The organism is Sphingobium sp. RSMS (assembly GCF_005406185.4).
GTDB lineage: Bacteria > Pseudomonadota > Alphaproteobacteria > Sphingomonadales > Sphingomonadaceae > Sphingobium > Sphingobium fuliginis.
The window spans coordinates 796,627-911,969 of record NZ_CM191257.1; the positions used below are offsets into that span (position 1 = coordinate 796,627).

The 115,343-nt window shown below is 64.6% G+C and carries 103 protein-coding genes and 1 tRNA gene (1 of these 104 running past the window's edge); 46 read left to right on the forward strand and 58 right to left on the reverse strand.

What is annotated here, in order from left to right; all coding sequences use genetic code 11:
• A protein-coding gene (tyrS, locus tag EGM87_RS03680) for a tyrosine--tRNA ligase (protein ID WP_099185818.1) crosses the window boundary here: on the reverse strand, positions 1–1,090 show its 5' portion. Its footprint begins 128 nt before the window's first position; 1,090 of the gene's 1,218 nt are visible here — the first part of the coding sequence; the start codon lies at positions 1,088–1,090; its stop codon lies beyond the left edge, outside the window.
• 53 nt (positions 1,091–1,143) lie between these two features.
• Here tyrS and EGM87_RS03685 point away from each other — a divergent pair, with 53 nt between their 5' ends.
• Entirely contained in the window at positions 1,144–2,232 is a 1,089-nt protein-coding gene (locus EGM87_RS03685) for an anhydro-N-acetylmuramic acid kinase (RefSeq protein WP_137709835.1), read from the forward strand.
• Between the two features lie 57 nt (positions 2,233–2,289).
• On the opposite strand, the gene EGM87_RS03690 is transcribed toward EGM87_RS03685, so the two are convergent.
• A complete protein-coding gene (locus EGM87_RS03690; protein WP_025549040.1) occupies positions 2,290–3,465 on the reverse strand; it encodes a vWA domain-containing protein in 1,176 nt (391 codons plus the stop codon).
• A gap of 138 nt (positions 3,466–3,603) precedes the next feature.
• On the opposite strand from EGM87_RS03690, the gene EGM87_RS03695 reads away from it, so the two are divergent.
• A complete protein-coding gene (locus EGM87_RS03695) occupies positions 3,604–4,968 on the forward strand; it encodes a methyl-accepting chemotaxis protein (protein WP_171010032.1) in 1,365 nt (454 codons plus the stop codon).
• 9 nt (positions 4,969–4,977) lie between these two features.
• Here EGM87_RS03695 and EGM87_RS03700 read toward each other — a convergent pair whose 3' ends face one another.
• The 8 genes from EGM87_RS03700 to EGM87_RS03735 all read right to left on the reverse strand — a co-directional run bounded on the left by EGM87_RS03700 (position 4,978) and on the right by EGM87_RS03735 (position 13,184).
• Positions 4,978–6,000, reverse strand: coding sequence for a hypothetical protein (locus tag EGM87_RS03700; protein ID WP_137709833.1), 1,023 nt, complete (start codon positions 5,998–6,000; stop codon positions 4,978–4,980).
• A 94-nt stretch (positions 6,001–6,094) separates the two neighbouring features.
• Positions 6,095–6,508, reverse strand: coding sequence for a GFA family protein (locus tag EGM87_RS03705; protein ID WP_025549045.1), 414 nt, complete (start codon positions 6,506–6,508; stop codon positions 6,095–6,097).
• 38 nt (positions 6,509–6,546) lie between these two features.
• Positions 6,547–7,392, reverse strand: a complete 846-nt coding sequence (locus tag EGM87_RS03710) for an AAA family ATPase (RefSeq protein WP_044662013.1) — start codon at positions 7,390–7,392, stop codon at positions 6,547–6,549.
• Positions 7,393–7,458: 66 nt separating this feature from the next.
• Positions 7,459–8,157 (reverse strand): DUF6975 family protein, encoded by a 699-nt coding sequence (locus EGM87_RS03715; protein ID WP_061934698.1) that lies wholly within the window; start codon positions 8,155–8,157, stop codon positions 7,459–7,461.
• 156 nt (positions 8,158–8,313) lie between these two features.
• Positions 8,314–10,359 (reverse strand): RNA polymerase sigma factor RpoD, encoded by a 2,046-nt coding sequence (gene rpoD / locus EGM87_RS03720; RefSeq protein WP_025549049.1) that lies wholly within the window; start codon positions 10,357–10,359, stop codon positions 8,314–8,316.
• 45 nt (positions 10,360–10,404) lie between these two features.
• On the reverse strand, positions 10,405–12,306 hold the full coding sequence (gene dnaG / locus EGM87_RS03725) for a DNA primase (protein ID WP_137709832.1): 1,902 nt from the start codon (positions 12,304–12,306) through the stop codon (positions 10,405–10,407).
• Between the two features lie 2 nt (positions 12,307–12,308).
• Entirely contained in the window at positions 12,309–12,662 is a 354-nt protein-coding gene (locus EGM87_RS03730; RefSeq protein WP_253719137.1) for a GIY-YIG nuclease family protein, read from the reverse strand.
• A gap of 69 nt (positions 12,663–12,731) precedes the next feature.
• Positions 12,732–13,184 carry a GatB/YqeY domain-containing protein gene (locus EGM87_RS03735; RefSeq protein WP_025549052.1) on the reverse strand — a complete coding sequence of 151 codons (453 nt, stop codon included), beginning with the start codon at positions 13,182–13,184 and terminating at the stop codon, positions 12,732–12,734.
• Between the two features lie 153 nt (positions 13,185–13,337).
• Here EGM87_RS03735 and carA point away from each other — a divergent pair, with 153 nt between their 5' ends.
• The 6 genes from carA (at position 13,338) to EGM87_RS03765 (ending at position 20,037) form a co-directional block, all read left to right on the forward strand.
• Complete coding sequence (carA, locus tag EGM87_RS03740; protein ID WP_137709831.1) at positions 13,338–14,501, forward strand: glutamine-hydrolyzing carbamoyl-phosphate synthase small subunit; 1,164 nt, start codon at positions 13,338–13,340, stop codon at positions 14,499–14,501.
• The gene (locus EGM87_RS03745) at positions 14,498–14,866 is read left to right on the forward strand and encodes a ribonuclease E inhibitor RraB (protein WP_137709830.1); all 369 of its coding nucleotides are present in this window, start codon (positions 14,498–14,500) and stop codon (positions 14,864–14,866) included. The genes carA and EGM87_RS03745 overlap by 4 nt, the downstream gene beginning before the upstream one ends.
• The gene (locus tag EGM87_RS03750; protein ID WP_137709829.1) at positions 14,866–15,477 is read left to right on the forward strand and encodes a hypothetical protein; all 612 of its coding nucleotides are present in this window, start codon (positions 14,866–14,868) and stop codon (positions 15,475–15,477) included. Before EGM87_RS03745 ends, EGM87_RS03750 begins: the two co-directional genes overlap by 1 nt.
• Positions 15,477–18,812, forward strand: a complete 3,336-nt coding sequence (gene carB / locus EGM87_RS03755; RefSeq protein ID WP_137709828.1) for a carbamoyl-phosphate synthase large subunit — start codon at positions 15,477–15,479, stop codon at positions 18,810–18,812. Before EGM87_RS03750 ends, carB begins: the two co-directional genes overlap by 1 nt.
• Positions 18,813–18,893: 81 nt before the next feature.
• Positions 18,894–19,370 carry a transcription elongation factor GreA gene (gene greA / locus EGM87_RS03760; RefSeq protein WP_048577008.1) on the forward strand — a complete coding sequence of 159 codons (477 nt, stop codon included), beginning with the start codon at positions 18,894–18,896 and terminating at the stop codon, positions 19,368–19,370.
• A 28-nt stretch (positions 19,371–19,398) separates the two neighbouring features.
• Positions 19,399–20,037, forward strand: a complete 639-nt coding sequence (locus tag EGM87_RS03765; RefSeq protein WP_037482410.1) for a rhomboid family intramembrane serine protease — start codon at positions 19,399–19,401, stop codon at positions 20,035–20,037.
• A 19-nt stretch (positions 20,038–20,056) separates the two neighbouring features.
• Here the strand turns inward: EGM87_RS03765 and EGM87_RS03770 are convergent, their stop codons facing one another.
• The 5 genes from EGM87_RS03770 to EGM87_RS03790 form a co-directional block, all read right to left on the reverse strand.
• Entirely contained in the window at positions 20,057–20,278 is a 222-nt protein-coding gene (locus tag EGM87_RS03770) for a DUF4170 domain-containing protein (protein ID WP_025549059.1), read from the reverse strand.
• Between the two features lie 105 nt (positions 20,279–20,383).
• Positions 20,384–20,971, reverse strand: a complete 588-nt coding sequence (locus tag EGM87_RS03775; RefSeq protein WP_048577007.1) for a DUF883 family protein — start codon at positions 20,969–20,971, stop codon at positions 20,384–20,386.
• Positions 20,964–21,287, reverse strand: a complete 324-nt coding sequence (locus tag EGM87_RS03780) for a hypothetical protein (RefSeq protein WP_025549060.1) — start codon at positions 21,285–21,287, stop codon at positions 20,964–20,966. Before EGM87_RS03780 ends, EGM87_RS03775 begins: the two co-directional genes overlap by 8 nt.
• Positions 21,284–21,598, reverse strand: a complete 315-nt coding sequence (locus tag EGM87_RS03785; protein WP_137709827.1) for a phage holin family protein — start codon at positions 21,596–21,598, stop codon at positions 21,284–21,286. The genes EGM87_RS03780 and EGM87_RS03785 overlap by 4 nt, the downstream gene beginning before the upstream one ends.
• A gap of 98 nt (positions 21,599–21,696) precedes the next feature.
• The gene (locus EGM87_RS03790; protein ID WP_044662022.1) at positions 21,697–22,317 is read right to left on the reverse strand and encodes a hypothetical protein; all 621 of its coding nucleotides are present in this window, start codon (positions 22,315–22,317) and stop codon (positions 21,697–21,699) included.
• Positions 22,318–22,540: 223 nt separating this feature from the next.
• Here EGM87_RS03790 and eno point away from each other — a divergent pair, with 223 nt between their 5' ends.
• The 4 genes from eno (at position 22,541) to EGM87_RS03810 (ending at position 26,789) form a co-directional block, all read left to right on the forward strand.
• Positions 22,541–23,815: a phosphopyruvate hydratase gene (gene eno / locus EGM87_RS03795; RefSeq protein WP_025549065.1), complete on the forward strand. Its 1,275-nt coding sequence runs from the start codon at positions 22,541–22,543 to the stop codon at positions 23,813–23,815.
• A gap of 77 nt (positions 23,816–23,892) precedes the next feature.
• Positions 23,893–24,204 carry an FtsB family cell division protein gene (locus EGM87_RS03800; protein ID WP_025549066.1) on the forward strand — a complete coding sequence of 104 codons (312 nt, stop codon included), beginning with the start codon at positions 23,893–23,895 and terminating at the stop codon, positions 24,202–24,204.
• A gap of 126 nt (positions 24,205–24,330) precedes the next feature.
• Positions 24,331–25,407, forward strand: coding sequence for a pyruvate dehydrogenase (acetyl-transferring) E1 component subunit alpha (pdhA, locus tag EGM87_RS03805; RefSeq protein ID WP_137709825.1), 1,077 nt, complete (start codon positions 24,331–24,333; stop codon positions 25,405–25,407).
• A complete protein-coding gene (locus EGM87_RS03810) occupies positions 25,407–26,789 on the forward strand; it encodes a pyruvate dehydrogenase complex E1 component subunit beta (protein WP_137709824.1) in 1,383 nt (460 codons plus the stop codon). The genes pdhA and EGM87_RS03810 overlap by 1 nt, the downstream gene beginning before the upstream one ends.
• Before the next feature lie 34 nt (positions 26,790–26,823).
• On the opposite strand, the gene EGM87_RS03815 is transcribed toward EGM87_RS03810, so the two are convergent.
• From EGM87_RS03815 to EGM87_RS03825, 3 genes are read right to left on the reverse strand one after another with little or no spacing between them, the layout of a single operon-like run.
• The gene (locus tag EGM87_RS03815; RefSeq protein WP_137709823.1) at positions 26,824–27,507 is read right to left on the reverse strand and encodes a TadE/TadG family type IV pilus assembly protein; all 684 of its coding nucleotides are present in this window, start codon (positions 27,505–27,507) and stop codon (positions 26,824–26,826) included.
• Complete coding sequence (locus EGM87_RS03820; protein WP_025549072.1) at positions 27,504–28,115, reverse strand: TadE/TadG family type IV pilus assembly protein; 612 nt, start codon at positions 28,113–28,115, stop codon at positions 27,504–27,506. The genes EGM87_RS03815 and EGM87_RS03820 overlap by 4 nt, the downstream gene beginning before the upstream one ends.
• The gene (locus tag EGM87_RS03825) at positions 28,115–30,166 is read right to left on the reverse strand and encodes a Tad domain-containing protein (protein WP_137709822.1); all 2,052 of its coding nucleotides are present in this window, start codon (positions 30,164–30,166) and stop codon (positions 28,115–28,117) included. Before EGM87_RS03825 ends, EGM87_RS03820 begins: the two co-directional genes overlap by 1 nt.
• A gap of 147 nt (positions 30,167–30,313) precedes the next feature.
• Between EGM87_RS03825 and EGM87_RS03830 the strand changes: the two genes are divergently transcribed.
• Complete coding sequence (locus EGM87_RS03830; protein WP_137709821.1) at positions 30,314–30,955, forward strand: hypothetical protein; 642 nt, start codon at positions 30,314–30,316, stop codon at positions 30,953–30,955.
• Positions 30,956–30,965: 10 nt separating this feature from the next.
• Entirely contained in the window at positions 30,966–31,430 is a 465-nt protein-coding gene (locus EGM87_RS03835; RefSeq protein ID WP_025549075.1) for an EF-hand domain-containing protein, read from the forward strand.
• Positions 31,431–31,434: 4 nt separating this feature from the next.
• Here the strand turns inward: EGM87_RS03835 and trmFO are convergent, their stop codons facing one another.
• Positions 31,435–32,787: a methylenetetrahydrofolate--tRNA-(uracil(54)-C(5))-methyltransferase (FADH(2)-oxidizing) TrmFO gene (gene trmFO, locus EGM87_RS03840; RefSeq protein WP_171010031.1), complete on the reverse strand. Its 1,353-nt coding sequence runs from the start codon at positions 32,785–32,787 to the stop codon at positions 31,435–31,437.
• Between the two features lie 62 nt (positions 32,788–32,849).
• Between trmFO and EGM87_RS03845 the strand changes: the two genes are divergently transcribed.
• On the forward strand, positions 32,850–33,272 hold the full coding sequence (locus tag EGM87_RS03845; protein WP_044662029.1) for a VOC family protein: 423 nt from the start codon (positions 32,850–32,852) through the stop codon (positions 33,270–33,272).
• On the opposite strand, the gene EGM87_RS03850 is transcribed toward EGM87_RS03845, so the two are convergent.
• The gene (locus tag EGM87_RS03850) at positions 33,224–34,543 is read right to left on the reverse strand and encodes a dicarboxylate/amino acid:cation symporter (RefSeq protein WP_137709820.1); all 1,320 of its coding nucleotides are present in this window, start codon (positions 34,541–34,543) and stop codon (positions 33,224–33,226) included. The genes EGM87_RS03845 and EGM87_RS03850 overlap by 49 nt on opposite strands.
• Positions 34,544–34,780: 237 nt before the next feature.
• Between EGM87_RS03850 and EGM87_RS03855 the strand changes: the two genes are divergently transcribed.
• Entirely contained in the window at positions 34,781–36,106 is a 1,326-nt protein-coding gene (locus tag EGM87_RS03855; protein WP_044663112.1) for a M20/M25/M40 family metallo-hydrolase, read from the forward strand.
• A gap of 55 nt (positions 36,107–36,161) precedes the next feature.
• On the opposite strand, the gene leuA is transcribed toward EGM87_RS03855, so the two are convergent.
• The 7 genes from leuA to miaA form a co-directional block, all read right to left on the reverse strand.
• A complete protein-coding gene (gene leuA, locus EGM87_RS03860; protein WP_137709819.1) occupies positions 36,162–37,835 on the reverse strand; it encodes a 2-isopropylmalate synthase in 1,674 nt (557 codons plus the stop codon).
• A 373-nt stretch (positions 37,836–38,208) separates the two neighbouring features.
• A complete protein-coding gene (locus EGM87_RS03865; RefSeq protein ID WP_137709818.1) occupies positions 38,209–38,832 on the reverse strand; it encodes a YceI family protein in 624 nt (207 codons plus the stop codon).
• 138 nt (positions 38,833–38,970) lie between these two features.
• A complete protein-coding gene (gene ilvC, locus EGM87_RS03870; protein ID WP_316252055.1) occupies positions 38,971–40,116 on the reverse strand; it encodes a ketol-acid reductoisomerase in 1,146 nt (381 codons plus the stop codon).
• A gap of 47 nt (positions 40,117–40,163) precedes the next feature.
• Complete coding sequence (gene ilvN, locus EGM87_RS03875; protein WP_044662034.1) at positions 40,164–40,679, reverse strand: acetolactate synthase small subunit; 516 nt, start codon at positions 40,677–40,679, stop codon at positions 40,164–40,166.
• Positions 40,679–41,023, reverse strand: a complete 345-nt coding sequence (locus EGM87_RS03880; protein WP_137709816.1) for a hypothetical protein — start codon at positions 41,021–41,023, stop codon at positions 40,679–40,681. Before EGM87_RS03880 ends, ilvN begins: the two co-directional genes overlap by 1 nt.
• A gap of 10 nt (positions 41,024–41,033) precedes the next feature.
• Entirely contained in the window at positions 41,034–42,782 is a 1,749-nt protein-coding gene (locus tag EGM87_RS03885; RefSeq protein WP_137709815.1) for an acetolactate synthase 3 large subunit, read from the reverse strand.
• Positions 42,783–42,882: 100 nt separating this feature from the next.
• Entirely contained in the window at positions 42,883–43,827 is a 945-nt protein-coding gene (gene miaA / locus EGM87_RS03890; protein ID WP_137709814.1) for a tRNA (adenosine(37)-N6)-dimethylallyltransferase MiaA, read from the reverse strand.
• On the opposite strand from miaA, the gene serB reads away from it, so the two are divergent.
• The 3 genes from serB to EGM87_RS03905 all read left to right on the forward strand — a co-directional run bounded on the left by serB (position 43,826) and on the right by EGM87_RS03905 (position 46,799).
• Positions 43,826–44,704: a phosphoserine phosphatase SerB gene (gene serB / locus EGM87_RS03895; protein ID WP_137709813.1), complete on the forward strand. Its 879-nt coding sequence runs from the start codon at positions 43,826–43,828 to the stop codon at positions 44,702–44,704. The two genes, miaA and serB, sit on opposite strands and share 2 nt — an antisense overlap.
• Before the next feature lie 281 nt (positions 44,705–44,985).
• Positions 44,986–45,246 carry a hypothetical protein gene (locus EGM87_RS03900; protein ID WP_025552117.1) on the forward strand — a complete coding sequence of 87 codons (261 nt, stop codon included), beginning with the start codon at positions 44,986–44,988 and terminating at the stop codon, positions 45,244–45,246.
• Between the two features lie 140 nt (positions 45,247–45,386).
• Positions 45,387–46,799: a L,D-transpeptidase family protein gene (locus EGM87_RS03905; RefSeq protein WP_503345422.1), complete on the forward strand. Its 1,413-nt coding sequence runs from the start codon at positions 45,387–45,389 to the stop codon at positions 46,797–46,799.
• Positions 46,800–46,934: 135 nt separating this feature from the next.
• Here the strand turns inward: EGM87_RS03905 and EGM87_RS03910 are convergent, their stop codons facing one another.
• Entirely contained in the window at positions 46,935–47,696 is a 762-nt protein-coding gene (locus EGM87_RS03910; RefSeq protein WP_137709811.1) for a MauE/DoxX family redox-associated membrane protein, read from the reverse strand.
• A gap of 70 nt (positions 47,697–47,766) precedes the next feature.
• On the opposite strand from EGM87_RS03910, the gene EGM87_RS03915 reads away from it, so the two are divergent.
• On the forward strand, positions 47,767–48,168 hold the full coding sequence (locus EGM87_RS03915; protein ID WP_137709810.1) for a MerR family transcriptional regulator: 402 nt from the start codon (positions 47,767–47,769) through the stop codon (positions 48,166–48,168).
• 6 nt (positions 48,169–48,174) lie between these two features.
• On the opposite strand, the gene ruvX is transcribed toward EGM87_RS03915, so the two are convergent.
• Positions 48,175–48,645 (reverse strand): Holliday junction resolvase RuvX, encoded by a 471-nt coding sequence (gene ruvX, locus EGM87_RS03920; RefSeq protein WP_103001402.1) that lies wholly within the window; start codon positions 48,643–48,645, stop codon positions 48,175–48,177.
• Positions 48,646–48,647: 2 nt separating this feature from the next.
• Positions 48,648–49,766 carry a DUF3089 domain-containing protein gene (locus EGM87_RS03925; protein ID WP_137709809.1) on the reverse strand — a complete coding sequence of 373 codons (1,119 nt, stop codon included), beginning with the start codon at positions 49,764–49,766 and terminating at the stop codon, positions 48,648–48,650.
• Positions 49,767–49,880: 114 nt separating this feature from the next.
• Between EGM87_RS03925 and gatC the strand changes: the two genes are divergently transcribed.
• From gatC to EGM87_RS03955, 6 genes are all read left to right on the forward strand, one after another.
• Positions 49,881–50,168 carry an Asp-tRNA(Asn)/Glu-tRNA(Gln) amidotransferase subunit GatC gene (gene gatC / locus EGM87_RS03930; RefSeq protein ID WP_025548067.1) on the forward strand — a complete coding sequence of 96 codons (288 nt, stop codon included), beginning with the start codon at positions 49,881–49,883 and terminating at the stop codon, positions 50,166–50,168.
• 103 nt (positions 50,169–50,271) lie between these two features.
• Entirely contained in the window at positions 50,272–51,756 is a 1,485-nt protein-coding gene (gene gatA, locus EGM87_RS03935) for an Asp-tRNA(Asn)/Glu-tRNA(Gln) amidotransferase subunit GatA (RefSeq protein ID WP_137709808.1), read from the forward strand.
• Positions 51,757–51,876: 120 nt separating this feature from the next.
• Positions 51,877–53,373 (forward strand): Asp-tRNA(Asn)/Glu-tRNA(Gln) amidotransferase subunit GatB, encoded by a 1,497-nt coding sequence (gatB, locus tag EGM87_RS03940; protein ID WP_044662042.1) that lies wholly within the window; start codon positions 51,877–51,879, stop codon positions 53,371–53,373.
• A gap of 131 nt (positions 53,374–53,504) precedes the next feature.
• Positions 53,505–54,248: a hypothetical protein gene (locus tag EGM87_RS03945; RefSeq protein ID WP_137709807.1), complete on the forward strand. Its 744-nt coding sequence runs from the start codon at positions 53,505–53,507 to the stop codon at positions 54,246–54,248.
• Positions 54,245–55,405 carry a M48 family metallopeptidase gene (locus EGM87_RS03950; protein ID WP_171010030.1) on the forward strand — a complete coding sequence of 387 codons (1,161 nt, stop codon included), beginning with the start codon at positions 54,245–54,247 and terminating at the stop codon, positions 55,403–55,405. Before EGM87_RS03945 ends, EGM87_RS03950 begins: the two co-directional genes overlap by 4 nt.
• Positions 55,406–55,414: 9 nt before the next feature.
• Complete coding sequence (locus EGM87_RS03955; protein WP_137709806.1) at positions 55,415–56,035, forward strand: hypothetical protein; 621 nt, start codon at positions 55,415–55,417, stop codon at positions 56,033–56,035.
• Positions 56,036–56,183: 148 nt separating this feature from the next.
• Here the strand turns inward: EGM87_RS03955 and EGM87_RS03960 are convergent, their stop codons facing one another.
• The 4 genes from EGM87_RS03960 to EGM87_RS03975 form a co-directional block, all read right to left on the reverse strand.
• The gene (locus EGM87_RS03960; protein WP_137709805.1) at positions 56,184–59,393 is read right to left on the reverse strand and encodes an autotransporter outer membrane beta-barrel domain-containing protein; all 3,210 of its coding nucleotides are present in this window, start codon (positions 59,391–59,393) and stop codon (positions 56,184–56,186) included.
• 102 nt (positions 59,394–59,495) lie between these two features.
• Positions 59,496–61,943: a TonB-dependent receptor gene (locus EGM87_RS03965; RefSeq protein WP_137709804.1), complete on the reverse strand. Its 2,448-nt coding sequence runs from the start codon at positions 61,941–61,943 to the stop codon at positions 59,496–59,498.
• Positions 61,927–62,859 carry a FecR family protein gene (locus tag EGM87_RS03970; protein WP_137709985.1) on the reverse strand — a complete coding sequence of 311 codons (933 nt, stop codon included), beginning with the start codon at positions 62,857–62,859 and terminating at the stop codon, positions 61,927–61,929. Before EGM87_RS03970 ends, EGM87_RS03965 begins: the two co-directional genes overlap by 17 nt.
• Before the next feature lie 55 nt (positions 62,860–62,914).
• A complete protein-coding gene (locus tag EGM87_RS03975) occupies positions 62,915–63,427 on the reverse strand; it encodes an RNA polymerase sigma factor (RefSeq protein ID WP_044662047.1) in 513 nt (170 codons plus the stop codon).
• 236 nt (positions 63,428–63,663) lie between these two features.
• On the opposite strand from EGM87_RS03975, the gene EGM87_RS03980 reads away from it, so the two are divergent.
• From EGM87_RS03980 to glgX, 6 genes are all read left to right on the forward strand, one after another.
• A complete protein-coding gene (locus tag EGM87_RS03980) occupies positions 63,664–64,869 on the forward strand; it encodes a serine hydrolase domain-containing protein (protein WP_137709803.1) in 1,206 nt (401 codons plus the stop codon).
• 88 nt (positions 64,870–64,957) lie between these two features.
• The gene (locus tag EGM87_RS03985) at positions 64,958–67,426 is read left to right on the forward strand and encodes a glycogen/starch/alpha-glucan phosphorylase (RefSeq protein ID WP_137709802.1); all 2,469 of its coding nucleotides are present in this window, start codon (positions 64,958–64,960) and stop codon (positions 67,424–67,426) included.
• An 18-nt stretch (positions 67,427–67,444) separates the two neighbouring features.
• A complete protein-coding gene (glgB, locus tag EGM87_RS03990) occupies positions 67,445–69,607 on the forward strand; it encodes a 1,4-alpha-glucan branching protein GlgB (RefSeq protein ID WP_137709801.1) in 2,163 nt (720 codons plus the stop codon).
• Between the two features lie 50 nt (positions 69,608–69,657).
• Complete coding sequence (glgC, locus tag EGM87_RS03995; RefSeq protein ID WP_137709800.1) at positions 69,658–70,917, forward strand: glucose-1-phosphate adenylyltransferase; 1,260 nt, start codon at positions 69,658–69,660, stop codon at positions 70,915–70,917.
• A 15-nt stretch (positions 70,918–70,932) separates the two neighbouring features.
• Entirely contained in the window at positions 70,933–72,381 is a 1,449-nt protein-coding gene (glgA, locus tag EGM87_RS04000) for a glycogen synthase GlgA (RefSeq protein ID WP_044662051.1), read from the forward strand.
• Positions 72,378–74,246 carry a glycogen debranching protein GlgX gene (gene glgX / locus EGM87_RS04005; protein ID WP_137709799.1) on the forward strand — a complete coding sequence of 623 codons (1,869 nt, stop codon included), beginning with the start codon at positions 72,378–72,380 and terminating at the stop codon, positions 74,244–74,246. Before glgA ends, glgX begins: the two co-directional genes overlap by 4 nt.
• Here glgX and EGM87_RS04010 read toward each other — a convergent pair.
• Genes EGM87_RS04010 through EGM87_RS04020 form a run of 3 tightly spaced genes read right to left on the reverse strand, consistent with a single transcriptional unit; the run spans position 74,226 to position 76,617 of the window.
• Entirely contained in the window at positions 74,226–75,413 is a 1,188-nt protein-coding gene (locus EGM87_RS04010; RefSeq protein ID WP_137709798.1) for a thiolase family protein, read from the reverse strand. The two genes, glgX and EGM87_RS04010, sit on opposite strands and share 21 nt — an antisense overlap.
• Before the next feature lie 2 nt (positions 75,414–75,415).
• On the reverse strand, positions 75,416–75,841 hold the full coding sequence (locus tag EGM87_RS04015) for a Zn-ribbon domain-containing OB-fold protein (RefSeq protein ID WP_171407190.1): 426 nt from the start codon (positions 75,839–75,841) through the stop codon (positions 75,416–75,418).
• 5 nt (positions 75,842–75,846) lie between these two features.
• Positions 75,847–76,617, reverse strand: coding sequence for an enoyl-CoA hydratase/isomerase family protein (locus EGM87_RS04020; RefSeq protein ID WP_137709796.1), 771 nt, complete (start codon positions 76,615–76,617; stop codon positions 75,847–75,849).
• A 169-nt stretch (positions 76,618–76,786) separates the two neighbouring features.
• Here EGM87_RS04020 and EGM87_RS04025 point away from each other — a divergent pair, with 169 nt between their 5' ends.
• The 8 genes from EGM87_RS04025 to EGM87_RS04060 all read left to right on the forward strand — a co-directional run bounded on the left by EGM87_RS04025 (position 76,787) and on the right by EGM87_RS04060 (position 86,513).
• The gene (locus EGM87_RS04025) at positions 76,787–78,838 is read left to right on the forward strand and encodes a PQQ-dependent dehydrogenase, methanol/ethanol family (RefSeq protein ID WP_371873084.1); all 2,052 of its coding nucleotides are present in this window, start codon (positions 76,787–76,789) and stop codon (positions 78,836–78,838) included.
• A gap of 163 nt (positions 78,839–79,001) precedes the next feature.
• Positions 79,002–79,733, forward strand: coding sequence for a TetR/AcrR family transcriptional regulator (locus EGM87_RS04030; protein WP_025548094.1), 732 nt, complete (start codon positions 79,002–79,004; stop codon positions 79,731–79,733).
• Between the two features lie 96 nt (positions 79,734–79,829).
• A complete protein-coding gene (locus EGM87_RS04035; RefSeq protein ID WP_061934776.1) occupies positions 79,830–80,639 on the forward strand; it encodes an enoyl-CoA hydratase/isomerase family protein in 810 nt (269 codons plus the stop codon).
• Between the two features lie 16 nt (positions 80,640–80,655).
• The gene (locus EGM87_RS04040) at positions 80,656–81,306 is read left to right on the forward strand and encodes a flavin reductase family protein (protein WP_137709794.1); all 651 of its coding nucleotides are present in this window, start codon (positions 80,656–80,658) and stop codon (positions 81,304–81,306) included.
• A 152-nt stretch (positions 81,307–81,458) separates the two neighbouring features.
• Positions 81,459–83,855: a CaiB/BaiF CoA-transferase family protein gene (locus EGM87_RS04045; protein ID WP_137709793.1), complete on the forward strand. Its 2,397-nt coding sequence runs from the start codon at positions 81,459–81,461 to the stop codon at positions 83,853–83,855.
• Between the two features lie 25 nt (positions 83,856–83,880).
• Positions 83,881–84,888 (forward strand): LLM class flavin-dependent oxidoreductase, encoded by a 1,008-nt coding sequence (locus tag EGM87_RS04050; RefSeq protein ID WP_137709792.1) that lies wholly within the window; start codon positions 83,881–83,883, stop codon positions 84,886–84,888.
• 2 nt (positions 84,889–84,890) lie between these two features.
• Positions 84,891–85,529 (forward strand): nuclear transport factor 2 family protein, encoded by a 639-nt coding sequence (locus EGM87_RS04055; protein ID WP_137709791.1) that lies wholly within the window; start codon positions 84,891–84,893, stop codon positions 85,527–85,529.
• 3 nt (positions 85,530–85,532) lie between these two features.
• Positions 85,533–86,513 carry an NADPH:quinone oxidoreductase family protein gene (locus EGM87_RS04060; RefSeq protein ID WP_171010029.1) on the forward strand — a complete coding sequence of 327 codons (981 nt, stop codon included), beginning with the start codon at positions 85,533–85,535 and terminating at the stop codon, positions 86,511–86,513.
• 48 nt (positions 86,514–86,561) lie between these two features.
• On the opposite strand, the gene EGM87_RS04065 is transcribed toward EGM87_RS04060, so the two are convergent.
• The 10 genes from EGM87_RS04065 to EGM87_RS04110 all read right to left on the reverse strand — a co-directional run bounded on the left by EGM87_RS04065 (position 86,562) and on the right by EGM87_RS04110 (position 99,403).
• Positions 86,562–87,575, reverse strand: a complete 1,014-nt coding sequence (locus EGM87_RS04065) for an SMP-30/gluconolactonase/LRE family protein (RefSeq protein ID WP_253719138.1) — start codon at positions 87,573–87,575, stop codon at positions 86,562–86,564.
• 155 nt (positions 87,576–87,730) lie between these two features.
• Positions 87,731–88,159, reverse strand: coding sequence for a Zn-ribbon domain-containing OB-fold protein (locus EGM87_RS04070; protein ID WP_137709789.1), 429 nt, complete (start codon positions 88,157–88,159; stop codon positions 87,731–87,733).
• 3 nt (positions 88,160–88,162) lie between these two features.
• Positions 88,163–89,314 carry a thiolase family protein gene (locus EGM87_RS04075; RefSeq protein WP_253719139.1) on the reverse strand — a complete coding sequence of 384 codons (1,152 nt, stop codon included), beginning with the start codon at positions 89,312–89,314 and terminating at the stop codon, positions 88,163–88,165.
• Positions 89,311–91,386, reverse strand: coding sequence for a 3-hydroxyacyl-CoA dehydrogenase NAD-binding domain-containing protein (locus EGM87_RS04080; RefSeq protein WP_137709788.1), 2,076 nt, complete (start codon positions 91,384–91,386; stop codon positions 89,311–89,313). Before EGM87_RS04080 ends, EGM87_RS04075 begins: the two co-directional genes overlap by 4 nt.
• Positions 91,373–93,451 (reverse strand): PQQ-dependent dehydrogenase, methanol/ethanol family, encoded by a 2,079-nt coding sequence (locus tag EGM87_RS04085; RefSeq protein WP_137709787.1) that lies wholly within the window; start codon positions 93,449–93,451, stop codon positions 91,373–91,375. The genes EGM87_RS04080 and EGM87_RS04085 overlap by 14 nt, the downstream gene beginning before the upstream one ends.
• Before the next feature lie 5 nt (positions 93,452–93,456).
• Positions 93,457–94,992: an AMP-binding protein gene (locus EGM87_RS04090; RefSeq protein ID WP_137709786.1), complete on the reverse strand. Its 1,536-nt coding sequence runs from the start codon at positions 94,990–94,992 to the stop codon at positions 93,457–93,459.
• Positions 94,992–96,323 carry an MFS transporter gene (locus EGM87_RS04095; RefSeq protein WP_137709785.1) on the reverse strand — a complete coding sequence of 444 codons (1,332 nt, stop codon included), beginning with the start codon at positions 96,321–96,323 and terminating at the stop codon, positions 94,992–94,994. Before EGM87_RS04095 ends, EGM87_RS04090 begins: the two co-directional genes overlap by 1 nt.
• Positions 96,324–96,355: 32 nt before the next feature.
• On the reverse strand, positions 96,356–97,582 hold the full coding sequence (locus tag EGM87_RS04100; RefSeq protein WP_137709784.1) for an acyl-CoA dehydrogenase family protein: 1,227 nt from the start codon (positions 97,580–97,582) through the stop codon (positions 96,356–96,358).
• Between the two features lie 23 nt (positions 97,583–97,605).
• Complete coding sequence (locus EGM87_RS04105; RefSeq protein WP_137709783.1) at positions 97,606–98,346, reverse strand: SDR family NAD(P)-dependent oxidoreductase; 741 nt, start codon at positions 98,344–98,346, stop codon at positions 97,606–97,608.
• Positions 98,347–98,368: 22 nt separating this feature from the next.
• On the reverse strand, positions 98,369–99,403 hold the full coding sequence (locus EGM87_RS04110; RefSeq protein ID WP_137709782.1) for a phosphotransferase family protein: 1,035 nt from the start codon (positions 99,401–99,403) through the stop codon (positions 98,369–98,371).
• 109 nt (positions 99,404–99,512) lie between these two features.
• Between EGM87_RS04110 and EGM87_RS04115 the strand changes: the two genes are divergently transcribed.
• The 4 genes from EGM87_RS04115 to EGM87_RS04130 are packed head-to-tail and all read left to right on the forward strand — an operon-like array spanning position 99,513 to position 104,501.
• Positions 99,513–100,232, forward strand: a complete 720-nt coding sequence (locus EGM87_RS04115; protein ID WP_137709781.1) for a TetR/AcrR family transcriptional regulator — start codon at positions 99,513–99,515, stop codon at positions 100,230–100,232.
• Between the two features lie 33 nt (positions 100,233–100,265).
• A complete protein-coding gene (cofH, locus tag EGM87_RS04120) occupies positions 100,266–102,659 on the forward strand; it encodes a 5-amino-6-(D-ribitylamino)uracil--L-tyrosine 4-hydroxyphenyl transferase CofH (protein WP_137709780.1) in 2,394 nt (797 codons plus the stop codon).
• Entirely contained in the window at positions 102,649–103,314 is a 666-nt protein-coding gene (npdG, locus tag EGM87_RS04125) for an NADPH-dependent F420 reductase (RefSeq protein ID WP_137709779.1), read from the forward strand. Before cofH ends, npdG begins: the two co-directional genes overlap by 11 nt.
• Positions 103,315–103,328: 14 nt before the next feature.
• Entirely contained in the window at positions 103,329–104,501 is a 1,173-nt protein-coding gene (locus EGM87_RS04130; RefSeq protein WP_137709778.1) for an acetyl-CoA C-acetyltransferase, read from the forward strand.
• 319 nt (positions 104,502–104,820) lie between these two features.
• On the opposite strand, the gene EGM87_RS04135 is transcribed toward EGM87_RS04130, so the two are convergent.
• Together EGM87_RS04135 and folK are read right to left on the reverse strand one after the other, a co-directional pair.
• A tRNA-Lys gene (locus EGM87_RS04135) sits at positions 104,821–104,896 on the reverse strand.
• Between the two features lie 45 nt (positions 104,897–104,941).
• On the reverse strand, positions 104,942–105,442 hold the full coding sequence (gene folK, locus EGM87_RS04140; RefSeq protein WP_137709777.1) for a 2-amino-4-hydroxy-6-hydroxymethyldihydropteridine diphosphokinase: 501 nt from the start codon (positions 105,440–105,442) through the stop codon (positions 104,942–104,944).
• A gap of 23 nt (positions 105,443–105,465) precedes the next feature.
• Between folK and EGM87_RS04145 the strand changes: the two genes are divergently transcribed.
• A complete protein-coding gene (locus tag EGM87_RS04145) occupies positions 105,466–106,122 on the forward strand; it encodes a uracil-DNA glycosylase (protein ID WP_137709776.1) in 657 nt (218 codons plus the stop codon).
• Between the two features lie 187 nt (positions 106,123–106,309).
• On the opposite strand, the gene aguB is transcribed toward EGM87_RS04145, so the two are convergent.
• The 6 genes from aguB to rpsD form a co-directional block, all read right to left on the reverse strand.
• Complete coding sequence (gene aguB / locus EGM87_RS04150) at positions 106,310–107,158, reverse strand: N-carbamoylputrescine amidase (RefSeq protein WP_044662074.1); 849 nt, start codon at positions 107,156–107,158, stop codon at positions 106,310–106,312.
• A 10-nt stretch (positions 107,159–107,168) separates the two neighbouring features.
• Positions 107,169–107,513: a DUF3147 family protein gene (locus tag EGM87_RS04155; protein ID WP_025552289.1), complete on the reverse strand. Its 345-nt coding sequence runs from the start codon at positions 107,511–107,513 to the stop codon at positions 107,169–107,171.
• Positions 107,514–107,522: 9 nt separating this feature from the next.
• On the reverse strand, positions 107,523–108,506 hold the full coding sequence (locus EGM87_RS04160; protein WP_137709775.1) for an agmatine deiminase family protein: 984 nt from the start codon (positions 108,504–108,506) through the stop codon (positions 107,523–107,525).
• Between the two features lie 139 nt (positions 108,507–108,645).
• Positions 108,646–109,152, reverse strand: coding sequence for a GNAT family N-acetyltransferase (locus tag EGM87_RS04165; RefSeq protein ID WP_103001349.1), 507 nt, complete (start codon positions 109,150–109,152; stop codon positions 108,646–108,648).
• Between the two features lie 346 nt (positions 109,153–109,498).
• Positions 109,499–111,145: a M28 family metallopeptidase gene (locus EGM87_RS04170; RefSeq protein ID WP_137709774.1), complete on the reverse strand. Its 1,647-nt coding sequence runs from the start codon at positions 111,143–111,145 to the stop codon at positions 109,499–109,501.
• Between the two features lie 135 nt (positions 111,146–111,280).
• Positions 111,281–111,895 carry a 30S ribosomal protein S4 gene (gene rpsD / locus EGM87_RS04175; RefSeq protein ID WP_137709773.1) on the reverse strand — a complete coding sequence of 205 codons (615 nt, stop codon included), beginning with the start codon at positions 111,893–111,895 and terminating at the stop codon, positions 111,281–111,283.
• A 182-nt stretch (positions 111,896–112,077) separates the two neighbouring features.
• Here rpsD and EGM87_RS04180 point away from each other — a divergent pair, with 182 nt between their 5' ends.
• Positions 112,078–112,374: a chorismate mutase gene (locus EGM87_RS04180; protein ID WP_025549840.1), complete on the forward strand. Its 297-nt coding sequence runs from the start codon at positions 112,078–112,080 to the stop codon at positions 112,372–112,374.
• A gap of 44 nt (positions 112,375–112,418) precedes the next feature.
• On the opposite strand, the gene EGM87_RS04185 is transcribed toward EGM87_RS04180, so the two are convergent.
• From EGM87_RS04185 to glyA, 3 genes are all read right to left on the reverse strand, one after another.
• Entirely contained in the window at positions 112,419–113,474 is a 1,056-nt protein-coding gene (locus tag EGM87_RS04185; protein WP_137709772.1) for a TrmH family RNA methyltransferase, read from the reverse strand.
• Positions 113,475–113,555: 81 nt separating this feature from the next.
• Entirely contained in the window at positions 113,556–114,017 is a 462-nt protein-coding gene (nrdR, locus tag EGM87_RS04190; RefSeq protein WP_013040447.1) for a transcriptional regulator NrdR, read from the reverse strand.
• Positions 114,018–114,023: 6 nt separating this feature from the next.
• Positions 114,024–115,343: a serine hydroxymethyltransferase gene (glyA, locus tag EGM87_RS04195; protein ID WP_137709771.1), complete on the reverse strand. Its 1,320-nt coding sequence runs from the start codon at positions 115,341–115,343 to the stop codon at positions 114,024–114,026.

The following is a 115,343-nucleotide window of genomic DNA, read 5'->3' on the forward strand; positions in this document are numbered from 1 at the left end:
CTTCCTTGTTGGAGGCGGCAAAGCCCAGCGCGGCGGTGCCCTGCACGATGTTCAGCCCGTCCGCGCCAAGGCTGACAGTCGGCAGATTGGCATCGGAGGCGCCCTCCTCGAAAGTCCGGCGGGCCGTCTCCGCGGCGGCGGCGGCGGCATCTGCGCCGCGGCAGAGCGCCGTCGCCTCGTTCGCCAGGATCTTCTTCGCCTCGTTGATCTCCGCGCCCTGCAGGGCGGCCAGCCGCTCCACCTCGTCCATCGGCAGGTCGGTGAACAGCCGCAGCCGGCTGGCGACGTCGGCATCGGCCGTGTTGCGCCAGAACTGCCAGTAATCATAGCTGGAAAGCTGGTCCTCGTTGAGCCACACCGCGCCGCCCACGGTCTTGCCCATCTTGGTGCCGTCGGCATTGGTGAGCAGCGGGGTCGTCAGCCCGAACACCTGCGTGCCGTCCACCCGGCGCGCCAGTTCGACGCCGTTGACGATATTGCCCCACTGGTCCGATCCGCCCATCTGCAACCGGCAGGCAGAACGGCGCGACAGTTCCAGAAAGTCATAGGCCTGGAGGATCATATAGTTGAATTCCAGGAAGCTCAGCGACTGTTCCCGGTCCAGCCGCAGCTTCACCGAATCGAAGCTCAGCATCCGGTTGACCGAGAAATGCTGGCCGATGTCGCGCAGGAAAGGGATATATTCCAGCCGGTCCAGCCAATCCGCATTGTCGACCATGATCGCGTCGGTCGGTCCGTCGCCGAATGTCAGGAACCGTTCGAACACGCGTTTGATGCTGCCGACATTCTGCGCGATGGCGTCGGTGGTCAGCAGCTTGCGCGCTTCGTCCTTGAAGCTGGGATCGCCGATCTTGCCGGTGCCGCCGCCCATCAGGACGATGGGCTTGTGCCCGGCCTTCTGCAACTGGCGCAGCATCATGATCGACACCAGATGGCCCACATGCAGCGAGGGCGCCGTGGGATCGAAGCCGATATAGCCCGGCACGACCTGCCTGGCGGCCAGGGCGTCCAGACCCTCCGCATCGGTCAACTGGTGGATATAGCCGCGCGCTTCGAGCAGGCGGAGCAGATCGGACTGGTAGTTGCTCATGGCGCGGCCCTGTAGCATTGAGAGGAATAACGTAAAAGAGGCAGGATCATTCGATGCTCGCAATAGGCCTGATGTCGGGCACATCCCGCGACGGCATAGACGCCGCGCTGATCGAGACCGATGGCGAGGGCGCCAGCAAGGGCATCGCTTTCCATGCCATGCCCTATGGCGAGGGGTTCCGCCTGCGCCTGGCCGAAGCCTGCGGGCGCGCCATGGCGATGGACAGGCCGGGGTTCGAACCGCTCATCCACGCGGTCGAGGAAGAACTGACCGAGCTTCATGTCGAGGCGGTGTCGGACCTGCTGGCCCGCAGCGGCCATGTCACGCAGGACGTCGCCGTCATCGGCTTCCACGGCCATACCGTGGCGCATCGCCCCGAATGGCGCTGGACCTGGCAGATCGGGGACGGCGCCGCCCTGGCGGGGGCCTTCGGCATTCCCGTCGTCGCGGACCTGCGCAGCGCCGATGTCGCGGCGGGCGGACAGGGCGCTCCGCTGCTCCCCGTCTATCACCGCGCCCTGGCCCATGATCTGCCGAAACCCGTTGCGGTGCTGAACCTGGGCGGGGTCGCCAACATCACCGCCGTCGCCGCCGACGGGGAAATCGTCGCCTTCGATACCGGCATGGCGAGCGGCCTCATCGACAATTGGATGCAGAGCCATGGCGACCGGAGCTTCGATGAGAACGGCGCGACGGCGGCCGGCGGCCGGGTGGATGAAGATCGGCTGGCGCACATGCTGGCCGATCCGTGGTTCGCCGTCCCTCCGCCCAAGAGCATAGACCGCGAGGCCTTCACCATCGATGCCGTGCGCGGGCTGCCGCTGGCGGATGGCGCCGCGACGCTGACGGCCTTTTCCGCCGCGGCGGTCTCGCGCGGGCTCGGGCATCTCGCGGAGCGGCCCAAGCGCATCTATGTCGCGGGTGGCGGGCGCCACAATGCGACGCTGATGCGCATGCTGGGCGATTATACCGGCGCGGAGGTCCGACCGGTGGACGACCTCGGATGGGACGGGGACGCCCTGGAGGCGCAGGGTTTCGCCTATATGGCTGTCCGCCATATGAAGGGCCTGCCGATCAGTTTCCCCGGCACGACCGGCGCGCCGCGGCCGATGACGGGGGGCGTGCTCTTCGAACCGGCATGACATTTCCCTGACCCCCCTCCCGCCTGCGGAATGGGGACGTCGCTGATCGGCCCGGGTTCACCGCTTGCGCGTCAGTTCCCGCATGGCGTCGTCAATCCCCTCGATCGTCAGGGGATACATGCGGCCATTCATGATTTCGCGGATCATCCTGGTCGACTGGCTATAGCCCCAATGCGCTTCCTGCGCGGGGTTCAGCCACACGGCGGCCGGATAGGTGTGCAGCACGCGGCTCAGCCAGGTCGCGCCCGGTTCCTCGTTCATATGTTCGACCGAGCCGCCGGGATGGCTGATCTCATAGGGGCTCATCGCCGCGTCCCCGACGAAGATCACCTTATAGTCATGCCCATATTTGTGGAGGATGTCCCAGGTCGGCGTCCGCTCCGAAAAGCGGCGGCGGTTGTCCTTCCACACCCCTTCGTAGAGGCAGTTGTGGAAGTAGAAGAATTCCATATTCTTGAATTCGCTCGTCGCAGCCGAGAACAGCTCCTCGCAAAGCGTGATGAACGGGTCCATCGATCCGCCCACGTCCAGGAACAGGAGCAGCTTCACCGCATTGTGCCGCTCCGGCCGCATGCGGATGTCGAGCCAGCCCTGCCGCGCGGTTCCCCGGATCGTTTCGTCCAGGTCCAGCTCGTCCGCCGCCCCCTCCCGCGCGAAGCGGCGCAGCCGCCGCAGCGCGACCTTGATGTTGCGGGTGCCCAGTTCCTTCTGATTGTCCAGATTGGCGAATTCGCGCTTTTCCCACACCTTGATGGCGCGCTTGTGCCGGCTCTCGCCGCCGATCCGCACGCCTTCGGGATTATAGCCGCCATGGCCGAAGGGCGAGGTGCCGCCGGTGCCGATCCATTTATTGCCGCCCTGATGACGCCCCTTCTGCTCCTCCAGCCGCTTCTTCAGCGTCTCCATGATCTCGTCCCAGCTTCCCAGCGACCTGATCTTCTCCATCTCCTGCGGACTGAGGAATTTCTCCGCCACCAGCCGCAGCCATTCCTCGGGAATGTCCGCTTCGACCCCTTCGCTGCCCAGCACGCCCTTGAAGACGCGGGCGAACACCTGGTCGAAGCGATCGATCAGCCCTTCATCCTTCACATAGGTGGCGCGGGCGAGATAATAGAAATCCTCGGGCCGCTGCCCGATGACGTCCCGGTCCAGCGCCTCCAGCAGCAGCAGATGTTCCTTTATGCCGGCGGGAATGCCGGCAGCGCGCAGCGCGTCGAGAAAGTTGAGCATCATGACGGCCCCCTTGTCCGCCAGCTTGCCCGATCATGCAAGCGCGGGGCGTTGTCGGAATGTTAAGTGTTGCAATGCATCGTTAACAAGGCAGTATCCATATCGGGCGGAATAGGGCGGCGATCATTGGAAAACGGGGATTTGTTGACCGACCTGGGGGAAAGATCGGGCGACATCGCATTGCAATGCAGCGAAACGGCGGGTTTCCTGGGGGAACTGACCCGCCGCATCCAGGCGGATTCGGCGCATCTGGGGGAATTGCAGTCGACGATGGAGGCGCTGGCGGTCAGCCAGAATGAAAGCGTGCTCGCGGCGCAGGAACTCAGCCTTACGGCGCGTCGGGCGGGGCAGATCATCGCGCAGGGGCATGAGGCGATCGGACGTTCCCTGGGCCAGATCACGGAACTGATCGAGAATGTGACCGGACTGGAAGGGCATCTGCGTCAGTTCCTGGACGTCATCGAGACGGTCGGCGACATTTCGGGGCAACTGGGCGCGATCGCCCGCCAGACCCACCTTCTGGGCGTGAACGCAGCGATCGAGGCGGCCCGCGGCGGCGAGGCGACGCAGGGCTTTGCCGTGGTGGCGGACGAGATCCGGCGGCTGGCCGGGCAGGCGGGCGAGTCCGCCGCGTCCGTGGGCGACAAGCTGGGCCAGCTGGACCGCGACGCCCGGCAACTGATCGGCGGGGTGGAGGCCAATATCCTGCGCGGCCGCGAAGTCGGTTCGCATATCGATACGCTGCGGGTCAGCATGGCCGAGATCGCTTCGCTGGTGACGCAGTTCGGGGATCGGTCTGAAACGATCGTCACCTGCACGGACGAGGCCGATGGCGACGTCGCGGCCCTGCGTCAGGGACTTGCCCGTTTCAGCCAGTCGGCGACAGAAAGCGCGACCCGCGTCGAAACCGCGCGCGGCCACCTGGAAGGGCTGGAGGGGATGGCGAACGCCATGCTCAACCGGGCGGCGCATAGCGGCCATGTCACGCGCAACAGCCGCTATATCGCCCTCGCCGAAGAAGGCGCGGAGGAGATGCAGGCGCTGATCGAGCAGGCTCTGGCGGAGGGGGAACTGGACATGGGCAGCCTGTTCGATACCGCCTACCGGCCGCTGCCCGGTTCCGACCCGACGCAATATGAAAATGGCTTCACCGCCTTTGCCGACCGCTGCGTGCAGCCCTTGCTCGACCGGCGGACCGCGCAGGACAGCGCCATCGTCGGCTGCTGCCTGATCGACATGAACGGCTATCTGCCGACGCATATCAGCGCGCGCAGCCAGCCCCAGCGGCCCGGCCAGACGCGCTGGAACATGGAACATGCCCGCAACCGGCAGATATTCATGGACAGCCAGACCCGCCGCGCGCTGGACGGCGATGGGGACTTCTTCCTGTTCACCTACCGCCAGGATCTGGGCGAGGGGCGTTATCGGGCGTTGCGCAGCGTGTTCGTGCCGCTGATGTTCAGCGGACGGCGCTGGGGGCTTTATGAGGTCGGCTATCTGATCTGATCGTTCCTCTCAGCGCAGCTTCACGCCAGCCGTCCGCACCGTCACCTCGCCATTGGCGGCATAGTCGGCGGTCGCGCCGGCCTGGGCCGTCTGAGGGTCCTTTCCGTCCAGGATCTGGGCGATCTGGCGGGCGCTCGGCACCTTGTCATAGACGCCGTAGAGGTCGGTCTGACCCACGGAATGTATGGAGAGCCGATAGCCGTCCTTCGCGGGATCGAACGCGACCATGGTGCCTGCGTCGTCCACCGGCACGATGATCGCGCCATTTGCGGCGCCGGCCTGCTGGAGAATGTCGTAGCTGCCCTCGGCGGTGTCGACCTTGCCCCTTATGCAGAGCGGTTCCTGCCCTTCGCGCGGCAGGGAAATATCGGCGGGCGCGGACGTGGTTTGCGCGGTGAGGCGGGCGTCGCCGCCTTCATTGGCGGGGCAGGCGGCCAGTCGAGCGGGCCTGGTCGCATGGATCGAGGATGCATCATCGAACTGAAGACCCGCCAGCATGCCGTCCAGCCCGGCCAGCACTTCCTTCCGCCGTTCCGTCGGCCCGGTGACGCGGAGCTTCACCAGCCATCGCCCGGCGTGCAGGAAAGCCGCAGCCGTGGTGAGCGCGCCGTCGGCGGCATCGTCATAGACGGCGCGGATGGCGCCATTGGCATGTCCCGCCACCGCGACGCTGGAATAAGCGGTGCGGCGCGTCCTTGCTCCGAAACGCTCCGTCACGGCCTTGTCCGTCATATAGGCGGCGAGCGAGGCGTCGGCATAGCTGGGCAGATAGACATAGAGCGTCGCCTGGACCGCGCCGTCGTCGGACAGATATTGCGCGTAATTGTCGATGCCCTTGCCGCCGTTGGAAACCTCCCCGCTCTTGGCGAGCGACAGGCCGGCCACGCTTTGCGGCATGCCGATCCCTGCGGCGTCGGCGCGCAGGGCGGTGGCGGTGGGTGTCCAGGCTTCCCGTTCCTCGGCCGCGCGCGCGAACGCAGGCGCTGACAAGGCCAGCACCGCCGATAAAAGGGACAACGCACGCTTGGGCATTGGCATCCTTCCCTAAATTCATGGCCGTCTTTTCGCGGCTTTGAATGTCAGGAGGAAAGTTGAGCCGAAATGCACCGGCAGCGCAAGCGGCCTTTTAGCTTACGGGGGGCATTTGTGCGGGATAATGGGGCAGATCAGGGTCCAGATGCGCCCAGGCGGGCGCCGCGTCGGTCCAGATGACGGCCTGAGGGGCCAGAAGATCGGGATCGTCAAGCGCTCCGGCGCGGACGAATGTCAGGTGCGGACGCGATTCGGCCAGGCTGAACAGCGGCGTGCCGCATTCGGGACAGAAGCCGCGCCGCATCGCATTGCCGCTGTCGGCTACGCTGTGGTGCCAGCGCAGGTCGCCGGTGACCGTCAGCTTGTCGGAAGGGAAGCAGACATTCACCGTGCCCGATCCGCCGCCCAGATATTGGCAGAGCCGGCACCAGCACATGCGCGCCGCCAGAGGTTCCGCATCGATGCTGATCCGCACCTGTCCGCACAGGCATCCGGCTTGATGAGTCATGGTTCGCGGCCTTTCGTTGAGCGGGAGTGGAGTGGTCCCTATCGCCCCTGCCGCCGGGCCATGAAGGCGAGCCGTTCGAACATCATGATGTCCTGCTCATTCTTGAGCAGCGCGCCGTGCAGCGGCGGGATCGCCTTGGTGGGATCGCGGTCCTGCAATATGTCGAGCGGCATGTCCTCCGCCAGGATCAGCTTCAGCCAGTCGAGCAGTTCGCTGGTGGACGGCTTCTTCTTGAGGCCGGGCACCTCCCGGATTTCGTAGAATATTTCGAGAGCGCGGTTGACCAATATCTTCTGGATGCCGGGGAAATGCACGTCGATGATGGCCTGCATCGTCTCCCGGTCGGGAAATTTGATATAGTGGAAGAAGCAGCGGCGCAGGAAGGCGTCGGGCAGTTCCTTCTCGTTATTGGAGGTGATGACGACCACGGGCCGTTCCTTCGCCGCCACGGTCTCCCCCGTTTCATAGACATGGAAGGCCATGCGATCGAGTTCCTGCAACAGGTCGTTGGGGAATTCTATGTCGGCCTTGTCGATCTCATCGATCAGCAGGACCGGCAGGGTGGGGGAGGTGAATGCCTCCCACAGCTTGCCCTTGCGGATGTAATTGCCGATGTCGTGAACGCGCGGATCGCCCAGCTGACCGTCGCGCAGCCGGGCGACGGCGTCATATTCATAAAGTCCCTGATGCGCCTTGGTCGTCGACTTGACGTTCCATTCGATCAGCGGAGCGTCCAGCGCCTTGGCGATTTCCTGCGCCAGCACGGTCTTGCCGGTGCCCGGCTCCCCCTTCACCAGCAGCGGACGGCGAAGCAGCACCGCGGCGTTGACGGCGACCTTCAGATCATCGGTGGCGACATAATCCCGCGTGCCTTCAAACCGCATGTTCCTGCTTCTCATCCTGCCTGTATCGGGCCAACTATGGCAAAGCAGGAGAGGAGCGCAAAGCCTTTATGCGCGGTTTGCGGCCTGGTCCTTGCCGGCGCGGATCTTCGCGCGGGCCTGAAGGACGTCCCATAGCCCGCGATGCTGGTTCAGCAGCTGGCGCGTTCCGAACAGGATGGCGCGGTCGATGGCATCGTCGCCGCCGATTTCCCTGGCGACCTCCAGCGTCGCCGCGCGGTCCGGAAGGTCGCAGACATGGGGTTCCAGCCCGACGCGAATCGCGGCGATGTCCAGCACATGCCGCACGGCCCGCCAGTCGAGCACCAGCGCGATGGCCGCCCCCATGGCGCAGCCGCGCCGGTCCGACTGGGCCAGCATGTCGAGGGCGTGGCGCTGCTGGCTGACGACGGTTTCGCAATCGCTCTGCCCCGCCGTGCTAGGGGCGGGGCCGACCGCGACCGTCACCTGGGTCAGATAGGCCCGTTCCCGCGCGAAGGCGTCGGCCGCCTGGATCAGCCAGGCGCGCGCCGCATTGTCCGCCGACCGCGTGGCGGCATGGTCGATCACGCCGGGGTGGCGGCCATGCAGAAGGCAAAGATAATAGGCGGCATCGGCCAGATCGGGCAGCGACAGCGTGGCATTGGGGCCGAAGCTGGCCCGCGCGCCACTGGCATAGCCATGCCCGGCCGTGCCGTCGGCGGCGACCACGGCGTCCAGGATCTGCGATACATCGCCAAATTGATAGCGCGGTGCTGCTTCGCTCATCGTCTTCCCCTAAAGCCCCGCTGCTGGCGCGGCCTCGTGCAGGCGACCCTAGAGAGTCGAGGTAAAAGAGGAGTTTACGCCAGTAAAAAAGGGCGGCCCGAAGCCGCCCTTTTGGATCATTCCGCCGCGTTGCCGCCTCGGTCTGCCGAGGCGCCGCTATTGGTCGAGGAAGCTGCGCATCTTGCGGCTGCGGCTGGGGTGCTTGAGCTTGCGCAGCGCCTTCGCCTCGATCTGGCGGATTCGTTCGCGGGTCACGCTGAACTGCTGGCCGACCTCCTCCAGCGTATGGTCGGTGTTCATGCCGATGCCGAAGCGCATGCGCAGCACGCGCTCCTCGCGCGGGGTCAGCGAGGCAAGCACGCGGGTGACGGTTTCCTTGAGGTTCGCCTGGATCGCGGCGTCCACCGGGATGATCGCATTCTTGTCCTCGATGAAATCGCCCAGATGCGAATCCTCCTCGTCGCCGATCGGCGTTTCGAGGGAGATCGGCTCCTTGGCGATCTTCATCACCTTGCGCACCTTCTCCAGCGGCATGGACAGCCGCTCGGCCATCTCCTCCGGAGTCGGTTCGCGGCCCTGTTCGTGCAGGAACTGGCGGCTGGTGCGGACCAGCTTGTTAATCGTCTCGATCATGTGGACCGGGATGCGGATGGTCCGCGCCTGATCCGCGATGGAGCGGGTGATCGCCTGCCTGATCCACCAGGTCGCGTAGGTGCTGAACTTGTAGCCGCGCCGATATTCGAACTTGTCGACCGCCTTCATCAGGCCGATATTGCCTTCCTGAATAAGATCAAGGAATTGCAGGCCGCGGTTCGTATATTTTTTAGCGATGGAGATGACGAGGCGCAGGTTCGCCTCGACCATTTCCTTCTTCGCGATGCGCGCCTCGCGCTCGCCCTTCTGCACCATGTTGACGATGCGGCGGAATTCGGACAGCGACATGCCGGTCGCCTGCGCGATCTCGCTCACCTCAAGGCGGATGCGCTCGACCGCGCGCCCCTCGGCTGCGGCGAAGGCGGCCCATTTCTTGTCCAGACCGGACACCTTGTCGAGCCAGCCATCGTCCAGCTCATGATTGACATAGCGGTCGAGGAAATCCTTGCGGCTCACCTTGTGCCGTTCGGCCAGGCGCAGCATCTGCCCGCCCAGCGCGGTCAGGCGCCGGTTATAGGCGTAAAGCTGGTCGACCAGATATTCGATCTTCTGCTGGTGGAACTGGACGCTTTCGACTTCGGCGGTGAGCTGCTCGCGCAGTTCCTGATAGTCGTCCTCCGCCTTCTGGCTCAGCGTCTCGCCATTGGCCATGGCGGCCATGCGCGATTCCTGCGCCTTGGAGAAGGTGCGGAAAATCTCCGTGATGGTCGCGAATTTCTCCAGCGCCATCGGCTTCAGCGTTTCTTCCATCTGGGCGAGGGAGAGGGTGTTGTCCTCCTCTTCCTCCTCCTCCATCCGGCGGGCGCGCCGCTCCGTCAGGCCGTCCTCATCCTCGTCGGAATCGGCTGATTCCTCCTCCGGTTCCTCCTCTTCCTTGAAGCTGGGTCCGGCAGTCTTCTCGCTGATCTCGCCATCGTCGTCCTCGGCGCCTTCCTCCAGATTTTCCGGAGCGGGATCCTTGGACAGCATCGCGTCGAGATCCAGGATCTCGCGCAGCTGCATCTCGCCATTGTTGAGCGCGGTCGACCATTCGATGATCGCGTTGAAGGTGGTCGGGCTTTCGCACAGCCCCAGGATCATCGTGTCGCGGCCCGCCTCGATCCGCTTGGCGATGGCGATCTCGCCCTCGCGGCTGAGCAGTTCCACGGCCCCCATCTCGCGCAGGTACATGCGCACGGGGTCGTCGGTGCGGTCGACCGTTTCCTTCTTCTTCTCGGTAACGGGACGCGGCGAGCCGTCGTCGTCGGCGCTGTCGTCGGCGCTGTCGTCGTCGCCGTCGTCGCGCTGATCCTCGCCGTCTTCGCTGGCTTCCTCATTCTCGACGATGTTCACGCCCATTTCGTTGAGCGCGGACATGATGTCCTCGATCTGCTCGGAGGACATCTGGTCCTGCGGCAGCGCATCGTTCAGCTCGTCATAGGTGATGTAGCCGCGCTTCTTCGCGCGGGCGATCAGCTTCTTGACCGACGCCTCGTTCAGATCCAGCAGCGGTGCATCGCCGGTATCCGTATCCTCGCCCGCACCCTTGCTGTTCGCCTTGCTCGCCATTTATTCGCCTTAATTCCGCCGCCCCCGTGAAAGGGACGATCCATATCATATAATATCTTCGGACTGCGCCAGTTCCGCCAGGCGGCGATCATGATCCAGCTTCAACTTGCGGACCCTTTGCTGTTCGGCAAAGCTGTCCTCGTTGAGGTCGTCTCTCGCCCGCCGGGTGGCTTCAGCCAACGCCGCCTCCAGCTCCGGTCCCTGCGCCATCACCCGAATGGCCTCGTCCAGATCGCGCCGCACGCGATCCGAGTCGGCCTTGCTTCCATGGGGGGTGAATGTGAACGTGTCGGCCCGAAGCATTCCCTTCGCCATATTATACACTTCACCTTGCCCCAATATGGTAAGGAGGCCACCGGTTTCAACTGTTTCTTTGCTGAACGAGGCCGCGATCATCGCCTTCAGCAGTTCCGCCAGCACGGTGTCGGCGATGCGAAGCCCGATAAGCATCTCGCGATGCAGCGCAATCTGATCGGGATGCCGAAGCAGGCTGGCGAGGACGGCGCGCAAAAGCCGTTGCTCCATGCCGCTTGCGCCGATCGCCCTTGCCTCGCTTCCTGCGGGGGGCAGGGGGGGCTTCCAATTGCCGCGCCGGTCGCGCTGCCAGCCGGAGCGGGCGCTGCCCCCGCCGCGCTGATGACGGGGCTGGAATGCCGCCCGCGCGAAGAACAGCGCGTCATAGCGTTCCCGAAAGGCGTGGACATAATGCGCCCGCACGTCGGGATGGGCGATGGCGTCGGTGATCGCGGACAGGCGCTGCTTGAGCGCGGCGCGCTGCTCCGGCGTATCCAGCGGCGCGGCCGCCTGTTCATATTTCCAAAGGCGCTCGACCAGCGGTTCGGCGGCGCCCAGCACCGCTTCCATCGCCGCAGGCCCCTCCGCGCGGATGAGGTCGTCCGGATCCTGCCCGGCCGGCAGAGTCGCAAAGGCCAGGCTCATGCCCGGTCGGAGCAGGAGCAGGGCCCGGGTCGCTGCCCGGATCGCGGCCTTCTGCCCCGCCGAATCGCCGTCGAAACAGAGGATCGGCACATCGGCCATCTTCCACAGGCGCTCGATCTGATGTTCCGTAAGCGCCGTGCCCAGGGGCGCCACCGATTCTTCAAAGCCGGCCTGGGCGAGGGCGATCACGTCCATATAGCCCTCCACGACGATGATCCGGCCCGTCTGCCGGCTGGCGGGGGAGGCCCGGTCGATATTGTAGAGCGTCCGCCCCTTGTCGAAGAGCGGCGTGTCGGGGGAGTTCAGATATTTGGGCTCGCCCGCGCCCAATATGCGCCCGCCAAAAGCGATCACCCGGCCTCTGATGTCCCGGATCGGCAACATCAGCCGGCCCCGGAAGCGATCATAGCTGTCGCGCTTTCTGGCATTTCCGCCATCCGGCTCGGCGCCATCCGGGTCGATGAGCAATCCCGCCTCGATCAGCAGCGGCTCGCCAAATTCCTTGAGCGCTGTCTTGAGCCGCCCCCGGCCGTCAGGCGAGAAGCCGAAGCCGAAGGTCCTGGCCGTTCCCGCGGCGATGCCGCGCTGCTGGAGATAGGCTCTCGCCTCCGCGCCCTCAATTCCGCCAAGCTGCTCCTCGAAAAAGCCCTGCGCGGCGGCCATGACGTCATGCAGGCCCCTGGCCTGTTCCGCCCGTTTCGCCGCGCGCGGATCGGGGGCGGGAACGTCCATGCCCGCCGCCTGCGCCAGTTCCTTCACCGCTTCCATGAAGGGAAGGCCACGATGATCGGTCATCCACCGGATTGCGTCGCCATGCGCGCCGCAGCCGAAGCAGTGATAGAAGCCCTTTTCGTCGTTTATCGTGAAGCTGGGCGTCTTCTCATTATGGAAGGGGCAGCAGGCCTTATATTCGCGGCCTGCCTTCTGCACCTTCACCGTCCGCCCGATCAGGGTGGAAAGGGAGGTGCGCGCGCGCAATTCGTCGAGGAAGGCGGGGGACAGGCTCATGCTCAGCTCAAATCCGCAGGCTTGAACGCATCGGCCAGAACTCCGTTCGTTTCGAGCGAAGTCGGGAAACGCTCACGCGGCGGCCGGGCGAGCAGGGAAACCAAGGACCAATTGCCCGCGATCATTGCCTCCTTTTTGGCACGCGACCAGCCGCCGACGATCCGTTCCGCTTCCAAGGCTTCAATTCGGGAAGAAAAGGCTTCGCTCCAGACCAGCGTGAGCGGCAAGCGCCCGCGTGAGAATTGGCTGCCCTGTCCCGCCCGCTGCCGTCCAATCCTATGGTGGAGGTCATCGGTGCGACCCGTATGATAGCGCCCATCCGAGCATCGCAGCATATAGGTCCAGAACGCCATCATGCGATTATGCCGGAACGTCCATCAATGTCGAGGGCGCGCCGGATGCAGGAAGATTGCGAAGATATTGCCTCAGGAAAGCGCCGCCTTCACCAGCCCGCTGGCCTTGCTCATGTCGATCACCGATCCGTGCCGTTCCTTCAGCACGGCCATGACCTTGCCCATGTCCTTGACGCTCGCCGCGCCCACTTCCGCCTTGATCGCCTCTATGGCGGCCTTCGTCTCGTCCTCGCTGAGCTGTTGCGGCAGGAAGCTGTCGATCACGTCCAGTTCGGCCTGTTCCTTCGCGGCCAGTTCGTCGCGGCCGCCGCTCCTGAACATGTCGATGGATTCGCGGCGCTGCTTCGCCATCTTCTGGAGCACCTCGACCACGACCGTGTCGTCATCCGGCACGCTGGATGCGGTGCGCAGTTCTATGTCGCGATCCTTCAGCTTCGCCAGGATCAGGCGCACGGCGGCCAGCCGATCCTTCTCTCCCGCCTTCATGGCGGCGATTTGGGCGCTTTTGATCTCGTCGCGAATCATGCGAATGAATCCTGTCTCTTCCGGAAAGGTCCAGATATAACGCCAAAAGAGATTTTTAACAGGAGTTGACCCCGCGGCCTCTCGCGCATAGGTGACCGGCCGTTTAACCCGCTTCAGACGGGTTCCCGCAAAAGCATAAAGGACGATACGACCATGGCTGACGCCAAAACCCTCATTGTGCCCAAAGGAGCGACAGGGGTATTGGTTTTCGCCGATGGCTCCGCCGTCTTCGGGCGCGGCTTCGGCGCTGTCGGCGATGCGGTGGGCGAACTGTGCTTCAACACGGCCATGACCGGCTATCAGGAAGTGATGACCGACCCCAGCTATGCGGGGCAGATCGTCACCTTCACCTTCCCGCATATCGGCAATGTCGGCACGAACCTGGACGATGTGGAGGCGGAGCTGCCCCACGCGCTGGGCTGCGTCGTGCGGCAGGACGTGACGGAACCCAGCAACTTCCGCAATGTCGAGCCCTTCGACCAGTGGATGAAGGAAAATGGCCGCATCGGCTTGGCTGGCGTCGACACCCGCGCGCTGACCAGGCTGATCCGGGTCAAGGGCGCGCCCAATGTCGTGATCGCGCACGATCCGGAGGGGCGGTTCGACATCGAGGCGCTGGCCGCCAGGGCTGCGGCCTGGCCGGGCCTGGAGGGCATGGACCTTGCCATCGAAGTCTCCGCCAAGGAAAGCCGCCTCTGGAAGGACGGCGTGTGGAAGCTGGGCTTCGGCTACGGCCTCGATGAAGCGGGTGAAGAGCGGCCCCATGTCGTCGCGATCGATTATGGCGCGAAGAACAATATCTTCCGCAATCTGGTGAAGGCCGGCGCCCGCGTCACCGTGCTGCCCGCCACCGCCAGCTATGAGCAGGTGATGGAGCATAATCCCGACGGCGTGTTCCTTTCCAACGGCCCGGGCGACCCCGCCGCGACCGGCGAATATGCCGTGCCGGTGATCCGGAAGCTGCTGGACGCGGACAAGCCGGTCTTCGGCATCTGCCTTGGCCACCAGATGCTGGCGCTGGCGGCGGGCGCGAAGACGATCAAGATGCATCAGGGCCATCGCGGCGCCAACCATCCGGTCAAGCGCCTGTCCGACGGTCTGGTCGAGATCACCTCGATGAACCACGGCTTCGCGGTCGACGCCGATACGCTGCCCGCCAATGTGAAGCCGACCCATGTGTCGCTCTTCGACGGCAGCAATTGCGGCATCGAACTGACGGACAAAAAGGCCTTTTCGGTCCAGTATCACCCCGAAGCCTCGCCCGGCCCGCAGGACAGCTTCTATCTGTTCCAGCGGTTCGTTGAGGAGCTTAAGTGAGCCTCAACCTGCCCCCGGTTGACGAAGCCCGCCTCGCAGCAGAGTGGGAGGCGGACAAGGCCGTCCTCGCCAATCTCGCGCGGAATGGCGACGTGGCGCGCATCGCGCGGCCCGTGGACGTCAGCTTCAAGGGCGGCGAGAAGGATTTCGAACGCGTCCTGACCATTGCGAGCCAGTTCGGCTTTGTGGAACTGGACCGCGAAGAGGATGAGGATGGCGACCTGTTCCTCTTCCTCGAATGCAAGCAGCCCGTCGATGAACAGTCGATCCGCGCCCTGACTAAAAAGTGCCTCCAGATCGAAATCCTTTGCGGCGTCGAATATGACGGCTGGGGTTGCGAGGCCCGGACGGGGGGCGTGCATTGATGGATTATGATGACTTTGCAGAGCGTTTTCTCGCCGCCCTTTATCTGGAGACGGAAACGACAGGGAATTCGTACCATACCGCCGGTGAACTGATCGAAAAGTATGGCTTTAATCCCAGATCGAACTGGATCGATCGGATCGCAGACGATTGGGAAGGATCATATTTCCGCGATATTTCCAAGGTTCTCAACGGCTACGACGGGTGGGGTTTTCGTATTTCTGCCGCAGGCGCGAGGAAGGTCGAAACTGATTTTGTTGATCTCGACGAAATTCGGAAGGCGTTGAACAATAACGCAGACGCTGCATCGTCCGGCACGGTCGATAGCGCTAAGTGGACGGGTCTGCCCATACGGCAGACTCTAGATGAGACTGCAAAAGTTGAATTGTCCAATCTCCTAGCGAAAGCCGAATTGGAGTTGGATGTCTTGGGAGCAGGAAATAGCGAAAAGGCGATGGCTCGCGCTTATATAGTTGCAGCTAAAGCACTTGCCGATGCTCCTGATCCACCCGTTGACATTATCTGGGAATTGATAGGCCGAGCAAATAACTTAGCTGGCGTAGCCTCCCTTTTTGTCTCGATTATTGCCCTCTTTCAAACGGTTGCTCACTAATGCCCAAACGCACCGACATCTCCTCCATCCTCATCATCGGCGCTGGCCCGATCATCATCGGCCAGGCTTGCGAGTTCGACTATTCGGGCACGCAGGCGGTGAAGGCGCTCAAGGAAGAGGGCTATCGCATCATTCTGGTGAATTCCAACCCGGCCACCATCATGACCGATCCGGAATTCGCCGACGCGACCTATGTCGAGCCGATCGCGCCCGAAATCGTGGCGAAGATCATCGAGAAGGAACGCCCCGACGCGGTGTTGCCGACCATGGGCGGGCAGACGGCGCTCAACACGGCGCTCGCTCTCTTCAACGACGGCACGCTGGAGAAGTTCGGCGTCAAGATGATCGGCGCGGATGCGGCCGCCATCGACAAGGCGGAGGACCGCCTGAAATTCCGCGACGCGATGGACAAGATCGGGCTGGAATCCGCCCGCTCGCGCATCGCACATACTATGGAAGAAGCGCTGGAAGCCCTTGAATTCACCGGGCTTCCTTCGATTATCCGTCCCAGCTTCACGCTCGGCGGCACTGGCGGCGGCGTTGCCTATAACAAGGACGAGTTCAAGCAGATCGTGGCCGCAGGCCTCGACGCTTCGCCCACCACCGAGGTGCTGATCGAGGAATCGCTGCTCGGCTGGAAGGAATATGAGATGGAGGTCGTCCGGGACCGGAACGACAATGCCATCATCATCTGCTCGATCGAGAATGTTGATCCGATGGGGGTCCATACCGGCGATTCCATCACCGTCGCGCCCGCGCTGACGCTGACCGACAAGGAATATCAGATCATGCGCAACGCGAGCATCGCGGTGCTGCGTGAAATCGGCGTAGAAACAGGCGGTTCGAACGTGCAGTTCGCAGTCAATCCGAAGGATGGCCGTCTGATCGTCATCGAAATGAACCCGCGCGTTTCCCGCTCGTCCGCGCTGGCTTCTAAGGCGACGGGCTTCCCCATCGCGAAGGTCGCGGCGAAGCTCGCCGTCGGCTACACGCTGGATGAGATCGAGAACGACATCACCGGCGCCACCCCGGCGTCGTTCGAGCCGACCATCGACTATGTCGTGACCAAGATCCCGCGCTTCGCCTTCGAGAAGTTCAAGGGGTCCGAACCGCTGCTCGGCACCGCGATGAAGTCGGTGGGCGAGGTGATGGCGATCGGCCGCAACATCCATGAATCGATGCAGAAGGCGCTGCGGGGCCTGGAAACCGGGCTTTGCGGCTTCAATGAGGTCGACCATCTCGTCGGCGCGCCCAAGGACGACATCATCGCCGCGCTCGCCCAGCCGACGCCCGACCGCCTGCTGGTCGCCGCGCAGGCCCTGCGCGAGGGCCTCACCGTCGCTGAAATCCACAATATCGCGAAGTTCGACCCCTGGTTCCTGGAGCGGATCAAGGAGATCATCGACGCCGAAGCGGAAATTCTGAACAACGGCCTGCCGCAGGATGCGGACGGCATGCGCCGGCTGAAGTCGATGGGCTTTTCCGACAAGCGCCTTGCCTATCTTGCGCTCAAATCGGCCAATCTGCGCGGCATGGAGCGGGGCATCGCGCGCGGGTCGGGCCTGATCCACGAGGCGGTCAAGGCCATGACCGGCGGCGTCACCGAGGATGAAGTGCGCGCGCTGCGCCACAGGCTGGGCGTGCGCCCCGTGTTCAAGCGCATCGACACCTGCGCCGCCGAGTTCGAGGCGAAGACGCCTTATATGTACTCGACCTACGAAGCGCCGATCTTCGGCGATGCGGAGAATGAGGCGCAGCCCAGCGACAGGAAGAAGGTCGTGATCCTGGGCGGCGGTCCCAACCGCATCGGGCAGGGCATCGAGTTCGACTATTGCTGCGTCCATGCCTGCTTCGCGCTGGCGGAGGCGGGTTATGAGACGATCATGGTCAACTGCAACCCGGAAACGGTGTCGACCGACTATGACACGTCGGACCGTCTCTATTTCGAGCCGCTGACGGCGGAGGACGTGCTGGAAATCCTGAGCGTCGAGATGTCGAACGGAACGCTGGCCGGCGTGATCGTCCAGTTCGGCGGGCAGACGCCGCTCAAGCTGGCGCAGGCGCTGGAAAATGCGGGCGTGCCGATCCTGGGCACGTCGCCCGACGCCATCGACCTGGCGGAGGACCGCGAGCGGTTCGCCGCGCTGATCGACAGGCTGAAACTGAAGCAGCCCGCCAACGGCATCGCGCGCAGCCGCGAGGAGGCGATCGCCGTCGCCAACCGCATCGGCTATCCGGTGCTGATGCGCCCCTCCTATGTCCTTGGCGGCCGCGCCATGGAGATCGTCGACGGTCAGGCGCAGCTGGAGGAATATATCGCCACCGCCGTTCAGGTGTCGGGCGACTCACCGGTGCTGATCGACCAGTATCTGCGCGACGCGGTCGAGGTGGATGTGGACGCGCTCTGCGACGGCGACGATGTGGTGGTCGCCGGCGTGCTCCAGCATATCGAGGAGGCGGGCGTCCATTCCGGCGACTCCGCCTGCTCCCTGCCGCCCTACAGCCTGTCGGACGACATCATCGCGGAGATCGAGCGTCAGGCCGATGTCCTCGCCCGCGCGCTGTCGGTCCGCGGCCTGATGAACATCCAGTTCGCGGTCAAGGACGGCGTCGTCTATCTGATCGAGGTCAATCCCCGCGCCAGCCGGACGGTGCCCTTCGTCGCCAAGGCCATCGGCACGCCGATCGCCAAGATCGCCAGCCGCGTCATGGCGGGCGAGAAGCTCAAGGACCTGCCGAAGATAGACCGGAACGCCATCGATCATATCGCGGTCAAGGAAGCCGTCTTCCCCTTCGCCCGCTTCCCCGGCGTCGATCCGGTGCTCTCGCCGGAAATGAAGAGCACCGGCGAAGTCATGGGCATCGACAGCGATTTCGCCACGGCCTTCGCCAAGGCGCAGCTGGGCGCGGGGACCATCCTGCCCAAGGGCGGCACGGTGTTCGTCTCGGTCAAGGACAGCGACAAGCCGGTGATCCTGCCCGCCGTGCAGAAGATGGCGGCGCTGGGCTTCGCCATCATCGCCACGGGCGGCACGGCCCGCTATCTGGAGGAGCAGGGCATCGCCGTCCAGCCGGTCAACAAGGTGGCCGAAGGGCGTCCGCATATCGTCGACAGGATCACCGACGGGGACGTCGACCTGATCTTCAACACGACGGAGGGCTGGCAGTCGCTCAAGGACAGCAAGGCGATCCGCACCAGCGCGCTGCGCGCCAAGGTCGCCAGCTTCACCACGGCGGCGGCCAGCGTCGCGGCGGCGAATGCGATCGAGGCTCTTCGGGGGCATGCCCTTGAAGTGCGTTCGCTCCAGTCCTATTATCCTGTGTCGCAAGCCTGATCCCCTGCACAAGGAAGCACGCTGCGGGTGGCCCCAAGGTCGGGGCCGCCAAAGGGAAGTTTTGACGAAGGATTTGCAAGAATGGCGACCGTCGAGAAGATGCCGATGCTGCAGATGGGCTATGACAAGCTCAACGAGCAGCTCCGCGAGTTGAAGGCCGAGCGGCCGTTGATCGTGGACGCCATCGAAGAAGCCCGCGCGCACGGCGATCTGTCGGAAAATGCCGAATATCACGCCGCCAAGGAGCGTCAGGGCCAGGTTGAAGCCACCATTGCCGATCTGGAAGACAAGCTGTCCCGTGCCCAGATCATCGATCCCAAGACGCTTTCGGGCGACAAGGTCGTGTTCGGCGCGACCGTCACCCTGCTCGATGAGGACGACAAGCCGGTCAAGTACCAGATCGTGGGTCAGGCCGAAGCTGACGCCAAGCTTGGCATGATCAGCTATAACAGCCCCCTGGGCCGCGCGCTGATCGGGCGCCAGATCGGCGAGGAGGTCGAGGTGTCGGTGCCATCGGGCGACAAATTCTACCTGGTCGACAAGATCGATTTTATCTGATCCATCCGTGAAACTGCCTGCCGGTCGCATGACGAACGGGATTGCGGCGATCACCTTCGTCGCCTTCCTGCTGCTTTACCTGACGGGGCAGGTCGATAATGCCGCGATCATGGCCGGCTTCATCCCCGCACGGGTGGAGGATGGCGCCCTGCTGGCCGGCATGGCGGCCGTTCCGGTGTGGCTGACGCCGATCAGTTGCACGCTGGTCCATGCCAACTGGCTGCATGTCGGCTTCAACCTGTTCATGTTCGTCTTCTGCGGGCGACAGGTGGAGCATGTGCTGGACAAGGGCGCGACGCTGCTGCTCTACATTGCCGGAGCCTATGGCGCGACGGCGCTGCAATGGGCGATCGATCCGCATTCCACCAATCCCATGGTCGGCGCCAGCGGGGCCATATCGGCGGTCATCGCGACCTATGCGCTGCTCTACAGCCAGCAGAAGGTCCGGCGGGTTGGACCGGTGTCGGCCAATCTGGTTCGTCTGCTCTGGCTGGCGGCAAGCTGGATCGTGCTTCAGCTCATGATCGGTTTCGCCACGGCGCAGGGACTGGGCGACCTGGGGCAGATTGCTGTTGCCGCGCATATCGGCGGCTTTCTGGTGGGGCTGGTGCTGACGCGCCCTTTGCTGCGCTGGCGTTTCCGCAAGCGTCCCCAGCCCCTTTCCTGACGCCCGGCTTTCCTGCTCTTCAGCCGCTGGGCAGATCGGGTTCCAGCAGCCGGTGCAGGTGCACGATCACATAGCGCATCTCCGCATCGTCGACCGTCCGCTGAGCAGCGCCGCGCCAGGCATTTTCGGCACTGCTGTAATCGGGATAGACGCCGACCAGCTCGATCGAACTCAGATCTTCGAATTCCAGCGTTTGAGGATTTTTGACGCGACCGCCCATTACAAGGTGCAGCTTGCTCATGGTATCTTATGTTCTCCTGCTCGGTGAACCCATAGCGTAGCAGGCCGCCCGCACCCGTCCAAGGGGGCAGGCGGCCGGATCAGCATGCTTTTGGCGGCGGCGCGATTACGTTTTTGGCAATCGGGCCTTCACCGCTTCGCTCAGCGCGTCGACCTTCGCGGCGACCAGCGCAGCCACATCGTCGGCAAGGCGGGACGCCTTCGCACCGAGATCGGCGGACGCCACGCTGTCGCGGGCCGATGCCGCCGCTTCCCTCGTCCCCTCGGCCGCATTGTGCAGCGCCTCGCCAGCGTTCGACCGCAGGCTTTCCGCATTTTCCGCCGCCACGGCCCTGGCGGCGAGCGCCGCTTCCAGCACCTTGGCGCCCGCACTGCTGGCAAGGCCGGGCAGGGCCTTCATGGCCGCGCGGCTCTTGGGGAACATCCATGCGATGACGGCACCCGCCGCGACGGCGCCCGCGACGGCGGCGATGGGGTGTTCCTGAACGATTTCATTGGCGCGGGCCGCGATCCGTTGCGACCGGTCGCGCGCGTCCGCATAGGCATCGCCCGCCTTTTCACGGCTCGTCTGGATCAGGTCGCCGGCGCTTTCCCTCGCGCGATCCGCCGTATCGCGGAACTTGCCGGACGCGGTCCCGGCAATGTCGTTCGCAGCTTCGCGGGCGCGGGTGAGTTGCGTGCGGATGTCAGCCATCGTCAGTCTCCGAAATCTCTTCTGTGCGGTTGCTTATCCGAACGTATATCTGCCGGAAAAGTGCCCCGAGCGGACGGCGCAGCAAATAGAGCGCGAGCGCGCCCGTCGCCGCGGCCGTGGCGGCCGGCCGTTGCTGGACCTTGGCAGCCGCATAGGCGGCGCCGTCCATCAGCGTTTCCGTTGCCTTGTCCTTCGCGTCCTGCTTGAGCCGGGCGGGGGTGAGGCGCGCCCTGGCGGCGAGGGCGCTGGAGATGAGCGCGGCCTTGCGCGCATCCGCCCGCGCCACCGCATCGCGATAGGCTTCTTCGCGCTTCATGGCTTCACCGCCTTCTTCATCCGGTCGATGCGGCCCTTCGCGACCAGCAGCAGCAGCAGCGCGATGACCAGCGCGCCGCCGAATACCGCGCCTGTCGCCCAGCCGGGCCCGACAAGCGGCGACAACGCCAATATGATGCCCACCAACCCGGCGACGATCGCCGCGAAGACAAGCATGATGCCCGCCGTCGCGAAGATCAGCGCATCGCGGATCCCCGCGCCGACGATGCCGGCGCGCAGCTTCTGCCGTTCGACTTCCGCTTCCGCATAGGCCCGCCCGTCGCTGTACAGGCGTGTGAAGACGTCCCGCACGGACTCTTCCTGTGCCTCGGTCTGCAGGGGCTCTTGAGTCAAAATATCCTCCGCCCCGGCGCCGGGGCCCTGTCGTCCGTCAATGGGCAAGGACGCGATCAGGCGTCTTCGTCCGAACCCTTGGCAAGACGCATCAGCACGAAGCCGACCACCGCCGCAGCGCCGATGGCCACGGCCGGGCTCTTGCGCACGAAATCCCGCGCTTCGGTCATCAACTGGTCGACATCCTTGCTGTCCAGCGTCTTCGCGGCGCCGGCCACCGATTCGGCTGCCTGGCGCGCATAGTCGCCATATTGCGGGCCAAGCTTCGCATCGACGGTGCCCGCCGTGTCGGAGATCAGCTTCGCCAGACTCTGCATGGCCGATCCGGTCTTGTCCTTGGCGACGCCCGCGGCGGATTTTGCGGTCTTGGACGCCTGGTCCTTGAGCGGGTCGATATGCGCTTTCCAATCGACGGCGTTCAGCTTGTCGGCGGCGGCCTTCGCAGCCTTTTCCGCTTGCGCCTTGATCGGCGCGATTTGCGCGGTCCAGCCATGGGCGGCGGCGCCGTTGCCCGGCGTCTTGGGCGCGGCGGCCTTGCGCGTGGTGGCGGTCTTGACGGGCGCCGCCTTCACCAGCGTGCCGGACAGGGCGGCCTTGGCCGGCTTGGCCTTGGGCGCCTTGGCGGGGCTGGCCTTTCTGGCGCGCTTGGCGGGCGGGGTTTCCGGGGTGTCGGCCATCGTCCTAAGTCTCCCTTTGAAATACGGTGGAATCGCTGTGCGGGCGGGCGGCTCTGCCTCTAATGCTTCGCCACCGCCCACAGTTCCGTTGCCGTTACTATTTTGAGCATCGGCATTTTTCGAGTCCTTGCAAGCCCCTGCATTGCCAAGCGGGGAGGCGGTGGCTAAGCGGGGCGCGAAAAGCGACCAGAGCCAGTCCCCAGAGCCACTCCAAGGAGCGACCATGACAGCCATTCTCGATATTCATGCCCGCCAGATTCTGGACAGCCGCGGCAATCCGACCGTCGAAGTCGACGTGATGCTGGAGGATGGCAGCTTCGGCCGCGCCGCCGTGCCTTCGGGCGCTTCGACCGGCGCCTATGAAGCGGTGGAAAAGCGGGATGGGGACGCCGCCAAATATCTGGGCAAGGGCGTGCTCGCCGCCGTCGCCGCCGTCAATGACCAGATTGCCGAGCAGATCATCGGCCTGGATGCCGAGGATCAGGCAGAGGTCGATGCTGCGATGATCGCGCTCGACGGGACGGAGAACAAGTCGAACCTGGGCGCCAACGCGATCCTGGGCGTCAGCCTGGCGGTGGCGAAGGCGGCCGCCGATGCGCGCGGCCTGCCGCTCTATCGCTATGTCGGCGGCGTCAATGCGCATGTGCTGCCGGTGCCGATGATGAACATCATCAACGGCGGCGAACATGCCGACAATCCGATCGACTTCCAGGAATTCATGATCATGCCGGTCGGCGCGGAGAGCATTGCCGACGCCGTGCGGATCGGTTCGGAAATCTTCCATACGCTGAAGAAGGGCCTGCACGACAAGGGTCTGGCGACCTCGGTCGGTGACGAGGGCGGTTTCGCGCCGAACATTGCCTCGACCCGCGACGCGCTCGACTTCATCATGCTGTCGGTGGAGAAAGCGGGCTACAAGCCGGGCGATGACGTCGTGCTGGCGCTGGACTGCGCGGCGACCGAATTCTTCAGGAACGGCAAGTACGAGATTTCGGGCGAAGGCCTGTCGCTCAGCCCGGTCGAAATGGCCGATTATCTCGCGGCCCTGTGCGCCGACTATCCGATCAAGTCGATCGAGGACGGCATGAGCGAGGATGATTTCGAGGGCTGGAAGGCGCTGACCGACAAGATCGGGGGCAAGGTCCAGCTGGTGGGCGACGACCTTTTCGTGACCAATCCCAGGCGTCTGGAAATGGGCATCGGCAAGGGCCTCGCCAATTCGCTGCTGGTAAAGGTGAACCAGATCGGTTCGCTCACCGAAACGCTGGCGGCCGTCGACATGGCCCATCGGGCGCGCTACACCGCCGTCATGTCGCACCGTTCGGGCGAGACCGAGGACGCGACGATCGCCGATCTGGCCGTCGCCACCAATTGCGGCCAGATCAAGACCGGTTCGCTCGCCCGTTCGGACCGGCTCGCCAAGTATAACCAGCTCATCCGGATCGAAGAAGAACTGGGCGACGTCGCGCTTTACGCCGGGCGTTCGATTTTCCGCTAAATCAAATTTTCGACATCCGGTCGCAAGCGCAGTAAATTTTGCTTGCGGCCGGCCCGTCCCTGTGATTCAACTGGTCCATGGCGCATATCGCGAAACTCCGCATGTTGCTTTTTTCGGCCTTCGGTCCGGCGATTGCGGTGCTTCTTCTTCTCTTCTTCGCAGGCTATGTGGTGCTGGGCTCCAACGGGGTTCTGGCATGGGGCGATTACAAGCGGCAGCTCCATCATGCCCAGTCTGAACTGAAGCAGGTTCAGGCCAGCCGGCAGGAGTTGAAGAACCGGGTGGACCTGCTCGATCCCCGGCGCGTCGATCCCGATCTTTCCGATGAACTGATCCGGCGGGAGCTGGGCGTCGTCCATCATGATGAAGTGATCGTCCCGCTGAACTGACCTTTCTCGACGGCTGGCCGATCGCTTTTGCCGCGTTCCTGTGCCCCATGCCGCGTTGCATTTGGGGGCGGACTGCCGCTATACCGGCCTTCCTTCCATCCTCACCCACGCAAAAGGATAAGAGCCTTGGCGAAACCAACGACGCCGCGTCCTTCACGCGCAAAGGCAAAGGCGGCTGCACCCGCCGCCGGCGCGGACCATAACCGGCCTCGCCCCGACACTCCCAAAGATTATAAGGCCACCAAGGAAGAGCTGCTGGAATTCTACCGGCAGATGGTCCTGATCCGCCGTTTCGAGGAAAAGGCCGGCCAGCTTTACGGCCTGGGCCTGATCGGCGGCTTCTGCCACCTCTATATCGGGCAGGAAGCGGTCGCCGTCGGCATCCAGTCGGCGCTCCAGCCCGGCAAGGACAGCGTCATCACCGGCTATCGCGACCATGGCCACATGCTGGCCTATGGCATCGATCCCAACGTCATCATGGCTGAACTGACCGGCCGCGAAGCGGGCATTTCGCGCGGCAAGGGCGGTTCGATGCACATGTTCAGCGTCGAGCATAAATTCTACGGCGGCCACGGTATCGTCGGCGCCCAGGTGTCGCTTGGCGCCGGTCTCGGCTTCGCGCACAAGTATAATAATGACGGCGGCGTCTGCGTCGCCTATTTCGGAGACGGCGCGGCCAATCAGGGCCAGGTCTACGAAAGCTTCAACATGGCCGAGCTGTGGAAGCTGCCGATCATCTTCGTGATCGAGAACAACCAATATGCCATGGGCACCAGCGTCAACCGCTCCTCGGCGGAAGACCAGCTTTACCGGCGCGGCGAAAGCTTCCGCATTCCCGGCATCCAGGTGAACGGTATGGACGTGCTGGCGGTGCGCGGCGCGACGGAAGAGGCGCTGAAATGGGTGCAGGCGGGCAACGGTCCGATCCTGCTGGAAATGAAGACCTATCGCTATCGCGGCCATTCCATGTCCGATCCGGCCAAATACCGGTCGCGCGAGGAAGTGCAGTCGATGCGCGAAAAGTCCGACCCGATCGAAGGCGTCAAGAAATATCTGGCCGACATGGGCGTCGTCGAGGACGAACTCAAGAAGATCGACCAGGACATCCGCAAGATCGTCAGCGACGCGGCGGATTTCGCTGAAACCTCTCCCGAACCGGAACTGCACGACCTTTATACCGACGTGCTGGTGGAGCAATATTAATGGGTATCGAAATCAAGATGCCGGCGCTTTCCCCGACGATGGAGGAAGGCACGTTGGCGAAGTGGCTGGTGAAGGAAGGGGACGAGGTCCGCTCGGGCGACATATTGGCCGAGATCGAGACCGACAAGGCGACGATAGAATTCGAAGCCGTCGATGAAGGCAAGATCGGCCAGATCATGGTGGCCGAGGGGACTGAAGGCGTGAAGGTCGGCACCGTCATCGCCACGATGGCGGCAGATGGGGCAGGCGAGGCCGCACAGGCGCCGAAGGCCGCCGAAAGTGCGCCTCCCGCCGCGCCCGAAGCCGCTCCGGCGCCCAGGAAGGCCGAAAGCGGCACGTCGAAGCTTGCGACCGAGGCGAAGGCGACCGTCAAGGACCCGGCGTTGCCCGAGGGTACCGAATATATCAAGACCACCGTTCGCGAAGCGCTGCGCGACGCCATGGCCGAGGAAATGCGGCGGGACGAGCGCGTCTTCGTCATGGGTGAAGAGGTGGCCGAATATCAGGGCGCCTATAAGGTCACCCAGGGCCTGCTGGAGGAATTTGGCGACAGGCGCGTCATCGATACGCCGATCACCGAATATGGCTTTGCCGGCATAGGCGCGGGCGCGGCGATGGGCGGATTGAAGCCGATCGTCGAGTTCATGACCTTCAACTTCGCGATGCAGGCGATCGACCATATCATCAATTCGGCCGCCAAGACCAATTACATGTCCGGCGGCCAGATGCGCTGTCCGATCGTGTTCCGCGGTCCCAATGGCGCGGCCAGCCGCGTCGCCGCGCAGCATAGCCAGAATTACGGTCCCTGGTATGCGTCGGTTCCCGGGCTCATCGTCATCGCGCCCTATGACTCGGCCGACGCCAAGGGCCTGCTCAAGGCGGCGATCCGTTCGGACGATCCGGTCGTGTTCCTTGAGAACGAACTGGTCTATGGCCGCAGCTTCGACGTGCCCAAGGTGGACGATTATGTCCTCCCCATCGGCAAGGCGCGCATCGTCCGCGAAGGCAAGGATGTGACGCTGGTCAGCTACTCCATCGGCGTTGGCGTGGCGCTGGAAGCGGCGGAGGCTTTGGCCGGCGAAGGCATCGATGCGGAGGTCATCGACCTGCGCACGCTACGCCCGCTCGATACCGCGACGGTGCTGGAGAGCCTGAAGAAGACCAATCGCCTGGTGGTGGTGGAAGAGGGCTGGCCGGTCTGCTCGATCGCGTCTGAAATCGCGGCGGTGGTGATGGAACAGGGTTTCGACGATCTGGACGCCCCTGTGCTGCGCGTGACTAACGAGGATGTGCCGCTGCCCTATGCGGCGAATCTGGAAAAGGCGGCGCTTATCGATGCGGCGCGGGTTGTCGCTGCGGCGAAGAAGGTTTGTTATCGGTGAAATGGGGATGGGGAGCGGCACGTGCGGCTCCCCATCAACTACAGGTCGATGCCGTCACATTTTCCGGGTTGTAGATGCCTACGCCGCCTGTTGGTCCTGCATATTCGCGATTGTCCCGGACATACATCCCTGCGGTTTCAACCATGCTCGACAAGTTGAGCCAGCGCGATCCGATCAGCGGCTGATATCTATACGCCACCTCGGCAAGGATGACAGCGCCCCCCTCTGGAGCCTTGAGGGTTTGGCCATTGACCGAAATGCCTGTCAGGTTGGTGTCACCCTGCTTGCCGAAGCCGGAAGAGTAGGTCAGGCCGCCCCGGCATCGCTGCCAACGGATGCGGTAGCGATCGGTTGTGTTGGGATTGGCCACTGGTTCAAGGCTGGTGAGGACGACCTTGCCGTTGGAAAACAGGCCCAGGGCGGAACCCTGAAGGTCGGCACCCGTCATCAGATCATTTATTTGTGCTTCCGTTATCTGTTTGGTTGATAACAGGTCGCCTGTCCCAATACGGGAACCATCATCCGCGAGCCGTAACGCTAACTGGCTGACGCGCATTTTGGTGACTGTATAGTTGGCCAGCTCGGCAGCCGTAAGCGTAGCTACTAGGACGAATGGCAGGCATAGGGCGAATTCGACCACCGCGATGCCGTTCTGCGCGCGGCTTAGACCACCAATCCAGTTCGAACCGCGCGCAAAAATATTGCTGTTCCTCCTCATGGGCAATTCCTCACGACGGAAACAGGTTCGCCGGGTTTCTGGCCATAGGGCTGGTTGGTCAGCACGGTCTTTGCCGAGAGATGGACCTTGCCGGGTAGGCCGATCATCTTGTCCAGAGGGAAGAAGCGGGGATATTGGACGTCCACGATCATGACCACGGCTGCCTGGGTGCCGCCCTGACCTTCGCTGCCGCCGTCCGCATCCCGAACGCCATTGGCATTATTGTCCTGAAACGGTTCGCCATCATCGCATTTGCCGTTGCCGTTATTGTCATTATAAGGTTCTGCGACTGCCTGGGCTGCTTTCGTGTAGGAATAGAAGTTGCGACGGCTGATTCTCACTTCGGCATTGGCCGCCAGCCGCTTCACCTGATCTTCGATCTTCTGGTTGATGGCCAACTGCGTCGCCTCTTCCTGACCGCTTTCCAGCGTTGAATCCCGCGCCGCCTTCTGCACCACGCCCTGAAGCACGCCCTGCATGTACAGCGTATGCGCCAAGTCCAGCGCGCCAAGCATCAGTAGCAGGAACACGGGCGCGATCAGCCCGAATTCCGTGATGGCGGTGCCTCGCTGATCGCTGGATCGACGGAAAAGCGCTGCCACTGACATCAGCTTGTCAGCCTGAGTTGGGAAATCTGATTGGCGATATTGCGGAAAGTCTGTTGCAGGGCGGCCGAACTTTGGGCCGAGAAGAAGCGATCCTTACTGGCGCATGACTTCAGCATGTTTTCGATGGTAGTGTTCTTGGTACCGAACCAGACAACCCACACAGTGGTATTGGGCATGTTCTTGATTGCCGCGCACGCTGCTTGGGTACGCAGATTGATCTGCTGGGTCAGGGTAGCGTCCAGGTTTGGTAGATCCTCAGTCTGGGTATCTGTGGTTTGCCGGCGGTCCCAATAGGGAATGCCATAGGCTTGGTAGGTGTCGACTTCGGCATTGGCTTCGCCATCAGTCATGAAGATTAAATGACGTTGTATTTCACCGCCGCGCGGAGTCGTCGCGTTATTCGCTGCAAACAGGCCGGTCGGCGATAGCAATCTCCCGCCCCAAATGAGGCCTATATCGTGATAGGTGGCACCTCCCGGTGTTAAGGTGTCCACATAGCTGTCGAAGGCCGATGCGTTGGGCCACGGCTCGAGCAAATGCGCCGCTGCCGTTGTGCAGGTGTAGGATCCTTTGCCGAACTTGTTGTAGAAGGTAACTACTTCAGACCGGTTTCTTGTCGTTGGATCACTGAAGGAGGCCCCCCTTTTATAGATGATCTGGCCCAACGCAGGCGCCCACTGGGTGTCAGGGTCGTTGGTCGGCGGAGTATCGAGATCCAGGTCGAGCGCATCGTCAGGACGAGGCATGTAGCTTGTCGCCGCTACGGTTCTGCGTTCCTCTATGCACCCATCCCAAGAGATTGTCTGGTCCGAATAGTTGGTGCTGGACACCTTGTCTGTCGTATCTAGACCCGTTGTTCCGACAGGCAGCACGAGCGAAGCGGGTGAATTCCAGCCCGTGCCATTCTTGAGGGCGCGCAGATCGACTTGCACCGGATGATATCGCCACGCATTGAAGGTGACGGCATTGGGATCGAACTGGAATGTGCTGACATAGGTGTACCAGCGCGTGTAAGATCGAGAACGAATTCTATACTTGCATCCGTTGTTTCCGGAAACCCAGCTTGTGAATTCGCGCTGATCATCCTTCCATTTCTGCGATGCCTGCCAATTGCCGTTACCCTGAACGCCTCCATTTGTCTCATTCATGCCATTGGTGAGAGCTGCGGTGGAAGCGGTCAGTTCTCCGGGCTCCACATAGGTCGATTTACACAGCGCCTCCGTAGCTGTCCTGGCAGACTTGTCAGTCCAGCCTATGTTTGCCCAGTCGGTCTTGCCAACGTCTTCACTGGACACGACCTTGCCGTACACAACTGTTCGCTCGCGCGACTGATAGGTTGCGAAGTCCTTGAACCAGTTTGAAGGCAGCAGTTTGCCGACGTTGACGTTCGTATCATAAGGGACAAACCCGAACCGTATTTGCGTCTCCGCGCTTGTACCGCCAGAGGGCGCGTCACCGTCGCATTGGGCAACAGTGTCCAGGCGAGCCACTATCTCGTAAAAGCAGCGCACCGCACGACGGAGGCCAACTATTTTGGTTTCAGTGTCGCCAGAGATCGCCTGTCCCATCGATCCGGTCACGTCCAACACGAACATCACATCGGTATTCGGCAGGCGCATTTCGGCGTCGCAAGCGACCTCGATTGTTTTGGAATTAATGCCGAAAATCCGCATGATCGCCATCGGCAGCGGCACAGACGCCGTGCCGGTAACCTTTCCCGCGGACTCGCTGAACGATCGCATCACCGTTCCGCTGCCATAGGAGCCTGGCCGGAAATTGGCGTCGAACATCCCGTTTGCGGCATTCAGCGCCTGGTTGTTGTTGGCAGCCCATGCGCCGCCGCCCATGGTTTTGCGGCCGGCAAGTGCGCCGGCGTCGCAGGCTTGCTGCAGCCTCGACTTCGTCAGATAGATGCGGCTCATGTCGACACCACCGCCGATCAATCCCATAAGCGGAAGGACAGCAGCCGCCACCATGGCCAAGGTATTCCCCGCCTGATTGTGATAAAGCCGCATCAGAATGAACAGCGCGCGCTTGATCCGGTCGCTCATAATCCGCTCTGCCTTTACTTGCCCCGCACCCCCAATTCAGGCAGGGCAGCCCCATGCCCATCCAGGGGCAGTTGCCAGGATCACTATGCCGGTTGGGGTTAAAAAGCTGATAATTTCGGCCAAATCCATTTCCATCGATATAGGCGGATGGATATTGTGAGCGACGATCTCGCCCCATTGCCGTCGCTGCTCAGCGCCTATGCTGGCCCTGATGCGCCGCTTCATCGGTTTATCTGGGCGCTCGATGCCCGATTCTCGCGGCTCGTGGCGACGACGAGCGAGCCGATCATCGGGCAGATGCGCCTGGCCTGGTGGAACGATGCCCTGACCGATGAAAGCGGCGTCAAGGGGCGCGGCGAGCCGTTGATCGATGCGATGCGGAAGCTGGACGCCCTGCCGCCGTGCGGCCTGTCGCAATGGCTTGACGGCTGGGAGGCGCTGATCGGGGAGGTCGATCTTTCCGGTTATGCGGAGGGACGAGGCGGTGGCCTGTTTCGGGCGTTGGCGGGGCGGGAGGATATTCCATCCTGGCTCGACCGCGCGGGGGCGGCCTGGGCGTTGTGGGATTTGTCCGGACATGGTGCGGACCGGGAAGTCGCGGGCAGGGCAATCGAACTGGCGCGAGGATATATAACCGGCGACTGGCCGGCTTGGCCAAAGCAATGGCGCCCGTTGCGGATCGCCTATCAACTCGCGCGCCGCGACATAGAGGAAGGCCGATGTGCGCCGGCAGGATTGACCGCTGCGCTATATTGGCGATTGGTGCGCATCGCATTGTTGGGGCGATAAGGGGGATAGTGTGGAACGAGTTCTGGGGGGCGCGATGGCCGCATTGCTGCTGGCGGCGGGTGGGCTGTTCTGGTGGCAGGGGCGGGCGAACAATGAACCCGTGCCCCAGCCCCTGATCGGATCGCCCCCGCCGCCTGCCGTCGATGCGCTGCCAGAAGGCGATCCGGACGCTTCGGGCGATGCGCCGCCCATGCCTGGCGAAGCGTCGCCGCAAAGCCGCGAGCAGAAGCGCTTTGGCCGCTACGACCGCAATCGCGACGGCTTCATCACGCGGGTCGAGATGATGGGCAGCCGCGTCAAGGCGTTCAAGGCGCTCGACCGCGACAATGACAATCTCCTCTCCTTCGAGGAGTGGGCGGTGACGACGTCGGATCGCTTTGCCAAGGCGGACGGCAATGGCGACGGCAGGCTGACCCCAGCGGAATTCGCGACGACCGCGCCGAAACGCGCGGCCGCCGCCAAATGCAGATGCTGAAACGTCAGGCCGGCTGAAGTTCGCCCAGCCAGGCGCCCAGCGCGGCGCGGGCGCGGGATGTCATGGCTTCCTTGCGCTGCTTCTTCTTCACGTCGTCGAGCGGGGGGAAGAGGCCGAAATTGACGTTCATCGGCTGGTAATCCGCCGTCTCGACATTGCCGGTCACATGGCCCAGCAGCGCGCCGAGCGCGGTTTCCGGCGGCAGCGGCGCGAGCGGCCGGCCCAATATCTCCGCCGCGGCAAAGCGCCCGGCGAGCAGGCCTATGGCCGCGCTCTCGACATAGCCCTCGCAGCCCGTGACCTGTCCGGCAAAGCGGATATGCGGGGCGCTTTTCAGGCGCAAGGTGCCGTCCAGCAGCTTGGGGCTCTGGATGAAGGTGTTGCGGTGAAGCCCGCCCAGCCGGGCGAATTCCGCCTTTTCCAGACCGGGGATGGTGCGGAACAGTTCGACCTGCGCGCCATGCTTCAGCTTGGTCTGGAAGCCGACCATGTTCCACAGCGTGCCCGACGCATTGTCCTGCCGCAGTTGCACCACCGCATAGGGCCAGCGGCCGGTGCGCGGATCGTCCAGGCCCATCGGCTTCATCGGTCCGTGGCGCAATGTTTCCGGGCCACGCGACGCCATGACTTCGATGGGCATGCAGCCCTCGAAATAGGGCGTGTCCTTTTCCCATTCCTTGAAGTCGCTCTTCTCGCCGTCGAGCAGGCCCTGGACGAAGGCCTGATACTGCTCCCTGTTCATGGGGCAGTTGATATAGTCCTTCCCCTCGCCGCCGCCGGGGCCGATCTTGTCCCAGCGATTGGCCATCCAGCATTTGTCCATGTCGATGCTGTCGAAATGCACGACCGGCGCGATGGCGTCGAAAAAGGCGAGATGGTCGATGCCCGCCGCCTGCCCGATGCTGGCGGCCAGAGCAGGGGCGGTCAGCGGGCCGGTGGCGACGATGGTCATGCCCTCTGACGGCAGGGCGTCGATGCGTTCGCGCACGATCTCCACATTGGGATGCCCGGCCAGTGCCCGGGTGACGCCTTCGGAAAAGATGTGGCGGTCGACCGCGAGCGCCGACCCGGCGGGAACCTTGGCTGGTTCCGCCTGCGCCATGATGAGGGAGCCCAGCCGCCGCATCTCCTGATGCAGCAGCCCCACGGCATTCTTGTCCGCATCGTCGGAGCGGAAGCTGTTGGAGCAGACCAGTTCGGCAAGGCCATCGGTCTGATGCGCGGGGGTCATGTCGCCGCTCCCGCGCATTTCCGACAGGCGGACCTTCACGCCGGCCTGCGCCAATTGCCATGCCGCTTCCGTGCCTGCCATGCCGCCGCCGATGATGTGAACCTGATGCTTCGCCACTTTGCCCATTCTTCAATTCATGCGTTGTGGTGGGGCGTTTAGGTCAAAAGCGAGAAAAAGGAGAGCGCAAAATGATCGACCATATCGGCTTCGCGGTCAGTGATGCCGGACGATCGCGCGATTTCTACGATGAACTGCTGGGCGCGATCGGCCTCAGGCGGTTGCGGACGGTCGCTGCGGCGGAAAATGGCAGCGGCGGGGATGCCCATGGCTATGGCCGGGATGAGGACGCCTTCTTCTGGTTCGGTGACAATGAAGCGGTGGGTGAGGGGACGCATGTCGCCTTCCGGGTCGAGAACCGGGCGATGGTCCACGCTTTCCACGCGGCGGGGCTGCGCGCCGGGGGCAAGGATAATGGCGCGCCCGGCCTGCGGCCCCGCTATGGCGCGAGCTATTACGCCGCCTTCATCCTCGACCCCGACGGCATCAATGTAGAGGCGGTGTGCTATGCGATGGAGGAGCCGAGCGCTTCGGTGGACGGGGACGCGCCATAATAGGCGCTCTCGTCCAAAATCCCCTCCCGCTTGGCGACGATGGTGGCGACCAGCACCTGCCCCGCGACATTGACGGCGGTGCGGCCCATGTCGAGGATCGGATCGATGGCCAGCAGCAGCCCGGCGCCCTCCAGCGGCAGGCCGAGCGTGGAAAGCGTCAGCGTCAGCATCACGATCGCGCCGGTCAGGCCCGCCGTCGCGGCCGATCCGACGACGGAAACGAAGACGATCAGCGCATAATCCGCCGCATGAAGGGGAATGCCGTAGAAGCTGGCGACGAAGATCGCCGCCAGCGCCGGATAGATGGAGGCGCAGCCGTCCATCTTGGTGGTCGACGCCAGCGGAATGGCGAAGGCGGCATAGCCCCTTTCCACGCCCATGCGCTCCGTTACGGCTTCGGTGACGGGCAGCGTGCCGACCGAGGATCGCGAAACGAAACCGAGCTGGATCGCCGGCCACGCCTTGGCGAAGAAGGGCAGCGGCCTGAGCCCGTTTGCCGCCAGCAGCAGCGGATAGACGACCAGCAGCACCAGCGCGAGGCCCAGATAGATGGCTCCGGCAAAGCCGCCGAGCTGGGCGAGCGCGCTCCAGCCATAGGTGGCGATGGCGCTGCCGATCAGGGCGGCGGAACCGATGGGCGTCAGCCGGATGATCCAGCCCAGGATGGCGCGGACCACCGCCAGCAGGGAGCGGACGAAGGCCAGGAAAGGCTCTGCCTTCTCCCCGACCTTCAAGGTGGCGAGGCCGACGGCGATGGAGATCACCAGCAATTGCAGGATGTTGAAGGAAAGCGTGGTGGTCGCGCCGCCATCGTTCAGCTTGGTGCTGGCGGACAGGGCGAAGCTGTTGCCGGGAACCAGCCCCTTCAGGAAATCGAGCCAGCCGCCGACGGAGTCCGTCTTGCCGATCGCCAGCGCCTGCCCGTGCAGGCCAGAGCCCGGCTGGACGATCAGGCCGATGGCAAGGCCGATGACGACCGCGATCAGCGCCGTGATTGCGAACCAGAGCAGGGTCTGCCCCGCCAGCCGCGCCGCATTGTCGAGCGCGCGCAGATTGGCGATGGAGGCGACGATGGCCGCGAACACCAGCGGCGGCACCACGGCCTTCAGCAGGGAAACGAAGATCGATCCCGTCGTCTTGAGTGCGGTCGCCAGCCAATTGAGGTCGCCGTCCGGCGCGGTCCCCATGGCTCGCGCCGCCAGACCGAGCAACAGGCCGACCGCCATGCCGACCAGAACCTGAAATCCGAAACTGCGATAGTTGATGGCCATGGGTGCATTCCTTCGGGCGACCGACGCGCGATATGGTGAGCGATGCCGTCAAATGCGCGCAAGCAATTCTTTATGGGGGTGAACGCGGATAAGGACGCCCTCTTTCCGCGACTGGGACAGCAAACGGATTGGCTGTCGCAATCCACTATGCCACAGAATGGTCCTTGGTCCAGCAGGAGATGCGATTTGAGGAAATGGCGGGCGGTTCTTGCGGTCCTGACCGCTCCGGTGCTGTTCCTGCCGCACCCCGCGCAGGCCGCCGGCGACCCGGCATTGGCCAAGGACATTCTCGTCAGATCCATTGCGTTCCGGACGGTGGAGGGAGAGGGGCAGGTGCCCCGCCTCGCCGCCTATTATGCCTCGCTGCTGCAGCAGGCGGGATTTGCGGCGGGGGATGTGGAGATCACGCCGATGGGTGAGACGGCGAGCCTGGCCGCGACCATTCGCGGCAGCGATCCGCAGCTCAGGCCGCTGCTCCTGATCGGCCATATGGATGTGGTGGCCGCCAATCCGGCGGACTGGGCGCGCGATCCATTCCTGCCGGTTGAGGAGGATGGCTATATTTTCGGGCGGGGCGCGGAGGACAATAAATATGATGTCGCCATGATGGTGGCGACGTTGATGGGCCTGAAGAAGGAAGGCTGGCGACCGCGGCGGACCGTCACCCTGCTGCTGTCGGGCGACGAGGAAACCCATATGCGGACGAGCAGGGCGCTGGCGGAGAAATATAAGGACGCCGAACTGCTGCTGAACGGAGATGGCGGAGGCGGACTGCTGGACGAGGGCGGACGGGCGGTGCTCTATCAATTGCAGGCTGGCGAGAAAAGCTATGCGGATTTCGAGATCGCCTTCACCGATGCGGGCGGCCACAGCAGCGCGCCGACGCCGGGCAACCCGATCTATCGGCTGGCGCGGGCGATCGACCGCATCGCCGCCTATCGCTTCGCGCCGATGCGCAATGAACTGACCAGGGCATCGCTGGCCCTTTCGGCGGAGCGGATCGGCGGGGCCGTGGGTGAGGCGATGCGGCGCTATGCCGAGACGGGGGACCGGAAGGCGGCCGACCTGCTGTCGGACTATCCCGAATTTGTGGGGCAGGTGCGGACGACCTGCGTCGCCACCATGGCGCAGGCAGGCCACGCGCTCAACGCGCTGCCGCAAAGCGCGAAGGTCGACGTCAACTGCCGCATCTTTCCCGGCATTGCGGTGGATGCCGTGAAGGCGGAACTGGCGCAGGCCATTGACGATCCGGACGCCAGGATCACCACCCTGGACGACCCGCAGGCGAGCGATGCGTCACCGCTCCGCGAGGATGTGGTGAAAGCGGTCAAGGCAGCGGTTTCGGCCCGCTATCCGGATATTCCCGTCATACCCTCCATGTCGGCGGGGGCGACGGACAGCCTCTATTTCCGGGCGCTGGGGGTGCCGAGCTATGGCGTTTCCAGCCTGTTCCAGCGCGGCGAGGACGGCTTTGCCCATGGGCTGAACGAACGCGTGCCGGTGGCGGGGATACCGCAAGCGCTCGACCAGTGGGAGCGGATGGTGAAGGCCCTGGCGGGGTAGATCACCTTCCCCATGGGCTCCCGCCTTTGCAGGAGCCCATTGCAGGTCGGTCGTTTCAGCGCTGCGTGGCGACGCTGTTGGCCGCAGACAGCACCGCCTGAACCGAGGCCGTGGCGACATCCGTATCCGTGCCGATCCCGAAGATGGTCCGGCCATCGGGGGTGCGGCATTCGACATAGGCGGCCGCCGCGACATCCGTACCCGCGCCGATCGCATGCTCGCTATAGTCGGCGACCTCCAGATCGACTCCCAGTTCATCGCGCAGCGCCGCGAGAACCGAGGAGATCAGGCCGTTGCCGCGTCCGGAAATGCTCCGTTCGCCACCCTTGTGCGTGATCTTGCCGGTGAAGATGCGGTCGCCCGCCGCGCCGCTCTCATGATAGTCGATCAGGCTGTAGGGCTGTTCGCCCGTCAGGCGATAATGGGTTTCGAAGGCGGTCCAGATGTCGGCGGCGTTCAGTTCGCGGCTGCTTTCGTCGGCCAGCGCCTGCACGACCTTCGAAAAATCGGCCTGCATGCGCTTGGGCAGCTTCAGCCCCTTGTCCTGTTGCAGCACCCAGGCGACGCCGCCCTTGCCGGACTGGCTGTTCACCCGGATCACCGCTTCGTAATCGCGGCCCAGATCCTTGGGGTCGATCGGCAGATAGGGCACGTCCCAGATCTGGTCGTTGCGCGCTTCCTGCGCGGCGAAGCCCTTCTTGATGGCGTCCTGATGGCTGCCGGAAAAGGCGGTGAACACCAGTTCGCCGGCATAGGGATGGCGCGGGTGGACGGGCAACTGGTTGCAATATTCGACGGTCTGGATGACTTCATCGATGTCGCTGAAATCCAGGCCGGGATTGATGCCCTGCGTGTACATGTTGAGCGCCACGGTCACCAGATCGCAATTGCCGGTGCGCTCGCCATTGCCGAACAGGCAGCCTTCGACGCGATCCGCGCCCGCCATCAGGCCCAGTTCCGCCGCCGCCACGCCGGTGCCGCGATCATTATGGGTGTGCAGCGAGATGACGACGCTGTCGCGCTTGCTGATGTTGCGGCAGATCCATTCGATCTGGTCGGCATAGATATTGGGTGTCGCCGCCTCTACCGTGGCGGGCAGGTTCAGGATCAGCGGACGCTCCGGCGTGGGCTGGAGGATTTCCATCACCGCTTCGCAGCATTCCAGGCTGAAATCCAGCTCTGCGGTGGAAAAGGTTTCGGGCGAATATTCGAAATGCCAGTCGGTGTCGGGCTGCTTCGCCGCATTGTCGCGCAGCAGCTTCGCGGCGGTGATCGCGATGTCCCTGATCTGCGGCCGGTCCATCTGGAACACGATGTTGCGCCAGGCGGGGGATACGGCGTTGTAGACGTGGACGATGGCCTTCTTCGCGCCGCGCAGGGATTCGAAGGTGGTGGCGATCAGGTCTTCGCGCGCTTGCGTGAGCACCTGAGGGAACACATCGTCGGGGATCGCGCCGTCGCGCACCAGGCCGGAGATGAAGTCGAACTCGGTCGCGCCAGCACTTGGGAACCCGATCTCGATCTCCTTGACGCCGACCTTCACCAGCAGGTCGAAGAAGCGGCGCTTCTTTTCCGCATTCATCGGGTCGATCAGCGACTGGTTGCCGTCGCGCATGTCGGTCGACAGCCAGCGCGGCGGGGCGGTGATGACGTTCGACGGCCACTGGCGGTTCGGCAGGTCGACCTGAGGGAAGGGGCGGTATTTCAGCGAGGGATCGGTCAGCATCATGACGAAAATGGCTTCTCTGCATACGGGCGAGCGTGTTGGGGCCTGCCCGGTGGTACGACTATCTGCTTGATTATGCCCTTAGGCGGATTGCCGCGTCATTCAAGCGAAGAGCAGCACAAAAACCACGCCTAAGGGCGTGTAAGTCGTAGCAGGGGAAGAAGCGCGCGCTGCATAATGGGAGCGCCATAGCCCGAATCGACCGGCAAGCGCAAGGGGGAGGACACAGGCCCTCGCTCCTCCCGATTGCGGAAGGAGTGGGGAGGGGCGCGGCGTCACCGGCGCGTCGACCGGTTAGCGAAGAAGCTCGCTTCGCTCGCGCCCTTCCCAACCCCCTCCCGCGGGCGGGAGGGGGATTGCCTTTCGTGCCCGTGGCTTATTTCTGGAAAGCGACGACGATCTTCAGTTCCACGGCGTCACCGACCATCGGCACGCCATAGCCCATGCCGAAATCGCTGCGCTTGATCGTGGTCGTGGCGACGAAGCCGACATTTTCCTTGCCGCCCATCATCGCCGGCGCCTTGCCCGCGCCGTAGAATTCGGTGTCCAGCGTCACCGGCTTGGTAATGCCCTTGATGGTCAGGTTGCCGGTGATTTCCGCCTCGTTGCCCTGCGCTTTCACGCCCGTCGACACGAAGGTCGCCTTGGGGAATTTGGCGGAGTCGAAGAATTCCGGCTTCATCAGATGTTCGTCGAGCTTGGCGATGCCGGTCTTGAGGTTCGTCACCGGAACCTCGACCGAAACCTTGGCGGCCGAGGGGTTTTTCGGATCGAGCGTCAGCGTGCCGGTCGATTCGGAAATGACGCCCAGATTGTTGGTGAAGCCCATATGGTCATAGGCGAAGAGGATCTGGGTGTGGCCGGGATCGATCGTATAGGTGCCGCCGGTCACGCGCGCGGCGTCCTTCGCGCCGGGGGCGGGCGGCATCTGCTGGGCGATGACGGCGCTGCCGCCGGCAAGGGCGACAAGGGCGGCGGCGGGGATCAGATATTTGCGCATGAAGGATAATCTCCGAAAGCGATCAAGGGACGCCGCTACGATAAGCGACGTCCCTTGATTGTTCCAGAGCCGTAACCGGAAACAAAGGGTTACCGGATCGGCTACCTACCACCCCGTTGCCGGGATGGCGGGCGGCTTTCAGTTCTTGTCCTTGTCGACCAGCTTGTTGGCGCCGATCCAGGGCATCATGGCGCGCAGCTTCGCGCCGGTTTCCTCGATCGGGTGACGCTGCGAAGCGATGCGGCTTGCCTTGAGTTCCGGCTGGCCGGCGCGGTTGTCGAGCACGAAGTCCTTGACGAAGCGGCCCGACTGGATGTCGGCCAGGACGCGCTTCATTTCCTTCTTCGTCTCTTCGGTGATGATGCGCGGGCCGGTCTTGATGTCGCCATATTCGGCGGTGTTCGAGATCGAATAGCGCATGGTGGCGATGCCGCCTTCATACATCAGGTCGACGATCAGCTTCAGTTCGTGGAGGCATTCGAAATAGGCCATTTCCGGGGAATAGCCCGCCTCGACCAGCGTTTCGAAACCGGCCTGGACCAGCGCGGTGGTGCCGCCGCACAACACGGCCTGCTCACCGAACAGATCGGTTTCGCATTCCTCGCGGAAGTTGGTTTCGATGATGCCGGAGCGGCCGCCGCCGACGCCCGAAGCGTAGGAGAGGGCGATGTCATGGGCATTGCCGGTCGCGTCCTGATGAACGGCGATCAGGCAGGGCACGCCGCCGCCGCGCAGATATTCGCCGCGGACGGTGTGGCCCGGGCCCTTGGGCGCGATCATGATGACGTCGACGTCCTTGCGCGGCTCGATCAGCCCGAAATGCACGTTGAGGCCGTGCGCGAAGGCCAGTGCGGCGCCGGGGCGCAGATTGGCGTGGATGTCGGCGGCATAGACGGCGGCCTGATGCTCGTCGGGCGCCAGGATCATGAGCACGTCGGCCCAGGCAGCCGCTTCGGCGTTGTGCAGCACCTTGAAACCCGCGCCCTCAGCCTTCTTGGCGCTGGGCGAACCGGAGCGCAGCGCGATGGCGATTTCGGCAACGCCGGAATCGCGCAGATTCTGCGCATGGGCGTGGCCCTGGCTGCCATAGCCCAGAATGGCGACCTTCTTGCCCTTGATCAGGCCGATGTCGGCGTCGCGATCGTAATAAACCTTCATTTGACGTTCCTTCTTTCCGTTCGGGTGGCGCCTTGCGGAGCCGAGATTTGCGGTGAGGGGGACCACCTGCGCGGCGAGGGGACCGCCCTCACCCTCCCATCGCTTTGCGGCGTCGAAAAGAGGCACATGACTCTTTTCGACCTCCCTCTCCCGGCGGGAGAGGGGTGATTTCTTCAGTTCGGCTCCTTGCCGCGGATCAGGCCGACGACGCCGGTGCGGCCGACCTCTACCAGGCCGATCTGCCGCATGAGGCCGACGAAATTGTCGATCTTGTCGGTGGTGCCCGTGATCTCGAAGATGAAGCTCTCAATCGTCGTGTCGACCACCTTCGCGCGGAAGACGTCGGCCAGGCGAAGCGCCTCGATCCGGTCTTCTCCCACGCCCGCGACCTTGACCAGCGCCAGTTCGCGTTCGACGAAGGGGCCGTTGTCGGTAAGGTCGGTCACCTTGTGCACCGGCACCAGCCGTTCGAGCTGGGCGATGATCTGGTCGATCACCTTGGGCGGGCCGCTGGTGACGATGGTGATGCGGCTGATCGCATGGTCGGGGGTGATGTCGGCCACGGTCAGGCTGTCGATATTATAGCCGCGCGCGGTGAACAGGCCCGCGATGCGCGCCAATATGCCCGCCTCGTTCGAAACCGTCAGCGACAGGACATGCCGCTCGCTAATCTCTTCCTGAATATGCATCAGATGCTTCCGTTGTCCGGTTCTTCGCGCTCATGGCGCTCTGAAATCATGCCCGTGAAGGCGTAGTGCCATGCGCCGTCGTCGCGATGGGCGATCCGCACCGGGAAGCCCGCGATCGCATCGAACATCCGCGCCAGATGCTCGCCCACATAGCGCGGGCTGACCAGCAGGCGGCCGATGTGGCGTTCGTGAAAATCGAAGCCCGCATCCAGATGGACTTCCCAATCCTCATTCTCCGGATCGGCATGATCCACCGTCCAGCCGGTCAGTTCGGACCTGCCGGCCAACCGTTCGAAATCGAAGGGTTCGCTCACATGGATGCGGAGCTTCAGATGTTGCGTCACGCCGCCATCCTCACACCAGCGCCTTCGCCTCGTCCGACATGACGCCTTCGACCTGGCTGGGGTCGAGCAGCATGTCGGTATGCGCCGCGCCCGACGGGATCATCGGGAAGCAGTTGGAAAGCTTCGCCACGCGGCAGTCCACGATCACCGGACCGGGCGTGTCGATCATCTGGCGGATGCCCGCCTCCAGTTCCTGCGGCCCCTCGATGCGGATGCCGGTCCAGCCATAGGCCTCCGCCAGCTTCACGAAATCGGGCAGGCTGTCGGAATAGCTGTTGGAATAGCGGCTTTCATAGGTCAGTTCCTGCCATTGGCGGACCATGCCCATATATTCATTGTTGAGGATGAAGATCTTGACCGGCAGGCGATACTGGCTGGCCGTCCCCATTTCCTGGATGTTCATCTGGATCGATGCGTCGCCCGCGACGCAGACCACCAGACTGTCCGGATTGCCCAGTTGCGCGCCGATGGCGGCCGGGAAACCGTAGCCCATGGTGCCGAGGCCGCCGGAGGTCAGCCATTTATTGGGCGCGTCGAAGCCGAAATGCTGGGCGGCCCACATCTGGTGCTGGCCGACCTCGGTCGTGATGATGACGTCCTTCGCCAACCGCGAAGCCTTGTAGAGCTGGGCGATCGCCTCCTGCGGCATGATCTCTTCGCGGCTTTCCGGATAGGCGAGGCTGTTGCGCGCGCGCCAGCCGTCTATCCGCGCCCACCATTCGCCAAGGTCCGCCGCCTTGTGCCCGCGATCCTTCCAGAGCGCGATCATGTCCGCGAGGGCATTGCCGACGTCCGCGATGATCGGCAGGTCGACCTCGACCGTCTTGTTGATCGAGCTGCGGTCGATGTCGATGTGGATCTTCTTCGCATGCGGGGCGAAGGCGTCCAGACGGCCCGTCACGCGGTCGTCGAAACGGGCGCCGACGCAGACGATCAGGTCCGCCTTGTTCATCGCCCAATTGGCTTCATAGGTGCCGTGCATGCCCAGCATTCCAAGCCATTGGCCGGACGAAGCGGGAAAGGCGCCCAGACCCATCAGCGTCGAGGTGACGGGCGCGCCGGTCATCGCGGCGATCTCGCGCAGCAGGGTCGAGGCTTCGGGACCGGAGTTGATGACCCCGCCGCCGGTGTAGAAGATCGGACGCTCCGCAGCCGCCAGCATCTCGACCGCGCTGGCGATGGCGGCCGGGTCCGCCTCGGTCTGCGGGCGGTAGCTGGCATGTTCGAAGCTTTCCGGCTTCCTGTAGGGCGCGGTGGCGATCTGGACATTCTTGGGAATGTCGATGACGACCGGGCCGGGGCGGCCGGTGGTGGCGATGTGGAACGCCTCATGGACGACGCTCGCCAGCTTGCCGGGCGACTTCACCAGATAATTATGCTTCGTGCAGTGGCGCGTGATGCCGACCGTGTCCGCTTCCTGGAAAGCGTCCGTGCCGATGAGCTGCGTCGGAACCTGCCCGGTGATGACGACCATCGGGATCGAATCCATCAGCGCGTCGGTGATGCCGGTGACGGCATTGGTCGCGCCGGGGCCGGACGTGACGAGCACGACGCCGGGCTTGCCGGTGGAACGGGCATAGCCTTCCGCCATATGGGTCGCGCCCTGTTCGTGGCGAACGAGCACATGGCGGATCTTCGGATGATTGAAGAGTGCGTCATAAATGGGCAGCACCGCGCCGCCCGGATAGCCGAACACGACCTCGACCCCCAGGTCGATCAGGCACTCAACCAATATGTCCGCGCCGCTCTTTTCGGCCACGATGGCTCCTTCCATTCGATAATTGCTGCGCCCTCTGCTCCAGAAGCGGAAGGATGGCAAGGCGGCTGCGTCTATTGGACATAAAATGGCAAGTCAATAGTTATTGTTGTAATTTTATTGCCAATTCATCGATAATTTCCACATCAATCTGTCGCGCCTCTCGGGGCCATTCCGGCGGAGGCTGGCGCGAAAACCAGGTATATTGCCGTTTCGCATATTGGCGGGTGGCGATCCGGCCGCGTTCCATCATGGTCTCCCGGTCGATTTCCCCTGCCATCCAGGCGGCGATTTCCGGTACGCCGATGGCGCGCATCACCGGCAGGTCGGGAGAGAGGTCGCGGGCGAGCAGCGCCTCGACTTCCGCTACGGCGCCGCCGTCCACCATCTGCCCGAAGCGCAGGTCGCAGCGCGCGATCAGCCAGTCGCGCGGAGGCAGCAGGATCATGGGCGAAAGAGCGACGTGCGGGCCTATGCCCCCGCTCTTGCGCCGCTGCCATTCGGAGAGGGGCTGGCCGGTCGAGCGGACCACCTCCAGAGCGCGGGCGACGCGGCTGGTGTCGGCGGGGGCGAGGCGGGCGGCGGCGGCGGGGTCTTCCTTCGCCAGCGCGGCATGGGCCTCCGCCACTGGCATGGCGCGGACGGCAGCGCGGACGGCGGGGTCGATGTCCGGGACCGGGGCGATGCCGTCCAGCAGGGTGCGCAGGTAGAGCCCGGTGCCGCCGACCAATATGGGGAGCCGTCCGGCCTCATGCGCCTTGCCGATTTCATCGCGGGCTTCGGCGGCCCAGCGGGCGGCGGTGCAGGCTTCCGCGCCGTCGATATGGCCGAACAGGCGGTGGGGAACGCCGGCCATTTCCTCCTCGCTGGGGCGGGCCGAGAGGATATGGAGGTCGGCATAGACCTGGCTCGCATCGGCGTTGATGACGATGCCGTTCGCCGCGCGGGCCAGGCGAACCGCAAGCGCGCTCTTGCCGCTGGCGGTGGGCCCGGCAATAAGCGCCACGCGCGGGCGGGATTCGCCCTGTGAAGTGTCAGGAGTTTCCATGTTCGTTGCGACCTTAGTGGCAAGTGGCGCCTTGAGTCAGGACAATATTGCCGAGGCTGCCGGCCGGCTCGCCACGGCGGGTTGCACGCCGGTGGATAGCAAGTGGCTGGACGAGGGCAAGGCGGCGGACATTTTCTTTGGGCTTGATCCGATTGCCGCGCGCGCCGCGCTGACCGGCATTGGCGACCGCGTGGATGTGATCGTCCAACCGGTGGGGGGGCGGGAGAAGAAGCTGCTGATCGCCGACATGGACTCCACCATGATCACGGTCGAATGCATCGATGAACTGGCCGACTATGCCGGGATCAAGGCCCAGATCGCGGAAATCACCGAGCGGGCGATGCGGGGCGAACTCGACTTCGCCGGCGCGCTCCATGAGCGGGTGGCCTTGCTCAAGGGGCTGGCGGACGCGGCCATCGACCAGTGCAGGGCCGAGCGGGTGAAGATCATGCCCGGCGCCCGTGCCCTGGTGCGCACGATGAAGGCGAGGGGAGCGAGGACGCTGCTCGTGTCGGGCGGCTTCACGCGCTTCACCGGACCGGTGGCGGAGGAGATCGGCTTCGATGCCGCCGTCGCCAATGTGCTGGAGATCGCGGACGGGGCCTTGCTGGGCACGGTGACGGTGCCGATCGTCGATGCGGCGCGCAAGCGGGCGGAACTGGAAGCGGCGATAGAGGGCGGGATCGACCGGACGCTGACCCTGGCCGTGGGCGATGGGGCGAACGACATTCCGATGATCCAGGGGGCCGGGCTGGGGGTCGCCTATCACGCCAAGCCCAAGACGCGCGAAGCGGCGGCGGCGGAGATCGTGCATGGCGATCTGTCCGTGCTGCTCTATGCGCAGGGTATTGCTTCGGCGGAGTGGGTCGGGATTTGATCCCGGCGCGACCTGCTCTTGTTGAGGGGAACCGGTGAGGCGAGTGGTTCGAGCCCGTCCTGCCGCCTGAGCCAGGTTCCTGCCTGCGCAGGAGCATGGCGGACTTGGGACGGCGGGAGCATCGCAGCCCGGCTCGGTTAATCGTTGCTCGGGCACGACTCGTCGTCATTGCGCAGCGGTAATGGAATCGAATCCGACCGCCGGTCGTTACACTCGCGCTGCAACCCGCAGCGTCCACATTCTAACCGGCGCACGGTCCTCGCAGCGCCAAGGGAGAGGGTATGAAAATCAGGCTATTGGCACTTCTCGGCGGCACGGCGCTCGCATTGAGCGCATGCGCGTCGACGAGGGACGAACCCATCGCCCCCGCGCCGCCGGTCGGCCCGGGCGCGATCAGCGGCACTGTCGCGGCAGACCGCAATGGCGACGGCATCGTCGATGGCTATTATTCGCCCGACGGCATGTATCATGAGATTCAGGGACCGCCCTGTCCGCCGCCCCCGCCGCCTCCGCCGCCCTCCCGTCGCGGAGAACGCGGCTGATAAACGCAGTTGTCCGGGCGCGGCGCCTTTGCCGCGCCCCTTTCCTCCGTGCCGCCCTGCTTCCCGCGCTTCTGCTGACGGCCTGGCCCGGACAGGCCATTGCGCAGCCCGGCGCGGTTGCGGACTCCCAGCGCACCAGCGTGGCGGCGGAAATCCGCTCGTCCGTGGGCGGCAAGCTGAGGGATTTCTACGCCCCGCGCGGCTATTGGCCGCTCTGGATCGAAAAGGGCAGGGTCGGGCCGCAAGCCGATGCCCTGATCGCATTGATCGAGGGGGCCGATGCGGATGGGTTGAAACCCAGGGATTATGAACCGCGCGAACTCAAGGCCCTGATGAAGGAGGCCGATGCGAACGGCGATCCCCGGCTGCTGGCGCGGGCGGACATCGCCTTGTCCAAGGCCTTCGCCGCGCTGGTGAGCGACATGCGCAAACCCTCGCGCAAGGTGAAGGTGCGCTATCTCGATCCGGAGGTGGAGCCGAAGGATGAGGAACCGAAGGAGATTCTGCGCGCCGCCGCGGTCGCGCCGTCCTTTGTCGACTATGTGCGTTCGTCCGGCTGGATGAGCCCCTTTTACGTGAAGCTGCGCGACGCCCGGGCGACTTTCGCAAGGCGTTGGGGCGGACTGCCGCAAGTGCCGGTGCCGACCGATGGGAAGCTGCGCCCCGGCATGAAGGCTGGCGCCGTGGCGCTGCGCCGCCGCCTGGGGTTGGAGGGCGGAACCGCCTATGACAAGGCGCTCGTCGCAAGGGTGAAGGCGTATCAGGGCGATCATGGCCTGAAGCCGGACGGCGTCGCGGGCGCCGCGACCATCGCCGCGCTGAACCGGGGCGATGACTATTATGACCGGCTGATCGCGCTCAACCTGGAACGCACGCGGCTGCTGCCCGGTCCGCAGGTGCGGCATGTGGTGGTCGATGCGGCCTCCGCCCGCCTCTGGTATTTCAGCAAGGGCGTGCAGGACGGCACGATGAAGGTGGTCGTCGGCGCGAAGGAAAGCCAGACGCCGATGATGGCGGGCATGGTGCGCTATGCGACGCTCAATCCCTATTGGAACGTGCCGTCCGATCTGGTCGAGCGGAAACTCGCGCCGCGAATGCTGAACGGCGCCTCGCTGACGAAGCTGCGCTATGAAGCGCTTTCCGACTGGAGCGCCAATGCGCAAAAGCTGGAGCCGGCCGCGATCGACTGGCGCGCGGTGGCCGACGGGCGCACCGAATTGCGCGTGCGCCAGCTTCCCGGCGGCGACAACGCCATGGGGAAGGTCAAGTTCATGTTCCCCAACGATCTCGGCATCTACCTGCACGACACGCCATCGCGCGACCTTCTGGCGAAGCCGGCGCGGCAGTTCAGCAATGGCTGCGTGCGGCTGGAGGATGCGCAAAGGCTGGGCCGCTGGTTCTTCGGCAAGCCGCTGAAGCCCGACAGCGACAAGCCGGAACAGCATGTGCCTCTGCCCCAGCCCGTGCCGGTCTATCTGACCTATCTGACCGCCGTGCCCACCGCGGGCGGGGTGCAGTTCATGCCCGATGTCTATGGGCGCGACGGCATCTAGAGCATCGTGCGGAAAAGCCTGTCCTGCATCTGTCGAAGGGTGGGAACCGGTTTCTGCCTGAAAGGATGCGGCATCAGAAATCTGGAGCGCGCGGCCGGCGTCCGACCTGACGCAGCGCGCTCCAGCCGATTTCGGTCAATGCGCGGCCAGCATCCACAGCGCCATGGCGACCATCATGACATTCTCCGTCAGGGAGACGAAACCGAGCGGCACGTTGCCGCTGCCGCCGACGCAGGCGCATTTGAGTTCGCGCTTTTCGAGATAGACGGCCTTGAAAACCGAAACCGCACCGATCCCGCCGATGAAGAGCGCCACGGGTATCGACAGCCATTCGAGCGCACCCGCCAGCATCAGCACGCCTGCACCGAGTTCAAGGAAGGGATAGACATATCCATAGGGGACAAGACGGCGGGCGAGCAGGTCGTAATTCAGGAACATGGTCGCAAAGCGGTCCACATCCTGCAATTTCAGCATGGCGAGCAGCATCATGGAGATCGCGATGAAGCGCTCCGCCGTCATGATGCCGATGAGCGGCATCTCCGTCAGCCAGTTGGTCGCCAGGGCAAGCAGGACCGCGACCGCGAAGACGGCGAGGACCGGCCTGTAGCTTTTCGCCTGCGGATCAGCGACCGTCAGGCCGAAAAGGCGGCGAAGATCGTCATGGCCGCCGATCCTTTGCCCGTCGATGAAGATCTGCGGCGTCGTTCCGACATTGTGCGCCGCCTTGAAGGCGTCGGTTTCGGCGCGGCTGGTAAGCCAGTGATCCTCGACCTCATAACCCTTGCGCTTCAGCAGCCATCTGGCCTTGAGTCCGAAGGGGCAGATGTGGCCAGGCATCACCATGCGGTAAAGGACGGCCTTGCCGGGAACTGGGGTGGAGGCGGCCACTGTGGTCATCGCATCGCTTTCTCTTGAGAGGTTCGCTTCGCACCCCATATGGGGTCCGTACCACGGTCCGGAGTCAAGCATGGCGATGACGATTTCCGGTCTGGCGCGCGCGGGCGGCGTCGGCGTCGAGACCATACGCTTCTATCAGCGGCGCGGCCTGCTGGATACACCCGACCGGCCGGAAGGCGCCGGTCTTGCGGGCGGCGTGCGGCGCTATGGCGAGGAGGATGCACGGCGTCTGAGGTTCATCCGCTCGGCGCAGGCGGCCGGATTCACGCTGGACCAGATCGGGGAGTTGCTGCGGCTGGATGCGGGACAGGACCGCGCGCGGGCGCGTGAACTGGCGGCGGAGCGGCTGGCGGCGCTGGACCTGAAGATCGCGGAACTGGAGACGGCACGGGACAGCCTGCGGCGACTTGCCAGCGCCTGCCATGCCTCGCAGGAAGGCCCTTGCCCGATCATCTCCGCCTTTGAGGAGTAGGGGGCCTCAGAAGCCGGCCATCAGCCCGTCGATCGCGCCCTGCAGGATGTAACTCGCGGCGAGCTTGTCCACCAGTTCACCCCGCCGCGCGCGGCTGGCATCCGCCTCCAGCAGCGTCCGCGTCACCGCCTGCGTCGACCAGCGCTCGTCCCACAGCAGGATCGGCAGGCCGAGGTCGGCGATGTTCCGGGCGAAGGCGCGGCTTGCCTGGCTGCGCGGGGATTCGCTGCCGTCCAGGTTGAGCGGCAGGCCGATCACCACGCCCTTCACCAACTGCTGTTCCATGAACGCCGCCAGCGCGATCTTGTCCTTGGTGAACTTGCCGCGGCTCACGGTATGGGCCGGGCTGGCGATCGACCATCCCGCATCGCACAGCGCAAGGCCGATCGTCTTGGTGCCCACGTCCAGCCCGATCAGGCGGCCGCCATGGGGCAGGGCTTCGCGGAAAACCGCGCGGTCGGCGGTAAGAATGGACATGTCTATTTCTTCAGAAAGGCGGCCAGCCGCTGTTTCGCATCCTCGCGCACATCGGCCCAGAACAGCGCATAGTCATAGACGTGATAATTATTGCCCGGCAAGGTGAAGGGCCCCATGTCCACCGGCTCCCCGATCATCAGCACGCCGCTGGTGTCGCAGCGGGCGGGGACGATGCCGGGAACCAGCCGGGTCGGCTTGCCGGCATCCCGCGCATCCAGCGTGCCGCGATTGGCGCTGGCGGGCGCGGCCCCGTTGAAGGCGCCGGTGATGGGATTGGTGCAGAGCATGTGCGTGCCCTTGTGCGGCCTGCCGGTGAAGCTCGGCTTGCGTTCGAAATTTTCGATCACCGCCGACGGATCGGCCGGTTCGGCATAGCTTTGCCAGCTCACGATGCAATGCGACTGCTGCCGCCGCGCGCAGGCGGGAAGTCCAAGCGCGGGCAGGTCGGCCTCTACCGAAATCGGCCAGCCCACGGCATAGACGGCGGCGATGCGGTCGGCGACCGGCTGGCCGGCGACCTGCTCCCGCAACAGTTTGAGCAGATGGAGCGACCCCTGGCTATGGGCCGCGAGGATCAGCGGGCCTTCGGGATTGGCTTTCAGGAATGCGGCAAAGGCTTGCGCAACATCGCGATAGGCTGCGGCGAGGGATTGCTCGCCAGCCGGCTTGTCGGTCAGGAACGCCCCGTAATTGGCCTGGCGGTAACGGGGCGCCCAGACGGAACCCGCCGCGTTGAAGGCGCTCGCCTGATTCTGCACGAAGCGCCGCGCGGTGGCGAGGGATTCCTGGTCATCCAGCCGCATGTTCCAATGCGCGTCGCCCAGCGTGGTGATGTAGGAGGTCGGGTGAATGAAGAAGACCGTCGCCTTTTCCGCCGACGGCGCGTCCTTCACGCCTTCGGGAGTCCACAGGGCGGGGTTGTCCTTCACGATGTCGGGCCGGGCGATCCACATCTTCGGATCGTCATAGGCGTTGGCGGGGAGCGGTTCGATTTGCGCGAAGGCTTCCCGAGGGACCATGACCGCGCGGATCATCTGCATCCCCCAGATGCGATAGGCCAGCAATGCCGCGATCACCAGCACGATCAGGCCGGTTACGACATAGAGGAACTTGCGGGCCAAGGATTGCTCTCCCTAGTGATGGACTGTTTCTGTCTGGCGTAAGCCGCGAGCGTGCGCAAGGTCTCGGAGGATCGGGACTTGAAGCGGGCGTGGCCGGGTGGTAGCGGCGGGGCCATGTCGATAGACCTTCAGACCGTGAAAAAGATCGCCAGCCTTTCGCGCATTTCGGTGACCGACGCCGAAGCGGAGGCGATGGTGCCCGAACTCAACAACATCCTGGGCTGGGTGGAGCAATTGGGCGAGGTGGACGTGACCGGCGTGGAGCCCATGACCGCTGTCATTCCCAATCATCTGCGCCTGCGCGACGATGTCGTCACCGACGGCAATGTTCGCGACAAGGTGCTGGCCAATGCCCCGCAGGCCGAACATGGCTTTTTCGCGGTTCCCAAAGTTATCGAATGAGTGGGAATCTTTCACCCGTTCGGGCTGAGCTTGTCGAAGCCCAGTCCTTTCTTGAAGAGAAGTGCGGCCCTTCGACAGGCTCAGGGCGAACGGAAATTTGGGTATGACCAACCTTACTGATCTGACGGTCGCGGAAATCCGCGACGGCTTCCGCGCGGGCGACTTTTCGGCGCGCGAAGTGGCGGCGGCGTTCAATGCCAATGTCGCCGCCGCTAAGGCGCTGAACGCCTTCATCGTGGAAACGCCGGAAAAGGCGCTGGAAGCCGCCGACGCCGCCGACAGGACGAGGGCTGCGGGCGAGGCGTTGAAGCCGCTTTCGGGTGTGCCGATCGGCATGAAGGATCTGTTCTGCACCGAAGGCGTGCAGACGACCGCCGCGAGCCACATGCTGGAAGGCTTCAAGCCCACCTATGAATCCACGGTTTCGAAGAAGCTGTGGGAAGCGGGCGCGGGCATGCTGGGCAAGCTCAACCTCGACCAGTTCGCCATGGGCTCTTCGAACGAGACCAGCTATTACGGCAATGTGATCTCGCCCTGGCGGCGGGGCGGCGGCGACAATGCCGCGCTGGCCCCCGGCGGTTCCTCGGGCGGTTCTTCGGCGGCGATTTCGGCGCGGCTCTGCCCGGCGGCGACCGGCACCGACACGGGCGGCTCGATCCGCCAGCCTGCCGCCTTCACCGGCATTTCGGGGATCAAGCCGACCTATGGCCGCTGCTCCCGCTGGGGCATCGTGGCCTTCGCTTCTTCGCTGGATCAGGCCGGGCCGATGGCGCGGACGGTGCGCGACAATGCGATCCTGCTGGAAAGCATGGCGGGCTTCGATCCCAAGGATTCGACGTCGCTCGATCTGGCCGTGCCGCAGTGGGAAGCCAATCTATCGAGCGATCTCAAGGGCAAGAAGGTCGGCATTCCCAAGGAGTATCGCCCCGACGGCTTGAACGCCGAGATTGCGGCGCTGTGGGACCGCGGCATCGAATGGCTGAAGGATGCGGGCGCCGAGGTTGTCGAAGTGTCGCTGCCGCATACGAAGTACGCGCTGCCGACCTATTATATCATCGCGCCGGCGGAGGCGTCATCGAACCTCGCCCGCTATGACGGCGTGCGCTACGGCCAGCGCGACCTGCCCGAAGGGGCGGGCCTCCAGGACATGTATGCCGCGACCCGTGCCGCCGGTTTCGGGCCGGAGGTCAAGCGCCGCATCATGATCGGCACCTATGTGCTGTCGGCGGGCTTCTACGACGCCTATTATACGCAGGCGCAGAAGGTCCGGGCGCTGATCGCCCGCGATTTCGACCAGGCCTTCGAGAAATGCGACCTGCTGCTGACGCCGACCGCGCCGAGCGCCTCCTTCGCGCTGGGCGAGAAGCAGGCCGATCCGCTGGCCATGTATCTGAACGACGTCTTCACCGTGCCGGCTTCGCTGGCGGGACTGCCGGCGATGGCGGTGCCGGGCGGGCTGGACGCGCAAGGGCTGCCGCTGGGTCTCCAGATCATCGGCAAGGCGCTGGACGAGCAGACCGTGCTGAACGCGGGCCTTGCGATCGAGGAACGCGCGGGCTTTGCGGCGCGGCCGGAGAAATGGTGGTAAAGCAAACACCGTTCGCCCTGTTGAAAGGAGCCGCTTGTCTCCTTGCAATGTCGAAGGGCCTCACTTCTCTTCAAGAAAGGACTGGGCTTCGACAGGCTCAGCCCGAACGGAAAAAGAAATATGAGTGAATATCGCATCCAGGGTGCAACCGGCGAGTGGGAGGTCGTGATCGGCCTGGAAGTCCATGCGCAGGTTACGAGCCAGGCGAAGCTCTTTTCCGGCGCGGCCACCGCTTTCGGCGCGGAACCGAACACGCAGGTGAGCCTGGTCGACGCGGCCATGCCCGGCATGCTGCCCGTGCCGAACCGCGAGTGCATCCGCCAGGCGGTGCGCACCGGCATGGCGATCAAGGCGCAGATCAACAAATGGTCGCGTTTCGACCGGAAAAACTATTTCTACGCGGACTTGCCGCAGGGCTATCAGATCAGCCAGCTCTACCACCCGCTGGTGGGCGAGGGCGCGATCGAGATCAGCCTGGACGAGAAGAACCCCGATGCGCAGGTCAAGACGATCGGCATCGAGCGCATCCATGTCGAGCAGGACGCGGGCAAGCTGATGCACGACCAGCATCCGACGCGGTCCTATGTCGACCTGAACCGTTCGGGCGTGGCGCTGATGGAAATCGTGTCGAAGCCGGACATGCGCTCGCCTGCCGAGGCTGGCGCCTATCTGTCGAAGCTGCGGACGATCCTGCGCTATGTGGGGTCCTGCGACGGCAATATGGATCAGGGCTCGATGCGCGCGGACGTCAACGTCTCGGTTCGCAAGCCGGGCGAACCCTTCGGCACCCGCACCGAAACGAAGAATGTCAATTCCGTCCGCTTCGTCATGGCCGTGGTGGAACATGAGGCCAGCCGTCAGGTGGACGTGCTGGAGGCCGGCGGCAAGGTGGTGCAGGAAACCCGGCTCTACGACCCGGACAAGAATGAAACGCGCTCCATGCGGTCGAAGGAAGACGCGCATGACTATCGCTATTTCCCCGATCCCGACCTGCTGCCGCTGGAACTGGACGATGCCTTCCTGGAGGAATGCCGCCAGTCGCTGCCCGAATTGCCTGACGCCAAGCGCCAGCGCTATGAGCAGGCGCTGGGCCTTTCCGCCTATAATGCCGCGACGCTGACCGCCGACGCCGACACCGCGCGCTGGTTCGAGGCGCTGCTGGCCGAAGGCGCGCGCATCCAGAAGAAGAGCGAGGGCGAGGTCGCAAAGGCGTCCGCCAACTGGCTGCTGTCGGAGCTTTACGGCGCGCTCAACCGCCTGGGCAAGACGCTGGAGGAAAGCCCCGTCAGCCCGGAAGAGGGCGCGGAACTGCTGGCCCTCATTGCCGACGGCACGATCAGCGGCACCATCGCCAAGCAGGTGTTCGAGATCATGCTCGAAACCGGCGACAGCGCGCCCAGGATCGTTGAGGAAAAGGGGCTGAAGCAGACCAGCGACACCGGCGCCATCGAGGCCGCGGTCGCCAAGGTGCTGGCCGACAATGCGGACAAGGTCGAACAGTATAAGGCGGGCAAGGAGGCGCTGTTCGGCTTCTTCGTCGGTCAGACGATGAAGGCCATGCAGGGCAAGGCCAATCCGCAGGTGGTGAATGAGTTGATCAGGAAGGCGCTGGCCTGATTGGTCCATTATGAACGATGTCTGTTCCGGCAGGCATCGTTCGATCTGTACCTAAGATGTTCTCTTTGCTAAGCCCTTGAGCAACAGCCGCCATGAGTCGGGGGACTTGGCTGTGTGCAGGGGGAACATTCATGCGATTTGCGTTCGGCCACGCCATTTTGTGCCTTTTGCTCGGCTGCCTGTCGCCGGCCGTCATGGCGCAGGAAAAGTCCGCCGTGCGGCAGGGCTTCCTGCTCGATCCGAATTCGACCAAAATCCTGTTGTTCAGGCCCAGGGTTACCGTTGGGAGCCAGTCGACCGCGGGCATGTTCGAACCCAATGCCGACTGGACGCAACAGGCGCGGGACAATCTGGATCTGGCCCTGGCGGAAGCGCAGCAGCGTCTGGGCAATGAGATTGTCGGTTCGGCCGATCCTGTGGGACAGCAGGCCGAAAGCCTCGCCGAATATCAGTCGCTCTTCGGCATCGTCGCGCAATCGGTGATCGAATTTCAGTTCTTCCCCGGCAATCGATTGCCAACGAAGAAGCGCGAAGGCGCGGCGTTCGACTGGACGCTGGGGCCCGGCATATCCGCGCTCGCTGCCCGCTCGGGCGCGCGCTATGGGCTGTTCATCTTTACGGAGGACCAGTTCGGATCGACCGGACGGAAGATTTTCCAGTTGTTCGCGGCCATGGGCGGCGTCGGCATCACCTCCGGCCAGCATAAGGGCTTTGCAGGTCTGGTGGACCTTGCCAGCGGGGACCTGCTCTGGCTCAATGCGGACCTGCAGATGGGCGGCGATGTCCGGACCATGGAGGGCGCCCGCCGCCGCGTAATGCAGTTGCTGGAGGATTTCCCCGGCAGCACCCCCAGCCTTGCCGCTGCCGCCCAATGACGGGCGCGTTGCTGCGGGCAATGGCGCTGCTGGCCTTGACTCTGCCGGTGGCGGCGGTGGCGGCCCGCGGGCCCGCCGATCTCCCGCCCTACAGCCAGGCCTATCAGCCGCAAGGGACGGACGAGCGTGGCCTGTGGATGCTGGCCGACGAGGATGAGCGGGAACTGCGCGACTCCAAATTCCTCATCGACGATCCGGCCCTGCAGGCCTATGTGGCTGGCGTCCTGTGCCGGGCTGTGGGTCAGGACCGATGCCGGGGCGTGCGCATCTATCTGGTCCGGGTCGCATCCTTCAACGCCAATATGGCCCCCAACGGCACGATGCAGGTCTGGAGCGGGCTCCTGCTGCGGGTTCGAAGCGAGGCGGAACTGGCGGCGGTACTCGGCCACGAGTTCGCTCATTTCGAACTGCGACACAGCCTTTCAGGCTTCCGGAGGCAACGTTCAGCGACCGACATCGCCGCCTGGGCGGCCTTTCTGGGTCAATATGGCGCGACCGTGCAGCAGGCGGCGGTCGGCTCATTCTTCCAGTTCAACCGCGATCAGGAAAAACAGGCCGACCTGCTCTCGCTCAAATATGCGATCCAGTCCCCTTATTCGGCGCAGGCGGCGGCGCATGTCTGGCAGCGGCTCATGGATGAGGCGGATGCGACCGCGCTGGGGCGCAAACAGCGCAGCCAACGCTATGATCGTGTCGCCTTCTTCTCCACCCATCCGACCAATCTCGATCGCGCGACCTATCTCGCAGCCCTGTCCGCCGATGTCGCGGCCAAGCCGGAGGGCGCGGAAAGCTATTCGGCGGCGCTTGCCAAATGGCTGCCGGATTTCCTGTCCGACCAGATGAAGCTCAACGATTTCGGCGGTACGGAATATCTGTTGTCGTCGCTGGCGGGGGAGCATTGGACCGCGCCCCTGCTGTTCGCGCGGGCCGAACTGTACCGCCAGCGCGGCAATCCGCGCGATCTGGCGGCGGCGGCCGATTTCTACCGATCGGCGCTCGCGGCCGACCCCGGCCTGGCGGAGGGCTGGCGCGGATTGGGACTGTGCCTGATGCGCAACCGTCAGCGGACCGAAGGCGCGGATGCGCTCAAGAATTACATCCGGCTGCGTCCCCAGGCGGCCGATATTCCCATGCTCCAGACGATGACCGGCGAATAGGATTTTCTCATGGCGAAACGAATTTCATCTTTTCTGGCCGTGATCTGCGCAGTTCTGGTGGCGCAGCCGCTGATGGCCGGCAATGCCCTGATGCCGGCGGGGACGTCCGTTGCCGTGGCCAAATCGACCCTCACCGTCACGCCGGACCGGGAGTGGAACCGCCTGTCCGCCCGTCCCGACCGCAATTCGGAGACATGGACGCTGGACGGTGACGATCTGAACGGCGTCAATTTCTACAGTATCGAAACCGGGCGGACCTTGTTTCGGGAGGTGAGCAGGAAGACCAGGCCGCTGCCGCGCTTTTCCTCGACCATGTTGCTGACCGATATTCCTGCGCTGCTGGAAAATAGTTATCGCATCGCGCTTGGGACGACGCTCTTTTCGATGACCGCCATCGAGCCTGCGACATTTCTGGGCGAAAAGGGCGTGCGCTTCTCCTACAGTTTCCGAAAGCAGATGGAGGATGTGTCGCGCAGCGGCGAAGCGGTGGGCGCCATCGTCAAGGGCAGGCTGTACCTGGTGACGTTCGACGCGCCGGCCATTCTCTATTTCGATCGGGACGTTCCAGCCTTTCGGCAGATATGGTCCTCGGCCCGCCTCGAAACCCCTCCCGCTCTTGCGCGGCGCTGACGGGGGATAGCGAAAAGGGGCGCTGCCGGGGGAAGGCAGCGCCCCTTCCTTTACAGCCATGACACCGTTGGGAACCGGCTCATGTCATGGCGGATCGGCGGGCCGGGAGGGTCTGTGGGGTGTGGCCCGCCAATTCACTGCTAGGACGTCACAGGATGAAGTTAACCGTCGCCCGGAGGGAGAGGGCGACATGATTTTGTTGTTCCTCCGCCCCGAATTCGCCGCCGACGCGGAAAGTTTCGGTGCCGCCGATCAGCCGGGCGCGGCCGGTCCACCCGCTGGTGCGCTTGTCCGAGATCAGGGTGAAGTCCTCGCCACCGGCGAAATGGGCGGTGGTGTCGCCCAGTGATCCGCCGATGATCTGGCGCCGTCCTCCCTCCAGCTCGAACCGCATCCAGCCATCCTCCCGATTGAGGCTGCCGAAATCGTAACCGACCGTGACATTGCCGCTGGCGGTCAATTCGTCGCTGGTGCGGCCGTCGACGATCAGGTCAAAGGCAGCGCCGCCGCCCGTCTCGCCATAGCCGTCTTCCTTCAGGCGGTAATAATCGATGCTGGCCGCCGGACGCAGGGTGAAGCGGTTGAAGCGCATCTCATAGGAGCCGCCCGCCGTTGCGGAGTAAAGCTTGCCCGACCAGTCGCCATCCGCCGTGCGCTCGACGTCGCCGGATTCGAAATGGCGGCTGCCCCGGAAATCCACATGGGCCGCCGACAAGCGGGCATAGGTCTGGAGCGGGCCGAAATCGCCCCGCCAGTGCGCCGCCAGTTCGAACTGGTCGGAATCCACCGCATTGTCGGTGCTGCCCGAAGAGTCGCTGCCATGGATATAGGCGAAGGATGCGCCCAGAGCGCCGATCCCCGTCAGATATTCCGCGCCGAAGCTCGCCCCCCAGCCGTTGATGTCGTAGGATGCGGTGTCGCCCACGCTCTTGGAACTGCCGAACGCCACCTGTTGCAGCCAGAAGCCCAGACGCCCGTCAGCCGTGCGGTAGATGCCGCCCGGATCGCCAAGGATGCGGGCGGTCGCGCGCGAACCGGCGGTCACCGCCTCGAACGTGCCGCCGGCATGGTCGGGCAGCATCTGTTGCAGATTGGCCTTCAGCGTGTCGCCGTCGGTGATGGCAAGATAGCTGCCCGCAACGGCGCTGTCCTTGTCCAGCGCGTTGAAGATCGCGTCATAGGCCCGCGCCTGCGATCCCGTCAGGCCGAGTTCGGATACGGTCTTGGCCGCGATCGACAGCGTCACTTCCCCCGTCGCGGCGTTGCTGGCGATGGCGCCCTTGAACATATAGGGGATCAGCGTCGTGCTGGAGAGGGCGGGCGTGCCGCTCAACGATCCGGCGCGGACGATGACATAATCGCCTTCCGAACCGGCCACGCTGGTCAGGGTCGCCTTGACCTGCGATCCGCTGGCGAAGCTTGCGGCCCCCGCGACATTGTAGAGCGTGTTGGTGCCGTTGGCCGTGTCGACCGTCACGCCGATGACGGAGGACCCGCCCACTGACAGCGAGGCGAGCGCGACCGTGCCCTTGTTGCCGGCGTTGAGGGTGCCGCCATTCATCACGACGGCGGTATTGCCGGCATTGCTGATCGCGCCGTTGAGCGTGGCGGTGCCGGAAAGGGTCAGCGTCGAGGCGGCGCCGCCGAAATCCACGCCGCCATTGATCTGCGCGCTTTCCGCCAGGCCAAGGCTGGAACCGTTCCCGCCCAGCGCCACATTACCCGTCAGGGTGGAGGAGCCGGACAGCGCCAGGCGGTTGCTGCCGCCGCCCAGGTCGACATTGCCCGCAATGCTGCCGGCCGATACCGTCACGACGTCATTGCCCGATCCCAGCCGCACGTCGCCCGTGATCTTCGGCGCGCTTGCCGTGGCGGAGGCAAGCGACTGGGTCAGGGTGACGCCGCTGCCATTGGCGGTCATATCGATGGCGACGTTCGATCCGCTCTTGCCTCCAGTCGCAGAGATGGTGCCGGTGTTGGACAGGGACGACACCGTGCCGGAAGAATCGAGGATGGCGATGGCAGCGCCATCCTTGCTGCTGAGCGCCGTGGCGGAAATGGCGCCGCTGTTCACGATGGCGCGGCCCGTCGCGCCTGCGTCGATCACCAGCGCGCGGGCCGACGTGCCGGCGACGCTGGAGCCGGTCGCGCTCACCGCCCCGCCGATCTGGAGGGTGTCGGCCGTGGCGCCGCTGCCCAAACGAATGGCCGTCGCATTGCTGTCATAGGATATGGCGCCGACCGATCCCGACACCAGCAGGCCCTTGGTCAGGGTGACATTGCCGCCCAGCCCGCCAATGGCGAGGCCGCTGGCGCTGATCCCGTCATAGACGCCATATCCGGCAATCGATCCCTTGACGATCAGGCCGTAGCCGGAACTGTCCGCAGCCACCGGACCGATGGTCGTGGCCGCCGTGGCCGAACCGATCCGCACGGCGGCGGCGGAGCCATAGGTGATGATCGCGGCGGACCCTTCGCTGGCGTCGGTCAGCCCGTCATTGTCGACATCCGGCTTGGTGCTGTCCAGCGTCGGTGGAATGTCGAAGATGACGCCGCCCGTGACATTGCCGGCGATCGTCACGGCCGATCCGCCCTGGAGCAGATCGTCCGCATCCAGCTTGGAAGCGTCGCTCGGACGCGAAGTATAACGATAACCGGTGCTGGTGATCGTGCCCTGGATCTTGACCGCTCCGGTCACGTCCCCTTGCAGGGCAAGGCCGGTGCTGTTGGCGCCCGTGACGGCTGTCGTTCCGCGGATGGTGACATTGCCGGTGACCGCATTGGCCAGCACGCCATAGCCATTGTCGCCCACCACGCTGGTGGAGCCGCTGGTCGACAGATTGCCGGTCAGCGGCGCGTCGATGCGGATGCCGGCGGACTGATTGCCTTCGATGGTGATGGTGCCGCTGCTGTCGATATTGCCCATATGCGCCGCGCCCGGCTGGACCCAGATGCCGTTGCGGTTCGAACCCTTGGCGAAGGGGCCGTCCAGGTCGCCGTCCTTGTCGTCGTCGGTGGGGGTATAGTCCTCGTCCAGCGTGATCGTGCCGCTATGGGTGATGTTGCCGCTGGTGCCCGCCGCCGCGCGAATGCCGGTCGCGCCGTCCGCGCCGGAAATCTTGAGCGTGCCGGCATTGCTGACCTTGTTGTTGCTGTCCTGGGTGATGGCGGTGCCGCTGGTCAGCGTGATCGATCCAGCGGAACTGACCGTGACGTCATCCGCGGCGCCATTGGCGACGGTGGAGGTGCGGACGGCGGTGGTGGTGGAAGAACCGATGGTGGTTTCCGCCGCCGCATCGGCCACCGTCAGGGCGGCCAGAACGGGAGCGATGGCCGTGCAGGCCAGTAGATTGCGCATGATGTCTCCTCTGCGTGCCGCGCCTCTTTCCGATGAGCGCGCATGCGGTGAAGACGGCGCGGGAACGCCTGTCCCGTCAGTTAAAAATAATGCGATGCAGGATCAGAAGGCGAAATCCAGGCCAAGCCGGACAGTGCGCGGACGCAGCGGCGTCACATAATCCCCGCTAAGGTCGAAGGGCGTGCCCAGCGAGAAGCGGTTGCCGATGCTGTCGAGCAGGTTGGTGAGGGAGAGCGACCATTGCACCGTCCCATGGGTCAGCGCCGCGCTGAGCGCCGTGTCCACATAGTCGCCCTGTTCCCGGCCCAATATCGGCCCCACGCCCAGGCGCGACTTGCCGACATAGCGGGCCGATCCGCTGAGTTGGAGCCGCATGTCCCCTCCCACCGGCGCGCGATAGTCGAAGCCGATGCGGCCGCCCCAATTGGCGACATTGGGCAGGCTCAAGGACTGCCCCTCATAGGAGAGCAGGCGCAGGAATTGCGCCGGGCGGCTGAGGCGGCTGTCATTGTAGATGATGCTGCCGTCCAGCGTCAGCCGCGACGCGGGGCGGACGGCGACGCGCCCCTCCACCGTATAGATGCGCCCGTCCCCGATATTGGCGGTGGTGGGAATGCCGATTCGGTCGGTCACGTCGGCCTGGATGTCCCGCCATCTGGTATAGGCGACATTGCCCGTGACCGCGACCGGATCGATGCCCGGAATTCCCCTGCGGAAGCCCAGTTCCACCGTGGAGGCGCGGTCGTTGCGGAACCGCTGGATATGCTGGTCGTCGACAGCCAGCCCGCCGGGACGGAAACCCTGCTGGAACCGGGCATAGACGGTCGTCCCGGGCAAGGCGTCGGTCAGCAGGGAGAAGGATGGGAGGAAGATCGTCTCGCTCCGGTTCGCCTGCGCCTCCGCGCGTGCGATGGCGGCAAGGGACAACAGGGCGATGGGGTCCAGCACCTCGCCGGTCAGGCGGCTGTTGGTCAGTCGGCCGCCCACCGTGGCGATCAGGCCGCGCATGGGTTCGAACGACGCTTCGCCGAAGAGCGTCGCCTCGCGGATGCGGTTGTGCACGCCGGTCGAGGTCGCGGCCATGCCCCGCCCGTACATCGGCACGCCGGGAATGACCTGCGGCTGCATCAGGGCCGTTCCATAGGAGGTCAGCGAACGCTGAATATCCGACGTGCTTTCCAGATAGGATGCGCCCAATATCCAGCCCAGGCCATTGTCCAGGTCGCGGACGATGCGGTTTTCGGTCGAGAAGATGTCGACCTTGTTCCTTTGCCGGAACAGGGCGGCGGGCGCGTCCGCCCCGGCTATCTCATAAGGCGTCGCATCATAGCTTTCCGTCAATATGTTGCGCACGAAGCCGGTGGAGGAGACGAAGCGCAGATCGTCCCATTGCCGCTCCACCCGCAGATTGGCGAGCGCATAGTCGGACGAATAGGGCTGGGCGACGGCGGAGGCGCGCTTGAGGTCGCCTATCGCCTTCGCGGCATATTGCGCATCGTCGCCCTCGATCCGCTGGAAGACCCCGGTGAGGTCGATGGTCCAGTTCTCGTCCGGCGCGAAACGGAGCGCGGCGCGGCCGCCATAGGTGCGGATGCGGTTGACGTCATGCCTGTCGCGCAGGACATCGTCGATATAGCCGCCGTCCTGCACGCCATAGCCGACGATGCGCAGCGCGATCTTCTCCGTCACGACCGGCAGGTTGATCGTCGCGGCCAGGTCGCCGCCCGGATCGCCATGCTGCGTCGCGCTGAGCCCGGCGGAGACCTGCCCGCCGGCGCGCACCAGGTTGGGCGCATTGGGGATCATGCGCACGATGCCGCCCAGCGATCCCGCGCCATATAGCGTGCCTTGCGGCCCTTCCAGCACCTCCACGCCCTGCATGTCGTAGAGCCGGAGGTCCGGGTCCGGCGCGGCGTAGTTGAGGCGCATGTCGCCCAGATATTGTCCCGTCGTCGCCTGGGTCGGTCCGGCGACGCCGGAGTCCGCGATGGCGCGGATGAACAGCTTGTTGCGGCCCGTGCCCGCATGGGTGGAGCTGAGGCTCGCCACGCGGAAGATCAGGCTGGCGGTGCCTCCGGCCGCCTCCCCGGCGGTGAAGGCGTCGTCGCCCACCGCATCGACCATCCCGGCATAGCGGGGAAGCGGGGTGTCGCGCTTGGATGCGGTGACGATGATCTCGGCCGGTTCGGGCGCGGCTTGCGGAGCGGGTTGGGCGATGCGGGCGCGGGGCTGCTCGCGCACCACCACCGGCGTCCGGACGATCCGCCAGGTGGTCGCGTCGATACGCCGGATGCTGGCGCCGCTGCCCTTGACCAGCCGCTTGAGTGCCGCTTCCACCGACAGGCGTCCCTCCACGGCGGGAGTGGCCACGCCCGCCAGCGACTGGTCCGACATGCCGATGCTGGCCCCGGTCTGGCGGCCGAGCGCTATCACCGCCTCGCCCAGCCGTCCGGGGGCGATGCTGATCTGCTGTCTTTCCGCCGCTTGCCCAGGCGAAGCGGCCATCATGGCGAGGGCGGCGACGAACAGGACGTCAGCGTGGCGGGCCATCCCCCTCCCTCAACAGCCAGCCGTCGCCCTGCCTGACGGCGCTGAGGCCCATCAGCGGCGCTGCCTGGCCAAAGAAGCGCGCGGGGTCGCGGTGCAGGCGGATCGTCCCGGTGAAGCGCATCGTCCCCGCGCCGGGGGTGGCGGTGAGCCGGACCCCCAGTGAGCGGGCGATGTCGGCGCTGATCTGCGTCACCGGGGCGTTCGCATAGGTGAGGCGGCCCTGACGCCAGCTTGCGACGGCGTCGGTGGCGACGTCCATGACGCGCAGGCCGTTCTCGTCCTCCATCAGCGCGCGGCCGGCGGGCAGGGCGATGGCTTCCGCCTTCGGATTGTAGATGACCTCGCCCTCCGACACGCCGATGCGGGTCGCATTGCCGGCGCGGACGATGTTGAAGACGGTGCCCGCATCCTCGAACAGCGCGTCGCCCACGGTGACGCGGAAGGGATTGGCGGCGTCATGCCGGATGGTGAAGGCGGCCTCTCCGCTGTCGAGCGCCGCGAAGCGCGCGTCATGCCGGTCGAAGCGCATGGTCGTGCCGCCGTTCAGTTCGACGCGGGTGCCCTCGTCCAGCGCGACGGTGCGGGTTTCGCCGGGCCTGGTCGTGACGGTGTAGATGTCGCTGCGGCTCCACATGCCGACCGATATGGCCGCCACCAGCGCCGCCGCCACCGCCCCGCCGCCGATCAGCGATCGGGACCAGCGCCAGCCGCGCTCGCCCGCATCATTGGCCGGAGCCGCCACGGTCACCGGCTCCGCCGGAACGATCTCTGCCAGATCGGCATCCGCCGCCATCAATGCATCATAGGTGGGCGCATGCACGGGATCGGCCTCCAGCCATGCGGTGAAGACCTCCCAATCGGCAAATTCGGGATCGCGCGTGCGGATGACCCATCCGAGCGCCTCCTCGTTCATCATGGCTTCAGCCCTGTTCATGTCAGCCCCTCATCTGAGCCAGACGCCGCCGCCTTCCTCATTCCGTATCCATTTTCTGCTTGAGGGCGATCATGGCGCGATAGGCCTTTTGCAGATCCTTCTCCACGGTGGTGAGGCTGACGCCCAGTTCCTCCGCGATCAGCCTTTGCCCGACGCCCTCCAGGCGGAAGCGGCGGAACACCAACTCGACGCGCGGCCCCAGAGATTGCAGCACGGCGCGCGCCTCCTCCAGCCGTTCGTTCAGGATCAGCCGTTCGTCCACGGCGATGTCCTCCGACGGGTCGGCCATCACGCCGCCCGCGCCCTCCGCCCAATCCTGCTCGCGCCGTTCGCGGCGGGTGGCGGAACGATAGCGGTCCAGCATCAGGTTGTTCGCCATGCGGTAGAGATAGGGCAGGGGATCGGCAATCGGCCCCAGATCCTTCTCCTCCAGCTTCATCCACATGTCCTGCAACAGATCCTCGGACTCGTCGCCCGCGCCGCGCGCGCGCAGGAACCGCAGCAGGGCGGGCCGGTTGTTCAGGAAGATGGCGGATAGGCCGGTAGCCATGAAGAGCTTGCGTCCAGTGGGATCAGGCGGTTGCCATAATGGGCCGATGAAGGCGTTGCAACGGGCAAGCGGCCCATGGGATATTGCCATTTACCTCCGGCCATGCCTGATCGGGAGCATTTCCGGATTGACCGTTTGAGGTCGGCGGCTCGGAAAATGCGGCATCGAAAGACAAGAGCATTTTCCCTCATGGTGAAATTGCTCTAGGGGCAGCGGGCAGGCCGGCAGGAGGATCGATGCAGCTTATCGGGCAGGTGAATGTGGAGGCGGCGCGGGCATCCGGCATGGATGCCGGGAAATTGCAGGCGCAGGCCGCCTTCGTTCATGAACGCTATGTCGTCCCGGGCAAGCTGCCCCATATGCAATGGCTCCTGTCGCGTGACGAACGACCCATCGTCTCGGTCCTCAGCGGTGCCGCGCGCGCAACCGGCGAGCCGCTTGGGGATAACGCGCTTTACCGCATCGCCTCCATGACCAAGCCGGTGACCTCGGTCGCCTTCATGATGCTGGTGGAGCAGGGGCTGGTGGCGCTGGACGATCCGGTGACGAAGATATTGCCGGAATTCGCCGATCTCGCCGTCGGGGCCGATGGGGCGGGTCGGATGCGCCGCCCGATGCTGATGATCGACCTGCTGCGGCACACATCCGGCCTTACTTATGGTTTGCAGCGGCAGACGGCCATCGACGCGCGTTACCGTGAACTCGGCCTCGACGAGTTCCAGCAGAAACGCAGTTCCGACGAATTCATCGCCGCGCTGGCCGCGCTGCCGCTGGAATTCTCGCCGGGTGAGCGGTGGAATTATTCGGTGTCCACCGATGTGCTGGGCGTCGTGGTGGAGCGGCTGAGCGGCCTCGACCTGGAGCGATTTTTCCGCGAGCGCATCTTCGATCCGCTGGGCATGCCGGACACATTCTTCGAACTGCCGGAGGATCGCGCCGGGCGGATGACGGACGCCTGGCAATGGGCGCAGGACGGCACGCTGTCGCTCTACGACCGGGGCGAACGCAGCGGGTGGCGCCGACCGCTCAAGCTGCGTTCGGGGGGCGGGGGCCTCATCTCCTGCACGGCGGATTATCATCGCTTCGCCCGCATGTTGCTGCGCGGCGGCGAACTGGACGGCGTGCGGCTGCTGAAGCCGGAAACGGTCGCGGCGATGCATGCCAATCATCTGCCGGGCGGGGGCGATCTCGCCAGCCTGTCCTCCTCCATGTTCAGCGAGGCGGATTATGCGGGCGTGGGTTTCGGCCTCGGCTTCGCGACCGATCTCAGGACGCAGGAATATTATTGGGGCGGCGTGTTCTCGACATTCTTCTTCATCGATCCGGTGGAGCGGCTGATCGGCATTTTCATGACCCAGCATTTTCCCTCAAGCATCCATCCGGTCCGTCGCGAGTTGAGGCAGGGTGTTCGCCATGCCATCATCGAAAGCCGCGCCGATTAATTGCTGCGCTGCAAAATTTGCTGTTGGCGAGCCTCGGGACGGCGTGCCATCATCGCGCCCGGACTCGAAGGCGAAAAGGGGCACGTTTATGAACCTGAAAGGCCAACCCACCCTCCCGAAGCCCGCTCCCCGGCAGGTCGATCCGGAGGTCCTTGCCCATGAGATCGTAGAGCGGTTGACCTACCGGATCGGCAAGAACGCCACCGCCGCAAAGCCGCACGACTGGCTGCATGCGGTGATCCTCGCCATTCGCGACCGGGTGATCGATGCATGGATCGCCTCGACGGAGAAAACCTATGAGGAGCAGGGACGGCGGGTCTATTATCTGAGCCTGGAGTTCCTGATCGGGCGGTTGATGCGCGACGCGGCGTCCAACATGGAGATGCTGGACGACATGCAGGCGGCATTGAGTTCGCTGGGTGTCGACATCGACATCATCGCCGCGCTGGAGCCGGATGCCGCGCTGGGCAATGGCGGCCTAGGGCGGCTGGCGGCCTGCTTCATGGAGAGCATGGCGACGGTGGACGTGCCCGCCTATGGCTATGGCATACGCTATGTGAACGGCATGTTCCGGCAGGAGATTTCGGACGGCTGGCAGGTGGAACTGCCCGAAACCTGGCTGACCCACGGCAATCCCTGGGAATTCGAACGGCGCGAGGCGAGCTACGAGATCGGCTTTGGCGGCCGGGTCGACCCGTCGGAAAATGAGGACGCCAGCCCGCACCAGATGCGCTGGCGGCCGGCCGAGCGCGTCATCGCCACGCCCTATGACACCCCCATTGCGGGTTGGCGCGGGAAGCGCGTCAATACGCTGCGCCTGTGGGAAGCGCAGCCGATCGACCCGATCCTGCTCGACCGCTTCAATGCGGGCGACCATCTGGGCGCGCTGACGGAGAGCAATCGGGCGGAGGCGCTCACGCGCGTCCTTTACCCCGCCGACAGTTCGCCCGCGGGGCAGGAATTGCGGCTGCGGCAGGAATATTTCTTCTCCTCCGCGTCGCTGCAGGACGTCGTCCGGCGGCATATCCAATATTTCGGCGACATCCGCACCCTGCCGGAAAAGGCGGCGATCCAGCTCAACGACACCCATCCGGCCGTCGCCGTGGCGGAGTTGATGCGGATACTCCTCGACAATCACGGCGTCGATTTTGACGAGGCGTGGGACATCACCCGCCGGACGTTCAGCTACACCAATCACACGCTGCTGCCCGAAGCGCTGGAAAGCTGGCCCGTGCCGCTGTTCGAACGGCTGCTGCCCCGGCATATGCAGATCGTCTATGCGGTGAACAGCCGCCTGCTGGGGGAGGCGCGGCGATCCGGCCAGTTCGACGACCGGGCCATCGGCACCATCTCCCTGATCGACGAGGGGGGAGAGCGGCGGGTGCGCATGGGCAATCTGGCCTTTGCCGGATCGCACAGCGTCAACGGCGTGTCGGCGCTGCACACCGAATTGATGAAGGAAACGGTGTTCGCCGACTTCCACCGGCTCTACCCGGCGCGGATCAACAACAAGACCAATGGCGTCACCTTCCGCCGCTGGCTGATGCAGTGCAATCACGGGCTGTTCGAACTGGTCAGGGAAGCGATCGGGGACCGCTTCATGGACGATCCCGAAGCCTTGCGGGAACTGGATCGCTTCGCCGACGACAGCGCGTTCCAGCAAAAATTCCTGGCCGTCAAACGCGCCAACAAGGTCGCTCTGGCCGATCTGCTGCGCCAGCGGGTCAACGCCCGGATCGATCCTTCGGCCCTGTTCGACATCCAGATCAAGCGCATCCACGAATATAAGCGGCAGTTGCTCAACATCATCGAGGCGGTGTCGCTCTACGACCAGATAAGGTCGCATCCGGAAAAGGATTGGGTGCCCCGCGTCAAGCTGTTCGGCGGCAAGGCGGCGCCCAGCTATCACAATGCCAAGCTGATCATCAAGCTGGCGGGCGACGTGGCGCGGGCGGTCAATCACGACCCGGCGGTGCAGGGCCTGCTGAAGGTGCAGTTCGTGCCCAATTACAATGTGTCGCTGGCGGAAATGATGATCCCGGCCGCCGACCTGTCCGAACAGATTTCGACCGCTGGCATGGAAGCGTCGGGCACCGGCAACATGAAGTTCGCGGTCAATGGCGCGCTCACCATCGGCACGCTCGACGGCGCCAATGTGGAGATGCGCGACCATGTGGGGGAGGAGAATATCGTGATCTTCGGCCTCACCGCCGCCCAGGTGAACGAACGGCGCGCCCATGGCTACGACCCGCGCGAGGTGATCGGCCACAGCCGCGAGCTGGGCCAGGCGCTGGATGCGATCGCAAGCGGCGTCTTTTCCCCCGACGATCCGGGACGGTACAGGGATCTGGTGCAGGGCATCTACGATCATGACTGGTTCATGGTCGCGGCCGATTTCGACAGCTATTCGGCCGCGCAGCGCAGGGTTGACGGGATATGGCAGGACCAGACACTGTGGGCGCGCAAGGCGATCCACAATGTCGCGCGCATGGGCTGGTTCTCGTCCGACCGCACGATCAGGGAATATGCGACGGACATCTGGAAGGTGCCGGTTTGACGCGAGGCCGGAACTAGCGTGGGCTTGACCCCGGAACAGATCGCCCGCCTGCTGGAGGGGCGGGAGGATGATCCGTTCGCGACGCTTGGCGTCCATCCGGCGGAAAAGGGCTTCACCGCCTGCGTCTTCCTGCCCGATGCGGTGAGGGTCGATGCTTATAGGCTGGACGGCAAGGCCGCGGGCACGCTGGACCGGGTCCATCCGGCAGGGCTGTTCTTCGGCAAGGTTGCCCTGCGCAAGCGCCAGCCCCTGCGCTATCGGGCGACCTATGCCGATGGCGGCGAACATACGCTGATCGATCCCTACAGCTTCGGCCCGGTGCTGGGGCCGATGGACGATTATTATTTTGCCGAAGGGTCTCATGCCCGGCTGTTCGACAAGATGGGCGCGCACCTCATCACCCATGAAGGGGTGGGGGGCACGCATTTCGCGGTCTGGGCGCCCAATGCGCAGCGGGTGTCGGTGGTGGGCGACTTCAACCGCTGGGACGGGCGCCGGGCGCCGATGCGGCGGCGGCAGGATGCGGGAATATGGGAAATCTTCCTGCCCGAAGTGGGGGTGGGCAGCGCCTATAAATATGAGATTGTCGGGCCTGACGGGACGGTCCTGCCGCTGAAGGCCGATCCCTTCGCCTTCCGCTCCGAACTGCGGCCCGCCACGGCCTCCATCGTGGCGGCGGTGCCCGACCATGACTGGGGCGATGAGCGCCACCGCGACTATTGGCAAAGGGCCGATCCGCGCCGCGAACCCATTTCCGTCTATGAGGTGCACGCCGGTTCATGGCAGCGCGACGATGATGGAAATTTCCTGAGTTGGGATGACCTTGCCCACCGGCTGATCCCCTATGTGGTCGGCATGGGCTTCACCCATATCGAATTCCTGCCGATCAGCGAATTTCCCTATGACCCAAGCTGGGGCTATCAGACCACCGGCCTTTACGCGCCGACCGCGCGCTTTGGCGATCCGGAAGGTTTCGCCCGCTTCGTCGACGGCGCGCACCGGGCGGGAGTGGGCGTGATCCTCGACTGGGTGCCCGCCCATTTCCCGACCGACGCCCACGGGCTGGCCCATTTCGACGGCACCGCCCTTTATGAGCATGCCGATCCGCGCAAGGGCTTCCATCCCGACTGGAACACGGCGATCTACAATTTCGGCCGGCGGGAGGTGGCGCAATATCTGGTCAACAACGCCCTCTTCTGGGCGGAGCGCTACCATGTCGACGGGCTGCGCGTCGACGCCGTCGCCTCCATGCTCTACCTCGATTACAGCCGCAAGGAAGGGGAGTGGATTCCCAACAGCCAGGGCGGGCGGGAGAATGTGGAGGCGGTCGATTTCCTGCGGCAGATGAACAAGGCGCTCTACGGCACCCATGCCGGCGTCATGACCATTGCCGAGGAGTCGACGAGCTGGCCGAAAGTGTCCCACCCCGTCCATGAAGGGGGCCTGGGCTTCGGTTTCAAATGGAATATGGGCTTCATGCACGACACGCTGCGTTATCTGGCGCGCGATCCGGTGCACCGCGCCCATCATCATGACGACATCACCTTCGGCCTGCTCTACGCCTTTACGGAGAATTTCGTGCTGGCGCTCAGCCATGACGAGGTCGTGCATGGCAAGGCGTCCCTGCTGCACAAGATGCCGGGCGACGACTGGCAGAAATTCGCGACCCTGCGCGCCTATTACGCCATGATGTGGGGCTATCCGGGCAAGAAGCTGCTGTTCATGGGGCAGGAATTCGCGCAGCGGGCCGAATGGAGCGAGGCGCGGGCGCTCGACTGGCACCTGCTCGATCACGCGCCGCATCGGGGCGTGCAGTTGTTGGTGAGCGACCTCAACCGCCTCTATCGTTCTCGCCCGGCGCTGCATGCCCGCGATTGCGAGCCGGAGGGTTTCGAATGGGTGCTGGTCGACGCGGCGGCGGATTCGGTCTTCGCCTGGGTCCGTCGCGCGCCCGGCGTATCGCCCATCGTCGTCATCAGCCATTTCACGCCGACCTTGCGCCACGGCTACAGGATGCGCCTGCCCTCCGGCGGCCGCTGGTGCGAGATCATCAACAGCGATGCGGCGGATTATGGCGGCAGCGGCGCGGGAAATATGGGAATTGTCGTCGCGGATGAGGAAGGATGGGCCAATGTCACCATTCCCCCGCTTGGAACGTTGATGCTGGAACTGGACTATTGAAACCGACGGGCGGAAACCGAGCGCTCGCGAGCATGAAGGAGAAGAGGGCGATGCAGCCAAGACACCAGCCGATCGCCCGTGACGCCATGGCCTATGTTCTGGCCGGCGGCAGGGGCAGTCGCCTGGCCGAGTTGACCGACCGGCGCGCCAAGCCTGCCGTGCATTTCGGGGGCAAGGCGCGGATCATCGACTTCGCCCTTTCCAACGCGCTCAACAGCGGCATCAGGCGCATCGGCGTCGCAACGCAGTATAAGGCGCATTCGCTGATCCGGCATCTGCAGCGCGGCTGGAACTTCTTCCGGACGGAGCGTAACGAGAGCTTCGACATCCTGCCCGCCAGCCAGCGCGTGTCGGAAAGCCAATGGTATGAGGGCACGGCCGATGCGGTGTTCCAGAATATCGACATCATCGAAAGCTATGCGCCGGAATATATGGTCATCCTGGCGGGCGACCATGTGTACAAGATGGACTATGAGCTGATGCTCCAGCAGCATGTCGACAGCGGCGCGGACGTCACCGTCGGCTGCATGGAGGTGCCGGTGAAGGAAGCCAGCGGCTTCGGCGTCATGCATGTGGACGAGCAGGACGTGATCACCGCCTTTGTCGAGAAGCCGAAGAACCCGCCGCACATTCCCGGCAGCCCGGGCATGGCGCTGGCGTCCATGGGCATCTACGTCTTCCGCACCGCCCTTTTGATCGAGGAGCTGCGGCGCGATGCGGACGATCCGGACAGCAAGCGTGATTTCGGGGGCGACATCATCCCGCACATCGTCAAGCATGGCAAAGCCGTCGCCCACCGCTTCTCCAACAGTTGCGTCCGCGCAGAGAGCGAACCGGTGCCCTATTGGCGCGACGTCGGCACCATCGACGCCTATTGGCAGGCGAATATCGACCTGACCGACGTGGTGCCCTCGCTCGACCTCTACGACCGGAGCTGGCCGCTCTGGACCTATTCCGAAGTCACCCCCCCGGCGAAATTCGTGCATAATGAGGAGGGACGGCGCGGTTCCGCCACATCCTCCCTGATCGCGGGCGGGTGCATCGTGTCGGGATCGTCGCTCCACCGCAGCCTGTTGTTCACCGGGGTGCGCACGCACAGCTTCTCGTCCGTGACGGAGAGCGTCATCATGCCCGACTGCGTGATCGGGCGCGGTGCGCGGCTGCACAAATGCGTGCTGGATTCAGGCGTGATCATCCCGCCCGGCCTGATCGTCGGAGAACATCCGGAGCATGACGCGCAGCGTTTCCGAAGGACCGAAAGCGGCGTGACGCTGATCACCCAATATATGATCGAACGGCTGGCGGACTGAAACTTGGGCGGGGGAATGGCGATGCGGGTGCTTTCGGTCACGTCCGAAATCTATCCGCTGGTGAAGACCGGGGGGCTGGCCGATGTGGCGGGCGCCTTGCCGGGCGCGCTGGCGGGGCATGGCATTGGGGTCAGGACGCTGGTGCCGGGCTATCCGGCGGTTCTTTCGCGCCTGGGCAAGGCGAAGCTGCTGCGCCGTTATGACGCGCTGTTCGGCGCGCCGGCGGCGGTGCTGGCGGCGAAGCTGGGCGACCTCGACCTGCTGGTGCTGGATGCCCCGGACTTCTTCGCGCGGGAAGGCGGTCCCTATGGCGATGCGGGCGGCGGCGAATGGCCCGACAACTGGAAACGCTTCGCCGCCCTGTCGCGTGCCGGGGCGGACATGGCGGCCGAAGGGGTGAAGGGCTGGCGGCCCGACCTGGTCCATGCGCATGACTGGCAGGCGGCGATGACCGCCGCCTATATGCGCTTCGGGCCGGCTCACGCCGTGCCCAGGGTGGTGACGATCCACAACCTTGCCTTCCAGGGACGTTTCGGCGCGGATGTCTTTCCCCAGCTCGGCCTGCCGCCCGAAGCCTGGGGCGTGGACGGGGTCGAATATTATGGCGGCACGGGCTATCTGAAGGCAGGGCTTGTCTCGGCCGACGCCATCACCACGGTCAGCCCCACCTATGCCGACGAAATCCGCTCCCCGATGCATGGCATGGGGCTGGACGGCCTGATCAACGGCCGGTCCGACAGGCTGCACGGCATATTGAACGGCGTCGATACCGCCATATGGGATCCCGCCGCCGATCCCCTGATCGCCAAACCCTTCAGCGCGCGGGCGCTGGGCGGGCGCGGCGCCAGCCGCCGCGTCCTCGAAACGCAGTTCGGCCTCGACCGCGACGACGCGCCGATCTTCATCATCGTCAGCCGCCTCACCTGGCAGAAGGGCATGGACATGGTGATGGACGCCATCGACCATCTGGTGGGGCTGGGCGGCAAGCTTGCCCTTCTGGGGTCGGGCGACCATCCGCTGGAGGGCGCGTTCCTGGCGGCGGCGGACCGGCATCGCGGGCGGGTGGGCGCTCGGATCGGCTATGACGAGCCGCTGTCGCACCTGATGCAGGCGGGGGCCGACGCCATATTGATCCCTTCCCGCTTCGAACCCTGCGGCCTGACCCAGCTTTACGGCCTTCGCTATGGCTGCGTGCCGGTGGTGGCGCGGGTCGGCGGGCTGGCGGACACGGTGATCGACGCCAATGAGGCTGCTGTCGGCGCGGGCGTGGCGACCGGCATCGTCTTCCCGCCGTCCGATCCGCTGGCGCTGCATGGAGCGATTGCGCGCACCATCCGGCTTCACGCGCATCGGCCGACATGGCAGGCGATGCAGCGCGCCGGCATGCGCGCCGATTTCTCCTGGACCCACAGCGCGGCGCGCTATGCGGAACTGTTCCGCGCACTGGTCCGGACCACCGCATGAGCCCGCGGCCGCTGGGTCCGGCCATGCACGGCGGCGGGACCCGTTTCCGGGTCCATGCGCCAGATGCGGACCGGCTCTGGCTGAGCCTGTTCGATGTCCAGGATCGCGAAACGCGCCTGCCCATGGCAAGGGAGGGCGAGGACATCTGGTCCGTCGATGCGCCCGGCGTGGGGGAGGGCGCTCGCTATGGCCTGCGCGCCGACGGTCCCTTTGATCCGGATGCGGGGCTGTGGTTCGATCCGGACAAGCTGCTGCTCGATCCCTATGCGCCGGCCATCGACCGGCCGTTCGCCTATGATCCGATGCTGGCCGCACCGCGCGGCAAAGGCGGCGACACGGCAGGCTTGATGCCCAAGGGGGTGGTGTCCGCGCCGTTTCCCTTGGTGCCCCCGGAACCGCCGATCTTCCAGTCCGGCGGGCTGATCTATGAGGTTCAGGTCCGCGGCTTCACCATGCTGCATCCCGACATTCCGGAGGCGCAGCGCGGCACCATCGCGGCCCTTGGGCACCCCGCCGTGATCGAACATCTGCGCCGCCTGCACGTCTCCGCCATCGAACTGATGCCGATCAACGCCTGGATCGACGAACGGCATCTGGCGCCGCTGGGACTGCGCAATGCCTGGGGTTATAATCCGGTCAGCTATTTCGCGCTCGATCCCCGGCTGGCGCCGGGCGGCATGGCGGAATTGCGTGGCGCGGTGGATGCGCTGCATGCGGCCGGGATCGGCGTGATTCTCGACATGGTCTATAATCATGACGGGGAAAGCGACCGCGAGGGCCCGACCCTGTCGCTCCGCGGCCTGGATGCGCGCAGCTATTTCCGGCATGAACCCGATGGCCGCCTGATCAACGATACGGGCACGGGCAACAGCATCGACTGCAACCATCCCGTCGCGCAGCGGCTGATCCTGGCGTCGCTGCGCCATTTCGTCGGCGTAGCGGGAGTCGACGGCTTCCGCTTCGACCTCGCTCCCGCGCTGGGGCGCCTGTCGACGGGTTTCGACAGCGAGGCGCCATTGCTGAGGGCCATGCGCGACGATCCGCTGCTGTCCGACCGCATCCTGATCGCGGAACCGTGGGACATCGGCCCCGGTGGTTATCAGCTCGGCCGTTTCGGGCCCCGCTGGCTGGAATGGAACGACCGCTATCGCGACGATATGCGCCGCTTCTGGCGCGGGGATCGCGGCATGACCGGCGCGCTCGCGACCCGCATCGCGGGATCGTCCGACATTTTCCATGCCGATCCGGCAACGCGCACCGTCAATTTTCTGGCCGCCCATGACGGCTTCACGCTGGCGGATGTGACCGCCTATGACCATCGCCACAACGAAGCCAATGGCGAGCAGAACCGCGACGGCCATGGGGGAAATTTCAGCTGGAACAACGGCATCGAGGGCGCGACCGTCGATCGGGCCATTCGGGCAGCGCGGCGGCGCGACATCAAGGCGCTGCTCGGCACGCTATTCTGTTCGCGCGGCGCGATCATGCTCACCGCCGGCGACGAGTTCGGCCGGACGCAGCAGGGCAACAACAACGCCTATGCGCAGGATAATGCAATCGGCTGGGTCGACTGGCAGGGCCGCGACCGGGACATAGAGGCGCATGCGTTCGCGCTTGCCGACATGCGGGCGTCGACGCCGGACTTCAGCGACGCGGGCTGGCTCTCGGAAACGGACGTCGAGTGGCTCGACGAGCGGGGCCAGCCGATGACCGTCGCGCAATGGGAAGACCCGGATCGCCGCTGCCTGGCCATGCGCTTCCGGCGATCGGGCTTCACCGTCTTCATCAATGGCGACGACCGGCCGCATGACTTCGGCGCGGTGCACATTCCCGCCCGAACGGTCCTACCCATCCCGGCTGAATAGGAAGGCGGTCGATTTGGCGAGGCCGTTGGAGATCGTCGCCAACGCCCGCGAGGCCCCCGGCACCTGCCGCTCGCCCGCACGGTCCGTGACCTGCGCGACCGCCTCGGCAAGCTGGGTCATGCCGTGCAGCCGCCCTTCGCCCAGGGCTCCGCCGCCCGTATTGATCGGCAGGCGCCCGTCCGGATCGCCATGCCCCTCGCGCAGGAAGGCCAGTCCTTCGCCGTCGCGGCAGAAACCCATGCCCTCCAGCCAGGTCAGCACCAGCACGCTGAAACCGTCATAAAGCTGCGCATTGTCCACATCCGCCGGGGACAGGCCGGTCGCCTCCCACAGCCGGCGCGCCACGTCCTTCGCGCCGTCCCACATATCCTCAAGGTTCATCGGCGTGCCTCCCGCGCCCTGATGGGTGGAGGCCGCGAAGCCGGTGAGCAAGGCAGGCGGCCGGCGCAAATGCCGCGCCCGTTGGGTGGAGGTCAGGATCATCGCGCAGCAGCCATCGACCGGAATGTCGCAATCGAGGATGGATATGGGATCGGCGATCATCCGGGCGGCGAGATAATCCTCCACCGTGATCGTCTTGCCTCGCCAATAGGCATTGGGGTTGCGTTGCGCATTGGCGCGGTTCCGGGCGATATAAGGCGCGAAATCCGCCCGGTCATAACCATGAAGCGCAAAATAGCGGCGCAGCGCCACAGCGGCCCAGGCGGGCGGCATGCTGAAGCCATAGGGCGCCAGATACTGGTCGCCTCCCACCGCATGGGCCGATTCGAAATTCACATAGCGCCCGTCGGGCACATGCAGCGCGCGATAGACCAGCACATGGTCGCAAAGCCCGCCTGATATGGCGAGCGCGCCGTCGATGACGCTCTGCGTCACCATGCCGTTGGTGGAGCCGATCCACCGGATGGCCGGAGCGACCCCCAGCAATCCCGCCAGATACCAGGGCGTCACGATGTCGATCCCTTCGTCCACGCCCTTGCGCCCGCCATAGCGCGGCATGGCGGGGGATGTGGCGATGCCGTCCAGATCGCCGCGCCGCAATCCGGCATCGGCCAGCGCGGCGTCGCACGCCTCCAGCGTCAGCGCGGCCAGGCGCCGGTCCGACCGGCGTTCCAGCCTGCTATAGCCCAGCCCGGCGACGGCCACCTTGTCCCGATGGTCCCACATGGTCAGCGCGCCGGGCCGAACTGCACCAGCGTGCAGTCCTCGGTCACGTCCTCGAACCGCGCTTCGAGGGGGAGGCCGATGCGCAGCGCATCGGCGGCGATGTCCACAAGGTTGCCGCTCATCAACAGGCGCGCCTGCTCCTCCAGTTCGACCACCGCCAGGATGACGGGCAGCCGGTCGCGAAAGCCGGGCGAGGGCGGGTCGTGCAGCACGGTCCAGCTATGCAGCGTCGCGCGTCCCGATAGCGGCGTGAAGCCCAAACCGGCGCCGCCGCAGTTCCGGCAGGCGACCTCCGGCGGATAGGCCATCCAGCCGCAGGCGTCGCATTTCTGCATATGCAGCTCGTGCCGCCGCGCCGCAGTCCAGAAGGGTTCCGAAAGCGGATCGGGCAGGGGAAGCGGCCGTTGCGGGCAGGCGGCTTGCGGCATCGGTTTCATGAGCCCCCGAAATGCGGCGGCCGTTTCTCCCGCGCCGCCGCCAAACCTTCCCGATGGTCCTGCGTCGTCGCCATCAGCGGCTGCATGGCGAATTCCAGTTCCAGATATTGATCCAGCGACAGGCCCGGCGCGGCCTCGAACTGGCGCTTCGCCATGCCGATCGCCAGCGTGGGGCCCTCGGCCAGGGATGCCGCCAGTGCCAGCGCACGCGCCATCAGCGCTTCGCTTTCCACCAGTTCCAGCACCAGCCCTAGCCGCAAGGCCTCCTGCGCGTCGACCATGCGGGCGGAATAGACGATTTCCTTGGCGCGCATCGGCCCGACCAACCGGCTGAGCTGCCACACGGCGCCTGCGTCCGGCACATATCCGATCCGCGCAAAGCTCTGGCAGAAGCGCGCTTGCGGCGTGGCGATGACGATGTCGCAGGCCAGCGCCAGGCTCCAGCCGGCGCCTACGCAGGCGCCGTCCACCGCCGCGATCACCGGCTTGCGGATGCCGGCGACCGCTTTCACCATCCGGTGCAGCCAGCGCATCCGGCGCAGGAAGGCGGCCGTACCCTGATGGCCCATGTCCCCGGTATCCGCGCCGGAGCAATATTGCCCGTTCGCGCCCGTCAGGATGACGGCGCGGACATCCTCATCCTCCGCCAGATCGTCGAAGGCGCGCCAGATTTCCTCCCGCATGGCCATGGTGAAGGCGTTCGCCCGTCCGGGCTGATCGAGCGTCACGATGCCGACGCGGCCCTGGCTTGCGATCCGGACGGTCATGACAGGGCGCTGCGGCGCACGTCCTTCTCCTAAATATGATCTTTGGTGCAATATTAAATGGGGAAATTCCGTCCTGTCAATCGCTGAGTCGCGTTGACAACGGCACAATATTGCACGATGGTGCAATAAAAGGCGGCATTTGGGCGCCCGGACGGAGGATGGGAGATCGATGAGGAAGGCAGGTTTTACGGTCATGGCGGCGGGCGCCGCGCTGCTCGCGCTCTCCACGGGGGTGGTTTCGCGCTCGGCGGAGAGCGCGTCTCCGGCCGGGGCCAACTGGTCCAGCTTCGGCGGCGACGACAAGGAACAGCATTACAGCCCGCTCGCGCAGATCCGGGAGCAGAATGTCGGAAAGCTCGGCCTTGCCTGGTCCTATGATGTCGACAGTTTCGACAGCTATACCCAGCCTCTGGCCGTTAATGGCGTCATCTATTTCGCGGTGGGGCTCAGCGTCGTTCACGCGGTCGATGCGCGAACCGGCAAGCTGCTATGGCAATATGATCCCGACGTCGCCAGTCAGCCGGAAGCCAAATGGCGGATGCGCGCGGGATGGGGCACGCGGGGCATCGCCTATAAGGACGGCACCGTCTTCACCGCCACCCGCGAAGGCCGCCTGATCGCGATAGACGCCGGGACGGGCAAGCCGCGCTGGTCGGTCAAGACGCTGGACGAGGCGGAGGGCGGCTATATCACCGGCCCGCCATGGGTCGCCGGCGACAAGGTGGTGATCGGCTTCGGGGGCGCGGACTACAGTCCGACGCGTGGCTATGTCACCGCCTATGACATCAAGACCGGCAAGAAAGCCTGGCGCTGGTATGTCGTGCCCGGCGATCCGGCCAAGGGTTTCGAGAACAAGGCGATGGAGGCAGCCGCCAAGACCTGGAGTGGCGAATGGTGGAAATGGGGCGGGGGCGGCTCCGTCTGGCACGCCATGGCCTATGACGCAAAATATGACCGCATCTATATCGGCACCGGCAACGGCTTTCCGTGGAACATCAAGATCCGCAGCCCCGGCGGCGGCGACAATCTCTACCTCTCCTCCATCGTCGCGCTGGACGTGAAGACCGGCGAATATGTCTGGCACTATCAGGTCAATCCTGAAAACAGCCATGACTGGAACGACGCCATGGACATCGAACTGGCCGATGTCATGATCGGCGGCCGGATGCGGTCCGTGCTGCTGCACGCGCCGAAGAACGGCTTCTTCTATGCCATCGACCGCGAAACCGGCAAGTTCATCCAGGCGGGCGAGTTCGCCAGGCAGAATTGGGCCAAGCGCATCGATCCCGTGACGGGGCGGCCGGAGATCAACCCGGAGGCGCAATATCCCGACGGCAAGCCGTTCATGATGTACCCCTTCCCCAATGGCGCGCACGGCATACAGGCCATGTCGTTCAGCCCGAAGACCGGCTACAGCTATATCCCGGTGATGGAGGGCGGCCGGGTCTTCGTCGATCCGGCCAATGTGAAGGGCTGGACGTACAAGCCCGGCATGATGGTGAATACCGGCCTGGGCGCTCCGCCCGCCAACCTCGTCCCGCCCGCCGCGACGAGCAAGCTGGTCGCCTATGACGTCGCCAACAACAGGATCGCCTGGTCCGTGCCCCAGCCGGGCGTGTTCAACGGCGGCACGCTGGCGACGGCGGGCAATCTGGTGTTCCAGGGCACCAATGACGGCATGTTCAACGCCTTTTCCGCGACGACGGGGCGCAAGCTCTGGTCCTGGCCGGCGCAGAACGGCATACTTTCCGCGCCGATCAGCTATTCGGTCGGCGGCCGGCAATATGTCAGCGTCATCACCGGCTTCCGCAGCAGCTTCGCCAATTCGCCCAATTGGGATTATCGCCAGCAGCAGCGGCGATTGCTGACCTTCACCATCGGCGGGGCCAGGAAGCTGCCCAGGGTCGATCCCGTGGACGAACCGATCCAGGACGATCCGGCCTTCGTGGTGGACGCCGACAAGGCGAAAGTGGGGGCAGGCATCTACAACAGCAGCTGCATCATCTGCCATGGTTCGGGCATGGTCGCGGGCGGCGCGGCGCCAGACCTGCGCAAGTCGGGCGTGCCGCTGGACGCTGAAACCTTCAGGTCGGTGGTGCATGACGGCGCCCTGATGTCGCGGGGCATGGGGTCCTTCGCGCAGTTGAGCGACGCGGAACTGGAGGGGCTACGGCACTATATCCGTCAGCGCGCGCGCGAAACCGCGCCCAAAGGCAAGTGACGCGGATGCAGGTCCACCCGCTTTACGGGCGCATGGCAGCCCCGCTTCGCCTTCGGGCGGGGCGGGGTTCATGCGTCATGAAGACGATGAATTTGCACCATCATCCAATCCCGCTATGATCCCGGCACTTGGGATGAGTGTCGGGCAATGAAGGCGAGCGATCTTGGCGAGTAAAGCGAACGAAGAATTGAAGGAAGGCGGAGAGCGGCCGCAGACCTATTCCAGTCCGGCGATTATCGAGCGCCGCCGCCGGATTTTGGAGGAAACCCGGAAGGTTATCGCTGAACAGGGCATTGCCGCGCTCAGCATGAATGAGATCGGCCAGCGCGCCGGCGTTGCCAAGCGAACCCTCTACAACGCCTTCCAGACTCGCGAACGGATGATCGCGTCGGCGATTCAGGAATATTTCGACGAATATGTGAGCCGCATCGCCTATTCCAGCGAACCCGGCACGATGCAGCACAATCTGGAGCGCATGATCTCCGTCGTGCAGCGCAACCGGAAGATCCGCAATTATATCAAGGCGATCATGGCGCTCTATTTCAGTTCGGATGTCGACCATGACATCTGGGCGGCGATGCATTCGCCCGCGGTCCACCATAACCGCCAGTGGATCGAGGTGCTGGAGGCGAAGAAGCAGCTCCAGCCCTGGGTCGAGGTCGACAAGCTGGTCGAGGATCTGGTGCGATTCGAATATGCGACGATCAACGACTGGGCGCAGGGGCGGATTCCCGACGACCAGATCATCGTGCGGCTGGTCGGAAGCTATCTGACATCCTTGCTGGGCGCGCTGAAGGGCGCGGCCCGCAAGGATGTGGAGGCGCTGATCAAGGACATATCCGACCGCGGCATGGATGCCCTGCCGATGCCCCAGCGTCCCAAGGTGGCGGCATGAATTTGCACATGGATGCAAATTTACTTGAAGAGTCGCGCACTGTCGGCTAGTCAGTTCCTGCCCCTGGCAAAAGGGCGGGAATGGAGAGCGAGAGAGATGAACGCGGTGAGCGAAACCCCCGAATTGCTGCTCTTGTCTGAGGATCAGGGGATCGCGCATATCGTCCTCAACCGGCCCCGCGCGAAGAACACCGTGTCCTTCGCCATGTGGGAGCAGTTTTCCGCCGCGCTCGACGCGCTTGAGAATGCGACGCCCGCGCGGTTGCTCATCATCAGCGGGGCGGAGGATTATTTCAGCAATGGCGGCGACGTGAAGCTGCCGCCCGCAAGGGGGGAGGGCGCGCTGGCGCTGGCGGCGCGGCTGGAAATGGGACAGCGGATCATCGGCCGCGTGCGGGCGCTGCCCATTCCAACGGTCGCGGCTGTGGAGGGCGGCGCGTTCGGCGTGTCGTGGAGTCTCGCCATGGCCTGCGACATGATCTTTGCGGCGGACAATGCCCGTTTCGGCGCGCCCTTCCTGGAATTCGGCCTCGTTCCCGACGGCGGCGCGGCCTGGTTCCTGACCAGGCAACTGGGCCGGGCGCGGGCGGCGGAGATCGTCTTTTCGGGGCGGACGCTGGATGCGGCGGAGGCGCTGTCGCTCGGCCTCGTCAGCCGCGTGGTGAAGCCGGGCAGCGCGGTGGAGGAGGCTCTGGCGCTCGGCCGGACCATCGGTGACGGCAATCGCCATGCCGTCGAACTGACCAAGCGGCTGCTCCAGCAGGCGGAAAGCGGCGATCTGGCGACGGCCCACGCGCTGGAACTGGCCTATTGCCACATCTGCCAGGCGGGCGAGGAAGTGCCCCGCGCCCGCGAACGCTTCAAGGCGCGCGCCGCCGCGAAAGCCGCCGCCAAGGCCGCGGAATAACGGAGGGTCCCGACCCATGCAGTTCGACATGCGCGCCCTTCCAATGGTCACGCGGTACAAGATCGTCAATTCGACCATCACGCCGCGCCCGATCGCCTGGATCACCAGCCAATCCGCCGAAGGCATCGTCAACGCCGCGCCCTACAGCTTCTTCAACTGCGTCGGCACCGAGCCGCCGCTGGTTGCGCTGGGGCTGCTGAAGGAACCGGTGTCCCGGGGGCTGAAGAACACCGCGTCCAACATCATCGCGACGGGCGAGTTCGTCGTGAACCTGGTCTGCGAGGCGGACGCCGAAAGGATGAACCTCTGCAGCGTCGACGCGCCCGCCGACGTCAGCGAGATCGACTATGCCGGCATCCAGACCGCGCCGTCGGAGCTGGTCGCGCCGCCGCGCATCGCAACCAGCCCGGTCAGCTTCGAATGCCGCAAGGTCGCCGCGATGGACATCGGCGCGATGCAGACGGTGGTCATCGGCGAAATCCTGATGGCCCATATCCGCGACGAGTTCATCACCGACCGGGAACGGGTCTATTTCGACACGCCCGCGATGAAGCTGATCGGCCGGACCCATGGCAGCGGCTGGTATGTCCGCAATGGCGACAGTTTCCAGATGGACCGGCCCCGCTACGACCCGTCGCGCATGGCGAAGGGCAGGGCGGCGGAATGAATTTGAACCCATGGTGCAAAATTACTTGCGCTTGGGGCTGAACTGGTGTTTTCTGCATCAAAGATCATTTTTCGATCCGTCGGACGATGTGAAGCCATAAAGATAATTCCGCAAAAAAGGCAGCGGGCCGCGCCCGCCATAGGAGTGATGAGATGCCCGGTCCCCTGGATCATCTGACCGTCATTGAACTGGCGGACCAAATGCCTGTCGCCATCGCCGCCATGCTGCTGGCGGACCATGGCGCCGACGTTTTGAAGGTGGAGCCGAAAGGCGGCGCCTTCTTTGCCCACGACCTCAGCCGCAAGGCCTGGGACCGGTCGAAGCGCAGCGTCGAACTGGATGTGCGGGAAGCCGGCGGCCTCCAGGCGCTGCGCGGCCTGCTGCAAGGCGCGGACATCTTCATCCACGCGCTGGAAGAGAAGGATGCGGCCGCCCTCGGCCTCGACAGTGAAAGCCTGGGACGCGATTTCCCCGAACTGGTGGTCTGCGCGCTCACCGCTTATGGTTCGGACACGCCCTTTGCCGACCGGCCCCATGGCGAATCCCTCGCTGCCGCGCTGCTCGGGACGATGATCGACCGCTCCAGCAGCTTCCGCCCCGGCCCGGTCTATCTCGGCCATCCGGCGCTGCATTATGGGCAGGCCTTCCTCGGCGTGATCGGCGCGCTGTCGGCCATCCGCGCCCGCCGCCATATCGGCAAGGGGCAGCAGGTGGAGGCATCCCTGCTCGACGCCATGCTGGCCCAGTCACCGATGAACAACTGGTGGCAGGAAGAGGGGATCAGCTACATCAAGGCGGGCGATTCCGGCGCGGTGGACCGTTTCGGCAAGACCCGGCTGGTGACGGGCATGTTCGAATGCGCGGACGGCCTTTATCTCCAGATGCATACCGGCGGGCAGGGCGGCTTCAAGGCGGCGATGGACGTGCTGGGCTTTGGCGACCGTATCCAGACCGTGACCGCGCCGGAAATGTCGGTGCCGCTGACCGACGAGGAATATCATATCGCCCGCGTCGAGATTTTCGACGCCTTCAAGACCCGGCCGCGCGCCGAATGGATCGCCATGTTCCAGGCGGCGGACGTGGCGGCGCTGCCGGTGCTGGAGCCCGCCGAAGTGCTGCTGGACGAACAGGTGGAATTTGTCGGCCAGCGCATATCGATGCCGGACAAGGATTTCGGCACCATCTACCAGGCTGCGCCCGCCGTGCGCATGGCCAATGCCCCCGCCGCCGCGCCCCGTCCCGCGCCGGAAGTGGGAGCGGACAATGAAGCGCTGGCGGACCTGATCGCCCGCCGCCGCGCTGTGCTCGCCGCCGACGGCAAGCCGCTCGACCGGCCGCTGGAAGGCATCAAGGTGGTCGACTTCTCCTCCTTCTTCGCTGTCGGTTATGGCGGCCGCCTGCTGTCCGACCTTGGCGCCGATGTCATCAAGGTGGAGACCCCCGGCGGCGACCAGATGCGCCCGCTGCCCGACTGTTTCGACGCCGCCCAACGCGGCAAGCGCGACATCGTGCTCAACCTCAAACATCCCGAAGCGCTCGAAGCGGCGCTGAAGCTGGTGGCGACGGCCGATGTCGTCACGCACAACCTTCGCCCCGGCAAGGCGGACAAGCTCGGCATCGGCTATGAGGCGCTGTCGAAGCTCAACCCGCGCCTGCTCTACGTCTATCTGCCCGGCTACGGCTCCAAGGGGCCGAAGTCGCTGCTCAAGAGCTTCGCGCCTTTGGTGTCGGGCTGGACCGGCCTGCTCTATGAGGGCGGCGGCGAAGGCAATCCGCCGACCCGCGCCGTGTTCGGCAATGAGGATTATAATAACGGCTTCCTCGGCGCGGCGGGCATCTTGATGGGCCTTGAACATCGCGCCGTCACCGGCCGGGGCGACTATATGGAAATCCCGCAGCTTCATTCCAGCCTGTGGACCACGTCCGAACATTTCCTCGATGCCGACAGGAAGGTCGTCTACGGCTTCCGGCTGGACAAGGAACAGGCGGGCTTCAACGCGCTCGACCGGATTTACCGGACCGCTGACGGCTGGCTCTGCATCTCCTGCCGTTCGGACGAACGTTTCGCCGCGCTCGCCAAGGCCGTGGGGCAGGAGCAATGGCTTGCCGATCCCCGCTTCGCCACGCCCCGCGACCGGTCCGCCAACAACGCTGCGCTGCTGGACGCGCTGAAGCCCTTTTTCGCGGACAAGAGCAGCGCAGACGCCCATGCCCTGCTGGAAGCTGCCGGCGCGCCGAGCGAGATCGCCCGCGAAACGAGCTGGGTCCGGGAGGCGCTTTGGCAGGACTGGGCGACGGCCAGCAACCGCGTGATCGAGAATCTCGACTCCATGTACGGCCATGTCCGCCAGTTCGGCAGCTTCATGCATTTCAGCCGCACGCCGGGCCTTGCCAAAGGCTCCGCCCCGCGCCTCGGCGAACATACGCGGCAGATATTGGGCGAGATCGGCTATTCGGATGCCGAGATCGACGCGCTGATCGACAGCGGCAGGGCGATGCAGGCTGCGGATGTGAAGGGCCGCATCCAGTCCCGCGTCTCCGCCGCCTGACACGATAAAGAGAGGAATCGCCAAGGTGCAACTCAACCTTCGCTACGACATGAACCGCCCGGATTTCGGCGCGCCGCATCCGCTGCTCTACCGCACCGCGATCGAGCAGGCGCAATGGGCCGACAGGCTGGGCTTCACCCAGGTCTTCCTGGCCGAACATCATGGCGCGGAGGGCGGCTATTGCCCGTCCTCCATGATCCAGGCCGCTTCGATCCTTGGCGCTACACAGAATATCGTCGCGCATCTTTCCGCCCTGGTGGTGACGATGCACGATCCGCTGCGCCTGGCCGAAGACCTGGCCGTGCTCGACAATATCGCGCCGGGCCGCATCTGGCTCACGGCGGGCATGGGCTATCGCCCGCATGAGTTCGAGATGTTCGACCGCGACATCAGCAAGCGGCTCGCCATCATGAACGAGGCGATGGCGACGCTGAAGAGTGCCTGGACCGGCGAGCCTTTCGAATTTCGCGGCCGCACCGTCCGCGTGACGCCCGCGCCCGCCACGGCGGGCGGCCCGAAAATCTACATGGGCGGCTCGACCGACAAGTCCGCGATCCGCGCAGCCAAGGGCGGCTATCAATATTTCCCCGGCCATCCGGACCTCTTCACGCTCTACAAGGAGGAGCGGGCAAAGGCCGGCTTCGGACCGCCGGAGGAACTGCGCAAGCCCGCCGCCAGCTTCCTCTACGTCTCGGACGATCCGGACCGCGACTGGCCGCTGGTGGCGCCGCACGTCGCCTATGCGACCAACACCTATGCGCAATGGGCGCAGGAACGCGGCACCGGCCAGACCCGCTACAGCGCGGCCGAGACGATCGAAGGGCTGAAGGCCATGCCCAATATCAGGCTGCTGACGCCGGACGAATGTTTCGCTTATCTCAAGGATCTGGGACGCGGCACGGCGGTCACGTTCCACGCGCTGCTGGGCGGGCTGGACCCCGAAGTCTCCTGGCGCAGCCTGCGCCTGTTCGAAAAGGAAGTGCTGCCCCGGCTCAAGGCGGAGCCGGGCCTGCTGGAAATTCCGGGAGAATGAGCATGGAGCAGAACCGTCGCGGCACGCTGGCCGCCATGCTGGCCGTTCCTTTCGGACTGGCTGCGGTGGGCCAGGCTTCGGCCGCGCCCGCAAAGGGAAAGGGCAAGCCGATGAGCATGGCCGAGCGTCTGGATGTGATCGAATCCAAGCAGGCGATCACCGAATTGCTCCATGCCTATGCCCGATCCAACGACCGGGCGGACGAGGCTTTGCTGCGTTCGCTCTTCTGGCCGGAATCGACGCATAAACATGGGAAGTTCGAAGGCAAATCGTCCGATTTCGTGGGTTTCGCCTTCAAGATCATCTCGGGTCTCAAATATGCCTGCCACCATATCTCGAACGTCTCGGTCGAGGTGAAGGGGGATAAGGCCTTCTCCGAATGCTATTATTTCGCGCAGCATCGCCGCGACCGGAAGGATGGTACGGGCGAGGAGGACGTCTTCTTCCAGGGCCGCTATCTCGACGATCTGGAACGGCGCAACGGCGAGTGGAAGATCATCCGCCGCCGGGGCCTGTCGGATTACACCTCGCCTGCTTTCGCGTCGGAAATCCCCTATGCGCAATGGCCGGCGGGGCAGCATAGCGAGAAATATCCGAGCGACGATTATTACAAGATGCGCCAACAGTTCCTGGGGAGCTGACCGATGCGGGCGCTGCTGTGCGAACATCATGGGCCGCCGGAAGAACTGCATTTCGCGGATGTGCCCGTTCCGGAACCGAAGGCGGGTGAAGTCCGCTTCCGGGTGAAGGCCGCCAGCGTCAATTTCCCCGACGCGCTGATGATCCAGAACCTGTACCAGAGGCAGCCGCCCTTGCCCTTCATTCCGGGCAGCGAGGCGGCGGGCGTGGTCGATGCGCTGGGAGAGGGCGTCACGGGCCTTCGCGTCGGGGACAGGGTGGCGACCATCCCCTTCGAAGGCGCCTTCGCTGAATTTGCGATAGCGCCTGCTTTCCGTACCGCCGTGATCCCGGAGGGGATGGGGTTCGACGTGGCGGCGGGCTTCACCATGGTCTATGCGACGGCGCTCCACGGCTTGCGCCAGCGCGGCCGGTTGCAGCCGGGCGAGACGCTGCTGGTGCTGGGCGCAGCGGGCGGCGTCGGCCTCGCGGCGGTCGAGGTCGGCAAGCGGATGGGCGCGCATGTGATCGCCGCTGCCTCGACAGAGGAGAAACTCGCCCTTGCCCGCGCCCATGGCGCTGACGAGACGGTCAACTATGCGCAGGACGATCTCAAACAGGCGGTGAAGGCCCTGACGGGCGAACGCGGCGTCGATGTGATCTTCGATCCGGTCGGCGGCGCGCTGGCGGAACCCGCCTTTCGCACCATGGGCTGGGACGGGCGCTATCTGGTCGTGGGCTTCGCGACGGGGACGATCCCGGCAATCCCGCTCAACCTGCCGCTGGTGAAGACGGCCGCCATCATCGGCGTGACCTGGGGCGTGCACAGCCGTGTCGAGCCGGACATCCATGCGGAAAATATGGCGCAGCTCTATCGCTGGTATGAGGAGGGCGGCCTGCGCCCCGAAGTCAGCAAGCGCTTCTCCTTCGAGGAAAGCCGTGAGGCGATCCGCTGGATGATGGACCGGAAGGTGCAGGGCAAGATCGTGATCGAACTGGCGAGCTAAGCTTCCCGACAGAGCGACGTGCTTCTGCCTTTACAGAGGTATGTCGCTTTAAGCCGCAGGCCAGTTCGCCAACGGCAGGCCCGCAATATCCGTCCGCGCCTTCACCACCACGCCGCTTGCCCGCGAGACGACGTAAAGGTCGCGCAAATCCGCTCCGCCCCAGCAGAGATTGGTGGGGCTGGAGAGCATCCTCCCTTCGGGATCATGGACAATATCCACCTTCCGCCCATCCGGCGTGATCGCAACGATCCGATTGGCGAAGGGCAGCGTCACCCAGAGATTGCCCGCCGCATCGAAAGTGATGCCGTCGCAATAACCCAGATCCGCGCGCTCAGCCGCCGCCATGGCGCGAATGTCCTTCGCCTGATGATCGGGGATCACCACGCCCAGTTGCGGCCCATAGTCCTGTGGATCGGCAAGCGAGCCGTCCGCCTGCCTCCGCCAGCGCCGGATACGCCCTTCGGCAGTCAGCGAGGCATAGACATGACGCTCCCCGCGATCCAGGCAGAGGCCGTTCACGCCGCGCAGACCGCGCGCGACGATGGAAGCCCTGCCATCCGGCGCGACCCTGTAGATGAAACCGGCGGGCGTGGTCGTGCCGATATTCCCGATAGGCCCCCAACTGCTGTGCGTGCAGTAAATGTCGCCATTGTGCGCCGTCGCCGGACCGTTGGAGGCGACCAGTTGCCGCCCCTCCAGTTCCGACACCAGCGTCTCGACCGTTCCCGTCGCGACATCGATCCGCTGCAATGGCCCCGGCCCCTTGTTGAGCAGGCCCATATTGGCGACGATGACGCGACCTTCGCGGTCGACCGCCACGCCATTGGGCGCGAGAGCCTGACCGATCTGCCGCAATGCGCCATCCCGCTCCAGCACGCCGATGGCGCCACCGCCATTGGAGATGAACAGGCGGCCATCGGGGCTGCTCGCTATGCCTTCGGGAGCATCGAGCCCATCTCGGACGAGGGCGAAATCGGTGAGGGTGAAGGGCTTTGGCGGTGTGGCGCGTCCTATCCCAGCGGATGGCGCGCAACTGGCGAGAGTGATGCTTGCCCCGCCCAATAGAATTTCCCGCCGTGTCAGAGAGAGTTTGGATAATTTATCACCACCTCTCCCCGTTCGGGCTGAGCCTGTCGAAGCCCCTTTCTTTCGTGAAGAGAAGTGAAGCCCTTCGACAAGCTCAGGGCGAACGGGGGAGAGGTCGGAGAATCGTTTCGTCATTCCTTCATCGCCCCCACAGGCGCAAAGCCGGCGATCTTGTGATCCCCCGCCTGCACGGGCTGGAACCGCAACCGCATCCCGCAGCGCGGTTCCACGCCCTCAGCGCCAACCAGCAGCCCCGGCACGCGCACGCCCGGCGCATCGTCCGGCTCGAACAGAACGACGGTGAACGGCACCTCCGCCTTATGATCGCCCGGCAGCAGGCTGCGTATCACGGTGGTGAAGGTGTAAGCGCTACCCTCCGGCGAAACCGGCCGCCATTCCAGCACGGCGTCGGGCTTTCCGGGGATGACCTCGGGCGGATACCATATCCATTCCCCCGTCCCGGCGTCGGCGGTGATGCGCAGTTCGCCCGCTTCCAGCCCGTCATAATAGCCCTGGAACAGCGGGTCTTCGATCTTGGGAGGGTGTATCGGAATGCCCATGGATCAGCTCCGCGCCAATATGGTGGTGGAATGATTGTTGCCGCCAAGCCCCGCGATGGCGCAGAGCTTCGCGTCCGGCACCTGCCGCTCGCCCTCTTGCCCGCGCAACTGCCGCACGGCCTCGATCAGCAGGTTCATGCCCGGCACATAGCCGCCCGACATATGCCCGCCGCTGGTGTTGATCGGCGTCCGCCCGCCCGGCATCCCATGCCCCGCCGCATAGAAACGCGGCCCTTCGCCCCGCTCGCACAAGCCCAGCATCTCGGTCTGCACCAACGCGGAGATGGTGAAGCCGTCATAAATCTGCGCGAGGTCCAGATCCTTGGGATCGCAGCCCGCCATGGCATAAGCGAGCTTCGCGGAAACCTCGCCGGGAAAGTCGTAGGTGCAGGGCGTCTGGGTGAACAGCACCCCCTGCGGCCAGTTGTTGAAGCCCAGGCCAAGCCCCTGCACGCTCACAACCGGATGCGGCATGTCCCGCGCTTCCTCAATGGCGCTCACCACATAGGCGCCGCCGCCATCGGTGGTGAGGCAGCAATCCGCCGCCCGCAAAGGCGTCGAGATCATGGGCGACTGGCGATAGGCTTCCAAATCCATCGGATCACGCCGCTGCGCGCTCGGCGTCAGCACCGCCCAGGCGCGATAGGTCATGGGGATGGATGCCTGCTCCTCCTCCGTCATGCCATAGTCATGGGCATAGCGGTTAGCCATGGTCGCGAAATAAGTGGGCTGGCCAAAGAAGCCGACCGGCATTTCGATCCCCGCCTTTTGCGGTTCGCGTGCATGGAAGCCATAGACGCCGCCCGGCTTGGTCGACTGGATCGCATAGGGCACCAGCACATGCCGGGCCAGACCCGCCTCGATCGCCATCTGCGCCAGTTGCAGAGCCTGCCCCGACGTCGCCGTGCCGCCCACGCTGTCAGTGGTGGCGCAGAAACGCTTCTCGCCCGCGCCGATGGCAAAGGCGACCTCGTCCGACCCATGCCCCGCATATTTGTTGGAGATATAGCCGTCTATGTCCTTGGGCGTCAGGCCCGCATCGGCAATCGCCGCCAGACTGGCGCGGGTCATCATCTTCATGACGCCCTCCTCGCCCTTGCGCAGGAAGGGGGTTTCACCGACTCCGGTGATGGCGATGCGGTCTCCTCTGATCATGCGTCCTTGAACCCCTTGCCCTCAGCCACCAGCCGCTCGATCAGTGGGGAGGGGCTGAACGCCTCGCCATGGGCGGCTTCCAGCGCCTTCAGTTTTTCGAGAACGACCGGTAGACCCTGCAAATCCGCCCAGAACATCGGCCCGCCACGATATTTCGGCCAGCCATAACCCGTGATCCAGACAATATCGATGTCCGACGCTCGCGATGCGATGCCTTCTTCCAGAATCCGCGCCCCCTCATTCACCATGGCGAACAGGATGCGGTCGTGGATTTCCTCGTCGCTCACCGCGCGCCGGGCAATGCCTTGTTTCGCGGCGAAATCCTCGATGACCTGCATGGCGATGGGGGAGGGCGTCTGCCTGCGGTTCTCGTCATAATCATAATAGCCGCCCTTCGTCTTCTGCCCATGGCGGCCCATCTCGTTGAGGATTTCCCGCACATTGGCGGAGCTGGTCGCCTCGCGGTTCCAGCCGACATCCAGCCCCACCAGATCGCGCATCTGGAAATGCCCCATGGCAAAGCCGAAGTCATACAGCACCTTGTCCACCGCCCAGGGCGTCGCGCCCTCCAGCACCAGTCGGTCCGCCTGTGCATTCCGCGCCGCAAGGATGCGGTTCCCGACAAAGCCGAAACCATTGCCCACCAGCACGCCGATCTTGCCAATGGTCTTGGCGAGCTTCATCGCGGTCACGATGATCTCGGGCCTGGTGTCCTTGGTCCGCACCACTTCCAGCAGCTTCATCACATTGGCGGGCGAGAAGAAGTGCAGCCCGACCACGCTCTCCGGCCGGGAGGTGGCGGCGGCGATGTCGTCAATGTCGAGATAGCTGGTGTTGGTGGCCAGAATCGCGCCGGGCCTGGCAATCCTGTCGAGCTTGGCGAACACCTCGCGCTTGACCTCCAGATTCTCGAACACCGCCTCGATGATGAGGTCGCAGTCGGCCAGATCCTCCATCGCCACCGATCCGGTCAGCAGGCCCATGCGGGTGTCGACATCCTCAGGCTTCATCCTGCCCTTCTTCGCGGTGGTTTCATAATTGCCGCGAATGATCTTGAGGCCGCGGTCGAGCGCTTCCTGCTTCGCCTCGACGATGGTCACGGGGATGCCGACATTGGCGAAGTTCATCGCAATGCCGCCGCCCATGGTGCCCGCGCCGATCACCCCCACCTTGGCGATGGGCAGGGTCGGCGTGTCGGCGGCAAGCCCCACGATCTTGGCTGCCTGCCGCTCCGCGAAGAAGACATGGCGCTGGGCGGCGGACTGGCTGTCGGCCTGAAGCTCGTTGAACAGTTCGCGCTCATAGGCCATGCCTTCGTCAAAGGGCTTCTCCAGCGCGGCCTCGATGCAGCGGATGATATGTTCCGGCGCCTTGAAGCCCCGGAATTTCTTCGCATTGGCCTTGCGGAAGTCCGCGAAGATTTCCGGCTTGCCGCGCGCTTCGTCCAGTTTCTCGCTACGGTCGCGGACCTTGAGCAGCGGGCGCCCCTCGTCCAGAACGCGCTGGGCGAAACTAATGGCATCGGCGCGCAGATTGCCCTCCGCCGCCAGTTCATCGAGCAGCCCCATCTCCTTCGCGGCCTTTGCTCCAACCGGCGCGCCGGACGTGATGAGGTCCAGCGCCTTTTCCACCCCCACAATGCGCGGCAGACGCTGCGTGCCGCCAGCACCGGGCAGCAGGCCCAGATTGACCTCCGGCAACCCGCATTTGGCCGAAGGCACGGCGATGCGATAATGCGCCACCAGCGCCAGCTCCAGCCCGCCGCCCAGCGCCGTGCCATGGATCGCGGCGATCACCGGCTTGGTCGCATTCTCCACGATCAGTTGCAGGTTGCGCAGCGAGGGTTCGACCTGCGGCTTGCCGAATTCGGTGATGTCCGCCCCGGCGAAGAAGGTCCGCCCCTCGCAGATCAGCACCATGGCGCCCACGCCGCTATCCCCGATGGCTGTCTGCACCGCGCCCGCGACGCCCTGCCGCACGGCGTTGGAGAGCGCGTTCACCGGCGGCGAATTGACCGTGATGACCGCGATGGGACCGTCCACCTCATAGGTGACGACGTCATTGACCTTCATTCAAGCCTCTATGTGTCTGGGCGCCCGGCTTGCCTGCGGCTTGCGCAGCCAGCACTTCACGAGCGCGTTGGCGGAAATAATGTTGAAGACCTTCGATCTCTGCGTCGGTCAGTTCTTCGAAGCGCGGCATGCCCCGCTCACGCAAAATACCCTTGTGCAGCACCTCCTCGAAACTGCCCTTGTCGATCGGCACGCCCGACTGGAGCAGGTCAGGCGCTGCGCCGCCCGACACGGCATTGGCGCCATGGCAGATGGAACAACGCTGACCGAACACGCCCGCGCCGATGGCGGCCTTGGCAGGATCGACGGCGAAATCCGGCATGTCGATCACCGGCGTTTCCACGGGCTGAACGGGCGGCAGGCTGGCCTTGCCATCGAGCGAGAAGGTGAGGACGCGCCATTGCTGCGTGCGATAATTCCATTCCCGCCCCATGCCGGTGGCGCTGGGGAAGCGGGAACCGGCGATCACCGTCACATATTGCCGCCCGCGCGCCCTGTAGGTGATCGGCTGCGCCATCACCGCCGTCTGCGCGTCGAAGGACCAGAGCGGCCTGCCGCTGTTCGCCGCATAGGCCATGAACCTGCCAGCCGCATTGCCCTGGAACAGCAGATTGCCCGCCGTGGTCGCGGTGCCGCCGCCGCCTCTGATGCCGGGCATGGGCACGCGCCATGCCTCGCTCTGCGTCACCGGATTCCAGGCCAGCAGGAAACTGGTCGCGGGCCGGTCCGGCGCCACGCCCGCAGGCGGCGCGCCCGTGCCGACGCTGATCCGCTGGCCGTCCAGATGCTTCCAGCCCTGCAACGGCTCGGCCGGATCGATATAGACCCGCCCCTGATCCATGGTCGGGATGTAGACCAGCCCCGTCCCCGGATTGAACGACATCGCCTCGATATTATGCGCGCCGAAGGGGGAGGGGTAGACGATGGCCGGTTTCCCGCCGGGATAGCGCGCCGCCGGATTCTCGACCGGCCGCCCGCTCTTGACGTCGATGCCGCTCGCCCAGTTGACCGGCACGATATTGCGGGCGGAGATCAGCTTTCCCGTCTCCCGGTCGATCACATAGAAGAAGCCGTTCTTCGGCGCGTGCATCAGCACGTCGCGCTCTTTCCCGCCGATCTTGAGCCGGGCCAGCTCGATGTCCATCGCGCTGTTGAAGTCCCATGTCTCGCCGGGATTGGTCTGATAGTGCCAGACATAGTCGCCGGTATCCGCGTCCAGCGCGACGATGGAGCAGAGGAAGAGATTATCCCCGCCACCCGGCGAGCGGATCTTCTGGTTCCATGGGCTGCCATTGCCGATGCCGATATAGATGCGGTTATATTTGGGATCGTAGGCCATGGCGTTCCACGCCGTCCCGCCGCCGCCATATTTCCACCACTGGCCGGTCCACGTCCGGGCGGCCATCGCCATCGCCCTGTTTTCGAACCCCAGCTTCGGATCGCCCGGCACGGTATGGAAGCGCCAGAGCTGCTTCCCCGTCTTCTGGTCATAGGCGGTCACATAGCCCCGGACCGGCGCGAAATCCGCGCCGCCATGGCCGATGATGACCTTCCCCTTGAACACCCAGGGCGCGCCGGTGACGTAGCGCTCGTCATCCTTGCCGATGGTCTGCGCGGTCCAGACGGGATGACCGGAGCGGGCATTGATCGCGATCAGCCGCCCGTCGATGGTTCCGGTGAAGACCATGCCATTATCATAGGCGATGCCGCGAATGCCCCAGGCGGCGCGCATCTTCTGCCCGGCGACCTTCCAGCTTTGCGGGTCGTAGGTCCACAGTTCCCGCCCGGTCGAGGCATCCAGCGCATGGATGACGCTATAGCCCGAGGCGTAATAGAGGATGCCGTCCACCGCGATGGGCGCGGACAGGCTCGACCCGCCGCCGCCAATGTCATGATACCAGGCGAGCTTCAGCTTGCCGACATTGCCGTCGTTGATCTCGGTAAGCGGACTATAGTGGTTCTCATCGATCCCGCCATAGCCCGGCCAATCGCTCCCATCGCGCCTCGCCTCACCCGAAGGCGCGCAGGCGGCGAGCAAGAGCAGCAGGGGCAGAACAAAACGCATGAAACTCAACCCCCGATGGTGCGGTCGGAAGGCCAGAAGCGCTGGCGCAGCGCCTTCTTGTTGACCTTGCCCATGACGGTGCGGCCGATGTCGTCGACCATCTCATAGCCGCGCGGGCATTTGTAACCGGCCAGGTTCGCCCGGCAGAAGGCGTTGAGTTCCTCAGCCGTCGGCGGATCGCCCGCATCCTTCGGAATGACCAGCGCCCGCGCTTCCTCGCCCATTTCGGGATTGGGCGCGGCCACCACGGCGACGTCCGCGACCTTGGGATGGCGCAGCAGCACATGCTCGGACTCGGCGGGATAGATGTTCACCCCACCGCTCACGATCATGTCGGACACCCGGTCGGTGATGAAGAGATAGCCCTCCTCATCGACATAGCCCATCTCGCCCAGCGTGAAGACGCCCGGCGCGATATGGGCAGCGGCGGTTTTCTCGGGGTCGCCGCGATAGACGATGCCGTAACCGCTGGTGTCGCGGAAATAGACCTGCCCGACCTCATTGGCACCGAGTATCCGCCCATCCTCGCCATAAATAACCGTCTCGAACGGCGCGAGCGCCCTGCCGACGGAGCCCGGCCGCTCCAGCCATTCCTGCGAGGTGATGAAGGTGGTCGACCCTGCCTCGGTCCCGCCATAGGCCTCCACCAGCACCGGCCCGAACCAGTCGATCATCGCCTGCTTCACCGCACGTGGACAGGCCGCCCCGGTATGGGCAAGCCGCTGGACGCTCGACACGTCATATTTCGCCCGCACCTCTTCCGGCAGCGCCAGCATCCGCTGGAAATGGGTCGGCACCATCACGGAGCCTTTGACCTTATATTTCTCGATCAGCGCCAGCGTCCTTTCCGCATCGAAATGCTCGACGGTGATAAGGCTCATCCCGCCAAAGACGTTGCGCGCCATGCCCAGCGGCCCGGTATGATAAAGCGGCCCCACGGCAATGCCCGGCGAGGGCGTGATCTTCGGCCGGATCGCTTCGGCCAGCGCCTTCACGGTCGCGACGCGAGGGAAATATTGCGGCGGCGTCTCGGTCGCCTTGGGCTGTCCGGTCGTGCCCGAAGTATAATGCAGATGCGGCAAAGGCGGCACATCATGGTCCGGTTCGTCGGTCGAAGCCGCCGCCAGCCACTCCTCCCAATGGATGACGCCTTCCCGATCCGGGCAGCGCCAGCCGATCACGGTCCCGACGCCCGCTTCCCCCGCAGCGGCAAGTCCCGCCTCCATCGTCTCCGGCCCGACGAGCAGCGCCACCGCGCCGCTGTCCTTCAAAATATAGGCCGCCTCCGAAGGCGTCAGGTGAAAGCTCACCGGCACGCTGGAAATGCCCGCCTCCAGACAGGCGACATAGGCGATCACCGTCTCCGCGCTGTTGGGGGCGAACACCGCCACCCGCCGTTCGGTGAGGTCCAGCCCGTTCAGCGCATTGGCCGCCCGGTTGAGCAGGTCGTCCAACTGGTGCCAGTCATAAGTCACCCGCTCGTCGGCAAGGGCAAGCTGGTCGCGGCGCGCGGGATCGACCCCGCCGATGGTCAAAGACATCAGACGTCCTTTCGGGAAGCAATGGCCGGCGCGAGGTATCTCAGCGCCATGCGGAAGGAGATGAGGGCAAGGATGGAACTGACCGTGACCACGACCGCCAGCGACCGGCCCAGCGCGCCCTCGTCACGGAACACATATTGGGTCAGCGCCGCGACGATGGCGGGCCCCGCGCCCTGGCCCAATATGGTGAAGACGAACAGGAAGGACGCCAGCATCCGCGACTGGATCGTCGCCGGCGCGATCAGCCCCATGACCGAGGAAACATAGACCATGAAAGGCACGGTGATGAACTGCGCCACGCAATAGCAGGCGAGGAACGCATAGGGGTTCGTCGCGAAGAACATGTAGGCGATCACCGGCAGGAAACCGAGGATCAGCCAGCCGTAGAAGCGCAGATGCGCGTCCTTCATGCCCCGCGCGAACAGCTTGTCCACGATCCAGCCGTTCACCACCAGCGACACGGCGGACACGATGTTCATCAGGCTCAGCGCAAAGCCATATTGCACCGGCTTCCACCCGAAATGCCGCTCGATATAGGCGGGCACCCAGTTTGTCATGGAATAGCCGCACATGGCGAGGGCGGACGTGCCCAGCAGCATCAGCGCCAGCAGCTTCCAGTTCTGCGTGACGAAGGCCTTGATCAGCCCCTTCTGTTCCCCGTTCGCGGCGCCGCCGGGCGTCCGGCGGCGGCCCGGATCGGGGAAGGTGAACAGCAGCAGCGCCAGCAATATGCCGGGCACGCCGACCATCATCATGACCAACTGCCAGGGCTGGGCGGGGCCATGGAAGGGAATATGGATGCCGCTATGCGCCGTCGCAAAGGCGATGGCGACGCCGCCCAAGGCAAAGGCGGTGGCCGATCCCACCTTGCCCGCCGTCTGAAAGGTCGACGTCGCCCGCGTCAGCAGGTGCGAAGGAAAGGCGTCGGCAATCAGCGAATAGGCGGCGGGCAGCAATGCCGCCTCCCCGATCCCGACGAAGATGCGCCCGATCAGCAGCGCCTCATAGCTTTGCGCAAAGCCGCAGGCCGTGGTCGCGACCCCCCAGATCACCACACCGCCGAAGATGATCCAGCGCCGGGAAAACCGATCCGAAGCCCAACCCAAGGGCAGGCCGAAAATCGCATAGAAGATCGCGAAGGAGGTCGAGGTGATCATGCTGATCTGCACGTCGGACAGCAGCAGATGCGCCTTGATCGGCGTCACCAGCATCGACACGATCAGCCGGTCGACCCAGCTCAGCACATAGAGCCCGAACAGAACCGCCACCATCCACCAGGCGCTGTCAAGGCCCGGATTGGTCCGGCTGTCATTCTGGTTCCGGGCGCTCATCAGCATGATCCTCGCCTTTCCGCTCAAAATCTTCAGCGCACCGGCAGTTCGTTCAGTTCAGCGATCTTGAGCTTGCCAAGCTGCGCCATATGCACCTCGTCCGGACCGTCCGCGAAGCGCAGGTAGCGCGCATTCATGAAGGCGGCGGCGGGCGGGAAATCGCTGGAAATGCCGATGCCGCCGAACACCTGCATCGCGCGATCCGCCACCGTCTGGGTCATACGCGGCGCGACGATCTTGATGGCGGCGATCAGGTCCTTGGCGACCTTGTTGCCATAGCGGTCCATCGCATCGGCGGCCTTCAACGTCAGCAACCGCGCCTGCTCGATCTCGCAGAAGGAGAGGGCGATGTCCTGCCGGATGCTGCCCTGATCGGCCAGCTTCCGCCCGAAGGCGATGCGGTTCTCCACCCGCCGCGCCATATATTCCAGCGCCCGCTGCGCCTGCCCGATCAGGCGCATGCAGTGATGGATGCGCCCCGGCCCCAGGCGGCCCTGCGCGATCTCGAACCCGCGCCCTTCGCCCAGGATCAGATTGGCCTTGGGCACGCGCACATCCTTGAAGACCATCTCCGCGTGACCGCTCGGTGAATGAACCGCATTCATGACGTCGAGCGGACGGACGATCTCTATGCCGGGCGTGCCGGCCGGGATCAGTATCTGCGAATGCTGCCTGTGGCGCGGCCCGTCATTGGGCGTCTTGCCGAGCAGGATAAACAGCTTCGTATGGGGATCGAGCGCTCCAGAAATCCACCATTTGCGGCCATTGATGACATAATCGTCGCCGTCCGCGACGATGGTGGTGGCGACATTGGTCGCGTCGGAGGAGGCGACCTCCGGCTCCGTCATCACATAGGAGGAGCGGATCGTGCCATCCAGCAGCGGCTTCAGCCACTTCTCCTGCTGCTCCGGCGTGCCATAGCGCGCCAGCACCTCCATATTCCCCGTGTCCGGCGCGGAGCAGTTGAAATATTCCGAAGACCCGATCACCCGGCCCATGATCTCGGCCAGCGGCGCATATTCCAGATTGGTGAGGCCGGGGCTCCATTCGCCATATTCATGCGGCAGGAACAGGTTCCACAGGCCCGCTTCCTTCGCCTTCGCCTTGATCTCCTCCGTCCCCGGCCAGCGCTTCCACAGGTTCGCGGGGTCATGGTGGAAATGGTCGCGCTCCTTCTCGATCGGATAGACATGGGCGTCCATGAAATCGATGAGCCGCGCTTGCAGCGCCTTCACCTTGTCGGAATATTCGAAATCCATCGCTCGATCCTTCTCGGATAAATTCAGCTAAGGGTGAGGCCGCCGTCCACGACCAGCGTCTGCCCGCAAATGTAACCGGCAAGGGGGGAGGCGAGGAACAGCGCCACCCCCGCCATTTCCTCGACCGATCCAAAGCGGCCCATGGGTATCCGGGCCAGCGCGCGCTCCCGCCGCTCGTCATTGTCCATCGTCACCTTGGTCATCTTGGTGTCGACCAGGCTGGGCGCGATGCCGTTGACGCGGATGCCGTCGCCCGCCCAGGCAATCGCCAGCGCCCGCACCAGATTGACGGCCCCCGCCTTCGACGCCGCATAGGCCGGATTGCCGAACGTGGCCTTGAACGCCCCGATGGAGCTGACGACGATGACCGTTCCCCTGGCGGCGGCCAGCGCTTCGCGGCACAGGTTGGAAATATGCAGGATGGAGTCGAGATTGACCGCCATCACCTTGTTCCAGCCCTCGACCTCGAATTCCTGCCGCCGGTAGAGGACCGTGCCCTGCGAATGGATCAGCACGTCCAGCCTGTCGAAAGGCACCGACGTAGCCGCAATCGCCGCCGCATCGCTGACATCGACCTGCGTATAGCCGACGCCCTCAAGGTCCGACCCTTCCTCGCCCGCATAGTCCGCCGCGCTCGCCCGCGTGCCCCAGACATGGACCTGCGCCCCGCGCTGGCGGAAGGCCTGCGCCATGCCGTTGCCGATGCCGCTCGATCCGCCGACCACCAGCACCGTCTTCCCGGTGAAGTCGAGTTCGTTGGTCAAAGGAAATTCCCTCTCATGCATGTCAGCGGATCAGCGCCTCAGCGCGTTCGAAAAGATGAATGGCCCGGCCGTGCAGCTTGTCGCCGGTCTCGCGCTGCGCCTTCCCGGAGCAGGCGCGGGCATGGGTGCCCTCCAGCAATATGCCGAGCTTGTAGCAGGCCAGCACATGATACCAATCGACCGCCGACAGATCGCGTGCCGACCTTTCGGCATAGCGCGTCACCAGTTCCCCCGCGCTCGGAAAGCCGTCCCAAGGCCTGACCGATACGGTACTTTCCGACTTCCCGTCCGGCCAGGTCGCCAGCACCCAACCCAGGTCCAGCAGCGGATCGCCAATGGTCGCCAGTTCCCAATCGATGATCGCCGCCAGTTCCGGCCCATCCTTGCGATACATCACATTGGCCAGATGATAGTCGCCATGCATGATGCCGGGCGTGAACCGGTCCGGCCGGTGCCGTTCCAGCCAATCCCCGACCGCGCCGACGGACGGCAGCGCTTGCGGCCCCGTCCACCCGTCAAACTCGCCATAGCCCGCAAGCTGCGACCGCCAGCGATCCACCTGCCGCCCGAGGAAATTCTCCGGCTTTCCGAAATCGCCCAGTCCCAGCGCCTGATGATCCTGCGCGCCCAGCGCCGCGATCCCGTCCACCAGCGCCAGCCCCATGGCATGGCGCATCGCGGGCGAACCGGCATGCGGCTCCGGCAATTGCCCGACCGGATTGAAGCCGTCCACCGGCTCCATCAGGTAAAAGGCGACGCCCAGCACGCTCTCATCGCCGCAATCCGCGATCAGCCCCGGATGCGGCACGTTCGTCCCGGCCAAAGCGCGCAGCAGCCGCGCCTCCCGCCGCATCGTCTCATTGCTGTTCGGGCGGGGATGCGCAGGGGGGCGGCGGAACACATAGTCGCGCTCGTCGCGGCTGAAGCGAAGCAGGATATTCTGCGTCCCTCCCGCGAGCCGCGTCACGTCGGTCAGCGGGCCGGAGCCAAGTCCCCGGTCCGTCATCCACGCCGTCAGCGACTCGATGTCGACCGTTGGTCCCGATGCTGATTCCACGAACGATTTCACTAGGGCATCCCTCGCTTTTCTCGACTGTTCGACCGTCGATTAGATCAATTGGATAATGCACTTGACGAACGCACTTGGCAATGAGAAAAATGCACACATGGTCAGACTTCAACTTGCCAAGGCCGATGATGCCGCTCGCAGCGCCGCTGCCGGGCAGATCAAGAAAGTCGCCTTGCGCCTGTTCGCGGAAAGGGGCGTCGACGGCGTCACCGTGCGGGAGATCGCGGCGGCGGCGGGGCAGAAGAATCACGGCGCGGTCGGCTATTATTTCGGGTCGAAGGAAGCGTTGGTCCGCGCCATCGTCATGGACGGCGCGGTGGCGCTGGATCGCGAACGCAATGCCGCGCTGGACTTGCTGGAGCAGCAGGGCGGCCCCCGCACCATCCGGCAGGTGGTGAACATCCTGGTGGAGCCGGTGCTGGGCCTGTCGGACGATCATTATGTCCAGTTCATCGTGATCTTCGCCATGACGCACAGGGACATGATGCTGGACGCGATCGATCCGGCATGGAACCGCGCCTATGGCCGCTGTCTCGACCATCTGCGCCGACTGATGCCCCATCTGCCGCCCGCGCTTCAGAACCAGCGCTTCGTCTTCATGGGCGCCTATATCAGCGCCGTGCTTTCCGCGCGGCAGCGCGCCCTGGCCGACCGCAGCCGCGCGCATCCCATGTGGGGCAGCGAATCCAGCCTCGAACATTTCATGCAGTCGCTGGTTGCCCTGCTGGACGCGCCGGCCGACCTTCCGAAGGACATGCTGGCACGGATCGGTGGATCAGGGGCCGCGATCCCGGAACCGCCGGGGCCGGTCGGCTGAGAAGGGCGCAAGGACAAGATGATGGAGAGGATGATGACAGGCAGGGACGGGATGAGCGGAGAGGCGGCGGCATTGCTGGACATGCCCTTGGCCGACCTGCTCGCCGCCGCCTCCGCGCTGCGCGATGAGGGGCATGGCCGGGTGCAGAGCTGGTCGCGCAAGGTCTTCATTCCGCTGACCCAGCTTTGCCGCAATCTCTGCCATTATTGCACCTTCTCCCAGCCGCCCCGGCCCGGCGAGAACGCCTATATGACCCGCGATCAAGTGCTGGCCGTCGCCCGCGCGGGCAAGGCGGCGGGCTGCACCGAGGCGCTGTTCACGCTGGGCGACAAGCCGGAGTTGCGCTTCGCCGCGGCGCGGGAGGAACTGGCGCGGCTGGGCCATGCGAGCACCATTTCCTATCTCATCGAAATGGCCGCGCTGGTGCGGGATGAAACCGGCCTGCTGCCGCATATCAACGCCGGGGTGATGACCCGCGAGGAAATGGCCGCGCTCCGCCGCGTATCCGTGTCGCAAGGCCTGATGCTGGAGTCCGTTTCCGACCGCCTCTGCCGAAAAGGCGGCGCGCATTATCGCTCGCCCGACAAGGAACCGGCGGCGCGGCTGGAGACGATCCGGCTGGCGGGCGAACTGCGCATCCCCTTCACCACCGGCATATTGATCGGCATCGGTGAAACCCGCGCGGAGCGGATCGAAGCGCTCGAAGCGATCCGCGACCTGCACCAGCGCTACGGCCATATCCAGGAAGTCATCGTCCAGAATTTCCGCGCCAAGGAACGCACGGTGATGGCCCATGCGCCCGAACCGGACATGGACGAACTGCTCTGGACCATCGCCGCCGCCCGCATCATCCTTGGGCCGCAGATGAATATTCAGGCGCCGCCGAACCTGTCGGCCGCCGATTTCCCGCGCCTGCTGTCAGCGGGGATCAACGATTGGGGCGGGGTCTCGCCGGTGACGCCCGACCATGTGAACCCCGAAGCGCCCTGGCCTGAAGTCGAACGCCTGCGCATGGCGACCGAAGGGGAGGGGCGGATGCTCGTCGCCCGCCTGCCGGTCTATCCCGCCTATGCGCAGGACAATGCGCGCTGGCAGGACAAGGCGATGGTGCGCCATATTCTCGCCCATGCCGATGCGGAGGGCTTCGCTCGCGAGGACAGATGGTCCCCCGGCATAGCGCTGGAGCCCCGCATCACGCGCCCCTCGACCCTGCCGGTCGATCCCATGATCGCCGCCATTGTCGACCACGCCATGGCGGGCGCGCTGCTGGAAGAGGAGGAGATCGAGACCCTCTTCTCCGCCCGCGAAACCGACCTCGAACATATTTGCGACAGCGCCGACGCCTTGCGCGAACAGGTGATGGGCGACGCCGTCACCTATGTCGTCAACCGCAACATCAACTATACCAATATCTGCCTCTATAAATGCAGCTTCTGCGCCTTCTCCAAGGGCGACAAGGCGGAGCAACTGCGCGGCAAGCCCTATGATCTGGACCTTGAGGAAGTCGTCCGCCGCACACGGGAGGCATGGGATCGCGGCGGCACGGAAGTCTGCCTGCAAGGCGGCATCCACCCCCATTATACCGGCGAGACTTACATCAATCTCGCCAAAGCCGTCCGCGCCGCCGTGCCGGAAATGCACATCCACGCCTTCTCGCCTCTGGAGGTATCGCAAGGTGCGGCAACCCTTGGCCTGACGGTCGAACAATTCCTCACCCGCCTGAAGGAAGCGGGTCTCGACACGCTCCCCGGCACGGCCGCGGAGATATTGGACGATGAGGTCCGCGCCATCATCTGCCCCGACAAGCTCGACACCGATCAATGGCTGGACGTCATCGAAACCGCGCACAAAGTCGGTTTCCGCACCACCGCCACCATCATGTTCGGCCATGTCGACACGCCCCGCCACTGGGCGCGCCATCTGATCCGCATCCGCGACCTGCAACGCCGCAGCGGCGGCTTCACCGAATTCGTGCCGCTGCCCTTCGTCCACATGGAAGCGCCCATGGGCCTGCGCGGCGAGGCGCGCCACGGCCCGACCTTCCGCGAAGTCCGCCTGATGCACGCCGTCGCCCGCCTCGCGCTGCACCCCCATATCCGCTCGATCCAGACAAGCTGGGTCAAGCTGGGGGAGGAGGGCGTGAAGGCCTGCCTCACCTCCGGCGCGAATGACCTTGGCGGCACGCTGATGAACGAGAGCATCTCCCGCGCAGCAGGAACGCAGCATGGCCAGGAAATGCCGCCCGCCGCAATGGAGGCGCTGATCCGCTCGCTCGGCCGCATCCCGCGCCAGCGCAGCACCGCCTATGGCGCGGTCGCGCAGCATATTCACGACCGCGGCATGGATGCCGCGGAACTCACGCCCATGATCCTCACGCCTCCGCGCAGGCGTCGAAAAGAACAGGAGAGTTTAGCCTATGCAGAATGAAGCTCTGGCGAGCATCGCCGTCCTTGGCGGCACCGGCAAGGAAGGCGGCGGCCTCGCGCTCCGCTGGGCGCATAAGGGCCACAGGGTCATCATCGGCAGCCGCACCGCCGAGCGCGCGCAGGAAGCCGCCGCCCAGATGAACGAAGTTCTGGGGCAGGACGCCATCACAGGCGCCGCCAACCCGGACGCCGCCGCGCAGGCCGACATCGTCGTCCTCGCGGTCCCCTATGCTGCGCAGCAATCGACGGTGAAGGACGTCGAACCGGCGCTGGCGGGCAAGATATTGATCGACGTGACCGTGCCTCTGGTCCCGCCCAAGGTCAGCCGCGTGCAACTGCCCGAAGGCGGCTCCGCCGTCGAAGCCGTGCAGAAAATGCTGGGCGAGGGGGTCCGCGTCGTCTCCGCCTTCCAGAATATCAGCGCCCATCACCTGACCAGGCTGGACGAGGAAATCGAATGCGACGTCCTGGTCTGCGCCGACGACAGCGAAGCCGCAGACACGGTGGTCGCGCTGGCGCAGGAGATCGGCCTGCGCGCCTGGAATGCAGGTCCGCTGTGCAATTCGGTCGTGGCGGAGGGGCTCACCTCCGTCCTGATCGCCCTCAACCGCAAATATAAAGTCCCCGGCTCCGGCATCCGCATCACCGGCGTCTAAACAGGAGAAGATTGATGGCAGAAGCCTATATCGCCGCCGTCGCCCGCAGCGCCGGCGGCAAGCGGGGCGGCCGCCTCGCCGCCGTCCACCCCGCCGATCTCGCGGGCAAGGTCCTCGCAGGCCTTGTCGAGCGCTCCGGCATCGACCCCGCCGCCGTAGAGGATGTCATCATGGGCTGCGCCTGCCCCGGCGGCGAGCAGGGCGCGAATATCGCCCGCAACGCCGTCCTTGCATCGGGCCTCCCCGAATCCGTCCCCGGCACCCATGTCGACCGCCAATGCGGCTCCTCGCAACAGGCGCTGCACTTCGCCGCCGCGACGGTGATGTCCGGCGTGCAGGATGTGGTGATCGCCGCCGGCGTCGAAAGCATGACCCGCGTGCCCATGGGCCTGCCCTGGACGCTGCCCGCCAAGCATGGCTTCGGCTCCTATCGCAGCCCCGGCATCGAGGCGCGCTACCCGAACCAGCCCTTCAGCCAGTTCGGCGGCGCGGAAATGCTGGCGAAGAAATATGGCCTGACCCGCGATGTGCTGGACGCCTATTCGCTCGAAAGCCATCGCCGCGCCGCCGCCGCGACGCAGGCGGGCAAGTTCGATGCGGAGATCATTCCCCTCAAAGTCGTCACCCCGGAAGGCGAAACGGTCGTCCACAAGGTCGACGAAGGCATACGCTTCGACGCCAGCCTGGACAGGATCGCCAGCGTCAAGCTGCTGGCCGAAGGCGGCGTGATCTCCGCCGCCAGCGCCAGCCAGATCTGCGACGGCGCCGCCGCGCTGCTGGTCGTGAACGAACGCGGCCTCAAGGCGCACGGCCTGACCCCGCTGGCCCGCGTACACCAGATGACGGTGCTCGGCCACGATCCCGTCATCATGCTGGAAGCGCCCATTCCCGCGACCGAAAAGGCGCTTGCCCGGGCGGGGATGAAGCTTTCCGACATCGATCTCTATGAGGTCAACGAAGCCTTCGCCCCGGTGCCGCTCGCCTGGACGCAGGTGCTGGACGCCGATCCCGCCCGGCTCAATGTCCATGGCGGCGCGATCGCGCTTGGCCATCCGTTGGGCGGATCGGGCGCCAAGCTGATGGCGACGCTGGTCAGCGCTCTCCACGACCGGCGCGCCCGTTATGGGCTGCAAACCATGTGCGAAGCAGGCGGCATGGCCAATGTGACGATAGTGGAAAGGCTCTGACGAGACGGGACGAAGGAGTGCGGGCGCCCTCCCGCACCCAAAATGCTGAACCGCGAGAGAAAGGCCCCGCATGGCGATGATCGCCAATGCGGTGAACCGAGGCCGTGCGTCGAAACGCTCCGGGAACCAGACGCACGGTTAAGCCGTTCATCTTCCAGAAAGAAATGGAGAGGGCAGATGGACGACGCTCTGAAGCCTGATGCCATGTTCGGCATTTTGTTCGGTCTGTTGGTTTCAATCGAAATATGGTGCTTCGCCGCGCTCGTGATCAAGGCGGTCGAGTGACGCCGGATTGAAGCGGCGATCCCCACAAAGGTGGTGGTGAGCCCTGCTGGATTCGAACCAGCGACCTACTGATTAAAAGTCAGTTGCTCTACCGACTGAGCTAAGGGCCCTCATGTCCTGAGGTCCGCACGCACTAGAGGCGGCGATGCGGCTGGTCAACCTCCAGAAACCGCTTTTCGCAGGCGGAAACGCAAATGGCGGATCGAAAGTCGGGACACGGGGTCGCGCCAGCCCGGCGCAATGGCAAGCAGCGGCGTCAGTACGAAGTCCCGCTCGCGAAAAGCCGGGTGCGGAATGCGCAGCGAGCGGCTGTTCCAGCGCCCCCCGGACCACAGGATGATGTCGATGTCCAGCCGCCTCGGCCCCCAGCGCCTGAACCGCTGGCGGCCCAGAGCGCGCTCTATCGCCTGCAAGCCGGAAAGCATCTCTTCGGGCGGCAGGGAACTCTCCATCAGCACCGCGCCATTGACGAAGATGCGCCGCGACGGCCCGATAGGCCGGGTCTGCATGACGGGGGCCACGCTGAGAACCGGGCCCAGTTCCGCGATCATGCGAACCGCGCCGCTCAACAGGCATGCCGGGGTCATCCGCGCCGACAGCGGCCGGTTCGATCCCAGTGCAAGGGCGTAAACATGACGGGTGCTTGTCTTGACCATCGGACAGCGCCTATCCCGTCGCCATGACGCTGCAAAGTCCTATCCCGCACAGCGAAGCGCCGCATGATTGTCCGCTCTGCCCGCGTCTGGCCGCTTTTCGTGAGCAGAATCGCGCGGAACATCCCGGCTGGTGGAATGCGCCGGTTCCGGTTTTCGGTGATCCGCTGGGCCGAATCGCGATCGTCGGCCTTGCGCCGGGCAAGACGGGGGCGAACCGCACGGGCCGGCCCTTCACCGGGGATTATGCGGGCGATCTGCTGTTCGCCACGCTCGCCAAATTCGGCCTGACCCAGGGCGTCTATGAAGCGCGGCCCGACGACGGGCTCATGCTGCGCAACGTCATCATCCTCAACGCGGTCAAATGCCTGCCGCCGCAGAACAAGCCGCTGCCGGAGGAGATCCACAATTGCCGCGCCTTCCTGAAACCTGCAGTCGCAGCCTTGCCCCATGCGCAGGTCTTCGTCGCGCTGGGCCAGATCGCGCATCAGTCGGCGGTGAAGGTGCTGGGCGGCAAGCTTCCCAAGGCGCGCTTCGCCCATCTGGCGGAGCATCGCATGCCCAGCGGCCAGATGGTCATCGATAGCTATCACTGCTCGCGCTACAATCAGAACACCGGCCGGCTCACCGCCGGGATGTTCGAAGCGGTGTTCGAGAGGGCGGTGGAACTGGCGACGCTTTAGCCGGCGCACAGGCTGGTCGCGCCTGCAGCTTTCGGACTGAACACCAGCCTGAAGCGCGCTGCGCCAAATCGCAGGTCGCGCGCTCTAGAGCGTTTTCCAAGCAGATGGAATCATCTGCTGACTCGGAAAACGCGACAAAACAAAAACTTAGAGCAGTCGAGCCGATGCAATCGGATCGGAATCTGCTCTAGATGTCCTGCGCGATCCGTGCATAAAGCTCCGGCCGCCGGTCGCGGAAGAAGCCCATGCCCGCCCGGTGCATCCTCGCCTGATCCAAATCCAGCGTCGCCACCAGCGCGCCATTGTCCTTGCCGTCGGCCTCCGCGGCGAAATCGCCCCACTCATCGGTGATGAAGCTGTGGCCGTAGAATTTCTGGCCGTCCTCCTCGCCGATGCGGTTGGCGGCGATCACGGGCATGCAGTTGCTGACGGCATGGCCGATCATCGCCCGGCGCCACATGCGGCTGGTATCGAGGTCCGCGTCATAGGGCTCGGACCCGATGGCGGTCGGATAGAAGAGCATCTCCGCGCCCATCAGCGCCATCACCCGCGCCGTTTCCGGATACCATTGGTCCCAGCATATGCCGACGCCGATGGTGCCATATTTCGTCTTCCACACCTTGAACCCGCTATTGCCGGGGCGGAAATAATATTTCTCCTCATATCCCGGCCCATCGGGAATGTGGCTCTTGCGATAGACGCCCATGATCTCGCCCTCATCGTCGATCATGGCGAGCGAGTTGTAATGATGATGGCCGTCGCGCTCGAAGAAGCTGGTCGGGATATAGACGCCCTCGGCCTTCGCCACCTTGCGCATTTCCTGCACGGCGGGATGCTCGTCCAGGGGCAGGGCGTTGGCGAAGAGCTCCTCCTCCTCGACCTTGCAGAAATAGGGGCCCTCGAACAGCTCGGGCGGCAGGACGATCTTCGCGCCGCGCGCCGCCGCCTTCACCACATGGCCGGCGACCATTTCGATATTGTCCGCCCGATCGTCGGAAAAGGCGAGCTGGAGCGCGGCGACGGTAACTTTGGTCATCGATAACACCCTAAAGACGAATGCCCATGCGGGCGGCAATGGCGACGGTGAGGAGATAGAGCAGGATCGTGACCGCGCAACCCGCGATCAGCGCCGGCGCGAAGGAAACCCCACGGCGCAACAATATGGGGATCAGCAGGAACATGGGCAGGGAGGGGATGACATAATAGAATGTCGCCTCCGCATGGCGCGCCATGTTCTCCGCATCCGGCCTGTCGTTCCACAGCCAGATCATTCCCAGCACCGAAATCAGCGGCAATGACGCGATCAGCGCGCCCAGCCCCGGATACCGCCGCGACACCACCGACACGATGGCGATGATGATCCCGGAGATCAGCGCCCGCAACGCCAGCATCGCGCTCATTCAGGCGGACGGCATCTGCTGGCTGCAACAATGGAAGCTGCCGCCGCCAGACAGGATCGCGTCGCTGCGCAGCCCGACGATCTCCCGGCCGGGGAAGAAGGGCTTGAGCGCATCCAGAGCCGCCTGATCATTGGGCTGGCCATAGACGGGCACGATGACGGCGGCATTCCCGATGGCGAAATTCATGTAGCTCGCCGGAATGACCTCTCCATCCACGACCACGCGGCCGGGGGAGGGGATGGACGCGACCTCGACCCCGAACGCCCTGGCCCGCTCCCGCGCGTCGGCATAGACGGCCGCATTGGGATCATCGTCCGTGCTCGCCTCCGGCAGCGCCAGAACGCCCGGCGCCACGAAACGGGCCAGATTGTCGACATGCCCGTCCGTATGATCGTTGAGCAGGCCATTGCCCAGCCACAACATGTCGGAAAGCCCCAGCGATCCAGCCAGCAATGTTTCGATCTTCCCCCGGTCCAGTTCGGGGTTGCGATTGGGATTGAGCAGGCATTGCTCCGTCGTCACGAACAGGCCGGTGCCGTCGGTGTCGACCGCTCCCCCTTCGAACACCCAGTTCTGGGTCGATGTCGGCAGTCCGGTCGCCGCCGCCAGCCGCGCGCCGATGTCCTCGTCGCCCGGCATTCGATATTTGCCGCCCCAGCCGTTGAAGCCGAAATCCACCAGCGCCCTTTCCGTGCCCCGCATCACCGCGATCGGCGCCGTATCGCGCAGCCAGACATCGCCCAGCTTCTGCACGAGGATGGTGACTCCCGGCGCCACCAGCGCCCGGGCGACGTCCGCATCGCCCTCGCTGGCGCAGACCAGCCGCACCTCCTCGCCCTTGCCGCCGGCATGCAGCGCGCTCGCGAACTGCGCGATCTGCCGCCGCGCATCTTCGAACGCGCCGGGCCACTCCTCGGCAGCGGTCGGAAAGCCGATCCATGTCCATTCGTGCGGCGCCCATTCGGCGGGCATACGGAAAGTCATGGGCTTGGCTCCTGATCGAGGGGTGTCCTCAGCGCCCTCTACAGGATCGGGTTGCGCATTCCAGAGGCATTATGACGGTTGACCGATTTGGGTGGGTGGCGGAATGACCGGTTCTGCCTATAACGCAGAGATACAGTCATTAAAGAATGCGCAGCAGTGTTTCCCTGCTGTCTGGATCGAGCGTTCTCCGCTGCCGTTCCATCACTTCCCGCAGGCCCACACCGATCCGGTCTGCGCGCATAGTCTTGAACCCGTGCCTTCGAAACCACGGCCCGTTCCAAGCCGGCTGCCTAAACGTGGTGAGCGATACCGCGGGGGCTCGCAATGTGACTGCGTGCTTGATGACCGATGACAGAAGCGCCGATCCGATGCCGCGTCCGGATGCATCGGCCGCGATGGATATATTGTCCAGATAAAGAAGGCCGTCGAGGGGCCTCGATGCTGCAAAGCCGATGGGACTTGGGTCGTCTAGCCCTATCGCCACCGCCACATGACAGGCTTTGAACCTGTCCGTAGTAAGCGGAGGAGCATCAGCGATGTGAGACAATGCCGGGATGGAGCGATAACGCTCGCGTGCCTGTGCTGATATGAATTGCAAGCGATCCAAATCGCTATCCCGCGCAGCACGTAGCTCGAAACTCCGCATCTAGCCTCCTCATTGCAATCCGATCACGGTCGTGTCTGATCGAATGACAGCTTTCGAGCAAGCCGGTCTCAGGCGGCTACGGCGTAAAATGGTCGCCTCCCCCAAGACGATCAAACGGGACACCTCACGCAGTGCGTGTCCAATCGGCAACAAGTGCTTCCAAAAGCATCCTATTTCTTGATGAAGGCAATTCAGGTCTGTCCTATTCCGCGCCGCCCGGCCTATCTCCGCACCGCTCTTTGAAACGTCCTGCCAATCGCTTCGCGACGCCTACGCGCGCGCAGGCGCGCGCGCGCATATGGTGTGAACTTCGGCGCAGGATTTTGCCCGAAATGGCGGAAACCCGTCATTTCGTCGCCCGGCTCCTGTCGCGGATCGCCCGGAACTCGTCGCCCGGCATCCAATTCGGCCAGTCGGTCGTGTTCGCCAGGGCCCGCCCCACATCATAATAGAGCTTCAGGTCCGCCTTCACTCCACTCCAGTCCCATTTGGGATCATATTCATCCTTGGGGCCGTGATAGCGATGCTCTTCATAGTCCTTGGCCGCCTTTGCCCCCGCGGCGGGCCCGCCCTTCACCAGATCCTGCCCCCCTTCGAAATAGAGCATCGGCACGCCATGCTTGGCGAAGCTGAAATGGTCTGAGCGGTAGTAAAAGCCTTTCTCCGGGGTCGGCTCCAGGCTGGCGACCCGCTTCTGCGCCGCCAGCGCGCGGTCGAGATAGGCGTCAAGCTGCGACTTGCCCTTGCCGATCACCACGACATTCTTCGCAGGGCCCGCCATGCTGAGTGCGTCCATGTTGACGCCGCCCACGGTCCGGCTAAGCGGAAAGACGGGATGGTTGCCATAATAGGCCGATCCCAGCAGGCCCGACTCCTCCGCCGTCACCGCGAGAAAGACCTGGCTGCGATCCGTCGCCCCAGCCTTCACATTCGCCTCCGCCAGCGCGACCAGCGCCGCCGTTCCCGTGGCATTGTCGATCGCGCCGTTGCAGATGTCGTCGCCGTCTGGGGCCGCCTCGCAATGGCCCAGATGGTCCCAATGCGCGGCATAGAGCACATATTCGTCAGGCCGCGTCCTGCCGGGAAGGAGGGCGACGACATTCTTCGAACTATGCCTGCGAATGGCGTTGTCGAAGGAGACGCTGGCCTTCACGCCCTTCAGCGGGACCGCCTTGAACCCGCGCTTCTTCGCCGCCGCCGTCAGCGCGTCGAGATTGAGGCCCGCGCTCGCCACCAGCGCCGCGGCCTTGTCCTTCTGCATCCAGCCGATGGCCGCCGACTGGTCCGCATTGCCATTGGCGCTGTCCGCGACATGTTGCGCGCCGGTCCAGCTCGACTGCACGACATTCCAGCCATAGGCGGCCGGCACCGTGTCGTGCACGATGATCGCCGCCGCCGCGCCCTGCCGCGCCGCTTCCTCGAACTTGTAGGTCCAGCGGCCATAATAGGTCATTGCCCGCCCGTTGAACGGGCCGCGGAGCGTGGGCGTCTGGTAATCCGGATCGTTCACCAGGATGAGGACCGTCTTGCCCTTCACATCGACGCCGGCATAGTCGTTCCACTTTTTCTCCGGCGCGTGGATGCCATAGCCGACAAAGACGACCGGACTGTCCTTCACCTCGATATGCGGCTGGCCGGTGCGGTAGGTGGCGATCACCATCTCAGGACCGTAACTGGCCGAAACCGCCGTCTTGCCGCCGGTGAAGCGGAGCGGCGACACATTCTTCGCGTCGATCTCGACCAGCGGCACGTCCTGGAACCAGCTTCCCTTGTTGCCGGGCTTCAGCCCCAGCGCCTCGAAACGCTGCACCAGATAGGCAAGGGTCTTCTCCTCCCCCGCCGTCCCGGGCGCGCGTCCTTCATAGGCGTCCGAGGAAATCTCCTTCACGACCTCCTTCATCGTATCGATCGAAGGACCGCCGTCGGTCGAAGCGGCGATCGCCGCGCTCCCGCTGGCGAGGGCGATGAGAGAGGTCAGGAAAAGCACGCGCATGGCAAGGCCTTTGAAAAGACTGCGAATGCTCCGTTGATGCCAGTTGGCCGGGCATCAAACAAGCCGAGCGGACAAACAAAAAAGGCGGCCCCGAAGGACCGCCTTCCTGAATGTCTCGCCGGAAGCGAAACCGGATCAGCGCGAATAGAATTCGACGACCAGATTGGGTTCCATCTTCACCGGATAGGGCACTTCGTCCAGCGTCGGTACGCGGACATAGGTGACCTTGGCAGCGCCGTCCCCGACGACATAGTCGGGAATGTCGCGCTCGGGCAGGCCCTGAGCCTCCAGGACGAGCGCCATTTCCTGCGCCTTCTTGCCCAGCGTGATCTCATCGCCCGGCTTCACCAGACGCGACGCGATGTTGCACTTCACGCCGTTCACATAGATGTGGCCATGCGACACGAGCTGACGGGCCGACCAAATGGTCGGAGCGAACTTGGCGCGATAGACGACGGCGTCAAGGCGGCGCTCCAGCAGGCCGATCAGGTTCTGGCCGGTGTCGCCCTTCAGACGGGCGGCTTCGATATAGGCCTTCTTGAACTGCTTTTCGGTGACGTCGCCATAATAGCCCTTCAGCTTCTGCTTGGCGCGGAGCTGAATGCCATAGTCGGACATCTTGCCCTTGCGGCGCTGGCCATGCTGGCCGGGGCCATATTCACGCTTGTTGACCGGGCTCTTCGGGCGGCCCCAGATGTTCTCGCCCATGCGGCGGTCGAGTTTGTACTTGGCGCTTGAACGCTTCGACATGATATATTCCTAAGACAATTGCTTATAACGTTGTCCCCGGTATCGCCTGCGATCCATATTTCAGGGGCAGGGCCACCGCTTCACCGGGATGCGGAGCCAATCGCGAAGCGGCGCCTATGACGAAGGGCGGGGGGCATGTCAACCCTCGACAGGCCGGTGTTCCCGGCTTAGGTGAGCGGGCCATGAACCCCGAAAGCTACACGACCATGGCCGAAGTCCGCGCAGGCGTGGACGAACTCGACCGCCAGCTTGTCGCCCTTCTCGCCCAGCGTTTCGCCCATATGCGCGCCGCCGCCCGCATCAAGCCGGAGCGTGGCGCGGTCCGTGACGAAACGCGCAAGGCGGAAGTCATTGCAAATGCACGCGCCGAAGCGGAACGGCTGGGCCTGCCCGGGGAGGCGATCGCGAAGCTGTGGGACCAGTTGGTCGAAGCCTCGATCGCGTATGAGATGACTGAGTTCGATCGACGAAACGCTTGATGTGACCTGCGCCTGCCTTGGCAGGAACGGGTTGCGCGCAGCCTTCAGCGCGACCGTGGATTGCCCAATGCGGACAACACTCCGCGCAAAGTTCGCACCTCCAGATGGTTCCAGCCCGGCTTGGTCAGCAGGTTCCGCAAGGTCCGCTTGGTTGCGGGCGCACGGTCCAGCGGGAAGAAATAGCCTGCGCCTTCCAGCAGATTCTCGAACTGCGCGATCATTCCTTCCAGTTCCGACTGCGGCGCCGGTTCGCCCAGATCGACCACCGTCGGCTGCTCCAGGGAGGCCTGCTTCGACCATTCATAGGCGCACAGGATCACCGCCTGCGCCAGATTGAGCGATCCGAATTCCGGATTGATCGGCACCGTCAGGATTTTCCGCGCCAGCGCCACATCCTCTGTCTCCAGTCCCGACCGCTCAGGCCCGAACACATAGGCGGAGCGACCGGCAGCAGCGTGGACCTCCCGCGCCGCCTCTTCGGGCGTCACCACCGGCTTGGTCACGCCGCGCTTGCGCACGGTCGTCGCATAGACATGCGCGCAATCGGCCACGGCGTCGGCCAGCGATTCGAACACTTCCGCCTTGTCCAGCACCACATCGGCGCCCGCCGCAGACGGCCCGGCATCCGGATTGGGCCAGCCGTCGCGGGGCGACACCAGCCGCATCTCGGTCAGGCCGAAATTCAGCATGGCCCGCGCCGCCTTACCGATATTCTCGCCAAGTTGCGGGCGGACGAGCACGATGACGGGGGTGAGGGGCGTAATTTTTTCCATGTTACCGTTCGTCCTGGGTAGGGGCTGAGCTTGTCGAAGCCCCGTATCGAAGGACTTGCGTGCGAGCAGACTGATCATGTCCCAGTCGCCAGCGATCAGCGCTTCCTTTTTCTTCCGCGACCAGCCTTTGACCTGCTGCTCAGCGGACAGTGCTTCTTCGCGAGTTCCGAAATCCTGTTGCCAGACCAGAGACACTGGCCGTCGGTTTTGCGTATATCCTGCAATTTCGCCAGCTTGATGCTGAGCGATGCGGCTTTCCAGATTATCCGTGTGCCCCAGATAATAGCTGCCGTCCGAACAGCGCAGCATATAGGCGTGGAATGTCACGGCATGGTCCCTCGATACGCCATTTCGACAGGCTCAATGTCTACTCAGGACGAACGGAGGTTGAGGGAGGCATGAGAGCCCTCAATCACTCCCGACCTCCTTCACCGTGGAGGCGAAATCCTCGAAATCCCGAGCATCGGTGAAGTCCTTGTACACGCTGGCGAAGCGGATATAGGCAACGCTGTCGAGGCGTTTCAGCCCCTCCATCACCATTTCCCCAATCGCCCGCGCTGGAACTTCGCCGTCGCCTGACGTCTCCAACTGCCGCTGGATGCCGGAGATCAGCTTCTCCAACCGACTGGGATCGATCGGCCGCTTCCGGCAGGCGATGCCGATGGAGCGCGCCAGCTTGTCCCGGTCGAAGGCTTCCTTGCGCCCCTCGCTCTTCACCACCCAGATGTCGCGGAGCTGTATCCGTTCGAAGGTGGTGAAGCGCGCGCCGCAGGCTTCGCACTGACGCCGGCGGCGGATGGCGGCGCCATCCTCCGTCGGGCGGCTGTCCTTCACCTGGCTGTCGTCATGGGCGCAGAAGGGGCAACGCAAGGGCGCTTACCCTTCGTAGATCGGGAAACGGGCGCAGAGGGCGGAGACGCGGTCGCGCACATTGGCTTCCACGGCTGCGTCGCCATGCTCGCCATGATCGCGCAGCCCCTCCAGAACATCCGCGATCATGTCGCCAATGGCCTCGAACTCCGCAACGCCGAACCCGCGCGTCGTTCCTGCAGGGGAACCAACCCGAATACCGCTGGTCTTGGTCGGCGGCAGCGGATCGCCCGGCACGCCATTCTTGTTGCAGGTGATGAAGCTGCGTTCCAGCGCCTCGTCCGCATCCTTGCCCGAAATGCCGTAGGGGCGCAGGTCGATCAGGGCGAGATGCGTGTCGGTGCCGCCGGAAACCACCGCGAGGCCGCGCTGCTCCAGCTTCGAAGCCAGCGCCTTTGCATTGGTGACGATCGCCTGCGCATAGGTCCTGAATTCAGGACGCAGCGCCTCGCCGAAGGCAACCGCCTTCGCCGCGATCACATGCATCAGCGGCCCGCCCTGAAGGCCGGGGAACACTGCCGAATTGATCTTCTTCGCAATGGCCTCGTCATCGGTCAGGATCATGCCGCCCCGCGGACCGCGCAGGGTCTTGTGCGTGGTGGTGGTCACGACATGGGCATGGCCAAAGGGCGTCGGATGCGCTCCGCCAGCCACCAGCCCGGCAAAATGCGCCATGTCCACCATCAGCAGCGCGCCGACCTTGTCCGCGATCGCGCGGAAGCGGGCGAAGTCGAGGTGGCGGGGATAGGCCGAACCGCCCGCGATGATCAGCGTGGGCTTTGCTTCGATCGCCTGCGCCTCCAGCGCGTCATAATCGATGAGGTGCGTATCCTCGCGCACGCCATATTGCACGGCATTATACCATTTGCCCGACAGCGCGGGCTTCGCGCCATGGGTCAGGTGACCGCCGGCGTCGAGTGACAGGCCCATGATGGTGTCGCCCGGCTTGGTCAGCGCCAGCATCACCGCGCCGTTCGCCTGCGCGCCCGAATGGGGCTGCACATTGACGAAGCCGCAGTTGAAGATTTCCTTCGCGCGGTCGATGGCCAGCTGCTCGACCTCGTCCGACGGGGCGCAGCCCTGATAATAGCGCTTGCCGGGATAGCCTTCGGCATATTTGTTGGTGAAGACCGAACCCTGCGCCTCCAGCACCGCCTTGGATACGATATTTTCCGAAGCGATCAGCTCGATCTGGTTCTGCTCGCGCTTCAATTCCCTGGTGACGCCCGCGAACACCGCCGGATCGGCATCGGCCAGGCTGCGCGTGAAATAGCCTTCGGAGCGGATGTCCGACAGGCCGGGCTGGGTGAGGGTAGCGGTGCTCAT

Bases quoted from the DNA above. Each gene is read 5' to 3' on its own strand.
- carB (WP_137709828.1), top strand. From the start codon at position 15,477: ATGCCCAAACGCACCGACATCTCCTCCATCCTCATCATCGGCGCTGGC.
- EGM87_RS03810 (WP_137709824.1), top strand. From the start codon at position 25,407: ATGGGTATCGAAATCAAGATGCCGGCGCTTTCCCCGACGATGGAGGAA.
- EGM87_RS04055 (WP_137709791.1), top strand. From the start codon at position 84,891: ATGGAGCAGAACCGTCGCGGCACGCTGGCCGCCATGCTGGCCGTTCCT.
- EGM87_RS03850 (WP_137709820.1), bottom strand. From the start codon at position 34,543: ATGGCCATCAACTATCGCAGTTTCGGATTTCAGGTTCTGGTCGGCATG.
- leuA (WP_137709819.1), bottom strand. From the start codon at position 37,835: ATGATGCTGACCGATCCCTCGCTGAAATACCGCCCCTTCCCTCAGGTC.
- EGM87_RS03950 (WP_171010030.1), top strand. From the start codon at position 54,245: ATGACGGGCGCGTTGCTGCGGGCAATGGCGCTGCTGGCCTTGACTCTG.
- EGM87_RS04020 (WP_137709796.1), bottom strand. From the start codon at position 76,617: ATGACCGTCCGGATCGCAAGCCAGGGCCGCGTCGGCATCGTGACGCTC.
- EGM87_RS03985 (WP_137709802.1), top strand. From the start codon at position 64,958: ATGAACCTGAAAGGCCAACCCACCCTCCCGAAGCCCGCTCCCCGGCAG.
- EGM87_RS03865 (WP_137709818.1), bottom strand. From the start codon at position 38,832: ATGCGCAAATATCTGATCCCCGCCGCCGCCCTTGTCGCCCTTGCCGGC.
- gatB (WP_044662042.1), top strand. From the start codon at position 51,877: ATGAGTGAATATCGCATCCAGGGTGCAACCGGCGAGTGGGAGGTCGTG.
- EGM87_RS04100 (WP_137709784.1), bottom strand. From the start codon at position 97,582: ATGGATTTCGAATATTCCGACAAGGTGAAGGCGCTGCAAGCGCGGCTC.
- EGM87_RS04085 (WP_137709787.1), bottom strand. From the start codon at position 93,451: ATGCGTTTTGTTCTGCCCCTGCTGCTCTTGCTCGCCGCCTGCGCGCCT.
- EGM87_RS03980 (WP_137709803.1), top strand. From the start codon at position 63,664: ATGCAGCTTATCGGGCAGGTGAATGTGGAGGCGGCGCGGGCATCCGGC.
- ruvX (WP_103001402.1), bottom strand. From the start codon at position 48,645: ATGTCCATTCTTACCGCCGACCGCGCGGTTTTCCGCGAAGCCCTGCCC.
- EGM87_RS04010 (WP_137709798.1), bottom strand. From the start codon at position 75,413: ATGTGGGACCATCGGGACAAGGTGGCCGTCGCCGGGCTGGGCTATAGC.
- EGM87_RS03765 (WP_037482410.1), top strand. From the start codon at position 19,399: ATGACGAACGGGATTGCGGCGATCACCTTCGTCGCCTTCCTGCTGCTT.
- EGM87_RS04160 (WP_137709775.1), bottom strand. From the start codon at position 108,506: ATGACTTTCCGTATGCCCGCCGAATGGGCGCCGCACGAATGGACATGG.
- EGM87_RS03780 (WP_025549060.1), bottom strand. From the start codon at position 21,287: ATGAAGCGCGAAGAAGCCTATCGCGATGCGGTGGCGCGGGCGGATGCG.
- rpoD (WP_025549049.1), bottom strand. From the start codon at position 10,359: ATGGCGAGCAAGGCGAACAGCAAGGGTGCGGGCGAGGATACGGATACC.
- EGM87_RS04170 (WP_137709774.1), bottom strand. From the start codon at position 111,145: ATGCGCGTGCTTTTCCTGACCTCTCTCATCGCCCTCGCCAGCGGGAGC.
- EGM87_RS03945 (WP_137709807.1), top strand. From the start codon at position 53,505: ATGCGATTTGCGTTCGGCCACGCCATTTTGTGCCTTTTGCTCGGCTGC.
- folK (WP_137709777.1), bottom strand. From the start codon at position 105,442: ATGGTCAAGACAAGCACCCGTCATGTTTACGCCCTTGCACTGGGATCG.
- glyA (WP_137709771.1), bottom strand. From the start codon at position 115,343: ATGAGCACCGCTACCCTCACCCAGCCCGGCCTGTCGGACATCCGCTCC.
- carA (WP_137709831.1), top strand. From the start codon at position 13,338: ATGGCTGACGCCAAAACCCTCATTGTGCCCAAAGGAGCGACAGGGGTA.
- serB (WP_137709813.1), top strand. From the start codon at position 43,826: ATGTTCGTTGCGACCTTAGTGGCAAGTGGCGCCTTGAGTCAGGACAAT.
- EGM87_RS03770 (WP_025549059.1), bottom strand. From the start codon at position 20,278: ATGAGCAAGCTGCACCTTGTAATGGGCGGTCGCGTCAAAAATCCTCAA.
- EGM87_RS03730 (WP_253719137.1), bottom strand. From the start codon at position 12,662: ATGATGGCGTTCTGGACCTATATGCTGCGATGCTCGGATGGGCGCTAT.
- ilvN (WP_044662034.1), bottom strand. From the start codon at position 40,679: ATGCATATTCAGGAAGAGATTAGCGAGCGGCATGTCCTGTCGCTGACG.
- EGM87_RS03830 (WP_137709821.1), top strand. From the start codon at position 30,314: ATGGATATTGTGAGCGACGATCTCGCCCCATTGCCGTCGCTGCTCAGC.
- EGM87_RS03710 (WP_044662013.1), bottom strand. From the start codon at position 7,392: ATGCGGTTTGAAGGCACGCGGGATTATGTCGCCACCGATGATCTGAAG.
- EGM87_RS03735 (WP_025549052.1), bottom strand. From the start codon at position 13,184: ATGATTCGCGACGAGATCAAAAGCGCCCAAATCGCCGCCATGAAGGCG.
- trmFO (WP_171010031.1), bottom strand. From the start codon at position 32,787: ATGGGCAAAGTGGCGAAGCATCAGGTTCACATCATCGGCGGCGGCATG.
- gatA (WP_137709808.1), top strand. From the start codon at position 50,272: ATGACCAACCTTACTGATCTGACGGTCGCGGAAATCCGCGACGGCTTC.
- EGM87_RS04060 (WP_171010029.1), top strand. From the start codon at position 85,533: ATGCGGGCGCTGCTGTGCGAACATCATGGGCCGCCGGAAGAACTGCAT.
- EGM87_RS03910 (WP_137709811.1), bottom strand. From the start codon at position 47,696: ATGACCACAGTGGCCGCCTCCACCCCAGTTCCCGGCAAGGCCGTCCTT.
- EGM87_RS03705 (WP_025549045.1), bottom strand. From the start codon at position 6,508: ATGACTCATCAAGCCGGATGCCTGTGCGGACAGGTGCGGATCAGCATC.
- EGM87_RS04145 (WP_137709776.1), top strand. From the start codon at position 105,466: ATGACGCTGCAAAGTCCTATCCCGCACAGCGAAGCGCCGCATGATTGT.
- rpsD (WP_137709773.1), bottom strand. From the start codon at position 111,895: ATGTCGAAGCGTTCAAGCGCCAAGTACAAACTCGACCGCCGCATGGGC.
- miaA (WP_137709814.1), bottom strand. From the start codon at position 43,827: ATGGAAACTCCTGACACTTCACAGGGCGAATCCCGCCCGCGCGTGGCG.
- EGM87_RS03900 (WP_025552117.1), top strand. From the start codon at position 44,986: ATGAAAATCAGGCTATTGGCACTTCTCGGCGGCACGGCGCTCGCATTG.
- EGM87_RS04165 (WP_103001349.1), bottom strand. From the start codon at position 109,152: ATGCGGAGTTTCGAGCTACGTGCTGCGCGGGATAGCGATTTGGATCGC.
- EGM87_RS04040 (WP_137709794.1), top strand. From the start codon at position 80,656: ATGCAGTTCGACATGCGCGCCCTTCCAATGGTCACGCGGTACAAGATC.
- EGM87_RS04095 (WP_137709785.1), bottom strand. From the start codon at position 96,323: ATGAGCGCCCGGAACCAGAATGACAGCCGGACCAATCCGGGCCTTGAC.
- glgX (WP_137709799.1), top strand. From the start codon at position 72,378: ATGAGCCCGCGGCCGCTGGGTCCGGCCATGCACGGCGGCGGGACCCGT.
- EGM87_RS04155 (WP_025552289.1), bottom strand. From the start codon at position 107,513: ATGCTGGCGTTGCGGGCGCTGATCTCCGGGATCATCATCGCCATCGTG.
- EGM87_RS03825 (WP_137709822.1), bottom strand. From the start codon at position 30,166: ATGAGCGACCGGATCAAGCGCGCGCTGTTCATTCTGATGCGGCTTTAT.
- EGM87_RS04045 (WP_137709793.1), top strand. From the start codon at position 81,459: ATGCCCGGTCCCCTGGATCATCTGACCGTCATTGAACTGGCGGACCAA.
- EGM87_RS03845 (WP_044662029.1), top strand. From the start codon at position 32,850: ATGATCGACCATATCGGCTTCGCGGTCAGTGATGCCGGACGATCGCGC.
- EGM87_RS04025 (WP_371873084.1), top strand. From the start codon at position 76,787: ATGAGGAAGGCAGGTTTTACGGTCATGGCGGCGGGCGCCGCGCTGCTC.
- EGM87_RS03815 (WP_137709823.1), bottom strand. From the start codon at position 27,507: ATGAGGAGGAACAGCAATATTTTTGCGCGCGGTTCGAACTGGATTGGT.
- EGM87_RS04090 (WP_137709786.1), bottom strand. From the start codon at position 94,992: ATGTCTTTGACCATCGGCGGGGTCGATCCCGCGCGCCGCGACCAGCTT.
- greA (WP_048577008.1), top strand. From the start codon at position 18,894: ATGGCGACCGTCGAGAAGATGCCGATGCTGCAGATGGGCTATGACAAG.
- EGM87_RS03820 (WP_025549072.1), bottom strand. From the start codon at position 28,115: ATGTCAGTGGCAGCGCTTTTCCGTCGATCCAGCGATCAGCGAGGCACC.
- EGM87_RS03955 (WP_137709806.1), top strand. From the start codon at position 55,415: ATGGCGAAACGAATTTCATCTTTTCTGGCCGTGATCTGCGCAGTTCTG.
- EGM87_RS03975 (WP_044662047.1), bottom strand. From the start codon at position 63,427: ATGGCTACCGGCCTATCCGCCATCTTCCTGAACAACCGGCCCGCCCTG.
- EGM87_RS04080 (WP_137709788.1), bottom strand. From the start codon at position 91,386: ATGAAGGTCAATGACGTCGTCACCTATGAGGTGGACGGTCCCATCGCG.
- EGM87_RS03685 (WP_137709835.1), top strand. From the start codon at position 1,144: ATGCTCGCAATAGGCCTGATGTCGGGCACATCCCGCGACGGCATAGAC.
- EGM87_RS04070 (WP_137709789.1), bottom strand. From the start codon at position 88,159: ATGGGCATTCCGATACACCCTCCCAAGATCGAAGACCCGCTGTTCCAG.
- EGM87_RS03970 (WP_137709985.1), bottom strand. From the start codon at position 62,859: ATGATGAACGAGGAGGCGCTCGGATGGGTCATCCGCACGCGCGATCCC.
- dnaG (WP_137709832.1), bottom strand. From the start codon at position 12,306: ATGAGCCTGTCCCCCGCCTTCCTCGACGAATTGCGCGCGCGCACCTCC.
- EGM87_RS03715 (WP_061934698.1), bottom strand. From the start codon at position 8,157: ATGAGCGAAGCAGCACCGCGCTATCAATTTGGCGATGTATCGCAGATC.
- EGM87_RS03750 (WP_137709829.1), top strand. From the start codon at position 14,866: ATGGATTATGATGACTTTGCAGAGCGTTTTCTCGCCGCCCTTTATCTG.
- EGM87_RS03915 (WP_137709810.1), top strand. From the start codon at position 47,767: ATGGCGATGACGATTTCCGGTCTGGCGCGCGCGGGCGGCGTCGGCGTC.
- EGM87_RS03965 (WP_137709804.1), bottom strand. From the start codon at position 61,943: ATGGCCCGCCACGCTGACGTCCTGTTCGTCGCCGCCCTCGCCATGATG.
- eno (WP_025549065.1), top strand. From the start codon at position 22,541: ATGACAGCCATTCTCGATATTCATGCCCGCCAGATTCTGGACAGCCGC.
- EGM87_RS03775 (WP_048577007.1), bottom strand. From the start codon at position 20,971: ATGGCTGACATCCGCACGCAACTCACCCGCGCCCGCGAAGCTGCGAAC.
- EGM87_RS03700 (WP_137709833.1), bottom strand. From the start codon at position 6,000: ATGCCCAAGCGTGCGTTGTCCCTTTTATCGGCGGTGCTGGCCTTGTCA.
- glgC (WP_137709800.1), top strand. From the start codon at position 69,658: ATGCAGCCAAGACACCAGCCGATCGCCCGTGACGCCATGGCCTATGTT.
- EGM87_RS03800 (WP_025549066.1), top strand. From the start codon at position 23,893: ATGGCGCATATCGCGAAACTCCGCATGTTGCTTTTTTCGGCCTTCGGT.
- EGM87_RS04115 (WP_137709781.1), top strand. From the start codon at position 99,513: ATGGTCAGACTTCAACTTGCCAAGGCCGATGATGCCGCTCGCAGCGCC.
- cofH (WP_137709780.1), top strand. From the start codon at position 100,266: ATGACAGGCAGGGACGGGATGAGCGGAGAGGCGGCGGCATTGCTGGAC.
- EGM87_RS04075 (WP_253719139.1), bottom strand. From the start codon at position 89,314: ATGATCAGAGGAGACCGCATCGCCATCACCGGAGTCGGTGAAACCCCC.
- npdG (WP_137709779.1), top strand. From the start codon at position 102,649: ATGCAGAATGAAGCTCTGGCGAGCATCGCCGTCCTTGGCGGCACCGGC.
- aguB (WP_044662074.1), bottom strand. From the start codon at position 107,158: ATGACCAAAGTTACCGTCGCCGCGCTCCAGCTCGCCTTTTCCGACGAT.
- EGM87_RS04180 (WP_025549840.1), top strand. From the start codon at position 112,078: ATGAACCCCGAAAGCTACACGACCATGGCCGAAGTCCGCGCAGGCGTG.
- EGM87_RS03960 (WP_137709805.1), bottom strand. From the start codon at position 59,393: ATGCGCAATCTACTGGCCTGCACGGCCATCGCTCCCGTTCTGGCCGCC.
- gatC (WP_025548067.1), top strand. From the start codon at position 49,881: ATGTCGATAGACCTTCAGACCGTGAAAAAGATCGCCAGCCTTTCGCGC.
- EGM87_RS04130 (WP_137709778.1), top strand. From the start codon at position 103,329: ATGGCAGAAGCCTATATCGCCGCCGTCGCCCGCAGCGCCGGCGGCAAG.
- EGM87_RS04015 (WP_171407190.1), bottom strand. From the start codon at position 75,841: ATGCCGCAAGCCGCCTGCCCGCAACGGCCGCTTCCCCTGCCCGATCCG.
- EGM87_RS03690 (WP_025549040.1), bottom strand. From the start codon at position 3,465: ATGATGCTCAACTTTCTCGACGCGCTGCGCGCTGCCGGCATTCCCGCC.
- EGM87_RS04035 (WP_061934776.1), top strand. From the start codon at position 79,830: ATGAACGCGGTGAGCGAAACCCCCGAATTGCTGCTCTTGTCTGAGGAT.
- glgA (WP_044662051.1), top strand. From the start codon at position 70,933: ATGGCGATGCGGGTGCTTTCGGTCACGTCCGAAATCTATCCGCTGGTG.
- EGM87_RS03790 (WP_044662022.1), bottom strand. From the start codon at position 22,317: ATGGCCGACACCCCGGAAACCCCGCCCGCCAAGCGCGCCAGAAAGGCC.